This window comes from Hymenobacter miniatus, assembly GCF_016427455.1.
In the GTDB taxonomy this organism is placed as follows: domain Bacteria; phylum Bacteroidota; class Bacteroidia; order Cytophagales; family Hymenobacteraceae; genus Hymenobacter; species Hymenobacter armeniacus.
In genome coordinates this window covers 1-102,878 of sequence record NZ_JAELXR010000018.1, presented here as the reverse complement: position 1 = coordinate 102,878, position 102,878 = coordinate 1, and the positions used below count along the sequence as shown (strand labels likewise).

Here is a 102,878-nt window from a genome sequence, read left to right as displayed (position 1 = left end):
GTTCATCCTGAGCCAAGATCAAACTCTCCATTGTAAAAATTTCTACACTCACCCGAAGATGAGCTGATGTCGAGTGCTGACCTTGCTCACATTTTGACATTATGGTCAAATTCGTTTCGCTTGGTTCGTTGCACAGTTCTTCCTCCTAAGGGAGAAGCAACAAGTGCAACACTTACTATTTGTTTGTTTCCGTCATTCAAAGAACGTGTGATGCTTCCATTTGAAGCGTCAGTGCGGGTTATTAATTAACCCCAAACTTTTTCCTTATGAACCTTAATCCGTTTTGGGAGTGCAAAGGTAAATCTTTTTGGCGACTTTCCAATCTTTCGACGAAAATTTTTTAATTTTTTGTCGTTTCGATTTTCAAAATCTCCCTGCTTCCGAATGAAGCGGGCTGCAAAGGTAAGGTAGTTTTTTTTGCTGATGCAAGCTATTTAAGAAATAAATCTCAGAGCTTGCGGCTGACTGCGGTGGGTAGGACAAACCTCTTTCCGTGGGCGTTCCCTGCCTTTCAATTTGTTGCTGGAGCAGATGCGCTGGCTGTTCCGTTGGTCCGTTTGACGTTTCGGGACTGCAAAGGTAGGGCGACTTTCCGGAGTGGCAAGGACACTTAAACGAAATAGTTGGCTTAGGGTTGTAAGTAATTGATTGATGCGACGAAAAAATGATTTGCTGATAAACTGATGGGCCAGAATGAGGGCTTCAAACAGATTCTGAACTTCTAATTGAATGCGGAATGTGGCGTCTTGAGTGCTTTTCAAGGCGGAGCCAGAACAGTTATTAGAACTCACTCTTAGAGACGGGAGCGCCGGTGAATGAAAGTGACTTTGCTCCTACCCTACTGCTTGTGCCTTGTGATTTCGAGGTGGAAATGTGGTTATGGGCATCCGATTGAACTGTTTCAATGCATAAAAAAGCCCCGCCTCCATCGCCAAGTTTAGGCTGGCAAGGGATGCGGGGCTAAAGGAACACGAAAGAATAGTCGACTTGCTGTAGTTATTCGAGCGGCGACGACGTTTGGGCATTACCCAGCAGTGCTGCCTTTTCTTGTGCTTGGCCTGACGTTCTTACTATGTGGAATAGGCGTCCGTTGATTAGCGATGTAGGGTGCTAATGCGGTCGGGGCCCACACTGACGATGCTGATGGGGACCTGGAGCTCCCGCTCAAGGAATTCTAAGTATGCGGTGAGGTTGGCAGGGAGTTGGGTGGCGTCGGTGATTTGGGTGAGGTTGGTGTTCCAGCCGGGGAGGGTTTGGTACTCGGGGGTGATGGTGGTAAGCTCGCCGGGGTCGGGTAGCTGGGGGGTGCTTTCGCCGGTGGCGGTACGGTAGTGGGTGCAAGCCTGAATTTCGGCGAAGGCATCGAGGACGTCGGCTTTCATGAGATGAAGTTCGGTGACGCCGTTGAGCATGATGGCGTAGCGGAGGGCGGGCAGGTCTATCCAGCCGGTGCGGCGGGGGCGCCCGGTGGTGGAGCCGAATTCACGGCCGGCCTGGCGGATTTGCTCGCCTACTTCGTCGTGGAGTTCGGTGGGGAATGGCCCGCTGCCGACGCGGGTGCAATAGGCTTTGGTGATGCCGTACACCTTGTCGATATGACGCGGGGCGATGCCGAGGCCGGTGCAGGCGCCGGCGGCAATGGTACTGGAAGAGGTGACGTAAGGATAAGAACCGAAGTCGATATCCAATAAGGAGCCTTGCGCACCTTCGGCGAGGATGCGTTTACCTTGGGTGAGGAGGTCGTTGAGCAGGTATTCGGTGTCGGTGAGTTGGAGGGTGCGCAGGAATTCGACGGCGGAGAAGAAGTCGGCTTCGAGGGCTTCGATTTCAAGTTCTTTACTGTGATGAGCGGCAATGGCGGCGTGCTGGGCTACGGCCTCTTTGTAACGCCGCTCGAAATCGGGCAGCAGAATGTGGCTGACGCGTAGCCCCACGCGGCCAATTTTATCGGAGTAGGTGGGGCCGATGCCTTTGAGGGTGCTGCCGATTTTGGTGTTGCCGCGGGCTTCTTCACTGATGCGGTCGAGGGCGCGGTGCGAGGGGAGGATGAGTTGGGCCTTTTTGGAGATGTAAAGGTTTTTAGACCATTCGATGCCGCGGTCGGTGAGCTTTTGAAGCTCCTGGCGGAAGACGACCGGGTCGAGCACGACGCCGTTGCCGACGACGTTGATGATGTGCGGATGGAAAATGCCGCTGGGCACTTGGTGCAGGACGTGCTTGACGCCGTCGAAATACAAGGTGTGACCGGCGTTGGGGCCGCCTTGAAAGCGTGCAACGGCGTCGTAGGTGGGCGCGAGTACGTCTACGATTTTGCCTTTGCCCTCATCGCCCCACTGGAGGCCTACTAATACGTCTACTGGCATGTGTTCTGGGTTTCGACTTCCGGCGGGCGCCTCCCCTCCAAGCCACTTCGCCTTGGGACAGGGAAAGCCAGATGGATTGACGACGCTTTGGGAAGCCTATTATTAAAAGGGGGTTATTGGAGTTGGTTTACGGCAAACTGCTCAGCTGTCGGAAAGTCTCGCGGCATTTAGGATACCATTTCCGGACTGATTAAGCAAAAAAAATGGCCGCCTAATTGGCGGCCGGGGTTAGGAGTTGGCGGGCGGTGGCTTCGTCGGGCGAAACGGTGAAGATGTTGTTCAGCTTCGTGATGGCCAGCATTTTCTTGGGGTGGTCGGCGGGATTGATGAGGACCATTTCGCCGCCGCGGCTGCGGAACTTGGTGAGGAGCGAAACGAGGACGCCGATGCCCGTACTATTGATGTAGCGGATTTCGGAAAGGTCGACGGCGCATTGGTTGAGCTCTTCGCCGAGGTGGGTGTTGACGGACTGCAGGAGTTGGTCGGTATCGGGGCTGCCAATAAGGTCGCCGGTGAGGCGAACGAACAGGATGCCGTTTTGAACGGAGCTGGTGGTGGTCATGCGGATGGAGCGGATGCGGAAGAACGGGCGGCGGCCTGGGCGCGACAGTCGCCGCAGATGCCGTAAAGATTTAAAGAATGGTGCAAGATATGGAAGTTCAGAAGCTCGCCGACCATCGTCTGGATGCCGTGAATGCGCGGGTCGCAGAATTCCACCACTTTATGGCATTCGGTGCAGATGACGTGGTCGTGCTGGCGGTAGCCATAGCTCTTCTCATACTGGGCCAGGTTGCGACCGAACTGGTGCTTGCTGACAAGGCCTTGCTCGACGAGCAAATCTAAGGTATTGTAAACGGTGGCACGGCTCACTTGCAGGCCGCGCTCCTTCATGCCGGCGTAGAGCTCATCAACGTCGAAGTGGCCGGAACGGGCATAAATTTCTTCGAGAATGGCGTAGCGTTCACCGGTTTTACGGAGGCCTTTGTTTTCGAGGTGGGCCGTGAAGAGCTTGCGGACTTCGTCGAGCTTGTCGGTGTTGAGCGTGGCTTCGGAGGCGGCGCTGGGCGTGTGTTTGGCGGCGTAGCCGGTTTCGGAAGAGCCGCCGGGCCCCTGCCCTTCGGCGGCCCGAGTTTCGGGTGCGTGAGGAAGGGGCGAAACTGTTTCGGGAGTGCGCACTATATAAGGAGTGTAGTTGACGGGCAGAAAAACCTACGCTTGTTAAGCGCCAAGGAGGGTTTTAGGTTCTACCGGCTCAAAATAAAGCGGGTAATGTCGGGCGCAACCGGGATTAAAGGCGGCTTGGCAGTGCGGGCAGCGGTTGCCACAGCTTAGGTAACGCTCGATGCTGAGGGTGTTTTTGCAGTTGCCGCAGTAGATGGCCTTGGCTTGAAACTCAGCAGCGGGCCACACCTCGGGGGCATGGCCCGCAGTTTCGCGGTGGCAGTCGAGGCAGGCGTAGAATTCATCGCAGCACTTGAACTTGATGGCAATGATGTCGCGCTCTGAATGCCAATGAGCACATTGGGTGCGCTCGTTGACGTCGGTGCCGTGGCAGACGATGGGTGCGGCCGAACTCATGCGTGCTGCGAATCGAACCGCTCGACTTGCAGCACGCCGTTCACCTTACGCAGGCGCTGAATAAGCTTGTTCAGGTGGTCGGTGTCGTTGACGAACACCATAATCTGACCATCGAAAATGCCGTCGTCGGCGTTGATGGTGATGGAGCGCATGTTGACCTTGAGACTGGTGCTAATAATGCGCGTCACGTCGTTGACGAGGCCCACGCGGTCGGAACCCTTGAGGCGGATACCGGCCAGGAAGGCCAGTTCCAATTGGTCGGTCCACTTGGCGCGCACGATGCGGTTGCCGTAGTTCGACATCAAATCGACGGCGCGCGGGCAGCTGGTGCGGTGAATGATGAGGCCCTGGTCGGTTTCGAAGCCGAACACGTCGTCGCCGGGAATGGGATTGCAGCAGCGCGCAATGCTGTAGTTGAACTTGTCAGTGTGCTCGCCTACCACCAGCATGTCGGGCCGCACGCCGCGGATTTTCTGCACCTCGTTGTCGAAGGTTTTGGGTTCGAGTACGGAAGGCACGGGCTTATCTGAATTAAACAGAGACTCCCGAATGGTGCGGCCGTCGACCTGGCCAATGGCGAGGCGGTAGTAAAACTCCTGCGCCGTGGCCACGTTGAAATAGGCCAGCAAACGGTTGAAATTTTCCTGCGTGAAGGGCACGCCGATGTTTTCCATCCGTTTTTCGAGCAGGAAACGGCCATCTTCGGCTTTGGCGCGTTTGTCGTCGCGCAGAAAATCTTTGATTTTGGAGCGGGCCTTGGTCGTGATGACGTAGTTGAGCCATTCCGGCGTGGGCCGCTGCTTGTGCGAAGTCAAGATTTCGACTTGGTCGCCGTTGTGCAGCTGGTAGCTCAACGGCTCCAGCTTCTGGTTTACCTTAGCGCCGAGGCAATGCAGGCCGATTTGGGAGTGGATGTCGAAGGCGAAATCCAGCGCCGTGGCCTTATCTGGCAGAATCACCAGCTTGCCCTTGGGCGTGAAGGCATACACTTCCTTCACGAACAGGTTCTGCCGGAACTCATCCATGAATTCTAGCGCGCTCGAGTTATTCGATTCCAACATCTCGCGCACTTTGTTCACCCAGCCTTCCAGCGAGCTTTCGGGCTGAATGCTGCCCGTGTCCTTGTACTTCCAGTGCGCGGCGTAGCCCTTTTCGGCAATGTCGTCCATGCGGCGCGAGCGGATTTGCACCTCCACCCATTGGCCCGCGCGCGACATGACGGTGGTGTGCAGGCTCTCGTAGCCGTTGGCTTTCGGCGTCGAAACCCAATCGCGCAGGCGGTCGGGATTCGGCTGGTAGAAATCCGTCACAATAGAATATACCTGCCAACAAGCCGCTTTTTCCTGCTCCGGCGGCACGTCCAGAATCACCCGAATGGCAAACAGGTCATACACCTCATCGAAGGTGATGTTCTGCTTCTTCATCTTTTTCAGGATAGAATAAATGCTTTTCGGGCGCCCTTTGATTTCATACTCAAAGCCCTGCGCCTTCAGTTCATCATCAATAGGCTGCACAAACTCCTTAATGAAGCGGTTGCGCGCCGCCTGGCTCTGCCGCACCTTCGACTTGATGTCGTTGTACGTTTCGGTATCCGTGAATTTGAGGTACAAATCCTCCAGCTCACTCTTTATAGTATAGAGGCCCAGCCGGTGCGCCAGCGGCGCATACAGGTACAGGGTTTCGGAAGCAATTTTCAGCTGCTTGTGGCGCGGCATCGAGTCCAGCGTCCGCATGTTGTGCAGGCGGTCGGCTATTTTGATGAGAATTACGCGCACGTCCTCGCTCAGCGTGAGCAGCATTTTGCGGAAGTTCTCCGCCTGCTCGCTCGTGCCGTACTCAAACACGCCCGAAATCTTCGTGAGCCCGTCAATAATGCGGGCCACCTTCGTCCCAAACTCGCGCTCGATGTCGGAAATTTCCGTTGGCGTGTCCTCCACCACGTCGTGCAGCAACGCCGCCACAATGCTCGTTGTGCCCAGCCCAATTTCTTCCACCGCAATCTGCGCCACCGCCAGCGGGTGCAGAATATAGGGCTCGCCCGACTTCCGGCGCATCTCTTTATGCGCCTCAAGGCTCTGATTAAACGCCTTTTTAATCAGCTTTGGGTCGCCATCCTTAAGGTAGGGCTTGGCCGTGCGCAGCAGGCGGCGGTAATGGCGCAGGATTTCCTGGCGCTCAGCTTCGGGAGAGATAACGGGAGGCATAATGGGTAAAGTAACAACGCACGCGCAGAAAAGGTGGCTTCGCAAGGCACCGCTGCCTACTTATACCCACGCTTTGCGCGCAAGGATTTTCCCGAGTACCTTTGCGGGCCCGTAGCAATCGGCGTGCGGCCCCATATGCGGATATGGCGAAATTGGTAGACGTGCCAGACTTAGGATCTGGTGCCGCAAGGCGTGTGGGTTCGAGTCCCTCTATCCGCACTTTTTTCTGATACGGCCTTCAGTCGCATAGGCTGGAGGCTTTTTTTTCAACCACTCAACCCGCCAGCAGAAGCCGGCTCCCCTGTTTTGAACATCACCCTCGACAAGAACGACGAGCAGCTGACCGGGCTGCTGACCGTGCACCTGACCGAAGCCGACTACGCCCCCACCGTCGACAAGCAAATCAAAGAGTACACCAAGCGCGCCCAGGTGAAGGGCTTCCGCCCCGGCATGGTGCCCGTGGGCATGGTGCGCAAAATGTACGGCAAAGGCATTCTGGCCGAGGAAATCAACAAAATGCTCGGCAAGGCCGTGGACTCCTATATTAAGGAGAACAACATCAAACTGCTGGGCGAGCCCCTGCCCGTGGCCAGCAACGTGGATTTCGACACCGACAAAGACTTCGATTTCCAGTTTGAGCTGGGCCTGCTGCCCGACTTCACCCTGCCCGAAAGCCTGACCGCCGAGCTGCACAAGGTGACCATCGACGACGACACGCTGGCCCAGACCAACGAGCAGATTGCCCGTCAGTACGGCGAAACCACCAACCCCGAGGCTTCGGAAGCCGGCGACTACCTCTTCGGCAAGCTGAGGAAGGCCGACGAGGAAGGCGACGGCCGCACCGTGCTGCTGCCCATCAACAAAGTGGCGGCTGACCAGCAGGAGCAATTCATTGGTAAGAAAAGCGGCGACGTGATTACGTTCGACTTGCAGAAGGCCTTCAACAACGATGCGGCTTCGATTTCGAACTTCTCGGGTTTGAGCAAGGCCGAGGCCACGGACGCCACCGGCGACTACGTGTTCAACGTGGAGAAGGTGAACCGCACTTCGGCGCCCGAGTTCAATCAGGAGTTGTTCGACAAAGTATTTGGCCCCGAAGCTGTTTCGAGCCAGGAAGAGTTCGACGCCAAAGTGCGCGAAACCATTCAGTCGAACTACGACCGTGAGGCCGAAGGTGCCCTGAACAACAGCATCGTGGAGCAGTTGGTGAACACCGTGGACATCAAAATCCCCACGGAGTTCTTCAAGAAGTGGCTGGTGCGCGCCAACGAGGGCAAACTGACGCCCGAGCTGGTGGAGCAGCACTACACCGACTACGAGAAGGAATTGAAGTGGAGCATGATTCGCAACAAGGTGGTGGAAGAAGCCGGCCTGAAAGTGAGCAACGACGAAATCGTGAACCGCACCCTCGACAAAATCATGGGCCAGTTCAACATGCCGAACATGCCCGACGAGATGCGCGAGTCGATGCGCAGCTACGCCGACCAGTACCTCAAGCAGGAGAACGGCAAGAACTTCGTGAACGAGTACGAGGCCATTCTGGCAGAGAAAGTGCTCGAAAACCTGCGCGGCAAAGTTGTTGTTACGGACAAGCCCGTAACGGCCGAAGAATTCCGGACCCTGCACAGCTAAGCACTGCGCAGTCCGATTTTGGAAAAGCCCTTACGGTGACGTAGGGGCTTTTTTGTTGGCAGTTTTGGTTGAACGAGGTAGAGACGCAACATTTTGCGTCTCGTCGTTGAACGACCGGAACCGCACCGTTCACGCGCAATCGTGCAACGACGAGACGCAAAATGTTGCGTCTCTACAACATTCGGCGTTGTTTCGCGTCTTACAACCATCACCCTGCCAGCCTCGGCCGGCGCCTCATTTCCTTCAAATGCTGAATAAACAAGAGTTTCGCAAGTTTGCCGTTAAGCACCAGGGCCTCAGCGGGCTGGGTGTAGACCAGTACATCCAACACGTGGAAGGCCAGACGCGCGGCGGCCTGATTCTGCCCACGGGCATGACCCGCTCGGTGATTGAGGAGCGCCCCACGCGCTTCGCCGAAATCGACGTGTTTTCGCGCCTCATCATGGACCGGATTGTGTTCCTGGGCACGGCCGTGGACGACTACATCGCCAACATCCTGACGGCCCAAATGCTGTTCCTGGAGTCGGCCGATGCCAAAAAAGACATTCTGCTCTACATCAACTCGCCCGGTGGCTCGGTGTACGCCGGCTTGGGCATCTACGACACCATGCAGTACGTGAACCCCGACGTGGCCACGATTTGCACGGGTCTGGCGGCCTCGATGGGTGCCGTGCTGCTGGCGGGCGGTGCGGCCAACAAACGCTCGGCCCTCCCCCACGCCCGCGTGATGATTCACCAGCCCTCGGGTGGCGCGCAAGGCCAGTCGTCGGACATCGAAATTACGGCCCGTGAAATCCTGAAGCTGAAGAAAGAACTGTATGACATTCTGGCGCAGCACACCGGCAAAACCTACCAGGAAATCCACGACAACTCGGACCGCGACTACTGGATGCGCGCCGACGAGGCCAAAGAATACGGCCTGATTGACGAGGTACTCGAGAAGAAGAAAGCGTAAGCTTCGCGCTAACGTCCGATTGAAACAAAAAGCCTCTGCTGATATAGCAGAGGCTTTTTTGTATTGATTTGAGCAGTCGGGACGGCCTCAAGGCGCGTAAAGCACGAAGGAAAAACGCTCCTCGGGAACAACGGGGCTGCCGGAATTGGCATTGCTGATATCCACGGCGAAGGCCCCGCGATTATTATTAATGGACGTGCCATTGCGGGTTTTAATAACCGAGCGCACCCCGGAAAACGCACTGTTCAAACTGACAAGGAACACGGCGGCATCCATGTCCAGGTTAACCAAGTTGGCAGACGTCAAGGTGACGAGGTAGACACCCGTATTGGCGGTGTGTGCAACTGTGAAATTGCCAGAGCCGGAGAGAATGGTGCCATTGTCATCCACTTTGCCGTAGGCCACGGGAAGCATATTGGCCGAGCCCGTGGAGGCAGAATTGACGACGGAACCCCGGACGTTGAGGGCCGGCCCCGTGCCCGATTGGTTGATTTCGACGGCCGCGGCCGTGTTGCTGGCGTTGCTTTGGTTGAAATAGGCCGTCCGGCCCAGGCTGCTGTTTTGTACTTCCAGGGCGTTGGCGGTGCCGGTGGAGCTGGTCTGGTTGAAGTAGCCGGCCCGGCCGGTGCCGCTGGCTTGGCCGATGACGCCCGCGGCCCCGCCCGTGGCCGAACCCAGCACCCCAATGCCGTTGGTGGACGAGGCCACGCCCGTCACCCCGTAGCCACTGGTGCCCGTGGCCTCGCCCCGCACGCCGTAACCGCTAACCGTGGTGCCCAGCACGCCCACACCCGAACTGTTGGTGCTCGTGCCTTCCACCCCGGCCACGCCGCCCACGTTGCCGGCCGCCGTTTGGCCGAATACCCCGGAACTGCTGGTGCTGCTGCCCTGCGCGCCGTAGCCACTGGCGCTGCTGCCGTATACCCCCGCGCCGCTGGTGCTGATGCCATTCACGCCGTAGACGTTGGTGGCCACGCCCTGCACCCCGATGCCACCGCTCGTGACGACCCCGCGCACGCCGTAGCCGCTGGCGGAATTGCCCAATACCCCAACGCCATCGGCACCAAAGCCACCGGAACCCACCACGCCCGCCACGCCCCTGGAATTGGCCTGGCTGCTACCGAATACACCGGCCCCGTTGGTGCTGCTGCCCAACACGCCGTAGCCATCGGTGGCCACGCCGCGCACGCCAAACCCGCCCACCGTGAGGCCCAGCACCCCACTGCCCGCGGTGCCGCCGCTTTGGTCCAAGCCGCGCACGCCGGCGGCGTCGCCGGTGGCGCCGGTGGTGATGACGCCCTCCACGCCGCTGCCGTCGGCAGCGGCCGCCTGCTTCACGCCGCGGATGGCGGCCTGGCCCGAAGTGGCCGTGTTCACGGCGCGCAGGGCCGGCCGGTCGCCAACCGTACTGATGTAGGCGGCCGTGGAGTCGTTGGCGGCATTGGCGTTGGTAAGGGCCGCCAACCGGCCCGTTTGGCTGCTCGATTTATTGGCAGCCAACGCAGTACCCGTGCCGGAGCTAGCCAACACGCCTGTGCCTGAAGTAGAAGCCCCGGCCACGCCGGCGCCGGAACTGGCCGTGCCGCTCACCGCCGTGCTAAGGGTGGAAGAAGCCACGATGCCCGCGCCAATGCCGGTGTTGGTTATCCCAAACGCATTGCCGATGCCCGAGTAGGAACCCGAGTAGGGCAGCGTCAGGCCGCCGCTGGCCGCGGCGTCGAGGTAGACCCAGCCGCCGGTGCCGGCGTAGTACCAAAAGCCGGTTTGGGCGCCGCCCGCGGCCGTGCCGTCGGTCTGGTACACCATCAGGCCCTGCGGCGGGCTCGTGATGCCCGTGCGCTGGGCCGCCGTCAGGCGCGGAATCAGCAGGCCCTTGTCCGTGGCCCGGATGTCGAGCGCCGACTTGGCGTCCGGCGTGGCCGTGCCCACGCCCACTTGGGCCGAGGCCGCCAGCGGACATAAGGCCCCCAACGCAACGGCAATAGTGAAAATGTGCTTCATGATGAAGATAGGAAAGCCAAGCGTTGCTGGTAGCAGCCGGCGCAACTAGTTGGTAAAATCGACCGAGCTCTGCGACGTTCGGGGGCGGCTCAGAACTTAGCCGCGACTCCGACTTTGAGGTAGGTTTGGTCGTAGCCTAGTTCGGCAAAAGCCCCAATGCTGGGCGTAAAGAAGTAGCGGCCGCCCACGAACAAACCTGCCGCGACTTCATTGGCACTCGCCGAACCCAATGAGCCGTAAATGCTGCTGCCTTCGAAAGACGCGCTGGCGTGCCGCAAGCCCAGGTTCACGCCGCCGTACGCGTCGAACTGTTCGGCCACGGGGTAGTGAAAGGTGCCGCGCAGGGTCACGATGATGTCGGTGAACTTCCACCGGTCGCTGCCGCCGAAGTCGTAGGTAGCGCCTTGGTAGCCCACAAAGCCGCCCACGCCCACCACGCCCGGCCCCAATGCCAAGATGCCTCGCTCGTATGAGACGCTTAGGGCCGGCGTCACCGACGAGCTGCCGCCGAAGTAGCCCGTGCCGTAGTTGTAGCGGTTGCCCAAGCCGATTCCGACGTTCACCATGTTGGTGCCCACTTGGAACGGGCCTATTGCTTCCGGTGTGGAGGCCGTAGAAGACGCCGCTGGGGCAACCGGCGCGGGAGCAGGAGCCGGCGCGGCGGCCCGAGCGGGAGTGGTCGGTGCTGGGGCTGGTTTCGCAGCGGGCTTCGCAGCGGGTTTGGTGGCGGGCTTTGCGGCGGGTTTAGCGACGGGCTTGGCCACAGGCTTGCGGGTTTGGGCCTGCGCATTGGGGGCCAATGCGGTGGCGAGTACGGCCAGTGGCAAGATGCGGAAAAGTGTTTTCATGGTATGACAGAAAAAAAGGGATGGATGCATAGGAAACCGGGAGCTACTGCTCTACCTGAAGGCGGAGGGTGCCGCTGGTGCCGGCCGGCGCCTCGTACCGCAACCAGTACACGCCGGTGGCCAGCCCGGCCACTGGCAGCGGCGCCGTGGCTTGGGGCTTGTCCCAGGCAGTGGCCCACACCAGGCGCCCGTCGGCGCTGTAGAGGCGTAGCTGCAGGCCGGGGGGCACGGGGCCACTCGCCTCAATGGTGGCCATGGCGTGCGCCGGGTTGGGATACACGCTGAGGCTGAAGGGCGTGCCGGCGGGCAGGCCCGCAATGCTGCGCACCCCGGAGTAGGTGGCCGCGCCGTCTTGGTCGATTTGCTTGAGCCGATAGTAGCTCAGCCCTTGAAAGTCGTTGGGGTCGGTGAAGGCGTACTCGTGCGGCGTGGTGGCCGTGCCCTGCCCCGACACAAACCCCACGCGGCGGAAAGTGGTCTGGCCTTCGTCCTGCCGTTGCACTTCAAAGCCCAGGTTATTCTTCTCCGACGCAGTGGCCCAGGTTAGCTCGGCGCGCGGCTGGCCCGTCGGGCGGCGGGCCTCAAAGCGAGTCAACTCGACGGGCAGCGGCGACTGCTGGTCGCCCACAATGTAGGGGCCGGCCAGGGTGAGCCCCGCCACGGTGCGGCTGTACGGGCTGGGGCCGGAGGCATTGCTGTAGGGCTCCGAAACCAGGTAGGCACTGCCGTTCCAGCGGCCCAGTGCCGACTGGGAGCGCTGAAAGCCGGCGAGTTCGTCGGCGGCCAGCCACTCCACGCGCATCGTGAAGGGCACGGCGTCGGGCGGGGCTACGTTCCAGCGCAGAGCCACCACATCGGTGGTAAGGGGCGCCCCGCTGTTGCCGGCGCTGAGCGCCCCTGCTCCCACCCTGGCCGCGTAGTTGCCCGTGCCGCTGCTACGCGTGAGCGCCACCGGCCGATAGCTCCCCCCGGCCGGGCCCACCGGAAACTGCACGGCCGTGGTGCCCACCGGGCGGCGCAGCTGGCCCGCGCCGTTGGTAACGACGAAGCGAGTACCCGCAGCATTGGTGATGGCGCCCGCCACCGCAAAGTCGAAGCCCGTCAACTGCAGCGGGCCCCCGCTCAGGTTGAGGGCGCCCGCGCTCAGGGCCGTGCCCAGCGTGGCCCCGGCGGCGTTGGCCACTTCCAGCGTGCCCAGCGTGCCGGTGCCCGACGACGATAGGGTTTGCAGCGCGGTGCCGTTGAGCTGCCACAGGCCGGTGCCCGGGCCAATGGCGCCGGCGTTGCCCAGGTCGCCGGTGAGGCGCACGGTGCCTTGGTTGTCGAGGGTGCCGGCGGCAGAGATGCCCACGTTGCCGGTCACGGTGAGTTCGGTGGAGGGGCTCACCGTGAGGGTGCCGCCGGCCACGGTGAGTTGGGCACGGGCCGGGGCCGCGAGGCCGACCAGCAGCAAGAAAGCGGCTGCGTTTAGGCGTAATTTCTTTTTCATGGCCGATGGTTGGGATTGAGGTGAAAAGGTGTGCTGGCTGCTGGCCAGAACTTCTGGTGCAGGCCGGGGGCCGTCGTGGCCACTGTCGCGCGGCGGCGGCTAGGGCATGAGGACGAGGCGTAATTGATAGCCGATTTCGTCATGTCCAGGCTAGCAGTGCGCCCGCCCAGTGCACCGTTGAGGGCGAAGGGGCCGAGACTTCTCAAGCTCAGTTAAGGGCGATATATCACGAAGGAGAAGCTGTAGTCGGTATAGAAATAACCGCCCGAACTTCCTCCGACGAACAGGTTGACACGAGCGGTAGAAACCTCAACCAGGCCCCCGGAATAGCCCCTGGCCTGCACGATGACGGGGTTGGAACTATTGCCATAGTTGCCGGTACCCTGGCAAATGGCATTGTCGAGGTTGAGGTTGGCCGGCGTTGTTATTTCAATGAGGTATTGCCCGCTGCCAGCGGTGCGCGGGGCAATCGTGAAATTGCCCGACCCATTGAGGATGGTGCCATCGGACGCAATGACTCCGTAGGCCAACGGTAGCAGGTTGGCGCTACCCGTGGCCGGCGCGTTCACTTCGGCGGTGCGAATGGCGCCGCCGGTCACGCTCAGGGCCGGGCCACTGCCGGACTGCGCAATTTCGACGACAGGCGCTGTGCTGGCCGCATTGGTTTGGGCGAAGTACCCGGCCCGGCCGGTGGTGCCGCTGGCTTCGCCGCGCACGCCGTAGCCGCTGGTGGTGGTGCCCAGCACGCCGGTGCCGGTGGTGCTGGTGCTGCGCCCCAGTACCCCCGCCACGCTCGCGGAGCTGGCGGCGTCCGTCTGCCCGTACACCCCGCTCCCGGTGTTGGAGAGGCCGCGCACGCCGTAGCCAGCCGTGCCCATGCCTTCCACGCCGTAGCCGTTGCTGCCCGAGGCCACGCCGCGCACGCCCCAGCCGTTTTGGGTCAGGCCCAGCACGCCCACGGCAGCGTTGCCGGCGTTGGTGTTGGTGCCCACCACGGCCCCGTTGTTGCTGGCGTTGTTGCTGGCCGAGCCGTACACGGCCGCCGTGCTGCCCGAGGTGGCCTTCACCCCATAGCCGCTGTTACTGAACGCCTCGACCCCGCTCCCGCTGCTGCTGGTGCCGCTGACGCCGATGCCGGCGCCAGTGGCCCGGCCCGACACCCCGGCCACGCCAGTAGCACTGCCATCGGTGGTGCCGGCCACGCCTATATTCTGGAAGCTGTAGGCGTACACGCCGTAGTCGGCCTCGCTCAGGCCCACCACGCCGGCGTCGTCCACGTTGGGCACGGTCGTGCCCTTCACGCCCACCACGCCTTGGCCGGGGCCCGTGCCGTTGACGCGGCCCACCACGCCCTGCCCGCTGGCCGAGGCCCCGCGCACGCCAATGCCGCCGCCGGAGTTGGTGATTTGAAACGCGCTGCCCGAGGTACTGGCCGTGCCGGAGTAGGGCAGCGTGAGGGTGCCGGAAGCGGCGTCGAGGTAGACCCAGCCGCCGGTGCCGGCGTAGTACCAAAAGCCGGTTTGGGCGCCTCCGCCGGCCGTGCCGTCGGTTTGGTACACCATCAGGCCCTGCGGCGGGCTCGTGATGCCCGTGCGCTGGGCCGCCGTCAGGCGCGGAATCAGCAGGCCCTTGTCCGTGGCCCGGATGTCGAGCGCCGACTTGGCGTCCGGCGTGGCCGTGCCCACGCCCACTTGGGCGCGCGCCGAGGCAGCCCCAAGTAGTAAAGGAAGCAACAGAATGAATTGAGAAAGGTGTTTCATGAGAAGTTGGGCTGGAAGTCATTGGAGCCCTGACAAGCGCCGGGCACTACTGCTTATCTACCGGAACCTATTGATGCTGAAGCTGCCGAGGCAGCCTTCGGTGGCACATGGCACCTCAGCGGCTTGCTTGCGCAGCCGGGACGGGCGCGGCGAACCGAGCCGCTTGCTCCAAGGCGGCAAGGCGCGCGCCTAGCGCGGTCTGGCCCGATTGGAGCGCCTGCAGTTGCTGGCGGAGTTGGGCGTTTTCGGCCTTGAGGGAATCGTTTTGCTTGGCCAATTCTTGCACGCCCACCAGGGCCACGCCGGCGGGGTCGATGGAACTGATGCTGGTGTCGTTGACGCCGAGGTGGAACAGGCGGTAGAAATCCTGGGCCATGGGGCCGAGGTGGGTTTCGCCGTTGGTGTGCTTGTACTGCCAGCGCGTGATGGGCAGCTGGCGCAGCAAGCCCAGCACCTGGGCCCCGTCGGTGGGCTCGATGTGGTCTTTGAGGTTCACGTCGGAGGCGTTGGTCCAGGCGCCGCCGGTGCTCAGGTAAGCGCCGTTGCCGGCCGAGGGCAGGGTCCCGCCGGTGCCCACCACGAGCACGCCGGGGCCGGGCGTTTGACGGCCGAACATCCAGTGCTCCACGTCGTCGTTGCCGAAAACCATGACGTTGTTGTAGGACGACTGCGCCCCGTAGCCAAGAAAGGTGCAGTTGGTGAGTCCCGGCTGGCCGGCCGATGTGCCCGCGCCGCTGCCGATGGCCGTGATGCGGCTGCCGGTGAAGTTGCTGCCCCCGCTGCCAGAGCCCACGAAGGTGTTGTCGGTGCCGCTGGTGGTGGTGCCGCCGGCGTCGTAGCCCACGAAGGTGTTGTTGGCCCCGCTGTTTATCTGGCCCGCCTGGTAGCCCAACGCGGTCAGGCCGTTGGCCGAGTTGCGCTGGCCGGCCTGGTAGCCCACCAGCACCACGCTGCTGGCCGCCGTGCTGCCGGCGTTGCCGTTCGACTGCGAGCCCGAGCCCGCGTCGAAACCAAGCACGGCGTTGAACTGGCCCGACGCGCCGCGCCCGGCTTGCGAACCCACGTACACGTTGGCCGTGCCCGTTACGTTGTCCAGCCCGGCGGTGCTGCCCACGAAGGTGTTGTCGTTGGCCGTGGTGGAATAGCCCGCGTTGTTGCCCACCATCGTGTTGTCCTCGGCGGTGGTGCCGTTGCGGCCGGCGGTGCTGCCCACGTGCACGTTGCGCCCGCCGGTGGTGTTGAACAGCCCGGCGCCGGAGCCGATAAAGGTATTGGCCCCGCCGGTGGTGTTTTTCCAGCCCGCTTTCGTGCCTAGAAAGGCGTTGTAGCCGCCGGTGTTGGTCACCACGCCGGCCTCGCTGCCCACAAAGGTGTTGCTGAAGGCAAAATCGAGGGCCCGGCCGGCGCGGTAGCCCACGGCGGTGTTGTCCTGCGAGTTGCCACCGGCTCCGCCGCCCTGGCCGCTGCCGCTGCCCACGAACGTGTTGCGCACGCCCACCGGGGTGCTGCGGCCGGCTTGGTAGCCTAGGTAAGTGTTGTCGGAGCTGGATTCAGAATCCAGGCCCGATTCGTAGCCCAGAAAGGTGTTGGCGTTGCCGGTCACGTTGTCGTGCCCCGCGAAAAAGCCCATGAACACGTTGCCCGAGCCCGTGGTGTTGTCGACGCCGGCGTTGGCGCCCACGAAGGTGTTGTTGCTGGAAGTGGTGTTTTCGCCGGCGAAATAGCCCAGAAAGGTGTTGTCGGAGCCCGTGACCGTGTAAGTGCCGGCCTGCTGACCGATGAACACGTTGGCGTCGCCGGTGGTAAGGCTGCGGCCCGCGGCGCGGCCCACGCCCACGTTGCCCGACGCCGAAGTGGCATTCAGGCCCGATTCGAAGCCGACGAGGACGTTGGAGTCGTCGGTGAGCTTGTTGCCGGCCGAGTCGCCCACCACCACGTTGGCGTAGGCGTCGATGCTGCCCGCGAAGGCCCCGTGCCCGATGGCCACGTTGCTTTCGCCGGTGGTGTTGCGGCGGCCGGCGTTGGCGCCCAGGAAAATGTTGCCCCGGCCGGTGGTGTTGGCGTAGCCCGCCCGGAAGCCCACCATCAGGTTGCGGTAGCCGGTGGTGGTGCTGCGCCCGGCGTTGTAGCCGCTGAAGTGATTTTCGTCGCCGGTGGTGTTGGCCTGGCCGGCCCGGTAGCCCTCAAAGTGGTTGCCCGACGCCGTGGTGTTGGCCAAGCCCGCCTGAAAGCCGGCGAAATGGTTCTGGCTGCCGGTGGTGTTGGCCGTGCCCGCCGAGCGGCCCTCGAAGAAATTCTGCTGGCCCGTGGTGTTGGCAAAGCCGGCGCGCATGCCGCTGAAGTAGTTTTCGGCCCCGGTGGTGGTGTTGTAACCCGCCTGAAAACCGGTGAACTGGTTGTAGATGCCCGTGGCCTTCAGCCCCGCCTGGTAGCCCACGTACTGGTTGTTGTAAGCGCCGGCCGGCAGGGTTTTGCCGGCCTGGTAGCCGAGAAGCAGGTTGTTGTCGGGGAAAGCCGGCGAACCGACGGGCGCCCCGCCCAGCCAGAAAGCGCCGTTCACGTGCAGGCGGGCCTGCTCCTGGCCGTTGACGCCGAAGCGAACGGGCTTCACGTCGGTGGTGCCGACGTAGTTGCGGCTGGAGTCGGTGGCGGCGTTGCCGGTCAGGTTCCAGCCGCTGGTGGCCGGGGCGGCGCCGGTGTTGAGTTTGGTCCAGGCGGGCGCGGCGGCGGTGCCAGCGTTGTAGTAAAAGCCGGTGCCGTCGGCCAGGGCGCCGTTGGTATTGAACACCAGCAGGGCCGCGACGGGGTTCGGAATGGTGGTGGCGTCGGTCAGGCCGGTCAGGCTCACCTGCGGAAACAGCACCCCTTTATTAGTGGCCCGCACTTCCAGCGCGGCCGACGCCGGCGGCGTGACGGTGCCCGCGCCAATGCCCACGCTTTGGGCGTGGCCCAGAACCGGCAGCAAGGCTACCACGCAGGCCAACATCAAGCGCAGCAAGGTTCCGCGGCTGCGAGTCAGAGAGTATACATTCTTCATAGTGCTGAGAAAGAGGGGGAGATGTCAATGAAAATCAGAGGTTGGGGTAGACGGTGGGCGGACGCAGCAAGCCCCAATTGCTCAGGGGGCCGTCGGGGCCGTCGCCCACGGGGCAGTGCCCGGCCAGCGTAAAGCCCATGCCTTGGTAAAATGCCAGCTGCGCCGGCACTTGGGTGCTGAAATAGCACGGCAGCGGCGTTTGCCGCAGCGCCAGCGTGGACGCCAGCAGCCGGCGCCCTTCGCCCCGGCCCTGCGCCTCGGGCAGCACGGCCACGCCCAGCAGCAAGTGGTGCGGCCCGGCCACGCCGTGGCGGCGCAGCCACGTCATGGTGCTCAGTAAGCGGCCCAGACGCCGGTGCCCGGCCCAGCCCAAATGCCACAGCGTGGCCGGCAGCAACCGCAGCCGCGTGGTGCGCGCAGCGGCGGCCTGCGCGGGGCCCAGCCACAAAGCCAGGGCCGTGCCCGGCGCGTTGGTATATGCCGCGCCGTGGCGCAGCACCAGCAGCAACAACTGCTTCAGCAGCCAGTATTGGCCCGCCGCCGACGGGCCACCGCACACGTAGCGCAGCGCCGGGTGCGCGGCGGTGGCGCGCAGCAGCAGCGCCGTGGCCCAGGCCACGTCAGCGGCTTCGAGGCGCCGGGGCAGGGCCGACGCGGCAGAGTGTGAACGAACGAAAAGGGGATGATGCATAAGCGCCAGCGCGGCCTCGGATGGGGCGACGCTGCTGCCAGCAAAGGAAGATTTCGGGACAGCCCAGCGGTTTCCGCGGGTGTTTCAAATGCGTGCGAAGACGTGACGCGGCTTTGGATTCGGTTGCGACTACGTTGGTTTTTGCGCGCGCCCTCTTTTTTCCTGTCTTTTTTCCACACTTTTTTGGACGCAGCGTTTGTCAGCGTCGCGCCCACGCCGACTCACCACGGCCCAGAATGCGGCCTCTATCAGTTCCTTGTTTTTTCGCCTATTCCTTCCCGACCGTGCTGGGTGCGAAGCCAAAATGCCGCGAGAAGGCTGTGCTAAAATGGGCGGGGCTGCCATAGCCCACTTGGTACGCCACCTCGGCCACCGTGCCCGCGCGCGCCTGTAGCAACGCCAGCGCCCGTAGCAGGCGCGTGTTGCGCAGGTATTCGCCGGGCGCCTGGCCGGTCAGGGCCTTCAGCTTGCGGTGCAGTTGGGTGCGGCTCAGGCCAAGCTCCTGCCCCAACTGGTCTACCCCGTATGATTCATCGCCGAGGTGAGCCAGCACAGCGGCGTCGAACTTTGCCAAAAAGGCCTGGTCGAGTGAGGGCAGGCCCGCCACGGCCGCAGCGTGCACCGCCAGTTGGTTGGGCAGCGGAGCTTCGAGCACGCCGAGCGCTTCGGCGGGCGGGCTCGCCGCGGGAATGCCCGCCGCCAATTCGGCAAAGCGGGCGCGGTTTTGCTGGCTGAGTTGCAGCAGGCTGCGCACCTGGGCGCGCAACTCGCGCGGGCGGAACGGCTTTGGCAAGTAGGCATTGGCCCCGGTTTCGAGCCCAAGCAGCCGGTCGTCGGCCGAAGAGCGGGCGGTGAGCAGGACGACGGGGATGTGGCTGGTGGCCGGGTCGGCCTTGAGGGCGGCGCAGAGTTCGTGCCCACTTAGGCCGGGCATCATCACGTCGCTCACCACCACGTCGGGCACTTCGGCGCGGGCCCGGTCCAGACCGGAGGTGCCGTCGGCGGCCAGCAGCAGGCGGTAGCCGTCCGCCGCCAGCGCCTCGGCGATGAAGGCCCGCACCTCTGCGCTGTCCTCCACCACCAGCACCACCTCCCCTTCCGGCGCCGGGTCATCCAGGGCGAATAGCGCGGCCGCGGTTGCGGGCGCCGGTTCGGCGAGAACAGCCGGTGAACGGGTTGTTGCTGCGCCGTTAGCCGGCCCCGTGGGCTCGGCCGTGAGCACGCCCTTGGGCAGGCGCACCACAAAGCAAGCGCCCTGCCCGGGCTCGCTGCTCACCTCCACCGTGCCGCCGTGCAGGGCCACCAGCTCGCGCACCAGCGCCAAGCCAATGCCCGTGCCCTGCCGCGGCGAGCCCGTTTCGCCTTGGGCCCGGCCATTGGGGCTGGCTTGGTAGAAACGGTCGAACAGATGCGGCAGGTGCTCAGGGCCAATACCGGGGCCGGTATCGGCCACGGCCAGCTCTACCGTTCCGGCGGGGGCGGCCACGGTGGGCACGCTCTGGCTCAGGCGCAGCGCCACGGTGCCCCCCGCGGGTGTGAAGCGCAGGGCATTGGCCAGCAAGTTGGTCAACACTTCGTCGAGCTTTTCGGCGTCGAACACCAGCGGCACCGGGCCGGCCGGCGCTTCAAGCCGCAACACCACGCCCTGGCGGGCCGCCAGGTCTTCGAAACCGGCCAGCGTGTGCCGGACCAATTGCCCCACGTCGCCGCTGGTGGGGTGCAAGTGCAATGCCCCCGAATCAAGCTTGCTCAAATCCAGCAGTTGGTTGATGAGCGACAGCAGCTTGCGGGACTGGTTCAGCACCAGCCCGCCACGCTGCCGGCTCACGGCGTCGGGCGCTTCGTCGGCCAGCAGTTCGGCCGGGCCCAGAATGAGGGTCAGCGGCGTGCGCAGCTCGTGGCTGACATTGGTAAAGAAATCGGTTTTCACCCGGTCCATTTCCTGCAAGTGGCTCAAGGCCTGGCGCTCCAGACGGCGCTCGGCCCGCTCGCGCTCCTGGAGCCGGGTGCGCCGCCGCACCGCGTACAGCGCCAGCACCAACGCACCGGCGTAGAGGCCCCACGCCCACCAGCGGCGCCACCACGGCGCCTCAATGGTGAAAGCAAACGCCGCCGGCTGGCTCCAGCCCCCCTCGCCGTTGGTGGCCCGCACCTCAAAGGTGTAGGGGCCGGGCGGCAGGTTGGCAAACGTGGCCGAGGTGCCCGGTCCCGGCCCGGCCCACGCCTCGCCCAGTCCGCGCAGGCGGTATTGGTAGCGCACGCTGCCCGGCCGCGCCAAGCTCACGCCCCGGAAATCAAAGCTTAGCCCGTTTAGCTGATAAGGCAGGGTGAGGCCGGCCTGCAGAGCGGTGTCGCGTAGGTTCACCCGCAGGTTGGTGAGGCGCGGGCGGGGCGGCATTCCGGGCCGGGGCACGTGGCGGGGGTCGTAGAGCATAAGGCCGCCCACGGTGCCCATCCACACCTGCCCGCTGCCGGTGAGGAGGACGGCGTTTTCGTCGGTTTCGCCGCCCAGAAAGCCATCGGCCGGCGCGTAAGAGCGCACGGTGTTGAGGGCGGGGTCAAACACATCGATGCCCAAGTGGGTGCCTATCCACACGCGGCCGGCGCTGTCGCACTGCACAAAATACGGATTGATGGACTGCAGGCCCAGGTGCAGGCCGTAGGTGTGCAGGCGGCCGGTGGCGGGCTCGTAGCGCAACAGCGGCGCGCCCACCGGGCCCAGCCACAGGTGGCCGCGCCGGTCTTCGCTAATGGAGCCGATGGTGAGGCGCCCGGCCTGCCCATCCACCCGCCGAAACGTGTCGTGGTCGGTGTCGACGCTGACGAGGCCGGCGTCGTCGGAAGCCAGCCAGAGCCGGCCGGCCCGGTCGCGGTATACCTGCCAGAAATTGTTGCTCATCAGCCCCCGCTGCCCGCTGCGGAAGGTGCGGAAGGAATGGTTGGCGGGGTCGTACACCGTCACGCCGCGGCGGTGCGTCACCAGCCACACGCGGCCGCGGCGGTCTTCGGCCATGCTGGCCACGTACTGGCCCGCTAGGCCTTCCACGTTGTGGTTATAGGTTTCCCAACGGCCCGTTTGCAGGTCGTAGCGGCGGGCGCCTTCGCCCAGCGTGCCCACCCACATGCCACCGCGGCTATCGGGCAGCAGGCTGAGCACGTAGTGGCCGCGGCCGGTGCGGGCGGGCACCACCAGCGGGCGGGCTGGCGGCTGGGGCCCGGAGGCCGCAAGAGTGAGCCGGCCAATGTCGCGCTGGGTGCCCACCCACAGTTCTCCGCTTCGGGCCTGCGCCAAGGCGGTTACGGGGTTGGCAGGCAGGCCGTCAATGGTGGTGAATTGGGCAAACCGCTCGTCGGTCAAATACTGGTTGACGCCGGCGTCGGTGGCGGCCCACAGGCTGCCTTCGCGGTCCACCAGCACGTCGCAGGCGCGGTCGTCATCGAAGGTAGCCCGCGCCAGAATTAGCTGAAATCGAAGGGTATTCCCTTGAAAAACGCCCCGGTAAAGCCCGGCCACGGTATTCACCCACAAACGGCCGGCGGGGTCTTGCACCACGCGCAGCACCGGGCCCGCAGCCAACCCCGATTCCGGACCGTAGCGGCGCAGCTGCCACCCCCCAGCCGGCCTGGCGCCCACCCGCAATAATCCACGTGCCGAACCCACCCAGGCCACCGAGTCGCTCACGCGGTGGCAGCCGTAGGCGTGCTCGCGCAGGGCGGCGGGCAGGGCCGCCTGCTCGGCGGGCAGCGGCTGGCCCGTGCGGCGGTCGAACACCACCACGCCCTGGGGCGTGGTGGCCCACTGCCGCCCACGCAGGCCCGGGCCCAGCCATTCTACGGTGTCGGTGGGCAGGCCGCGGCCGGCGCTCCAATGCTGCACCACGGTGTCGGCGCGGCTTGGGGAAAAGCTCAGCCGCCACACGCCCTGCGCGTTAGACCCCAGCCATACGTCGGTTTGGCTGGCCCAAAGCGCCGCAATGCGGCCGGGCACGTGCAAGCCCGGCAGCGGCACCGGCCGGATGCGGCCGGTGGACCCCAAGGCCGCCAGGCCGGCGTATTTCTGGCCCAGCCACACGGTGCGGCCGTCGGGGGCCACGGCCACGGCTTGCACGTGCGAGTCGGGCAACCCCTCACGCCCGCCGTAGTTGCGGAATTCCTTGCCGTCGAAGACGCACACGCCGCCCTGGGTACCTATCCAGAGGCGGCCTTCCGGGTCTTGGCCCAGGCAATACACGCTGGACTGTACCAACCCATTAGCGGTGGTGTAGGAACGCACCGCCAAGGTTTGGGACGCTGCCGGAGCCGCCACAAACGCGAGAAGGCTAACCAGCCCGCACCACCGGGGCATTCGACGTGCAGCGGGTAGCAATGGCAACATGGAAGGACATAGGCCCGCTCCCGGCGGGTAGTTGGCCGGAAAACCGAGCAGTGGAATCAAATAAATATCCGGCGGTTACCGGTTGAGGCAGCGCGCCGGCGTGACATACTTTGCCACAAAACAGGCCGACCCGCCTGTAATATACAACTTGCAAAATATACTACAACCGAGCTGGTAAGGCGCTCTGTTGCTATGGAGGCACCTAGTTGGCAATGAGCTAGTGGCCCGGGGCACCAAGTAGCAACTGCTTGTTAAGCCGCAATGACGGCCAGCCGCATGCGGGCGGGGATGACGTTGGCGGCCGCAGGGTGCGGTTGTGGGGCAGTGGTGGCGGTGAAGGCCCAGCCGCTCGACCAAGCCGAGGTGACGGTTGACGACAAGAAAACCAGCTGCAGGTGAGGGATTTGAGGTTCCATAGGTATGTACACAAAATGTCCTGGGAAAGAGGCCAACGGCCGGGCTCCTAGTGGGCGCGCCGGCCGCCTTACCGGTTGGGCTCAGGCGTGGCCTTCGCGCACCAAGCCCCAATTGATGGGGGCGTCGGGGGTCTGGCCGGTGGCGCACTCCCCCATCAACCGAAACCCGAGCCGTTGAAAAAAGCCCAACAGCGTGGGCTGCTGCGTGTCGAGGTAGCAGGGCCTGTGGGCAGCCTGCATGGCAGCCAGCGTCACGCGCAGCAGGCGCTGGCCCAGGCCCCGGCCCCGGTCGGCGGGGCGCACGGCCAAGGCCAACAGGTAGTGTTGCTGGTGAGCCGTGAAACTGTGGCGCCGCAGCCACGTGGTGGCCACCAAAAAATGCCGCAGCCGCTGAAATCCGGCCCATTCCAAGCGCCAGAGCGCAGCCGGCAGCAGGGCGGTGCGCAGGAAGCGCCGCAGCGTGGCCGCCGGATGCTCGGGCCCAATCCAAACGGCCAGGGCATTGCCCTCGGGGTTGATGTACACGCGGCCGTAGCGTAGGCCGAAGCGCAGCACCTGTTCCAGCAGCCAGAGGCGCTGCCCATTGGCATCCGGGCCGGTGCAGCAGTAGTTCAGTACGGGATGCTCGGAACAGGCCGACTCCAGAAAGGCCGTGGCCCAGCTCAAATCGGCGGGCTCCAAGCGGCGCGCGGGCAAGGTCGTATCCATACTGCAAAAGCGTTGGAGGTGAAGCAAACGAAGGCGGCAGACGGGACAGAACCTACTTGTGCATTGCTCCGCCCTGGGTAGAGTTCGGACGCAGGCTGAGACGGGTAGAATTATTTGAAGCAGCGGCGCGGGGTATCGGCGTGAGCGCACCTTGCTGCCAAAACAACCCTTTTCCGTCTCAATTGCGGCACGGCGGCGTTGCCAATGCTTTGGCGCTTGTTGCAGGGCTTTCGCACGCGTTGCAAATGCATTGGCGTTTGTGGCATCTACTTGCCGCGGCTGCCCTGTCTTGCCCAAAAACCGGCATTTGGCCCGTCCTGTCGGGCGCCCGTGGTTTGCACTTTGTCCGGCCACGGACAGGTTCAGGCTTCGCTGCGGCCGGCTTTGTGGTGGCGCACCGTGGCGCTGGGCGGGTAGCCGAACTGCCGCGAAAACGCCGTGGAAAACGCCGCCGGACTTCCGAATCCAACCTGGTACGCCACTTCGGCCACCGTGCCCACCTGGGCCTGTAGCAGGGCCAGCGCCCGGTAGAGGCGCGCGCTCCGAATGCACTCGCCCGGCGACTGCCCGGTGAGGGCCTTCAGCTTGCGGTGCACTTGGGTGCGGCTCATGCCGATGTCGGCCCCGAGCTCATCAACGCCAAAGGTTTCGTCGCTTAGGTGCGCGAGCACCGACTCGTTGACGCGCCGGAGGAATTCCTGGTCGAGAGAAGGCAGGCCGGCCACGGCTTCGGCGTGGGCCGCCAGGCGGCTGGCCGGCTCGTCATCGGCCAGGGCCGGCGGGGCATGCTCGGCTCCAAAGCGGGCGCGCACGCGCTGGCCCAGCACCAGCAGGTTGCGCACCTGCGCCCGTAGCTCGCGCGGGTTGAAGGGCTTGGCCAGAAAGCTGTCGGCCCCGGTTTCGAGGCCTTCGAGCTTGTCGGCGGGGCCCGACTTGGCGGTGAGCAGCACCACCGGAATGTGGCTGGTGGCGGGGTCGGTTTTGAGAGCAGCGCACACCTGGTAGCCGTCCAGGCCGGGCATCATCACGTCGCTCACCACCACGTCGGGCACTTCGGCGCGGGCCCGGTCCAGACCAGAGGTGCCGTCGGCGGCCAGCAGCAGGCGGTAGCCCTCCGGGGCCAGCGCGTCGTGCACAAAGCGGCGTACTTCCTCGTTGTCTTCGATGACGAGCACCAGCGGCGCATGGGGCAGCGCCAATTCGGCCGGGCTTGCGGCATCCTCGGCCCCAGCCTCCGGCATCTTGGGCACGGGGGCGGCAGATGGCGGCAGTGTTTCGGCAACCGAGCGCAGCCCGCGCGGCAGCTCCACCGTGAACGTAGAGCCCGCCCCCGGTTCGCTGGCCACGGCCACGGTGCCGCCGTGCAGCACCGTGAGCTCGCGCACCAGCGCCAGCCCGATGCCCGTGCCGGTGCGCGGTTTGCCGGGCACGCTGTGGGCCTGGTAGTACCGGTCGAATAGAAACGGCAGGTCGGCGGCGGCAATGCCGGGGCCGGTGTCGCGCACGGCAATCGTGACACGGCCCGCCGGCGCGGCGGCCGTGGCCGGCAGCTCGGCCACGCTGACGGTGACGGTGCCGCCCGCGGGTGTGAACCGCAGTGCATTGGCCAGCAGGTTGGTCACTATTTCTTCCAGCTTGGCGGCGTCGAACACCAGCGGTACGGCCGTGGCCGGGGCCTCGCAATGCAGGGCAATGCGGCGGCTTTCGGCCAGCGAGGCAAACGAGGCCACCAGGTGCCGCACGGCAGCAGCGGCATCGCCAGGCGTAGGCTGCAGGCGGAGGGCCCCGGCTTCGAGCTTGCTCAAATCCAGCACCTGGTTGATGAGGGTCAGCAGCTTGCGGGCGTTGCGCAACACGAGGCTACCCATGTGGCGAGTGGTAAGGTCGGGGGCGTCGGCGGCCAGGGTTTCGGCGGGCCCCAGAATGAGGGTGAGCGGCGTGCGGAATTCGTGGCTGATGTCGGTAAAGAAATCGTTTTTCACCCGGTCCATCTCCAGCAAATGCTCCAAGGCCTGGCGCTCGAGTTGGCGGTCGGCCCGCTCCCGCTCGCGGCTGCGCGTGTAGGCCCGCACCCAATAGATGGTCAGGCCAAAGCCCAGGGCATACAGTGCATAGGCCCACCACGTGCGCCACCACGGCGGCCGGATGCTGAACGAATACGCGGCCGCCACGGGGCTCCACACGCCGGCCTCGTTGGCGGCGCGCAGTTCGAAGCGGTAGTCGCCGGGGGGCAGGTTGGTGTAGGCGGCCGAGCGCGCGGCCAAGGGCCGGGTCCAGTCGTCGTCAAATCCCCGCAGGCGGTACTGGTAGCGCACGCGGCCGGGGTTGGTGAGGCTGTTGGCGCTGTAGTCGAAGGTGAGGTGATTGAGGAAATGGGGCAGGCTGGCGCCGGGCCGCAGGGCCGTGTCGCGCCGGAACAGGCGCAGCCCCGTGAGGCGCGGATAGGGCGCCACGCGGTTGGGGCGGGCGCCGGCGGGCGTGTAGCGCATCAGGCCCGCCACGGTGCCGGCCCAGAGCGTCCCGTTGGGCTCGGCCAGTACGGCGTTGATGCCGGTTTCCTGCCCCATAAATCCCTCTTCGCGGCCAAAAAAAGTTTGGCGGCCGGGGCCGGGCTCGTAGCGCAGCAGGCCGCGGGTGGTGCCCAGCCACACGTCGCCGCGGGCGTCGCATTGCACAAAATATGGGTTGTCGAGGTGGGCGCCGGGCTCTTCGCGCAGGGGCACTTGGCGCAAGCCGCGGGCCGCGTGGGCGGGGTCGTGGGTGAAGATGCCTTCGCCGAAGCTGCTCATCCACAACGCCCCCCGCAAGTCTTCGGTGATGGAAAAAATGGACAGCGGCTCGGCCCCGGCCGGCCGGGGCGCCACCATCCGGAAGCGCAAGCCGGGCGCGCCGCTGGGCCGCGTCGTTTCTTCGGCCTGCAGCAGGCCCGCGTTTTCGGTGCCCAGCCACATGGTGCCGGCGCGGCTGCGCAGCACTTTCATCACGCGGCGGGCCCCGGCCAGCGCCGGGCCCACGTATTGCTCAACGCGGCCCGTGGCAGGGTCGTAGATGACAAGGCCGTTGGTTTCGGTGGCCAGCCAAATGCGGCCGTGGGCGTCCTCCACCATGCTGGCCACCGTGGTTTCGGCCAGGGCCGGAATCTCCGGACTGAGCAAGCGCCAACGGCGGTTGCCGGCCTCCCACACCGCCGAGCCTCCCTGAATGGTGCCCACCCACACGTCGCCGTTGGCGCGGGGCAGCACCGCCCGCACAATGTTGTGCAGGTCGGGCTCGCGGCGGGGCAGCACCTGGCAGCGCGTGCCGCCCGCGGCCCCCGGGCTGAATAGCGCCAGGCCGTCGTTGGTGCCCACCCAGTAGCTGCCGGGTGCGCCCTGGGCCGGCGCCAGGGCATAGACTTTGGTGCCCGGCAGGCCGTCGGCCGTGTCAAACAACGCAAACCGCGCGTCGGGCAAGTACTGGGTCAGGCCGTTGGCCGACGTGGACCACAAGTTGCCTTCGCGGTCGAGCAGCAGGTCGCCGCGGCGGTAGCTGTGCGAAATAAGGCCGGTGCCGGGCAGGCAGCGGGCCGCCGAGGCAGTGGGCGTGGGCAGGTAGCACAGGCCGTTGCCGGTGAGGGCCCACACGCGGCCCGCGCGGCCGGGCTCGGCCACCACGCGCAGCACGCGGTCGGAGCACAGGCCCTGGGCGGCAGTGTAGCGCCGCACCCGCCCGCCCGCCGCGGGCGGGTCGAGCACAAACAGGCCCGCCGTGGGCGTACTGCACCACAGGCGGCCATCAGGGGCGGCGCTCAGGCCCACCACGGCCCCGGTGCGGAGCTCAGCGGGCAGCGCCGCCGGGAGCGGGCGGGGCCGGCCGGTGGTGGCGTCGAGCAGGCGCAGGCCTTCGTCGGAGCCCACCCACAGGCCGCCGGCCGGCGCCGGCAGGAGGGCGCTCACGGCCTTGGGCTTGTCGTCGGAGCCGGCGCGGGCCTGCACCTGCTGGGCAATGGGCATGGCCAGGCTGTCGCCGGGCATGGGCGCATCGGGCCAGCGCAGGCAGTAGAGCGCCCCTCCGGCCGTGCCCACCCACAGGCGGCGGCGGGTGCCGGTGCCCTGGGGCAGCAGGGTGAGCACCTGGGCAAAACGGCCCTGCGTGCGGCGCGGCGTGATGCGTCGGGCCCGGCCCGTGGCCGCGTTGTAGTAGCAAATGGAGCCGTCGCGCATGCCCAGCCACATGTTGGCACCGGGGCCGGGGTCGGCAGCCAGGGTGGTGACGCGGGTGTTGGGCAGGCCCGAGCGGGTGGTGAGGGAATGAAACTCGTGGCCGTCGTACCAGGCGGCGCCCACTTCCGACACCAGCCAGAGCCGGCCCTGGCCGTCCTGGGCCAGGTCGCTCACGCTGGTTTCGGGCAGGCCTTCGCTCAGGCCGAAGCGACGCGAGGGCAGCGTCTGGGCCTGGGCGGCCGGCGGGCCCGCGAGCAGGCAGGCGCCCAGCAGCCCTAAGCCCAACCGTAGCACGGCCAGCAGGCCGTGCCACCTTTGGCGAAAAAAAGGCGTCCTTAATCGTCTGCTCATCATAGCGAACCAGGGCTCAACTACCTGATAATTGCCTGCAACGCAACCTGCTTGCGCTGATGCCTCAGGCTTTAAAACTACGAAATATCTACAGAGCGCACTATCTTAGTCTTTGCGCAAGGGCACCATTTTTCTCGTCGAAGGCGTTGGGCATGTCGTACCTTTGAGCCCGCTTGTCCAAAATCCTGCCCCTCACTCGTCTCTATTCCTCTTTCCGTGGCCGAAATATCCTGTTCCTTTTGCAATAAGAGCAAGCGCGAAGTCGCCGTCATGATTTCGGGCATCAACGCCCACATCTGCGAGAAATGCGTGGGCCAGGCCCAGCACATCCTCGACGAGGAGGCCAAGGCGCAGGACGCCAGCAAGCAGCCCAAGTTCAACCTCATCAAGCCCAAGGCCATCAAGGAGCACTTGGACCAGTACGTGGTGGGCCAGGACGAAGCCAAGCGCGTGATGAGCGTAGCGGTGTACAACCACTACAAGCGCCTGATGCAGAAGCCTTCCGAAGACGAAGTGCAGATTGAGAAGTCCAACATCATCATGGTGGGCGAAACCGGCACCGGCAAGACCTTCCTGGCCCGCATGCTGGCCAAAATCCTGCAAGTGCCCTTCTGCATCGCCGACGCCACCGTGCTGACGGAGGCCGGCTACGTGGGCGAAGACGTGGAAAGCATCCTCACCCGCCTGCTGCAAGCCGCTGATTACAACCTCGAAGCCGCCGAGCGCGGCATTGTGTACATCGACGAAATCGACAAGATTGCCCGCAAGAGCGACAACCCCAGCATCACGCGCGACGTGAGCGGCGAAGGCGTGCAGCAGGCGTTGCTGAAGCTCCTGGAGGGCACCAACATCAACGTGCCGCCCCAGGGCGGGCGCAAGCACCCCGAGCAAAAGATGATTTCGGTGAACACCGAGAACATCCTCTTCATCTGCGGCGGCGCCTTCTCGGGCCTCGACCGCATCATCAAGAGCCGCCTGAACACCAAGCCGCTGGGCTTTGCCAAGACTAACCTAGAAGAGCAGGTCGACACCGAGAATTTCCTGCGCTACGTGTCGGCCCAGGACATCAAGAGCTTCGGCCTCATCCCCGAGCTCATCGGCCGCCTGCCCGTGCTCACCCACCTCAACCCCCTGGACCGCACCACGCTGCGCATGATTCTAACCGAGCCTAAAAACTCGCTCGTGCGCCAGTACAAGCGCCTGTTCGGCATGGAAAACATCGAGCTCGACTTCACCGAAGACGCGCTGGAGTACATCGTGGAAAAGGCCGACGAGTACCGCCTTGGCGCGCGCGGCCTGCGCTCCATCTGCGAGAGCATCATGACCGACGCCATGTTCGAGATGCCCTCCGAAGAAGGCGCCGACAAGCTGCAAATCAACCTGAGCTACTGCCGCAGCAAGTTCGAGAAGTCGACGCTGCGCCACATGCGCGCGGCGTAGTTGAACTAACAATCAAGAATTAAAAATGCCCGCCTGAATCGTCAAGCGGGCATTTTTAATTCTTGATTGTTAGTTCTTAATTGACATTACTCCACCACCACGCGCTGCACGCTGGGCGCGCGGCCTTCCGTGTGCACGGTGAGCAGGTAGGTGCCGGCGGCCAGGCCGGCCGTCGACAGCTCGGCGGTGCTGCCGCTGAAGGTGCGGGTGCTCACGAGTTGGCCCAGCACGTTGCGCAGCGTGAGGCTGGCCGACTTGGCGGGCAAGGCCAGCGTGAGGTGCAAGGTGCCTTTGGCCGCAATGGGGTTGGGCCACACGCTAAACTCGCTTTTGCTGGCATTGGCCGTGGCCGAAATGGCCGTTACGGTGAAGGGGCTGCCGTTGCTGGCGCCGTTGGGCGTGGCCACAAATACGTCGCCGGTGGTGGCGCCGGTGGGCACCGTGGCCGTAATCTGGGTGGCCGAATTCACCGTGTAAGTGGCCCGCAGGCCGTTGAAACGCACCGCCGTGGCACCCGTGAAATCGGTGCCGGTGATGGTAACGGTGGTGCCCACCGGGCCGCTATTAGGCGAGAGCTGCGCGATGGTGGGCGCCGGCGCAGAGCAGGTGGCACGCAGCACAAACGTGCCTTCTTCGCCGTTGAAGCCGGTCACGAAAATGCGGTACGTGGTGCCCGCCGCCGCCATAAAGGTGAGCTCCGACGATACGCCCCCGTTGAGGTTGCAGGACGGGCCGTCGTCGTTGCCGGCCACGCACACGTAAGCGCCGCAAGCCCCTTCGTACACAAACAGCTTGGTATCGAAGTCGGTACCGGCGTTGCAGGTCGAGACGGTGATGTTGGTGCCCGTGCCCACAATGGTGTAGAACACGCCGCCCGCGTCAATGTCTTCCACGCAGGTGCCGGTGGGGTCGCCCACGTCACTCGCGTTCACGGTGGTGCCCGTCACGGTCTGGCCGCAGGTAATGGCAATGGCGCTGGCGCAGGCGTCGTTGACGGGCTGCACGTTGAAGTTGAACGACGACGTGCCCGTGCCGCCGGTGGCCGTGATGGCCACGGGGCCGGTGGTGGCACCGGTGGGCACCGTCACCGTAATCTGGGTGGCCGAATTCACGGTGAACACCGGCGCCACGGTGCCGTTGAACGTGACCTGCGTGGCACCCGTGAAGCCGGTGCCCGTGACCACCACCACCGTGCCCGGCTGTCCCGCCGACGGCGAGAACGAGGTGATAGTGGGCGGCAGAATGACCGTGAACGGGCTGGTCGAAACGGCCGTGTTCACCGGCGTAGTCACGGCGAGGGGGCCCGTGGTGGCGCCCGTCGGCACCGTGGCCGTAATCTGCGTGGCCGAGTTCACGGTGAACGCCACGGCCGCTACGTTGTTGAAACGCACCTCCGTGGCGCCCGTGAAGTTGGTGCCCGTGATGACCACCGGCGTGCCAACGGTGCCGCTGGTGGGCGTGAAGCTGGTGATGGCGGGCGGCGCACCCACCACAAACGGCGTTGCCGAGGTGCCCGTGCCAGTGGGCGCCGTCACGGCGAGGGGGCCCGTGGTGGTGCCCGCCGCCACCGTGGCCGTGAGTTGCGTAGCCGATACCACCGTGAAGCTAGCCGCCGGCGTCCCGTTGAAGGCCACGACCGTGGCGCCCGTGAAATTGGAGCCCAGCACCGTAACCACCGTGCCGGCCAGGCCGCCCGTGGGCGTGAAGCTGGTGATGGTGGGCCCCACTGCGGGCGGCGAAATGGTAAAGTTGGCATCCGAGATGTCGAAGAAGTAGTTATCGGCGGCTTCCACCATGAGGCGGGCCTGCGCCTGCGTCGTGGTGGGGCTGGGCGCCACCACCACGGCCGAGCCGTTGTTGGGCACGTTTTGGGCCAGCACCGTGGGGTAGGTCAGGCCGCCGTCGAGGCTGAGGCGGACGTTGACCACGGCGCAGCTCACCGGGGCCGCGTTGGTGCCGGCCACGTCCCAGGTCACGGTTTGGGCGGCGCCACCGGTCCAGGTCACGGCCGCGTTGGGATACTGCACCACGAAGGGGCCGGCCGCGGCGCTGCTGCTCAGGCTGACGGTGCTGCTATAGTTCACGCCGCCAATGACGCCCACCGGGCCGCTGTGCTGGTCGCGCACGGTTACCCGGAAGTTGAGGGGGCGCGTCACGGTGGGCAGGCGCTCGCCTATCACCGTGGTGTTGTTCAGCAGGCTGGGCAGGCGCGGGAAATAGCGCGTGGGGTCGGCGCTGGGCACGAAGGAGCGAAACAGCGGAATGGTCTGGCCGGGCACCTGGGTGGCGTTGGGCGAGCCCGAAGGACCCAGGTCCAGCTCTTCCCACATGTAGGTCAGGGCGTCGTTTTCGGCGTCGGTGGCACTGGCCGTGAGCTTGAAGGGCGTGCCGATGGGCAGCACTTTACCGCTGGCGGGCACGGCCGTCACCACGGGGGCGGTGTTGCCAGTGGCCGAATTCACGCTGCAGGTGGTACCGTCGATGAAGGCACGCATTTCCTGATAGTTGGCCGTATGAAAAATGGCGTCTGAGTTCGGCTGCAGGTTATTCGAGGGGCCGCAAATGCCCGCGTAGGCCATGATGGTGGAACCCGAGCCCGGCTCGTAGGCCGTGCTGGCGTTGCGGTTGCCGTCGCAACTGCCGTTGCTGTCGTTGTTGAAGGTGTGGTTGCCGCCAAACTGGTGGCCCATCTCATGGGCCACGTAGTCGATGTCGAAAGCATCGCCCACGGGGCTCGGCGAGCCCGTCACGCCGCGCGCCTTATCGGCGTTGTCGCACACCACGCCCAAGTAGGCCACGCCGCCGCCGCCGGTGCTCACCACGTGGCCGATGTCGTAGTTGTTCACCCCGATGATGGTGTTGATGTTGGTCTTGTTCTGGTCCAGCATCAGGTCGCCGTTGTTGTTGGTGTAGGGCACGGGCGGTGCCGTCCCGCCGTTCAGAAAAATCAGCTGGTTATTATTGGGGATGAGCACCATGCGCACGGCCAGCTCTTTTTCATACACGCCCACCACGCGGTTTACGGTGGTGACTTCGCCGGCCATAACGCCGGCCACGGTGTTGCCTTTGGTCGCGGCATACTCCGGGGTGCAGGCCAGGGCCAGGCGGTAGGTGCGCAGCTGCGGGCCGCTCGAGAGCACACTGGCCGTGCGCTGGGCAATGGTGGCCACCGAGCGGGCCGCTTTGGCCTTGGCTCCGTCCTTTTTGGGGTCGAAGGCGCACACCAGAGCCGAACCGGCCGCGGCGCGGTTCATGTCTTTCTTGTAAAAGCCGAGGTAATGCCGCGCATCGGTGCGGCTCACGGGGTCGATGTAGAAGCTGTTGCCGTTGCCGGTGAGCACCTGGGCATGGAAGCCGGCGGGCGTCAGGTCGAGGCGCACGGTGGCGGCTGGGTCGTCGAGGCCCACGCCCGCATAAGTGGTGATATCGGGGAAGTGCGCGGCTAGGTCGGGCGCCATCACGGGCGCGTTGCGCACGGCAAAGCGGCCCAGGCGGCCGTTGGGCAGCGGCAGCGCCAGCACCAGTGGGGCGGCACCGGCCTGGGTTTCGGAGGGCGCGGTGGCCAGGGCGGTGCGCAGGCCGGCCACGTCCAGCGTCAGCGGCTGGGCATGAAACAAAGCCGCCGACAGCGGCGAAGCGGCCGCGGCCGCCTTGGCCTCGGCATCAGCCCGGAAAAACGGCGAATCGAGTTGCTGGGCCTGAGCGGCCGCCGAGAGGCCCAACAGCGCGAGCAGCAGCAGGCCCACGCGCGCCGCCCCCTTGCGGGCCGACGAACAAGCGGGTGACTGTGGGGTGGCCGGCCGGGGCTGGTACGGTTGCTTCATTCTAAATCAACGGATTGGGGTGGAAGTAGCAAATATAACCCGTGCCCGTGCTTGGGCAGTGCCCAATCGACCAATGAGCAATTCGAATCGGCTGCCTCTCCGGGCGCTCCCGCCGCCCACAAAAACGCCGCGCCCCGAAGCAAGCTCCGAGGCGCGGCGTTGGATAAGCCCGCTCACACGGCGGCCCCGACGGGCCGCGGCGCTAAGCGGTTTTGAGGTATTTCACCATCAGCTCGGCCGTTTTGCGGGCGGCCTGCTGCTGGCCCAGCTTCTCCCGGATGTCGGCGTAGCCAGCCTTGATGCGGGCCTGGTAATCGGCATCGGTGAGCATCGTGCGCAGCTCGTCGAGCAGGTTGCGGGCGTTGAAGTTACCCTGAATCAACTCCTTCACCACTTCGCGCCCGGCAATGAGGTTGACCAGCGAAATGTATGGCACCTTAATCACCATCTTGCCAATGGTATAGCTCAGCAGGCTGGTGCGGTAGCACACAATCTGGGGCACGCCAAACAGGGCGGTTTCCAGCGTGGCCGTGCCGCTCGTGACCAGTGCCGCCGTGGCGTGGGCCAGCAGGTCGAAGGTCTGGTCGAACACGAAACGAATGCCGTTGCGGTGGAAGTGCTTGTAGTAGTTAGGGTCGAGGTTGGTGACGCCGGCCACCACAAACTGGTACTCCTGAAAGCCGGGCAAGATGGCAATCATCTCGTGCAGCATCTCCTCGATTTCCTGCTTGCGCGAGCCCGGCAGCACCGCAATGATGGGCCGCTCCGGGTCGAGGCGGTTGCGCTCGTAGAAGTCGGTGGTGGGCTGAAACTCGGCCACGGCGTCGGCGGTGGGGTTGCCGGTGTAGTCGATTTCGTAGCCAAACTTGGCGTAGAACTCCCGCTCAAACGGCAGGATGGCAAACATCTTGTCGACGTAGGCCTTCACCTTCTCGACGCGGCCCTGGTTCCAGGCCCAGATTTTGGGCGAGATGTAGTAGAACACCTTGATGCCGTGCTCTTTGGCAAAGCGAGCCATGCGCAGGTTAAAGCCGGCGTAGTCCACCAGAATCAACACGTCGGGCTTGAAGGCGAGGATGTCCTGCTGGCACTGCTTGAGGTAGCCGCGAAACTTGAGGACGCTGGTGGCTGCTTCCACAAAGCCCATGATGGCCAGCTCTTTGTAATGGCGCACCAGCTCGCCGCCCTCGGCCTCCATCATGTCGCCGCCCCAGAAGCGGAACTGCGCTTCTGCGTCCTGCAGGCGCAGCTCGCGCATGAGGTGAGCGGCGTGAAAATCGCCCGACCGTTCGCCGGCTATCAAGTAGTATTTCATTAAAACAGTTATCAGTTAGTAGGTATCAGTGAGCAGTTTGCCGTTATCGTTTCCGTTGCACTTATCCGAAGCGAAGCGGCTCCGGACAACTGCTAACTGTCAACTGATAACTGTTCGCTGATGGCTAGCCGCCGTAATATTCCACGAAGTTGCGCGGCGTTTCGTAGAGTTTAACGCAGTGCAGGCGGGCTTGGGTGATGGCGGGCAGCTCGCGCTCGATGATTTGCCAGAAGGCAATGGCCAGGTTCTCGGTGCTGGCCATCTGGCCGGCCATGAAAGGCACGTCGAGGTTGAGGTTTTTGTGGTCGACCTGGTCGGTGATGTGCGTGCGCAGCAGGTCGGAAAGGGCCTTCAAATCGACCACGAAGCCGGTTTCGGGGTCGGGGTCGCCCTTCACCGTCACGATGAGGTCGTAGTTGTGGCCGTGCCAGTTGGTGTTGGCGCAGGGGCCGAACACCTCGCGGTTGCGCTCCTCGCTCCACTTGGGGTTGTAGAGCTTGTGGGCGGCGTTGAAATGTTCCTGGCGGCTGATGTATATCATTCTAGTTGTCAGTTGCTAGTTGCCCGTTGTTAGTCTTAATAGGAGGCAATACGCTCCTAACAACTGACAACTAACAACTGACAACTACGTGGTTTTCCGCAGCAAATATACGAAGAAGGGTACCCCGAACAGGGCCGTGACGAGGCCCACGGGCAGCCCGGCCGGCGGGTAGAGCAGCCGCGCCAGCAGGTCGCAGGCCAGCAGAAAGCCGCCGCCCAGCACCGCACAAAACAGCAGATTGTAGCGCCCCGTGGCGCCCAGCAGGCCCCGCGTGAGGTGCGGCACCAGCAGGCCCACGAAGCCCACCGGCCCGCACAGCGCCACCACGCCCCCCGTGAGGCCGGCCGCCAGCCCCACCAGCAGCCAGCGCCGCCGCGCCACCGGCAGGCCCAGGGCGGCCGCCCGCTCCTCGCCCAGCAGCAGCAGGTTCAGGTCTTTTTGCAGAAAAGCCAGCGCAAACAGGCTGAGGCCCAGCGCCGCCGCCGGATAGGGCAACACGCTCCACCCGGCCCGCTCGAAGCTGCCAAACGCCCAGAACACCACGCTGCGCAGGCTGCCCTCGGGCGAGGCCATGAACGTGAGCAGGCTGCCCAGCGCCGTCGCCAGCGCCCCCACCGCCACGCCTGCCAGCAGCAGCGGCGCCGGCAAAATGCGTCCCCGCCGCGTGCCCAGCGCCACCACCAGCAGCGTGGCCCCCAAGGCCCCCACCAATGCGGCCACCGGCGGCAGGTACACGCCCGCCAGCGTGAGCGACGGCACCAGCACGTAGCTGGCAATGGCCCCCAGCGAAGCCCCCGACGCCGTGCCCAGCAGGTAGGGGTCGGCCAAGGGGTTGGTGACCAGGGTTTGGAGCAGGTAGCCGCTCACGGCCAGGCTGGCGCCGGCCAGCAGGGCCAGCAGCAGGCGCGGCAGCCGCAGCTGCACCAGCACGAGCTGGGCAGGGTCGACGGGGTCGTAGTGCTGGAAGGTATTCAGGATGAAGCCGTAGGACGTGGCGTAGCTGCCCACGCGCAGGCCCAGCACCACCAGCGCCAGCACGAGGAGCAGGCCGATTATCAGCCACAAAAGCGGATGGCGGGCAGGCATCAGCGGGGGCCTTTGATGGCGGAAAGGGCCGGCGGAATTCTCATCAGCGTTTGCAGCTCCCGCACCGACTCTACTACGCGCGGCCCCGGGCGTTCCAGCAAGTTGCCGGTGATGGGGAACACGCGGTGGGTGCGATAGGCCTCCATGCGGCGCAGCTCCGGGTAGCGCCCAAAAAAGGTGCTATCCAGCTGCCAGAAGCGCCCGCCCAGCAGCACGTCGGGGTTGAGTTTGAGGATGTACTCGCGCGTCAGGGCCGGGTAGGGCTGCGGGAACGTTTCGGTAACGGCGTTTTGGCCTCCGGCCAGACGGATTTCGTCGGTGAAGAGCGTATTCTGACCGTAGCAATAAATGGGGTCTTGCCAGGTGATGGCCAGCACGCGGGGCGGGGTGCGGGACCGGGAGGGGTCAGGCGCGGCAATGAGCGTCTTCAGCTCCCGCCGCAGCGAGTCGGCCACGCGGTGGCCCTGGGCCGGGCGGCCCAGCAGGCGGCCCAGCTCCTCCAGGCCCGTAAATACGTCCTCCACCTTGCGGAAACGCATGTAATAGACCGGAATGCCCAGCTCCTGCAACCGCTTGGCGTCGTCGACGGACGTGATGCCTTCGACGGTGAACACCACTTCCGGCTTCAGCGTGACGAGGCGCTCCAGGTCGAGCGGGTAGTTGTTGACGACGGGCTTTTGGAGCACGGCGGTGGGATAATTATCCTGCGGGCAGCGGGCCACGACGGTGGCCGTGTCGGCCACGGCGTAGAGCATTTCGGTCATGCTGGGGGCCAGGGCCAGCACGCGCCGCGGGTGTGCGGGCAGGCTGAGGGCGCGGCCCAGGCCGTCGCGTACGGCCACGGGACCGGCCGGCCGGGAATCGGATTGGCAACTCGCCAGCCAGGCCAGCGGTAAAAGCAGGAGCAGGAAACGCATGCGGCAAAGGTAGCGGCGCTACCCGGCGCGTCGGTTTACCTTTGCCCCGTCCTCAAGCCCGAACCTTATGATAGTAGTCACCGGCGCGGCCGGCTTTATTGCCAGCTGCCTAGTCGCCCGCCTCAACGCCGCCAATTTCAACGACGTGGTGGCGGTGGATAATTTCTCGGTTGAAAAAAAGCTGCCCAACATCCAGGGCAAAAAGCTGCGCGAGTACGTGGACCGCGAAACCTTCTTCGAATGGCTCGACGCCAACCACGAGCAGGTGGAGTTCATCTTCCACCTCGGCGCCCGCACCGATACCACCGAGATGGACCCGGCCGTGTTCGACGTGCTGAACCTGAACTATTCCAAGCAGATGTGGCAGGCCTGCGTGCGATACAACCTGCCGCTGGTGTACGCCTCCTCGGCCGCCACCTACGGCGACGGCACCTTGGGCTACTCCGACACCGACGAGGCCCTGTTTCCGCTTTACCGCCCACTCAATCCTTACGGCGACTCCAAGAACGACTTCGACAACTGGGCCCTGGCCCAACCCGAAAAGCCCTATTTCTGGGCCGGCCTCAAGTTTTTCAACGTGTACGGGCCCAACGAATTCCACAAGGGCCGTATGGCCTCGGTGATATTCCACGCCTTCCACCAGATTCAGCAAACGGGCTCGATGATGCTGTTCAAGTCGCACCACCCCGACTACACCGACGGCGGGCAGATGCGCGACTTTGTGTACGTGAAGGACGTGGTGGAAGTGTGCTATTTCCTGCTGCACCACCGCACGCACTCCGGCATCTACAACCTCGGCAGCGGCCAGGCCCGCACCTTCCTTGACCTCGCCCTCAACACCTTCCAGGCGCTGGGCCGCACGGCCGATATCCAGTTCAAAGACACGCCCGAGGACATTCGCGACAAATACCAGTACTTCACCGAAGCCGACATGAGCAAGCTCAAAAGCATCGGCTACGACCAGCCGTTTACCCGCCTGGAAGACGGCATTCAAGACTACGTGCAGAACTACCTGGTGCCGGGGCGGTATATGTAGAAACCTTTTAAGCCCGTCATGCTGAGTGCAGTCGAAGCATCTCGCGTGCTGGAGTAATCAATTACTCACGCAGTAGAGATGCTTCGACTGCGCTCAGCATGACGTTCTTTGGTTATTGCTTTGTCCCTTACACTCCCCACCCGCCCGTGCCCCACTCCTCCCGTCCCGTCATTACCATCGTGGGCGGCGGCTTTGCGGGCACGACGCTGGCGCTGCAACTGCGGCAGCAGCCCGGCTTGCAGCAGGCCGAAATCCACCTCATTGAACCCCGGGAAATCCCGGGCCCGGGTCTTGCCTACAGCGCCCGCCGGCCCGAGTATCTGCTGAATGTGCGCCCCGGCGCGCTGAGCCTTTACCCCGAGGCTCCCACTCATTTCGCCGACTGGCTGAGCACCCAGCCCGAAAGCGCCGCCGGCGTGCCCGACTTTGCGCCCCGCGCCGCCTACGGCCGCTACCTGCACCAGGAGCTGAGCGCGGCTCTGGCGCCCACGGCCGCCGCGCCGCGCGTGCTGTGGCACAACTCCCGGGCCGTGACGGCGCGGCAGCTGGGCCCGAACCGCCGCAAGGTGCTGCTGGCCAACGGCACCGAAATCATCAGCGACTACGTGGTGCTGGCTTTGGGCAACTTCCCGCCCCCGCCGCCCGCCGGGCCCGACCACCGCTACCTCCACCACCCCGGCTACCACACCGACCCCTGGGCCGTGGGCAACCTGCGCCGCATCGACCCCGACGACGACGTGCTGCTCATCGGCTCGGGGCTGACGGCCGTGGACGTGCTGCTGGCCCTGCACCAGGACGGGCACCGCGCGCCCGTGACCGTGGTGGCCCGGCACGGCCGCTGGCCCAGCGCCCACGGCCCCGTGGCGCACCCATATCCCAGCTTTTACGCCGAGCTGGCTTCGGAAAACACGGTCACGGGCGTGCTGGCCGTGTTCAAGCGGCACCTGCGGATGGCGGCAGCGCAGGGCATTGGCTGGCAGCCGGTCCTCGATTCGCTGCGGCCTGATTTGGGCCGCATCTGGGGCGCGTGGCCGCTGGTGGAGCAGCGCCGCTTTCTGCGCCACCTGGCGGGGCTGTGGGCCGTGACGCGGCACCGCAGCCCGCCCCAAAACGCCCAGGCGCTGGCCCGCCTCACCGCCGCCGGCCTGGTGCGCCTGCAAGTGGGCACGGTGCGCGAAATCCGGCCCGCCGGCGACCACCTCGACGTGCGCGTGCGGCCCCACGGCGCGGCCGGCTCCTGGCTCACGGCCCGGCACGTGGTGTGCTGCGCCGGGCCCCTGCTCGACTACGGCCGCATCTCCGACCCGCTGGTGATGAGCCTGCGCGACGCCGGCCAGCTCGCCGCCGACCCGCTGGGCCTGGGCATGCTCACCGACGCCCACGGCGCCCTGCGCGGCCCCGACGGCGTGGTGTCCACCACCCTTTTCACCTTGGGCCCCAGCCGCCGTCCGGCCTATTTTGAGTCGACGGCCGTGCCCGAAATCCGGCAGCAGGCTGCCGATTTAGCGGCCGACCTGGCCCGACGCGTGGCCCAGGGACGCAACGAGCAATCCTAAAAAAAGCCGCTTTCTGACGAAAGCGGCTTTTTGGTGCAATCTTAAATCCGACCTAAGCGGCCAGCGCCGGGTACATGGGCAGCACCGGGGCCTCGGTGGCCGGGAAGGCCGGCCGAATGTCGGCCAGGCGGGCGGGCGCCGCAGTGGGCTGGGCATCGTCGTGATGGCGCAGGGCGCGCATCAGCAGGTAGCGGTATTTTTCGGCGTCGGCCAGGGCTTGCTCAATGGCTTGCACGGCGTCGGCGTGCGCCACCACGGGCTGCAGCTCGCGGCGCGGGCGACGGGCTTCAAACACATGACCTTTGAGGTATTCGGCGGCAGATTTCATACGTGGAAACGGGCTGGTTTTTAGCGGAATATCAGCGTAATAGGTTAACCCCAAAAACGCCGTTTTCATTCCCGTAAAGGCCGATTTTCGCCGCTAATTACAAGGCTTTCCAAACGTCCTGCCGGGTGCCTGTTCACCCCATCTGTAACACGATTTTGCCGAACTGGGCGCCGGCATCCATGCGGCGCAACGCCGCCTCGCCCTCGGCCAGCGGGAACACCTCGTCTACCACCGGCACGAGTTGCTTTTCGGTCACCAGCGCCAGCATATCGTCAAAATCTTGCGGCGAGCCCATGGTGGAGCCCAGCACGCTGAGCTGCTTCCAAAATATTTTGGCCGGCGGCAGGTCCGGAATGGCGCCCAGTGTGCCGCCGTAGAACACGATGCGCCCGCCCGGCGCGGCGGCGTCGAGCAGGGCATTGAACGCGGGCCCGGCGGCGCTGTCGATGATGACATCGAACGGGCCACCGGCCTGCTGCACCAGCGTTTTCACCCAATTGTCGTCGGTGTACTTAATGCCGCCTTTCACGCCCAGGACTTGCGCGCGGGCCAGCTTGTCGTCGGAGCTGGACGTGACCCAGACTTCGGCCCCGCGAGCGGCGCAAAACTGCGCGGCCAGCAGCGCCACGCCACCGCCCACGCCCGTCACCAGCACCCGCTCGCCGGCCTGCACCTGGGCGCGGCTGAAGGCGGCCCGATAGGCCGTGAGGCCGCCGAGCGGCAGCGCCGCGCCCTGCTCGTAGCTGAGGTGGCCCGGCAGCGGCCGGATGTATTCGGCGGGCAGGGCGATGTAGTCGGCAAAGGTGCCGGGGTCGGGCATGCCGAGCACCACGAAGTCTTTGGCCTGCGCTTTCGGATTATGGCCCCAGCGCAGGCCGGGGTAGATGAGGACGCGGGCGCCAAGGGCGGGGGCATCGGCGGGCACACTGGGGCCGTGGGCCGCTACTTCGCCGGCGCCGTCGGCGCCCAGGGTGCAGGGCAACTTGATGCCGCCGTACTGGCCTTTCTGAATCCAGACGTCGCGGTGGTTGAGGGCGGCGGCGTGGAGCCGGACCAGGATTTCGCCGGGGCCCGGCGTGGGCGTGGGCACGTCGCGGACGGCCGCGGGCTGGTGGATGGCGTCGAGCTGAAGGGCTTGCATGAAAGAGCTGTGGGGAATAGAAAGAAGTGGCAACACAAAAGTCAACGCCCGCAAAAGGTTTGGCTGCGGGCGGTGCAGGGGTGCTCCCGGGCCGCGAACCTTCCGGGCAGGGCCTCGTTGAAAGAAGCCGCTCTCGGCAGAGAGTTGGCCCTTCATTGAACAAAAGACCCACCGCAATGCCCGAAACTCATTCGCTCGAAGACGTGCTGAATACGCCCCAAAAGAAACTCGCGTTTTTTCAGAACCTGGTGCTGGTGGCCGCCGCCGATGGCCAGCTGAGCACCGAAGAAGGCGACTTCCTGCTGCAAATTGGCAACAAGCTTGGCCTGAAGCCCGAGGAAGTGATGCCCATTGCCGACAACCTGGGGGTGCTCAGCTTCATTGTGCCGGCCGAGGGCCTGCAGCGCACCCTGGAGCTGCAAACCCTGGTGCAGATGATGCTGCAGGATGGGCAGCTCGACGCGCGCGAGTACGGCCTGTGCCAGGAATACGCCATGCGCATCGGCTACAGCAAATCCATTCTCGACGACATGGTGAGCCAACTGGCCGGCGGCGAACCCAACCCCTACCCGAACCCGCCCACGGTGAGCTAGTGTAGAGACGGTTGCACGCTTAATTGAGCTTTTTCAACCCCACCAGTGCCAGCGGGCCGGCCACCAGCAGCCCCGTGGCCAGCCCGCCCACATGCGCGGCGTTGTCGATGTTGCCGGTGATGCCCGAAATCAAGTTGCTGAGCACGAGGTAGAGCACCAGGCCCAGCATGGCGCGGCGGTCGGACTTGTCGAGCACCAGCTTTTTGCCAACCAGCAGCACCAGCAGCAAGCCGTAGAGCCCGAAGATGGCCCCGCTGGCCCCTACCGAATTGATGCCGCCGGTGTGCCACCACAGGCTGGCCAGCCCGCCGCCCACGCCGCTGGCCAGGTACACCAGCAGCAGGCGCCAAGGGCCCACCCGGTCTTCTACCAGCAGCCCCAGCAGCCAGAGCGAAAACATATTGAGCAGCAGGTGCGAGAGGCCGGCGTGCACAAACTGGTAGGTGAGCAGGCGCCACGGCTGCCCGTGCAGCGTGAGCCCCGACACGTTGGAGCCCCACACCACCAGCTGGTGGGCCGTGGGCGCCGAGGCCGACACGCCGCTGAGCACCATCAGCCCAAACATGAGCAGCGTGGCGTCGAGCAGCAGCGGCGTGGCCAGGAAGCGCCGCGACGGAATGAGCAGGCCCCGCAGCAACTGGCCCAGCAGCTGGCCCCAGGTTTCGGGTTCCTCGGCCGGGGGCGGCGGAACGGGGGCAGCGGCTTCGGGCAGCAGGCCTCGACGCTTGAGCTCGGCCACGGCGGCGGCGCCCACGGCCGGCGGGTAGCGGGCGGCGTTTTGGGCCAGGTACAGCAGCTCGGCTTCGGGCTTTTGGGCGAAGAGTTGGGCGGCGAGGGCAGCGGTGGAGCCGGGTTCGGGCTCGGGGGCGGGTGCTTCCATGTGAGGCCAGACGCGGCAAGGAGCGCGCCACCTTGGCAAACCGGCCACTTTGCCAGTTGGTTGGGAGCCATCGCGGCGCAGCGGCGTCATTCAACCCGCCAAAACCCGTTTTGCTTAGAATTTCGCCGTCAGCACGGTGGCCTTGTAGGGCTTGCCGGTGACGGGCGAGGTGGGCAGCACGTCTTTCAGCCAGTCTTGCACGTCGGCTTCGCGGGCCACTAGCTCCCGGTCTTTGAGGAAGCGCTTGTTGGGCAGCAGGTCGGGGAACTGCTCCAGAATGTGCTGCTGGCTGCTGGCGGCCTCGCGCATGCGGTCCATCTGGTTGGCCATCACGGGGCCGAACTTGAAGTGATACACGGCGGCGCGGTTCCACTCGTGCCAGCTTTGGCGGGCCACCAGGGTTTGTTCGGCAAACATGGGCCCGGCTTTGCCCGCGTGGGCTTGGCCGGTGAGGTATTCGGTTTGCGTCTCGGCCGCCCAAAAGCGCTTGCACAGCTCCCGGAACTGGCGCAGGTGCTCTTCGTTGGTTTTTTCGCGGGCCGGCACCGTGGCCAGCTGCCGGCGCACCACGCCGGCCACGTCGTAGGTCGGAATGGCCGAGGTGGGCACCTCCGTGAGCCGGGGCACCGGCTTGGGTTTGGCCGAGGCCGCTACGGCCTGCACGCCCCCGCCGCGCTGCTGCCGGGCGTAATAATAATAGCCCAGGCCCAGCACCAGCGCGGCCAGGGCCAGGTTGAGAAAATTGACGCCGCGGCCGGCGCGGGCCACACTGGCGGGCGCCTCCAGATTTTGTGGTTCCAGAGCGGGCATTTGCACCTGCAGCAGGCCCCGCCGGCGCAATTCGCGCCGGGCCGACTCAATCAAATCGGGCTGGTAATATTCGGGGTGCTCGATGAGAAACCGCAATTCGGCTTCGGTTTTTTGGTGGTAGAAATCGGTAGCGGCGTCGGACACGGCGGCAGGCTCGGGGCTGAAAGTGAATGGGAACTGCTAAGATGGTGAACGCCGCGCAAACCGCCGCGCCCAACCGTGGGCGCCCCCCGCCGTAAACCCAACCGTGGCGCCTGCGGGCCGCCGCGCATTCTTTCATCCTCCTTCTTCTTTCTCATGCCCGACCCCACGCAGAACCCCACCGACCCCCGGCCCGACTTCGCCCCCAGCTCCGCCACGCCCGACCAGGAATCGGAGCAGGAGGCCACCGTCAACAGCACCCCCGACGCGGCACCTGACTCCACCGGCTCCCCCGCATCGGGCCAGCCCGGCGCCACGCCCAGCAGCACCCAGCAGAACATGGGCGACGGCGCCGGCATCCGCGGCGACTACGGCGACGCCAGCCAGACCAACGGCCTGGAAGGCGGCCCCGACACCCCCGACAACCCCGAGACCGATACCGAGCTGACGGGCTCTTGAGGCAACCTGATATTCTAAAATACCCTGCGGCGCGGCCGGCGTAACCTCACCCCCAGCCCCTCTCCCCAGGAGAGGGGAGCCTGACGATTCCTCAAAGAGAGGAGCCGGTGCCCCCTCTCTTTGGGAGAGAGGGTCAGGGGGGTGAGGTTCCGTCGGCCACGCCATAAAGCGTAATTTGCGGCCTGTTTCCGTGTTGCTGAATTTCTGTTGATGCTTCGTTTTCTCGCCGCTGGCCGTTTCCTTTTCCTGCTGTCATTGCTAATTGGGGCTGCCCCCAGGGCCGGGGCCCATCCCGCGGCCGACACCATTCCGCCGCCCAAGCGTGAGCTGCGCGGCATGTGGGTGGCCACCGTCGAGAACATCGACTGGCCCAACCAGCGGGGCGAGTCGCCGGAGCAGTACCGCCGCGAGTACCGCCGCCTGCTCGACGCCGGCCAGCGCGCCGGCATCAACGCCGTGTTTGTGCAAATCCGGCCCGCCTCGGATGCCTTCTACCAATCCAACCTGGAGCCCTGGAGCAAGTGGCTGACCGGCACGCAGGGCAAAGCCCCGGCCGACGGCCAGGACCCCCTGCCCTTTCTCATCGTGGAAGCGCACCGGCGCGGCATGGAGTTCCACGCCTGGTTCAACCCCTACCGCGCCACCATGGACTCGGTGACGCGCCGCCTGGCCCCCAGCCATCCCTACCGGCAGCACCCGGACTGGTTTCTGCGCTACGGCGGGCAGCTGCTGTATAATCCCGGCCTGCCGGCGGTGCGGGCCCACATCACCCGCGTGATTCTGGACGTGGTGCGGCGCTACGACATCGACGCCGTGCACTTCGACGACTACTTCTACCCCTACCCCGACCCGGGCAAGGTGTTTCACGACGAAGCCGCCTTCCGCGACTTCAACCCCACCGGCCTAGCCACGCTGGGCGACTGGCGCCGCGAAAACGTGAACATCCTCATCCGGGACCTGCACGACAGCATTCAGGTGGCGAAGCGCTGGGTGAAGTTCGGCATCTCGCCCTTCGGCGTGTGGATGAACAAGTCGAAGGACTTTCCGCAGGGCTCCGACACGCGGGCCGGCCAGCCATCCTACTCCAACCTCTACGCCGACACGCGCCTGTGGCTGCAAAAGGGCTGGATTGACTACATCGTGCCGCAGCTGTACTGGAGCTCCAACTTCCGCCTCTGCCCCTACCCCGTGCTGGTGAACTGGTGGGCCGAAAACCACTTCGACCGCCACCTCTACATCGGCCACGGCACCTACCGCATGCTGGAAAGCACCCGCTCCGACACCACCTGGCGCAACCCGCGCGAGCTGCCCCGCCAGATTCGACTCAACCGCGCCACCGAAGGCGAAGCCGTGGGCAGCGTGTTTTTCTCGGCCAAATCGGTGCTGCGCAACCCGCTGCACACCACCGACTCGCTCACCCAGGACCTGTTCCGCTACCCCGCCCTGGTGCCTTCCATGCCCTGGAAAGACGACCTGCCACCCCTTCCCGTGGCCAACCTCACCCTGCGCCGCCTGGGGCCCCAAGTAACACTGAGCTGGCAGAGCGGCCCGCCCGCCGCCGACGGCGACGCGGCCACCTACTACGTGCTCTACCGCTTCGGGGCCAACGAGCCCAGCACGCCCCACGACCCCAGCCGCATCCTGGCATTGCCGCGGCCCGCGCCCGGCTACCCCGCCACCTACGTGGACACCACCGCCGTGCCCGGCCAGGCCTACGCCTATTACGTGACGGCCGTGGACCGCCTGCACAACGAAGGCCGGCCCATGCGCGTGGTGAGCACCGGCCAGAACGGGCCCGAGCTGGCCGTGGGCCAGGCGCCCGGCGGAGCACCCCGCCCGGGTGCGCCCACGTCGCCGCCTGTGGCCTCGCGCCCGGCCCAGCCCACCATCACCCTGCCCACCGCCGAGAGCCCGGAGAAAGCGGCGCCGTTCACCAAGGTCAAAATCAAGGAGAAGCCGGCTAAGAAGGGCTTTTTCGGGCGGCTGTTCGGGGGGAAGGATTGATGGTGAGGTAGAAAGCAGTACCGCCACCAGTGCCGGTGCCCGTGGGCACACCGGGTGGGGGCATCGCCGCACGCGGCGGGCCATGTGGGCACACCGGGTAAGCCCATTGCCACACGCGGCAGGCCAGGCAAGCACAGTGCCCACCCGGCCCGCCGCATGCGGTAGGCCAGGTGGGCACTGTGGGAATACCCATCGCCGCACGCGGCGATGACAGGAAGGAGCCGCTTACAGCGACCGGTACTCGAACCGGACCCGGGCGGCGGCCCCGGCCGAGCCGGGCTTCACGCTCAGAATGCGTAGGAGCATCACCTCGGCGCCGCGCACGCGCACGGCAAACACGTCGTTGGCCGCCACGGTGCCCACGTCGGCCACGGTGGTGTTCTGGTAGAGGGCCGTGGCCACGGTGTTCACGGTGGGCGTGGTGTAGAAGCCGGCCGCTACCTGGGCCGGCGTGGCCCGATAGAAGCGCGTGTTGTTGGCGGCGGAGATGGTAACGTTGCTGCCCGTGCCGCTCAGGAACAGGTCTTTGGCCGTCACGGGGTTGGCGGCCGGCTCGATGGTGCCGGTGCGCAGGTTGAAGGCCAGCGAATCGAGGGTGACGCTGGGGCCGCCCGCAATGCGGCCGGTGCGCAGCGTAGCCAGCGGCGTGGGGGCCGTCACGTTGATGGCGGGCGCCGTGATGGTGAGCGTTTGCACGGCGGCGTAGGCTTCAAAAATGAAGGTCACGGGCTGGCCGTTGCTGTTGCGGGGCACGGTGGCGTCCACGGTGCGGGTGTTGGCCGCGCCGGTGGTGGGGTTGCGCACCACGCCGGCCCGCACCCGCGGCTGCGAGCCGATGCGGTAGAAGGTGGTCAGGCTGTCGACGGCTTTGGCGAGCGGGCTGGTGGTGGTGGCGCCCTTGTTGAGGATGAGGGAATAGCCGATGATGTCGCCCTCGCTCTGGGCCGTGCCCGTGAGGCCGTTGCGGTAGGTGGGCACCGGCGGCACGGTGGCAAATTCCAGCGTGGCCGGGGCCGCCACCGTGTAGGTGAAGCGGCGCAGGCGCTTGGCGCCGTTCTGGAAGTTGAGCGTCACGTCGACGCGGACCAGTGTGCCGTTGGGGGCGGTGGCGGGCACGGTGTAGGGCACGGGCATCACCTGCAGGCCGCCGGTGGTGTTATAGGTGCCGTTGGCCGGGAAGGTGCCGGTGGTGGTCGAGTCGATTTTGCCTACCACCTGGTACACGGTCACGTCGCGCAGCTTGTCGGCTTCGGCATACGACACGTAGAGCGGCACGGCTTCGGTGGGGGCGTAGCGAGCGGCCAGGGCCACGCGGGGCAGGCCCAGGCCGGCAAAGCCCGGCTCAGAATCCATGGTGTAATAGTCGTCGAGTTCGGCCTTTTTGCAGCCGCCGAGCAGCAGGCCCAGCAGCGGCAGCACCAGCAGCAGGGTGCGGTATGAGTAATGCTTCATATAACGAGGAGTTAAAATCTGGGGGATGAGGAGAGTACCGCTCTTGTCATCCTGAACGGAGCGAAGGACCTTCTCACGCTAGGCGCAGTGATTACTGCAAATCGTTCTTCGGTGACAAGGTCCTTCGCTCCGCTCAGGATGACAGACCCGGCGCAACGAAGCAATTGGTGGCCTTAGGGGCGGTCAAACCACAGGGGCTTGGTCACGTACTCGTTGTCGTTGCCGAGGGCCGTGCCCGACTCGGCGTAGAGGCCGGCCACGGCGTTCGGATTAACGGTCACCTCGGTGGCGCCGGGCAGCAGGCGGCGGGGGTATTTGCCCTGCAGCGGGCCCGTGCCACCGTTGCTGTAGAAAGGATAGAGGAAGTTGACGTAGAGGGTACGGTCAAAATCCAGGCGGCGCAGGTCCGACCACGAGTCCGGGTTCAGGAACATGGCGATGTATTTCTGCTCCATGATGGATTTCAGCGTCACGTCGGCCGGGGTTTGGGGCACGGCGGCGCTGGCCAGGTAGGCGTTAATCTGCGCGTCGGAAATGAGCGGGAACGTGACCGTGGGGGGCGTGAACGTGCCGCCCGTGCTCACCTTCTTCATGTGCGCCCGAATGCCTTCGCGCAGCGCGGCCAGAGCCCGGGGCAGGTTGTTAGCACGGAAAGCCGCTTCGGCCTCAATGAACTTCACCTCGTGGTAGGTAATGGCCTCGAAGTAGCCCAGGTCGCGGGCGTACCAGCCGCCGTAGAAGTCGGTGAGCGTGGAGCCGGGCGTGAGGTTGGCAGTGGCGCCGCTGGCCCGGCCGGGGTCGATGCCGGTGCTGGTGGTGGGCACCAGCACGCCAAAGCGCGGGTCGACCACGCCCGGAAACGTGGTACCGTTGAGGTACTTCACGATGTTAGACGAGAACGTGGCAGTGCCAAAGTTGCCGCGCGTCACCCCAAAAATGTTGGTGGTGTTCGAGAGGGGCGCCACGGCCACTTGGAAGTTGATTTGCGCGTCGTCGGCCGACGACGTGAACGCCTTGTCGCACAGGGCCAGCACGGCCGTGGGGCTATAGGTACTCTTTTTGGTGAGATGCTGGGCCTGACGGGCCTTCAGGGCATAGGCCAGACGCACCCATTTGGCGGGGTCGCCCTTATACAGAATGTCGCCGCTTTCGCTGGGCGAAGAGGTGTAGAGCGGGCGGAAGTTGGCGCTGGCAGGCTTGGACATTTCCACCGCGCCCTCGTCGCAGAGCTGGTTCACCACACCGTAAATGGACTCCTGCGAGTCGTACTTGGGCGTGAAGTTGGCGCCGCCCTGGTAAGCTTCGGAGTACGGAATGTCGCCAAGCATGTCGGTGGCGTGGGCCAGAATCATGGCCTGCATGATTTTGCCGGCGCCCACGTAGTACACCGAGCCTTCGTCCTGGGCGGCCTTCTGCATCACCGGAATGTTGCCGCCGGCTTGGAAATAGGAGTAGTTGAAGGTGTTGGTGCTGTTGGCGTTGGTGAAAAAGTATTGGTCGTTGGCACCGCTGCTACCGCCGCGGATTACCGCATACTGCGTGATGTAGGGCGTGCGCAGGGCCGAGAACATCTGCACCTGGATGCCGTTCGAGATGATGCCCGGCAGCAGGAAGTTCGGCGTCGAGACGACGGGGTTGTTCGGGTTATTGTTCACGTCGAGAAACTTCTCGCACGCGGTGAGCGCACTGCCGCTGAGCAGCAGCCCGAGGCCCATTATATAGCGGTTCAGGTTCATATCAGAAAGCGGGAAAGACAGCCCAAGCCGTCGTTTAGAAGTTAACGCGCAACGCCATATCCACGCCGCGAGTGCCCGGCACGTTGCCGTAGTCGAAGCCATTGGAGCCGCCGCCGCGCACGCCCGCACCAGCGGCCGAGGTTTCGGGGTCGGCGCCGGTGTATTTGGTGAACAGCACCAGGTTGCGACCCGTCACGCTCAGCTCGGCGCCTTTGATGAATCCGGTGCGCGAGAGCAGCGTGGTGGGCAGAGCGTAGCTCAGCGTCACGTAGCGCAGGCGGGCCCACGAGCCGTCTTCCACGAAAGCCGTGCCCGCCGCGCCCAGAATGCTGGTGTAGTAGGTCTGGGTGAGCTCTACGGGGCGGGTGTTTTTCTCGTAGGTGCCGTCGGCTTTGCGAATCACGCCGTCGAACACCACCTGCTTGTACCGGTCTTCGGTGCGCTTCGAAGTGCCCACGCGGGTTTGGTACCAGTCGTTGCCGTTAATCACCACGCCGCCCACGCGGAAGTCCATCAGCGAGGTCAGCGACAGGCCCTTGTAGGTGAAGGTGTTGGTGAACTGGGTGGTGAAGCGCGGGGCGCGGTTGCCGGCGTATTGCAGCAGCGGGTTCACCGACGGGTAGCCGGTGGTCGAGTTGATAATCATCTGGCCGTAGAACTCGCTGCTGGGGTCGGTCACGCGGTTGAAGTCGGTGGCGCCGAGGCCCGAAATGGGGCGGCCGGGGAAGGCGCCGCCCTCGTGCACGTCCGTGATGAAGGCATCGGACTGGAACACCACCGTGAGCGGGAAGGGCAGTTCCTCCACGCGGTTGGTGTTGTGGTAGAAGTTGGCAATGATGTCCCAGCTGAAGTCCTTGGCCTTGATGGGCGTGCCGGTCAGCGAGATTTCCTGGCCTTCGTTGGTCACGATGCCGCCGTTGATGTACTGCAGGATGAAGCCAGCGGCCTGGCTCACGCGGGGCGCAATAATCTGGTCCTTGGTGCGCGAGTAGTAGTAGTTGAAATCCAGGCCCAGGCGGTTCTTGAAGAACTGCAGGTTGATGCCGGCCTCGTAGGTGCGGGTGCGCTCGGGGCGCAGGTTGGGGTTCGAGCCGAAGAAGTCGTTGCGGAAGCCGCCGCCGATGTAGGTGTTCTGCGTGAGCGCCGACAGGATGCGGTAGGGCTGGGTGTCTTTGCCCACTTCGGCCACCGAGCCGCGGATTTTGCCGTAGTTCAGGATGTTGCTCTGGTCCAGGCCCAGGGCCTTGGTGAACTCGTAGCCCAGGCCGGCCGAGCCATAGAGGAAGCCCTTGCCGTAAATCTTGTTCTCATCGGGCCGCGGCAGCGTCGACGACTGGTCGTAGCGGCCCTGGAATTCGAGGAACAGCTGGTTGAACAGCGTCAGGTTCAGGCGGGCGAAGTTGCCGATGAGGTGACGCTTGCTGTCGCGCTGCAAGGCGTTGCGGTTCACCGTGTTGTTGAGGCCCACGAAGTTGGGGTTCTGGAAAATCAGGCCGATGTAGTCCACGGCCTGGTCCAGGTTCTCCTCCAGCGTGTTGCCCAGCACCAGCGTGGTGCCCACGTTCTGGCCAAAGTCGTGGTTGAAGGTGGCCAGGGTGGTGGCCGTGGTCAGGCGGAACTGGTCCACGGTTTCGGCGATGCCGCCGTTCTGGTTGCCCACCTGCGAGGTGCCCACGGCGCGCACCGAGGTCACGCGCGAAGTGTACAAGTCGGTGCCGATGTTGTGGCTCAGCGTGAGCCAAGGCGCCACCTTGTAGCTCAGCTGCACGTTGCCGATGAAGCGGTTGGTGCGGTCGGTCTGGGGGTTGTTGTTCACCGTCCAGTAGGGGTTGTCGGCGTCGGCGTCGGTGCCGTTGCCGGGGGCCAGCAGGCGGCGGCGGGTGCCGTCGGGGTTCAGGTAGTTGCGGGCATCGTCGTCGCGCGGCCAGTTCAGCAGGCTCAGCAGGAAGCCGCCCGTCGAGCCAAACAAGCCCGGCCCCTGGATGGGCCGCTCGCCGCCCGAGGTCAGGTACTGGGCCGAGCCGCTCACCTTCAGCCGCTCCGTGATGGCGGCCGTGCCCGAGAGGCGCACGGTGCTTTTGTCGTACTTGCTGCTCGGCGTCACGCCCTGCTGCTGCAGGTTCGAGGCCGACACGAAGAAGCTGGCTTTCTCGGAGCCGCCCGACAGGTTCAGGAAGTTCTGGAAGGTGTTGCCTTTGCGGAAGAAGTTGCCCACGTTGTCGTACACTTCCTCGCCGGGCGCAAAGCGCGGGCCGAACGAAATGCGGGTGGTGGGGTCGGCCAGGCCGCTGCTGCCGCGCTTATACAGGCTCTGCATTTGGGGCAGGCGGCTCACCTCGTCCACCGAGTACTGCGTGCGGTAGTTGAGCGTGGTGGTGCCGGCCTTGCCTTTTTTGGTGGTGATGACCACGGCGCCTCCCGCCGCGCGCAGGCCGTAGAGGGCCGCCGCGGCCGGGCCTTTCAGCACCGTAATGCTCTCAATGTCTTCGGGGTTGAGGTCGCCGGCACGGTTCGAGGAGCCCACCGAGCGGCCCAGCAGGCCGTTGAAGGCCGACCCGCCGCCCGGCGCCGTGCTCTCCTGGAAAGAGCCGTTGTCCATAATCATCCCGTCGATGACGAACAGCGGCTGGTTGTCGCCGTCGAGCGAGGTGCCGCCCCGGATGATGATGCTGGCGCCCTCGCCGGGCGCGCCGCCCGAGGAAGTGATGTTGACGCCGGCCACCTTGCCCTGCAGGGCGTTCACCACGTTGGTCTGGCGCGAGTCGATGATGTCTTTGCTTTTCACTTCCTGCACGGCCGTCACCAGCTCGCGCTTGGCCTGCGGAATGCCGTAGGAGGTCACCACCACCTCGTCGAGGCCGGTGGTGCTTTCCTTCAGGCCCACGTCCACGGCGCCATCGGCGGGCACGGCGCGCTCTTGCGAGGCGTAGCCGATGAAGCTGAACACGAGGGTGGCGCCCGGCGCGGCCTGCACCGAGTAGCGGCCGTCGGAGCCGGTGGTGCTGCCCGTGGTGGTGCCTTTCACGAGGACGGTGACGCCCGGCAGCGGGGTTTGGTCGGTGCTGGACGTGACGATGCCCGACACGGTGCGGGTGGCCGTCTGGGCCCAGCTAGGCGGCGCCAGCAGCACGCCCAGCAATAGCAGGAATAGCCAGTATTTTTTTTTCATGAGGAAAAATGAATTGGTGGGAAAAGGGAATCAATAAAAAAGCCGGAACCCGGGCACGGCGCGCCGTTAGGTTCCGGCCCGAAGGTCGGCAAAAATGCTATACACTTACAACACAGGGCCTTGTAGTTCATACAGGCAGGCAGAGTCGTTCAACATGGAAAGGAAAGGGTCAAATGTGCGAAACAATTGGGCAATTTTCCCGCAATCGTTCCCAACAAAATGCGAACCGCGAAGCCTCGTCCGTCTCGATATTTTTATCTTGTTTATTAGAAATTATCTATTTACTATTTGTGAAGTTTTGATTCGTGCCGGGCATTCGCCAACTTACCGGCCCCTCCCACCCCAGCCCTTCAGCGCATGGCTTCTCCCCTCGCAGCATTGCCGGCCACGGCCGGCGCCCGCCTCCCCGTCAGCCTCTACGCCGATTCGGAGCAAGCCTCCGCCGCCGTAGCGGGGCAAATTGCCGACCTCATCCGCCAGCGCGCCGCCGACGGCCGGCCCTGCGTGCTGGGCCTGGCCACCGGCTCGTCGCCCACGCGGGTGTACGAAGAGCTGGTGCGTTTGCACCGCGAAGACGGCCTGAGCTTCCAGAACGTCATCAGTTTCAACCTCGACGAGTACTACCCCATGGCGCCGGGCTCGCTGCAGAGCTACGTGCGCTTCATGCGCGAGTATTTGTTTGACCACGTCGACATCCGGCCCGAAAACGTGCACATCCCCGACGGCACCGTGCCGCCCGAGCAGGTGCCGGCCTTCTGCCAGCGCTACGAGGAGCAGATTCGTGAGGCCGGCGGCATCGATTTGCAGCTGCTGGGCATCGGGCGCACCGGCCACATCGGGTTCAACGAGCCGGGCTCGGGCCCGGCCTCGCGCACCCGCCTCATCACCCTCGACCACGTGACTCGCACCGACGCGGCGTCGGACTTCTACGGCGAGGAAAACGTGCCACGCCGGGCCCTCACCATGGGCGTGGGCACCATTCTCGAAGCCCGCCACATCGTGCTGCTGGCCTGGGGCGAGGGCAAAGCCGCCGTGGTGAAGCGCATGGTGGAAGGCGACGTGACCGACACCGTGCCGGCCACCTACCTGCAGCGCCACCCGGCCGTGCAGGTGGTGCTGGACGAGGCCGCCGGCGCCGAGCTCACGCCCCGCAAAACGCCCTGGCTGCTGGGCTTGCCCTGCGACTGGCACGACGCGGCCCTGGTGCGCAAAGCCGTGACCTGGCTGGCCCGCAGCGTGAGCAAGCCCATTCTGAAGCTGACCGAGGAAGACTACAACGAAAATGGCCTCTCGGAGTTGCTGGCGCAGTCGGGCCCGGCCTACGACATCAACATTCGCGTTTTCAACGAGTTGCAGCACACCATCACCGGCTGGCCCGGCGGCAAGCCCGACGCCGACGACACCCACCGCCCCGAGCGCGCCGCGCCGTTTCCCAAGCGCGTGCTCATTTTCTCGCCGCACCCCGACGACGACGTAATTTCGATGGGCGGCACGCTGCTGCGGCTGGTGGACCAGGGCCACGAGGTGCACGTGGCTTACCAGACCTCGGGCAACATTGCCGTGTTCGATGATGAGGCCATTCGCTTCGCCGAGTTCGTGGCCGATTACGACCACGCCTTCCGCCTGCCCGGCGACGAGCCGGCCGACAACCTCTACCACCGCGTGGCGGAGTTTCTCAAAAACAAACAGCCCGGCCAAGTCGACAGCGAGGAAGTGCAGCAGATAAAGGGCCTCATCCGGCGCGGCGAAGCCAAGAGTGCCTGCCGCCTGGCCGGCATCCCCGACGCCAACGCGCACTTCCTCGACCTGCCCTTCTACGAAACCGGCCGCGTGCGCAAAAAACCGCTCGGCGACGAGGACATCCGCCTCACCATGGAGTTGCTGAACCGCATCCAGCCCCACCAGATTTACGCCGCCGGCGACCTGAGCGACCCGCACGGCACGCACCGCGTGTGCCTGGCCGCCATTTTCGAGTCGATTTACCGATTGAAGGAGTCGGGCACGCCGTGGCTCGACGACTGCTGGGTGTGGCTCTACCGCGGCGCCTGGCAGGAATGGGACATCGACCAGATTGAGATGGCCGTGCCCCTCTCCCCTTCTGAGCTCACGCGCAAGCGCCGCGCCATCTTCAAACACCAAAGCCAGAAGGACCGGCCGCTGTTTCCCGGCGCCGACCAGCGCGAGTTCTGGCAGCGCAGCGAGGCCCGCAACCGCACCACGGCCAAGATTTACGACGAACTGGGCTTGCCCGAATACGAAGGCATTGAGGCCTTTGTGCGCTGGGCGTTTTAAGGGTTCGCCTCCCCCCCGGCCCCCTCTTCTCAGGGAGAGGGGGCCGGGGGGGGAGGCGCGCCTTCACAAACGCCAACCCATTCATAGCAGAAGTTGAATATTAAGCGAATTATTTCTATACCTTGACGTAAAGAACCTTGCTTTCTCACCTTTTTCCCACCAAACTCTTCTGCTTATGTACCATGTATATCGAGACAAGCTGGCCCGGCATCTGGGCGGGCTATTGCTGTGCCTGCTGCTGGCTGCGCCGGTGCTGGCCCAAACCGCAAGCCAGCGCTACACCCTGCGCGGCCGCGTGACCGACGCCGCCGGGCTGGGCCTGCCCGGCGCCACGGTGCTGCTGAACGGCACCACCTTCGGGGCCTCGTCCGACGCCGACGGGGCCTACGCCGTGAGCGCCACCGTGCCGCCCGGCAGCTATACGCTCACCATTTCGCTGATTGGCTACAAGTCGGAATCGCGCCCGCTGCGGCTGGGCACCGACGAAACCGTGACCACCGACGTGGCCCTGAGCGAAGCCCAGCAAAAGCTGGACGAAGTGGTGGTGGTGGGCTCGACGGTGACCGTGAACCGGCGCGAGCTGGGCAACGCCATCAGCACCATTAAGGGCTCAGAACTGACGCAGAGCGGCTCCGGCGCGGTGCTGAACTCGCTGCAGGGCAAGGTGCCCGGCGCCCAGATTACGCAGAATTCCGGCGACCCGGCGGGGTCTATGTCGGTGCGCCTGCGGGGCATTCACACGCTGGCGGGGTCGTCGGACCCGCTGTACGTGATTGACGGCGTGATTATCAGCAATGCCAGCACCAACGTGTCGCAGCTGGCGCTGGCCAACGACATCGGGGTGGCCAACGCCGGGCAGAACCGCCTGGCCGACCTCAACCCCAACGACATTGCCAGCATCAACGTGGTGAACGGCTCGGCGGCGGCGGCCATATACGGCTCGCGGGCCGCCAACGGCGTGGTGCTCATCACCACCAAGCGCGGGGCGGCCGGCGGGGTGAAGGTGTCGGCCTTCACCAGCTTCACCGTCAACGAGCTGCGCAAGTCGGTGCCGGTGAACACCTACGGCAAGCAGTTCGGTGCGGATACTTACCAGAGCCGGAACGCCAATGGAACTATCGCAACCAACGTTTTCCGGTTGTATACCATTGGTTCGGCGGCCCCTCTCAGCTCCAACAACATCCCCGTTCCGGGCCTGACCACCACTACCATCACGCGGGCCAACGTGCCTACGCCGCTGGCCAGCAACCTGGTGGACGTGACGCGCTACAACTACTTCGACCAGATTTTCCGGACCGGCTACGGCACCGACGACGGCGTGTCGTTATCGGGCGGCTCGGAGCGCACGCAGTACTACGTGTCGCTGAACTACCTGAAGAACCAGGGCATCATCAAGGGCACCGATTTCACGCGCTACAACCTGCGGGCGCGGGTGGAGCAGCGCCTCACGGGCTGGGCCAAGCTGTCGGCCGGGCTGAGCTACATCAACAGCTTCTCGAACGAGAAGGCCAACGGCAACGTGTTCTACAGCCCGATTAACTCGGTCAACATCACCAACAACATCTACGACATCACGCAGCGCGACGCCAACGGCAACCTGCTGGCCGTGGAGCCCACCCGCGTAAACCCGCTCTCGACCATCGAGGACATGAAATTCACGCAGGGCGTGAACCGCACCATCAGCGACGTGCAGGTGAACTTGACGCCGTTCAAAGGCTTTTCGCTCGATTACGTGTTTGGCGTGGATGCCTTTTCGCAGGCGGGCCAGGGCTACATCCGGCCCTACCCCTACCAGGCCACGGCCGGCCTGCCCGCCGCCCGCTACCCCTTCGGCTACGCCTCCAACGCCAACAACGTGGCCGTGCAGCTGAACTCCGACATCAACGCGGGCTACGAGTACGATTTCAGCGAAACGCTGAAACTGAGCCTGCGCGCCGGCTACAACTACCAGTTCAGCCAGCAGGACCTGACGGCCACGCAGGGCCAGAACCTGGCGCCGTTCATCACGACGGTGAGCGGGGCCTCGAACACCACCGTCACCTCGCAGTACAACCTCGACCGGTACTCGCTGAGTGGCTATTACGGGCAGGCCACGCTGGGCTACCGCAACCTGGCCTTCATTACGGCAGCCGTGCGCAGCGACCGGGCCAGCAAGTTTTCGCCCTCGCAAACCAACCAGATATACCCGAAAATCAGTGGCTCGCTGGTGGTGTCGGACATGAGCTTCTGGCAGAATTCCACCTACGGCCAGGCGTTCAACACCCTGAAGCTGCGGGCCAGCTACGGCGAGTCGGGCAACCTGGTCATTCTGCCTACTTACGGCCGCTTCTACGCCTTCAACCCGGTGGGCTTTTTGGGCCGCAACACGCTCACACCCAGCACGCAGCTGGCTAACCCCGATGTGAAGCCCGAGCGTAACTCCGAAACCGAAGTGGGTGCCGACCTGGGCTTTCTGAAGGACCGCATCAGCCTGGGCGCCACGTACTACTACCAGAAAATCACTGACCTGCTGCTCTCGCGCAACCTGGCGCCGTCGTCGGGCGGGGCCACCATCTTCAACAACGTGGGCAGCATGGAAAACCGCGGCCTGGAACTGCAGCTGACGGTGGTGCCCGTGAAAACCGAAAACTTCACCTGGGACGTGACGGCGCTCTACAACCGCAACCGCAACAAGGTGCTGGACCTGCCCGGCTCGAACGGCAACACCCAGGCCATTTCCATCGACAACGCGGCCGGCGCGCCGGTGTACCTGCTGGCCGGGCAACCGGCGGGCGTGTTCTACGGCTCGGGCTACGCCCGCGACGCCAACGGCAACCTGCTGCTCACGCCGCAGGGCTTCCCGCAGGACGAGCGCACCACCGGGCAGGCCGTGGGCGCGGTGGGCTTCACGCCCTCGCGCACGGCCGACGGCCAGCCCAGCTACGCTGCCGGCACGGCCATTGCCAACGTCATCATCGGCGACCCCAACCCGAAATGGACGGGCTCGCTGAGCTCCAACCTGACCTACAAGAAGCTCTCGCTGCACCTGCTGCTCGACGCCGTGCAGGGCAACAGCGTGTTCAACGCCGACAAGCGCACCCGCCAGGGCGTGGGCCTCGGCGACCTGGCCGAGAAGGAGCTGCGCGGCGAGCTGCCGCGGGGCTACATCTTCGCCATCTACAACACCCAGGAATTTCGGGTGGACGACGGCTCCTTCGTGAAGCTGCGCGAGGCGGCGCTGAGCTACGGGCTGCCCACGTTCACGAAGCTCATCAGCTCGCTCAACCTTTCGCTGATTGGCCGCAACCTGATTTCGTGGGACAACTACAACGGCTTCGACCCCGAAACCAGCGCCGGCGGCTCCAACGACCTGCTCCGCGCCATCGACTTCGGCAACGTGCCCATCCCGCGCACTTACCAGATTAAGCTTTCGGCCACGTTCTAGCCTTCGCCATCGCCATGAAAAAGTACACCATCCTCGCGGCCCTGCTGGCCTTGTCGCTCGGCAGCTGCAACAAAGAATACCTGAACCCCAGCGCGGCCAGCGAGCAGCAGGTCGTGACTTCGTCCGACGGGCTCATCACGCTCTGCAACGGCCTGCAGGCCCGCTACACCACCGGCGGCGCGCTCAGCGTGCTCTACAATTCGGTGGCCGCCGGCGGCCTCAGCACCAAGGAGCTCACCATCCTGAACGTGGGCAACATCGAGGAATACAACGTGAGCCTGGGCGCCGGCAACGTCACGAACAGCAACGGCGTGGTGCGCAACCTCTGGACGCAGGCCAACCTGGTGAAAGCCAACGCCGACCTGGTGCTGGCCAACGCCGGCAACGCCACCGAAGCAGGCACCCGCAGCGGCATTGTGGCCTACGCCAGCATTTTCCGGGCGCTGGCGCTGGGCACGTTGGCGCAGTTTTTTGAGAGCGCGCCCCTCACGGTGCAGGAGAATGCGGCCTTCGTGCCCCGCGTGCAGCTGCTGCAAAACGCCGTGGCCCAGCTCGAAACGGCCGCCACGCAGCTGGCCGCGGCGCCGGTGTCGGCCGACTTCAACGCCAAGATTGTGCCCGGCATCGACCTGCCCAACACCATTCAGGCCCTGATTGCGCGCTACAGCCTGCAGGCCGGCGACTACGACAAAGCCCTGGCGGCTGCCGGCCGCGTGGACCTCACCAAACGGTCGGTGTTCAACTTCGACGACAACACCCGGAACCCGCTGTTTGAAGTGGCTTTTGGCAACCGCAACGTGTTTGAGCCCTTCAATACCAGCCTGGGCCTGACCGGCGCGCTGGCCCCCGAGTCGGGCGACCGGCGCCTGCCCGCGCTGCTGCGCATCAGCCCGGCCCCGCTGCCCACCCAGAACCTGGGCACCGGCTTCTTCACCGCCAACAGCGCGCCCATCCCGGTGTACCTGCCCAACGAAATGATTCTGATTCGGGCGGAGGCCTACGCCCGTAAGAGCGATGTACCCAACGCCATCAGCGAGCTAAACCGGGTGCGCACCAGCACGGCGGCGGCCGCCACTACCAGCACGGGCTTGCTGCTCACGCTGCCGGGCGCGGGCCTCCCGGCGTATTCCGGCCCCGCCACCCAGGCCGACGTGCTGACGGACATTCTGCGCAACCGCAGCATCGAGCTGGCCTTCCAGGGCTTCCGGCTCGATGACAACCGGCGGTTTGGCCGCCCCGGCCCGGGCGCGGCCGGCGCCGAGCGCAACCGCAACTTCTACCCCTACCCCCGGGTGGAGCGCGAGAACAACTCGCAAACGCCCACCGACCCGCTGATTTAGGGGCGGCGGAGGGGCGTCTGCTAGAACGTCATGCAGAGCGCAGCGAAGCATCTCGCGTGTGGAGGTAAACCAATCGTCAGGATTACTTCAGCACGCGAGATGCTTCGCTGTGCTCAGCATGACGTTCTTTTGCTTTTCCTACCTTCTGCAGCGCCTCGCGCTTTCTCGAGAAAATGAACTCCCACCTCGCCCGCCTGTGCCACCTCGCTACGCAGCCCAGCCGCCGCATCATCGGGCTGATGTCGGGCACCTCGCTCGATGGGCTGGACGTGGCGTTGTGCCGCCTCACCGGCCACGGCCCCGGCACGCAGCTGGAGCTAGAGCACTTCCGGACGGTGCCGTATGCCGAAGACACCAAAGCCCGCATTCGCGAAGTATTTGCCCGCGAGCAAGTAAGCCTGGAGTTTCTCACGCTGCTCAACCCCTGGCTGGGCCAGCTGCACGCCGCCGCCATCCTGGACTGCCTGCGCGACTGGCACATTGCGCCCGCCGAAATCGACCTGGTGGCCAGCCACGGCCAGACCATCTACCACGCCCCGCGCCACCAGCACCAGCGCTCTGAGTTCGACCTGAACGCGACCCTGCAGCTCGGCGACGGCGACCACGTGGCCGTAGGCACCGGCATCATCACCCTCAGCGACTTCCGGCAGAAGCACGTGGCGGCCGGCGGCGAAGGTGCCCCGCTGGCGGCTTATGGCGACTTTCTGCTCCTCAGCAGTGCCGACGAGGAGCGGCTGCTGCTCAACCTCGGCGGCATTGCCAATTTCACCTACCTGCCCCGTGCCGGCGGCGACGCCACCACCGCTTTCAGCACCGACACCGGCCCCGGCAACACCCTGCTCGACGCCACCGTGCGCGCCCACCGCCCCGGCTTGGCCTACGACGAAGACGGCCGCCTAGCCCTGGCCGGCCGCGTGCACCAGGGCCTGCTCACCACTTTGCTCGACCACCCGTTTTTCAGCGCCCCGCTGCCCAAAACCACCGGCCCCGAACTATTCAGCCCCACGTACCTGGCCCAGGCCCAGCAGCGTAGCGCCACCGAAAACCTAAGCGTGGAAGACATCCTCGCCACCTTGGCCGAGCTGAGCGCCGTGGGCGTGGCGCGGGCCGTGCAAGCCGCCTTTGCCGAGCGGCCGGCCCCCACTGCGGTGTACGCCAGCGGCGGCGGCGCCCACAATCCGGCCCTCATGGCGGCCCTGCAGCGGCATTTGCCCACCGCCCGCTTCGCCAGTACTGATGCGCTGGGCGTGTCGGGCGACGCCAAGGAAGCCATTCTCTTTGCAGTGCTGGCCAACGAGGCCGTGGCCGGCCAGCCGGTGGCCATTGGCGCGGGGCGGCAGCGGGTGCCCGCCGTGGGCATGGGCAAAATTTCTTTTCCAGGCTGAACTGCAGAACGTCATGCCTAGAGCCGCGAAGCATCTTTACCGCAGACGTAATTCAATCGCCAGGCGCCCCCCTCTCCCTGTGGAGAGGGGGCCGGGGGTGAGGTGCCCATTCGCGCAGCCACGAAACCATAAAGATGTTGCGTTCCACCTGACGTTCTTTCGAACCCCAAACCCCACTTCGCCATGAACTCCATCACCCAAGCCGCCCTTGCAACCACCGGCGCGCAGCCGCTGGCCGAAGCCTCGCAGCCGGGCCGCCTCATCAGCCTCGACGTCTTCCGCGGCCTCACCGTGATGGCCATGATACTGGTGAACAACCCCGGCGACTGGGGCCACATTTACCCGCCGCTGGAGCACGCCGAATGGAACGGCTGCACCCCCACCGACCTCATCTTCCCTTTTTTCCTGTTCATCGTGGGCGTGAGTTTGGTCTATGCTCTCGATGGGGTGAAGCGCCAGGGCGGACCGCAGGGACCGGTGCTGTGGCGGGTGCTGCGCCGGGCGGCGGTGCTGTTTGGCCTGGGCCTGCTGCTGTCGCTGTATCCCAAATTCAACTTCCCGGTGGTGCGCATCATGGGCGTGCTGCAACGCATTGCGCTGGTGTTTCTGGGATGCAGCTTCATCTTCTTGAAAACCAGCTGGCGTACGCAGGTGTGGCTCGTGGTCGGGTTTCTGGTGGGCTACGCGGTGCTGATGCAGCTGGTGCCCGTGCCCGGCTTCGGCCCGGCCAACCTGGAGCCCAGCACCAACCTCGGCGCCTGGCTCGACCGCTTGGTGTTCACGGAGCCTCACCTCTGGAAACAAAGCAAAACCTGGGACCCCGAGGGCCTGCTGGGCACGCTACCCGCGTTGGGCACCGGCCTGCTGGGCGTGCTCACGGCCCAGTGGCTGCGGCGCAAAGACCAGGAGCCGGCCGCCAAAGTGGCGTGGCTATTCGTGGCCGGCGGCGCCATTATCCTGGCCGGCCTGGTGTGGGCGCCGTGGTTCCCCATCAACAAAGCTCTGTGGAGCAGCTCCTACGTGCTCTACACCGGCGGCCTGGCCATGGTCAGCCTCGCGGCCCTCTACTGGATTTGCGACGTGCAGGGCCACCGCGCCTGGACGCGCCCGGCCGTGGTGTACGGCGTCAACGCCATTCTGGTATTCTGCCTGTCGGCGCTGCTTTCGCGCACGTTCGGGCTGTTCACGCTGCCGCTGCCAAACGGCAAAACCGGCGGCGTAAAAGAGTGGCTTTACGAGTGGGGCATTGCTCCGCACTTCGCCGACCCGCGCATGGCTTCGGCCGCCGGGGCCCTTACGCTGATTATCATTTGGTATTTCATCCTGAGCTGGATGTACAAGAAGGGCGTGGTGCTGAAAGTGTGAGTTCGGTCGGGATGAAGCAGAACGCCATGCAGAGCACAGCGAAGCATCTCGCCTGTTTGAGTAAATAATGGCTACCCCGAGCGAGATGCTTCGCTGCGCTCTGCATGACGTTCTTGTGGTGGTCTATCAATCCATCTCATGAAAATCCTCATCATTGGCGGCGGCAACATGGGCCTGACGTACGCCCGCAGCTTCGTGCGCGCCCACGTCACCTCGCGGCTCGATTTGCGGCTGCTGGCCCGCTCGCCCGAGCGCGTGGCGGCCCTGGCGGCCCACGAAATCGGCACGGTCTGGGGCTCGCCCGAAGAATGCGTGCCCGGCGCCGACCTCCTCATTCTGGCCGTGAAGCCGCAGGACTCGCCGGCCCTGTTTGAGGTGCTGCGCGGGCTGGTGCAGCCGCAGCAGGTGGTGCTCAGCATCATGGCGGGCGTGCGCATTGCCACCCTGCGCGCGGCCCTGGGCACGCCCAAAATCATTCGGGCCATGCCCAACCTGCCGGCCCAAATCGGCATGGGCATGACGGCCTTCACCAGCACCGACGAAGTGACCCGCGCCGAATTGGTGCAAGTGCAGAACCTGCTCAGCACCACCGGCAAGACGGTGTACGTGGAAACCGAGGCCGCCATCGACGCCAGCACGGCCATCTCGGGCAGCGGCCCGGCCTACGTGTACTACTGCATGAGCGCCCTCATGGACGCGGCCGCCCAGATGGGCTTCGCCCCCGCCGAAGCCGAGCTACTCGTGAGCCAGACCTTCCGCGGCGCGGTGGAGCTGTACTCGCAATCGGGCCTGAGCTGCGAGGACTGGATTGCCAAAGTGGCCTCCAAGGGCGGCACCACGGAAGCCGCGCTGAAAGCCTTTGGCGCCGGCGCGGTACGCGAGGGGCTGGTGGCCGGTGCCCAAGCGGCACGGGACCGGGCCGAGGAGCTGGGGAAGTAGCTACGCCACCGAATACCCCGCAAAATCCTTGCGCAGCTGCGTCTTGAGGATTTTGCCGGTGGCGGTGTGTGGCAGCTGGTCGACAAACTCCACGGCGTCGGGCTCGCAGAACCTGGCCACTTTGCCTTTAAAAAAATCAAGCAGTTCCTGCGCTGAAACATCCATGCCGGGCCGGCGAACTACTACCAGCAGCGGACGCTCGCTCCACTTGGCACTGGGCACGCCGATGACGGCCGCTTCGGCCACGGCGGGGTGGGCCACGGCCAGATTTTCGAGGTCGATGCTGGAAATCCACTCGCCGCCCGACTTGATGACGTCCTTCGAGCGGTCGGTGATGTGCATGAAGCCCTCGGGGTCGATGGTGGCCACGTCGCCGGTGCGGAACCAGCCGTCGGCGGTGAGCTCGCCGGGCGTAAGGCTGCGGAAGTAGTCGCGCACCACCCAGGGCCCGCGCACCAGCAAGTCGCCGAAAGCCACGCCGTCGTGCGGCAGCGCGTGGCCGTCGTCGCCCACAATTTTAATGTCGACGCCGAACACGGCCCGGCCCTGGGTGGCCAGCACGGCGGCTTTTTCCTCGGAGCTCAGCTCCAGCTGCGGGGCTTTGAGGCGGCTGGCGGTGCCTAGCGGGCTGGTTTCGGTCATGCCCCAGGCGTGGGTGATGGTGACGTGCAGCTCGTTTTCAAACGCTTTCATCAGGGCCGGCGGGCAGGAAGAACCACCCACCACCGTGCGCCGCAGGGTGCTGAACTTTCGGTGCCCTTCGCGCATAAACTGCAAGAGCGCCAGCCAGATGGTGGGCACCCCGGCCGAGAACGTGACGCCTTCGTTTTCCATGAGCTCAAACAAGCTGGCGCTGTCCATGCCGGCGCCGGGCAGTACCAGCTTGGCCCCGTTGAGCGGAGCCGCGTAGGGCAAGCCCCAGGCGTTGACGTGGAACATGGGCACCACGGGCATGATGACGTCCAGGGCCGAGCAGCCCAGCGCATCGGGCAGCGAGATGCCCAGCGCGTGCAGCAGCGTGGAGCGGTGCGAGTAGAGCACGCCCTTGGGCTGGTCGGTGGTACCGGACGTGTAGCAGAGCGAGCAGGCCGTGTTTTCGTCGAAGCTCGGCCACTCGTAGTGCGGGGCTTCGGCGGCCAGCAGGTCTTCGTAGCTGCACAGGCCCGGCAGCTCGGAACGAGTGGGCAGGTGCTCGGGTCCGGTCATGAGCACCCATTTTTCTACGGTGGGGCACACGGGCGCCAGCCGCTCCACCAGCGGCAGGAAGGTGAGGTCGAAAAACAGCATTCGGTCCTCGGCGTGGTTGATGATGTAAACGAGCTGCTCCGGAAACAGCCGCGGGTTGATGGTGTGGCACACCGCGCCAATGCCCGCCACGCCGTAATACAGCTCAAAATGCCGGTGCGTGTTCCAGGCCAGGGTGCCCACCCGGTCGCCGTTTTCAATGCCCAGCTTCAGCAAGGCGTTGGCCAGCTGCTTGCTGCGGGCGTTGGCCGCGGCGTAGGTGTAGCGGTGGATGCCGCCCTCGGGCCGGCGCGACACAATTTCGGTATCGGCGTGCCACTTGGCGGCGTGCTCGATAATTGTGGCCACGCGCAGCGGCTCGGCCATCATCAGTCCTAGCATGGTGGGAATTGTTGGAGAGTGAAGGCGGAAGATACACCGCCCGTTCTGCAACCCGGCAGGCCCCAACTGGTTTTGCTACGGCAGCCGGTACCACAGCGTGCCCCCTTCCAGAAAGGCCACCACGCCCACGCCTTTGGCGTAGTAGAGCCGCCGGATGGGCTTGGTGCGCGGCGGCAAATTCGCGGCCATAACAGCGCTGTTCGACAATTGAATGACCGGCCCGTAGGTGATGCCGCCCACCCGCAACGACGGCAACACGTGGGCGGCGGTATCGGGAAGTACTTGGTTGGCCACTACTTGCTGAATGGGCAAGTAATTATAGAATCCAAAGTCCCAGCTGATTTCGGATTGCACCACAACCGGGCCGTTGCCGTAGTTGTCACCGGCACTCATGTCCAGCAAAGTGACGACGCCGGTAATGGCCACTGAATCGGGCTTACCCGGCGTGCTGCCCGCAGTGCGAACGTAGCGCACAGTATCGGTGCGTTGAACGTCTACCCGAATTTGCTGCAGCCTCGACGGCGTGGGACCTGCCAACACCGGAATGCCTCCGCAGTTACAGTCCTCCACCAGGCGGTCGTCTACCTCCGTAATAGTGAACGTACGCACCTTGCTGCTGCGTGCTTGCCCGAACCGGAGCACGTCGCCTACACGGTACGGCTGCCACGCCAACTGCTCAGGGGTCAGCCGATACTCTTGGACTTCCTTTTTACAGCCCGCAACGGCAAATAGGAGTAGGCAGCCGACGGCGGCAGTGCGAACGGAAAGCATAGGCAAAGGACTGAGAAAGGCTCCTGCAAGATACCGCTTGAGCACCGACTCCCGTTTCCCGTTTCGCAATGCCCCGCGCCTACTTCCGCACCGCCTCGATGGCCAGCTGCAGCAACGACGAACGCACGCTCAGCTCGGTCAGCTTATTATTTCGCCGGGTGGGGTGCACGCGGTTGGTGAGCAAAATCACCACCAAATCCTTTTCCGGCTCGACCCAGAAGTAGGTGCCCGTGAAGCCCGTGTGCCCGTAGCTGCTTTGCGAAGCGCTTTTGGCCGAGTTCACCGTGGGGTTGGCCGCCGGGCGGTCGAAGGCCAGGGCGCGGCGGTTGTCGGGGCAAAACTGGCAGCGCGTCCACTCGGCCATGATGTCTTTGCCGAACACCTGCTGGCCACCGTAGCGCCCGCCCCAGGCGTAGGTCTGGGCGAGCTTGGCCACGTCGTTGGCATCGCCGAAGAGGCCCGCGTGGCCCGAGAGGCCGCCCAGCAGGGCCGCGCCTTCGTCGTGCACCGTACCATGCAGCAGCTGCCGCCGGAAGGCCGAATCCACTTCCGTGGGCACGATGCGGGCCAGCGGAAAACGATTAGTAGGCCGGAAACCCAGCGTGGTGGCGCCCAGCGGCCGGTACACTTCTTTCTGCAAAAACGCATCGAACGTCTGCCCCGTGCGCGCCTTCACCAGTTCCGGATACAGAATAAAGGAAAGGTCCGAATACACGTAGCCCGGCTTCTCGTTCAGCGGCGACTCCCCTATCTCCTTATAGATGCGGGCCGGCAAATCCTTGCGCGCCCACAGACCAGCTGCGGCCGGCAATGGAAACCGCGCCGACGAATCGGCCCGGAAATAGCGGCGGCGCATCTCCCCGTTTTTCTTGCGCAGCTCCTGCCAAAACGGAATCCACGCCTTGAGGCGGGCCTGGTGGGCCAGCACGTCGCGCATCTTCAGGTCGGCCTTGTTGGTGCCGCGCAGGAAGCCGAAATAGTTGCCTAGGGCGCTGTCAGGGCTGAATTTGCCCTGGCCCTGCAGCTTCATCAGGGCCGGCGTGGCGGCCATCAGCTTGGTCATGGACGCTAGGTCGTAGAGGTCGTCGTTGCGCACGGGGCGCGGCACGCTCACGGGCTGAACGTTACCAACTACACGTGGATTTTTCTTCTTGGGGTCAACCACTACGTCGCCGAAGCCGGCATACGTCTGGTTGCCATAGCTTTTGCGGAGCACCACCGTGCCACGCCGCGCAATGAGCACTTGGGCGCCCGGAAACGCCTGGGCGGCCAACGCCCGGCCCACCAGGCTGTCGACGCGGGCTTCGAGGCGGCCGTCCAGGCCCACGTCTTCGGGGTTGGCGTAGCGCAGCCGGAAACTGCCAGCCGTGCGCAGCCCGAAGCCGCGCGGGTATCGGTCGCTCACCGTCACGGGCAGCTTGCCGGTGGCCCCGATGCCACCAAAAATGGCCTGGGCGGCCAGGCTCTGGGCGTTTTCGCTTTCCTGATACGCCATGATGACGGCCGCAGCGCGGTCAAGGTCGCGCACCTTGGCCACCGCATAGGCCGAGCCAAACACGCTGAGCACCAACGTTTGCTTTTGGTCGACTAGCTCGCGGAGCAGCAGGTTGGTTTCCGGCGTGATGCCAAAGCTGGTGGCGGGCAGGCGGCCCAGGCTTTGCAGGCCCACCAGCACCACGTTGTAGGGCTTGAGTGCGGCGCGCAGCTTCATCAGCTCATCGAGCGTGGGCGTGGCCGAGGCGTGAAAGTGCGCGGCGGGCGCGTAGTCGGCCACGGCTTTCTGGAAGTCGGTGGTGTCGCGCGGGGAGCCGCCCAGCACCAGCGTGGCGATGCGCAGGGTGTCGAGGCGCTGCAGAGGCAGCAGGTTCTTTTGGTTGCGCAGCAGCGTGATGCTCAGCTCGGTGAGGCGGTGGCTAAGGAACTGGGCGTGGGGTGCGTTGAGGTCCTGGTAGAGGTTGCGGGTATCGATGGGCCGATAGTGGTTCAGGCCGGCCCACTGCTTGAGGGCCAGCACCCGGCGGCAGTGCACGTCGATTTCCTGCTGGGTGAGGCGGCCGCTGTCCACGGCGGCGCGCACCATGCGCAGGGCCAGCGGAATGTTCTTGCTGAACTCCAGAATGTCGTTGCCCGCAATCAGGGCGCGCACGTCGGCCTCGCCCGGCTCAAACATGCTGATGACGCCGCGCATGTTCATGGCGTCGGTAAACACCAAGCCCTTGAAACCCATCTCCGTGCGCAGCAAATCGGTGATGATGGGCCGCGACAACGTGCTGGGGCCCAGCACCGTGTCCAGGGCCGGCACGTTGAGGTGGGCCACCATCACGCCGCCTAGCCCGCCGGCCATCAGGCTGCGAAACGGCGGCAGTTCCAGCGAATCGAGCCGACGACGGTCGACGCGCACGGTGGGCAGGGCCAGGTGCGAGTCGGCATCCACGTCGCCGTGGCCGGGGAAGTGCTTGGCCACGGCCAGAATGCCGGCGTCCTGCATGCCGCGCATGTACTGGCGGCCGTCGCGGGCCACGGCAGCGGGGTTTTCGCCCCAGCTCCGGAAGCCAATGACGGGGTTGGCGGGGTTGTTGTTCACGTCGACCACCGGCGCGAAGTTGACGTGCATGCCCAGGCGCTTGAACTGCCGGGCCACCTCGCGGCCCATGTCATACAGCAGCGTGGTGTCGGTTTCGCCGCCCAGGCTCATTTGGTAAGGAAATTTCACCACGCTGTCGAGGCGCATGCCCACGCCCCATTCGCCGTCCATGGCCACGAGCAGGGGCACGCGGCTCTGACTCTGGTAGCGGTTGAGCAGGCGCGCCTGCCGGGCCGGGCCGCCCTGGAAGAAAATCAACCCGCCGATGCCGTACTGCTTGATGAGGGCCGAAATGGAGTCTTCATCAACGCGCTTGCGGTTGGAGTAGGCCGCCACCATGAACAGCTGCGCGGCGCGCTGGTCGGGCGTAAGGGCCCGCATCAGGCTGTCGACCCACGGCGAATGCAGGTAGCGCGTGAAGGCCGGCGCTTTGGCACCGGGTTGGGAGGCGGCTAGCTTGTTTTTAGAGCTTTTCGCTTGGCTAGCCTTGGCCTTAGCGTTCTTGGGCAGCGGTTTAGCAACGGGCCTCGCTGCGTTTGCTGGCCGGCCGGCTTGGGCGGGTTTGGGACGCACTTGGGCACGGCCAAGCAGCGGGCATGCCAACAACAGAATCAGAAATAGGGCCGGAAAACGCAATGGGAAAGCAGGAAGAAGCGAGTGAAACAGAATAACGAAAGTACTTCCTGGTCCCGTGCCGAAGGCGCATGCGCCAAAACGCGGGCGTATCGCCCCTGCTCAGCAGCAAGCCTGGGGCCCCAGCCAATGGCCGGCAGCGAGGCCAAAACTCAAGCCCCTTGCCACAAGCTCGACGTTGAATAAGTACAAAAAACGCCAAAACCGCTTGACGGCATTGATTCCGAAATTTATTATCCGCTGTCCAACTTATTATCACTGGTTACATCTCAATATTTAGAAAATACAGATTCCATAATATGCCTCTGAGCCCCACGCAAGCCATTTCGGGCCGTCGGCTACGGAATTTTATACTAAAAGATTCAAAAGTGCTAAGTTTTGTAACTACCTTGCCGGGGCAAAATGCTGTACAAAGGGATTAAAACCCTATTTTTCCTATTTATGACAAACTTTACTTTCACCTTTTTGGAGGCTTCTGCAACTAAGAGCCGAGGGGCCGTTTTGAGCAAAACACTGCTCTTATTTGCGGCGTTGCTTTTGTGGTCACTTGGGGCTACCGCTCAAACTACCTATTACTGGATTGGCGCTACCTCGGGCAACACTCGCGACCGATGGAACGAGCCTACTAACTGGAATACCCAAACCAATGGTGCTGGCTCTGCCCGCACTACCCCTTCTACCAGCGATATCCTGGTATTCGATGGTAGAATCGGCGCTACTTTTCCAAACCCCCTTATTGTAAACTACGGCAACGGCGGCTCAGCAGCCTTTTCCGAAACGATTGGTCGTTTGCGCGTTGTCGGAGGCGCCGATGTTAGCCTCGCTGGCCCAACGAACGGTAACGACGGCAGCATCATTAACATTGCGGGTGGCCAAGCATCTCCCCAGTCCGACGACCTGTATGTTGAACCAGGCTCCAATATCAGCATAGTTTCCTCGGGGCAAACAGCCAACCGCTTCCTCCAAATTAAGCTGGGGTCGGGCCGTAAAGGACTGATTGCTGGCAACATTACAATTAGCTCTGCTAACCAAACGCGAATTTTGGCTACGGACGCTAATTCTTTGGTGTTTGCAAGCAGCAACAACTTCACTGTATACAACGTGGTTGGCAGCCCCCTCGGCACGACCGGCGCTAACACCGTCGTGTCTTCCAACAACACGCCGCTTGCTGGTTTCTCCGACGTAGTACCTGCGAATGCCGCCATTTTCAACAGCTCGGCGCGGTACAACCATTTCAGTGGCACTTCCCCCTTTGGCACCGGCAGCACCCCCGTGGCGTCTTTCCTGCCCGGCTCCAAATACGTTTTCTACGGCGGCACATTCTCCAACGTGGGCCAGACTTATGGCTACCTGGAATTTGCCGGTAACGTAACCACCACCGTAGCGGGCAGCCAACCGCTCATCATTGCCAACGACCTCACCGTCTCGCAGGGCACGGCCAACCTCAACGTGACGGGCACCGGTGCCACGGGAGGTATCAACATTGGAGGCAGCATCCAAGCCGTGGCGGGTACGCTGAACTTTGTGCCCGCCTCGGCCAGTGAGTTGTATGTAGACGGTATCACGTTGGTGACCAGCGCCCTCAACTATACGCCAACCGTTTCGGGCAGTGTAACCCTCAACGGCAGCGTGGTGGTGACGAGTTCGGGCACCCTCACCTTTAACGGGGCCACAAGTAATGTGAAACTGATGGGCTCTAGTGTGAGCAACGACGGGGTACTCAACTTTGCGCAGGGCGCTAGCAGCACCGTAACTTTCGCTGGACTTACGGCACAAACCATCGGCGGGACATCAGCCATGGCCCTCGGTACCAACACGTTGCTGGAAATCAACACTCCGGCTAGTGTGACTGTGGGCCGCGCCTTCACGGTGCGCCGTGGCCTTGTACTGACCAACGGCTTATTGTACACCGACCGCGCTTCGGGCACGTTGCTCACGCTGACTTCGAACGCCAGCGTCACCGGAGGCAGCAATGCGAGCCACGTAAGCGGCTACATGGCTCGCCAAACGCCAGCATCTGTGGTAGCCGGTGCCCCTCTAAGCATTCTTTTCCCCGTGGGTAAAAACGGCGTGTATCGGCCGTTCACGCTTAACATTTCGACGCAAACCAGCGCGAGCGCCATCAATTACATAGGCGAAATCCAAGATACCCCGCCCACCCAATCGGTGGTGGCCCCTTTGGTGCACGTATCGTATCGTCGCTACTTGCAATTGGCTCCGGACGTGGCTCCTTCGGGCTTCTCGGGTACCGTCATGATGACCTTTGCGGCCGATGATTACGTGAATACTCCTCAAGCCTCCTCCTTCGTCATGGCCAAGAATAACGTGGCCAATGGCACGTGGAGCAGCATCGGCAATGGCGGGGCTGTTGGTACCGCCAACAACGGTTTGCCCGTGAGCGGCTCCCTCACGTCGGCGCCCTTCACCACGTTCAGCACGGGCAGCAATTTCTCGCTGGCCAGCACCGTGGCCTCGGTGGGCTTCCCTGGCACCAATCCGCTGCCTGTGCAGCTGACACGCTTTGCGGCCAGCACCAAAGGCAACGGCATTGCCCTGGACTGGGCCACGGCCATGGAGAAGAACAGCGCCTACTTTGAAGTGCAGCGCAGCGCCGACAGCGAAACCTTCCGCACCATTGAAAAAGTGCAGGCCCAGGGCAGCAGCACCACCACGCACACCTACGCCACGCTGGACCGCGCCCCCCTGGCCGGCCTCAATTACTACCGCCTGCGTCAGGTAGATGCCGACGGCAAGGAGTCGTACTCGTCCGTGGTGTCGGCCCGCTGGAGCGCCGTTACGGCCGTGGAACTGTACCCCAACCCCAGCAGCGACAAGGTGTACCTGAATGGCCTGGACGGCACGGTGCGTTTCCGCGTGCTGAACGAGATGGGCAAAACGCTGATGAGCGGTGAAACCACCGGCGCCGCAGGCGTGAGCGTGCAGGCCCTTCCGGCCGGCATGTACCTGCTGGAGCTCGTGACCGAAACCGGCCGCACGGTGCAGCGCTTCGCTCGCCAGTAATTCTTCCCGAAATGGCTATCGAAATCCCCCGTGCCCTGAGGCGCGGGGGATTTTTGCGTAATGGCGTAGAGGCCCGGGAAAGCAATGTATTGCCCTTTTCTACCCGCTGCCGTAGTAGAGGGCCGGGTGGCAGCTGATTTTCCTGCTCCTGCTTTCATGCCAATGACCGTTTTCCTTTCCGGGCTACGCACGGCCGGGCAGCTAGCCCTGGTAGCCGGGGCGCTGTGCCTCGGCGCCTGCAGCGGCGGCGCGCCCCTCGAACAATCCAGCGGCGGGTCGGGCCGCTCCACGGCGGTGCAACTCGACACCACGGCCACGCTGCCCACGGAGGCCTGCGGCTTGCTCACGGCGCGGGAGGTGACCGAGCTCACGGGCCAGGCCGTGCAACAACAGGCCCAGGGCGAGGCCTGCCGCTTCGTGGATGCGGCCCGCCCCAGCGGCCCCGACGCGGTGGTGCTGGTGTCGTTGCGGCCCGCCACGGCCTTTGCCATTGCGCAGGCCGGCAACAAGTTCAGTCGCCGCAGCATGGTGCGGATGACGGGCCTGGGGCGCGAGGCCTACTACGACGACTACCGCGGCGACCTCTACGTGCAGCTGCCGGAGCGCACGCTCGTCATCGGCATGCCGCGCCGCCTGGAAGACCGCCGGCGTGACCGCCTGGCCACCGAGCTGGCACGGCTGGTACTGGCGCGGTTGGCGGTTCGCACGCCGGGTTTGGCGGCGCCGTAGCTGAGGGCGTGCGGGGAATGACCGGGCTTCGTAGCTTGCGACAACTTTTTCCTGCATTCATGAAAAAAATTGCCCTCGCCGGCCTCGTGGCCGCCGCGCTCGCCTCGGCCTGCAACCAAACCAAAACCACCGAGACCGCCAGCAGCGGCACGGAAAACGCCGGCTCGGCGGCCGACTCGACCACGGGCCTGAACGGCCTGTTCAACGCCTACTGGGAGCAGCAGTCGCGCCTCGACCCGCTCTCGGCCACGGCCTACGGCGACAACCGCTACAACGACCAGCTGCCCAACAACCAGACCCGCGCCTACCGCGACACGCTGCGCGCCTTTTACCAGGGCTACCTGACCAAGCTGCAACAATTTGACCGCGACAAGCTGAGCGACAACGACAAAATCAGCTACGACATCTTTGCCTACGAGATGAACCACGGGCTGGCCAGCCTGAAGCTGAACGCGTGGATGCTGCCGGCCAACCAGTTTTACGGCCTGCCCATCACGCTGGGGCAGTTTGGCTCGGGGCAGGGCATTCAGCCGTTCAAAACGGTGAAGGACTACGACAACTGGCTGGGCCGCGTGCACGGCTTCACGGCCTGGACCGATTCGGCCATTGCCAACTTCCGGGTGGGCATGCGCACGGGCGTGGTGCTGCCCAAGGTGCTGGTGCAGCGCATGATACCGCAGCTGCAGGCGCCCGACATTGTGGTAACGGACCCGACCAAAAGCCTGTACTACGGCCCCGTCACGCGCTTTCCCAAAGACTTTTCGGACGCCGACAAAACCCGTCTGGCCGAGGCCTACAAAAAGGCCATCCTCACGGAGCTGGTGCCAGCCTACCAAAAGCTGGGCGCTTTCCTCCAGACGGAGTACCTGCCCAAGGCCCGCGCCACCAGCGGCATCGATGCGGTACCCGGCGGCAAGGAAATCTACGCCTACGACGTGAAGTACGAGACGACGACCGACAAGACGCCGGCCGAAATCTACCAGACCGGCCTGCGCGAAGTGGCCCGCATCCGCCAGCAGATGGAGGCCATCAAAACCGAAGTGGGCTTCAAGGGCGACCTGCAGGCGTTTTTCAAGTACCTGAACGAGGACCCCAAGTTCCGGCCCTTCAAGAAGCCGGAGGAGGTGCTGGCGGCGTTTGAGAACATTCACCAGCGCATGCTGCCCAACCTGCAGAAGATGTTCGGGCGCACGCCCAAAACGCCGTTTGAAATCCGCGAAACCGAGAAGTTCCGCGAAGCTTCGGCGTCGGCCGAGTACAACCAGGGCTCGCCGGACGGCTCGCGGCCGGGCATCTTCTACGTGCCCATTCCCGACGCCACCAAGTTTGCCACCACCTCGGGCATGGAGTCGCTGTTTTTGCACGAGGCCATTCCGGGCCACCACTACCAGATTTCGCTGCAGCAGGAAAACACCGCCCTGCCCAAGTTTCGCCGCTTCGGCGGCCAGAATGCCTACGTGGAAGGCTGGGCGCTGTACTGCGAGAGCCTGGGGCCGGAACTGGGCTTGTTCAAAGACCCTTACCAGCGCATGGGCGCCCTCGGCGACGAGATGCTGCGCGCCGTGCGCCTGGTGGTGGACACCGGCCTGCACTCCCGCCAAATGACGCGCGAGCAGGCCATTGAGTACCTGCTGGCCAACCTGAGCACTACCCGCGACGAGGCCACCTCCGCCATTGAGCGTTACATGGCCATCCCCGGCCAGGCCCTGGGCTACAAAATTGGCCAATTGAAAATCCGGGAGCTGCGCGCCAAGTACGAAAAGCAACTGGGCAGCAAGTTCAGCCTCAGCGCTTTCCACGACGAACTGCTGAAAGACGGCTCGATGCCGCTGGCCGTGCTCGAAACCAAGATGGATGCGTGGGCCGCGCGGATGAAGTAACTTTAACGGCAGAGTGGGCACGTCTGTCTTTAGACCCTCCTTGTTGTGCCTGCTCCGCTTTTTTCGTTCATGATTCACTGTGATAGGGGAAGCGGCGCAGGGCCGCGGAGCCGACATTGGCTTCGGTTGGCCCTGCGCCGCTCCCGGACGCGTTAAAAAATTCTACTCCTTTTATGCTCTTTCCTCTACTTACCAACATTGTAGTTCCGGCCAAAAACCGCAGGTTGCGGGCGCGCCACCTGGCTGTGTTGGCCGCAATGCTGACGTGGGCGCCCGGCGTAGGGGCTCAAAGCTATAACCCCAACATGGGCATCAACTCCGCCGGCGGCATTGTGAGTCCGGCGGCGGGCGTGCTGACCCCGGCCACGTCGACGGTGACAATGGGCGGCCAGCCGGCCAACCTCAGGCTGACCGGCTACCAAGGCTCGGTGGTGAAGTACCAAGTCGACACCGGCAGCGGCTTTCAAGACATGAGCGTGGGCTTCGACCAGTACGAAATAAAAGGCACGACGCAGTTCCGTGCCGTGGTACTGACACTCAATGGCTTGCTGCTGTACTCCACCATTGCCACGGTGTATGTGAAGGCGGCGGAAGAACAACCCAAAGCCGTGTTCGAAAACCGGCAGGACACCTTTGCCCCGGCGCTGGCCCTCAAAATTTCGCCTCTGGCCGTGCTCGACCCCATTGCCAGCACCCTGCTCTACAGCGCCGAGTACCGCTTCTCGGCACGCTTGGGCTTGGAAGCCAGCTACGGCCAACAGTTCACCGCGCTGCGCCCCACCACGCTCGGGCTCATCGACGGCCGCAACGACTACACCTATAGCAAGTACAAGCTGGAGTTGCGCCGCTACTTGGAGCCGCGCACCCGCAACCCCAACCAGGAAACCTACGTGGGTTTCCAATCCTTTTTCATCCCGCAGCGCTACACCCGCTACGGCCAAAACTTTTACCAAGACGGCCGGTACGTAACCTACGACCGGGCCTTTGTGCAGAAAGACGTGCTGGGCTTTGGCGTGAAAGTGGGCTCGCAGTGGCACGTGCGCACGCACTGGCTCGTGGACGTGGCCCTCGGCCTGGGCGGGCGCTACGTGGAAACCCGCTACGACATGCTGAACCAGCGCAAGGCAAACGAGGTTGGCAAGTCGCAGGCCAACATTTTCAATCAGATTGAGACCCCAGGCAGCCGCGGGGCTATCGACTTCGAGTTGGGCTTTAAAGTCGGCTACGTTTTGTCGTTTCTCCACGGCGCCCGCTAGCTCCTTAAACTACTTCAAAAATCCCGTTTGCCTGATGGCAGACGGGATTTTTTGTTAGTGCTCTGTCTCAGCCAATCTATAGCCAAAAAGAGGCTTGCCCGCGGGGAAAAACCGCGCTCCAATGGCATTCTGACGCAATAGGGCGTACATTGCCAGCTTATTCGCGCGGTAATGGGCAAGTTGGTTTTTGTATTGCTGGGGGCCTGGCTGCTGTGGGCGCGCCCCGCGGCGGCCCAGACGCCTGCGCCCGCCCGCGGCGCCAACCCCGCCGGGGTGCTGCTGGCCAACCTCTTCAATGCCTACTGGGAAGACCGCGCCCGGCTGTTTCCGCTGCTGGCCATGGCCCAGGGCGACAACCGCTACAACGACCGCCTGCCCAACGACCAGACCCAGGCCTTCCGGCAGCAGCAGCAGCGGCTGTACCGCCGCTACCTCAACGACCTGCTCAACATCGACCGGGCCCGCCTCTCGGCCGAAGACAAGCTCAGCTACGACATCTTTCAGTACGAAATGCGCACCCGCCTCGAAGGCCTGCGCCTGAACCTGTGGATGCTGCCGTTTGCCCAGTTCAACAGCGTGCCCAGCCTGCTGGGGCAGCTGGGCGGCGGCACCGGGGCCCAGCCCTTCCGCACGGTGCGCGACTACGACAACTGGCTGGCGCGGGTGAGCCGGTTTCCGGCCTGGGCCGACTCGGCCATCGTCAACTTCCGGCTGGGCATGAAGGCGGCCGTGGTGCTGCCCCACATGCTGGTGCTGCGCACGGTGCCCCAGCTGCAGGCCTACGTGACAACGGACGCCACCAAAAGCGTGTTTTACGGCCCGGTGACGCGGTTTCCGGCCGACTTTTCGGCCGCCGATAAGGCGCGGCTAACGGCGGCCTACCGCGAGGCCATTCAGGCAGAGTTGGTGCCCACCTACCGCAAGCTGGCCGAGTTCTTGCAAACCGAGTACCTGCCCCAGTCCCGTAGCAGCGCCGGCCTGAGCGACGTGCCCGGCGGGGCTGAAATGTACCGCTACGAGGTGCGCCTGATGACCACCACCGACCGCTCCCCCGACGCTATTTACCAAACCGGGCTGGCCGAAGTGAAGCGCATCCGCGCCGAGATGGAGCTGCTGAAGCGGCGCGTGGGCTTTCGGGGTTCGTTGCCGGCGTTTTTCACCTATCTCAACACCAACCCCCGGTTCAGCCCCTACCAAACCCCCGACGAGGTGCTGAATGCCTTCCGCGGTATTCAGGCGCGCCTCTCGCCCAATTTGGCCCGGGCCTTTGGGCGGGCGCCGAAGTCGCCGTTCGAGATTCGGCAGACCGAGGCGTTTCGGGCGGCCACGGCCTCGGCCGAATACAACCGGGGCACGCCGGACGGCTCGCGGCCGGGCATTTTTTACGTGCCCATTCTCGACGCCACGCAGTTCAACGTGACCTCGGGCATGGAGTCGTTGTTTCTGCACGAGGCCATTCCCGGGCACCACTACCAGCTGTCGCTGCAGCAGGAAAACACCGCTCTGCCCAAGTTCCGGCGCTTCGCCACGTACCCGGCCTTCAGCGAGGGCTGGGCGCTGTACTGCGAGAGCCTGGGGCCGGAGCTGGGCTTGTTCAAAGACCCCTACCAGCGCATCGGGGCGCTGGGCGACGAGATGCACCGCGCCCTGCGGCTGGTGGTCGACGTGGGACTGCACGCCAAAGGCATGAGCCCGGAGCAGGCCGTGGACTACCTGATGGCCAACGAGCCCATTTCGGAGCAGGAGGCTACGGTCGAGGTGGAGCGCTACCTGGCCCTGCCCGGCCAGGCCCTCACCTACAAAATTGGCGCCCTGAAGCTGCAGGAGCTGCGCGCCCGCTACCAGAAGCAGCTCGGCGAGCGGTTTGACGAGCGCGCGTTCCACGACGAGATTCTGGGCGGCGGCAGCATGCCCCTCTCGGTGCTGGAGCGCCGCATGGACGCCTGGGCCGTGCGCCAGCGCTAGGCCGGAGGCTGCACCGGCGGCAAATGCCCCGGCGTGTTCAATCTTTGGGGTTATTTCGGTTTCGTGTCCTGTCACTTTCCCTGCTGATGAGAAAACGCCTGCTGCCTCTACTGGCCACCAGCGCACTGCTGGCTATTGCTGCCCCCGCGCGAGCCCAACAAGGCACTTCCGCCGCCAAACCTGCCGCTACGACGCCGGCCGCTTCGGCGCCGCTGGCGGCGTTGTTTGCGGCTTATTGGGAAGACCAGGCCCGGCTGTACCCGCTCGGGGCCACTTCGCAGGGCGACTACCGCTACAACAACCAGTTGCCCAACGACCAGACGCAGGCTTTCCGGCAGCAGCAGCGACAGTTCTACCAGCAGTACCTGGCCTCGCTGCAGAAGTTGGACCGGACGAAATTGTCGGTGGAAGACCAAGCCAACTACGACATCTTTGAGTATGAAATGAAAACCCGGCTCGACGGGCTGAAGCTCAATACCTGGATGATGCCCTTCGCCCAGTTTTACTCCCTGCCCAACTCGCTGGTGCAATTGGGCGCAGGCACCGGCTCACAGCCCTTCAAAATCACCAAGGACTACGACGACTGGCTGGCGCGCGTGGGCCAGTTTCCGGTGTGGGCCGACTCGGCCATTGGCAACTTCCGGCGCGGCATGAAGGCTGGTGTGGTACTGCCCAAGGCGCTGGTGCTGAAAATGGTGCCCCAGCTGCAGGCCCAGGCACTAGCCGACCCCACCAAGAGCTTATTCTACGGCCCCATTACGCGGCTACCAGCTACTTTTTTGGAGGCTGACAAAACGCGCTTGATGGCGGCCTACCAGCAGGCCATCACGACCCAGCTCATGCCGACCTACCGCAAGCTGGCCGACTTCCTGCAAACTGAATACCTGCCCGCGGCCCGCAGCAGCTCTGGCATCGGGGCCGTGCCCGGCGGCGAGGCCATGTACCGTTTTGCAGTGCACCAGATGACCACCACCGACCGCACGCCCGAGGCCATTTACCAAACCGGGTTGGCCGAGGTGAAGCGCATTCGGGCCGAGATGGAGGCCGTGAAAAAGCAGGTGGGCTACTCGGGCGACCTGCCGGCCTTCTTCAACTACCTGAACTCGGACCCCAAATTCACGCCCTACAAAACGCCGGAAGACGTGCTAAACGCCTTCCGCGCCATTCAGGCCCGCATCACGCCCAACCTGCCCAAGCTGTTTGGGCGGACGCCGAAGTCGCCGTTCGAGATTCGGCAGACCGAGGCGTTTCGGGCGGCCACGGCCTCGGCCGAGTACAACCGGGGCACGCCCGATGGCTCGCGGCCGGGCATTTTTTACGTGCCCATTCTCGACGCCACGCAGTTCAATGTCACCTCGGGGATGGAGTCGCTGTTTTTGCACGAGGCCATTCCCGGGCACCACTACCAACTGTCGCTGCAGCAGGAGAACACCACGCAGCCAAAGTTTAGGCGGTTTGCCGGCTATTCGGCTTTCAGCGAGGGCTGGGCGTTGTATTGCGAGAGCCTGGGGCCGGAGCTGGGCCTGTACACCGACCCCTACCAGAAACTCGGGGCGCTGGGCGACGACATGCACCGCGCCATCCGGCTGGTGGTCGACGTGGGCCTGCACGCCAAGAGCCTGACCCGCGAGGAAGCCATTAAGTACATGATGGACAACGAGCCCATCAGCGAGCAGGGCGCCACGGCCGAAATCGAGCGGTACATGTCGTGGCCCGGCCAGGCGCTGAGCTACAAAACCGGCGGCCTGAAACTGCGCGAGCTGCGCGCCCGCTACCAGAAGCAGCTGGGGCCGGGGTTCGACCTGCGCGCTTTCCACGACGAGATTCTGGCCGGCGGCTCAATGCCCCTGGCCGTGCTGGAGCGCCGCCTGGACGCCTGGGCTGCCCGCCAGCGCTAGGCCCGCCAAACGGCCCTACCTTTCGGGTCCCGAATTATTCCAAATTCCCGCTTTTTGCCCCATTCTATGCACAAGTTTGTCCCGGCCCTGGTTGCGGCCGCGTTTTTTACCTCGGCCGCTTCGGCCCAGCAGCGGCCGGTGCTCACGGCCGAGGACTACGCCCGCGCCGAGCGCGCCATGAGCTACAACACCCAGGCCCTCATCGACCACAGCGCCGGCCAGCCCAACTGGCTGCCGAACGACCGGTTCTGGTACCGCGTGATGACGGCCCGGGGCAGCGAGTTCATCCTCGTGGACCCGGGCCGCAAAACCCGCACCGCCGCCTTCGACCAGGGCAAGCTGGCGGCGGCGCTGTCGGCGGCCAGCGGCAACAGCTACGAGGGCGGCCGCCTGCCCTTCCGCAGCATCAGCTTCTCGCCCGACGCCAAAGCCATTTCCTTCGCCGCCGCCGGCAAAAGCTGGAAGTACGACGTGGTGAGCGGCAAAATCAATCCCGAAACGCCCCCGGCTACCGCCCCGGCCGCCGCCCCCGGCTCGGCCACCGAAGAGGTGTCGCCCGATGGCAAGCTGGCCGCCTTCATCAAGGACTACAACCTGTGGGTGCGCAACACGGACACCAACCAGACCACCCAGCTCACGACGGACGGGGCCAAGGACTACGGCTATGCCACCGACAACGCCGGCTGGACGCACAGCGACAAGCCCGTGCTGCGCTGGTCGCCCGACTCGCGCAAAATCGCCACCTTCCGGCAGGACCAGCGCAACGTGGGCGACATGTACCTCGTGACCACCAACGTGGGGCACCCGAAGCTCGACGCCTGGAAATACCCCCTGCCCGGCGACAAGGACATTCCGATGATAGAGCGGGTGGTGGTGGAAGTGGCGTCGCCGAAAGTGGTGCGCTTCCAGATGGCCCCCGACCCGCACCGGGGCTCCCTCTCCGACGACATTTCCAGCAGCGGCACCTTCGACGACGTGGACTGGAGCCCCGACGGCCGCGAGCTGGCGTTCGTGTCGACCTCGCGCGACCACAAGCAGGCCAAGCTGCGGGTGGCCGACGCCACCACCGGCGCCGTGCGCGACGTGTTTGAGGAGAACGTGGCCACGCAGTACGAGTCGGGCCAGGGCGCCATCAACTGGCGCTACCTGCCCAACACCAAGGAAGTAATCTGGTATTCGGAGCGCGACAACTGGGGCCACCTCTACCTCTACAACGCGGCCACCGGCAAGGTGAAGAACCAGATTACCAAGGGCAACTTTGTGGTGACGCAGCTCCTGAAGGTGGACGAGAAGAAGCGCCAGCTGTACTTCCTGGCCGATGGCCGCGAGGCCGGCAACCCCTACTTCACGCACCTCTACCGCATCGGGCTGGATGGCAAGAACCTCACGCTGCTCACGCCCGAAGCCGGCAACCACCAGGTCACGATGTCGCCCTCGGGCCGCTACTTCATCGACACCTACTCGCAGCCCGACAAACCGGGCGTGACGGTGCTGCGCGCCACCGACGGCAAGCTGCTCTCGACGCTGGAGAAGACCGACATTTCGCGCCTCACCGCCACCGGCTGGAAGGCGCCCACGCCCATCACGGTGAAAGCCGCCGACGGGCAGACCGACCTGTACGGCCTGATGTTCACGCCCACTAACCTCGACCCGAGCAAGAAGTACCCGATTGTCAACTACATCTACCCCGGGCCGCAGGGCGGGGGCGTGGGCAGCTGGTCGTTCGTGTCGGCCCGCAACGACAACCAGGCCCTGGCCGAGCTGGGCTTTGTGGTGGTCGTGATTGAGGGCAGCTGCAACCCCTTGCGCTCCAAGAGCTACCACGACGCCTGCTACGGCAACATGGCCGAAAACACGCTCTCGGACCAGGTGGGCGGCATGAAGCAGCTGGCCCGGCAGTACGCCTACATCGACCTGGACCGCGCCGGCATCTGGGGCCACTCAGGGGGCGGCTACGCCACGGCGGCGGCCATGTTCCGCTACCCGGATTTCTTCAAAGTGGGCATTTCGGAATCGGGCAACCACGAAAACCGCAACTACGAGGACGACTGGGCCGAACGCTACGTGGGCCTACTCAAAACCAACCCCGACGGCACCACCAACTACGACAACCAGGCCAACACCACCTTCGCCAAAAACCTGCAAGGCAAGCTCCTGCTGGCCCACGGCCTGATGGACGACAACGTGCCGCCCTCCAACACCCTGCTGCTGATTGAAGCCCTCACCAAAGCCAACAAGAGCTACGACCTGGTGGTATTTCCGAACGCGCGGCACGGCTACGGGGCCTACTCGCCCTACATGACGCGCCGCCGCTGGGACTACTTCGTGCAGCACCTGGCCGGCGCCCAGCCCCCGCACGACTACGAAATGAAGCCCAAGCCCGACCCCCGCAACGCGGTGATGTAGGCGAAGGGCTGCGTAAGAACGTCATGCCGAGCGGAGCCGAGGCATCTCGCTTGTGGTAGTAAATCAACCAATTGGGTTTACCATTGCACGCGAGATGCCTCGGCTCCGTTCGGCATGACGTTCTTGTTTTCTGCTACTTCATCATGACGCCTTCCGCAGCTGCCGCTACGCAAATTTCTGCTGACGCTCCGGCCGCAGTGGCCCGCTTCCCTCGCGCCCTGCCGTTCATCATCGGCAGCGAGGTGGCCGAGCGGTTCAGCTACTACGGCATGCTCACCATCCTGCCCACGTTTCTGGTGGCGCAGTTTTTCAACCCCACGCAACAGGCCGCGCTCACGCCCGGGGCCGAGGCGCAGGCCAACGCCCTGGTGCACTCCTTTGCGGCGCTGGGCTACGCCCTGCCGGTGGTGGGCGCCCTGCTGGCCGACTGGGTGCTGGGCAAGTACCGCGTCATCCTCTACCTCTCCCTGCTGTACTGCGGCGGGCACGCCCTGCTGGCCGCTTTTCACGACGACCTGGGCGGCTTCCGGCTGGGCCTGCTGGTGGTGGCCGTGGGCATGGGCGGCATCAAGTCGAGCGTGACGGCCAACCTCGGCGACCAGTTTACCCAGGCCAACGCCGGGCTGCTGCCCAAGGCTTTTGGCTGGTTTCAGATGTCCATCGACGTGGGCGCGGCCCTGGCCACGGTGGTCACGCCGCTGCTCTACGCCCACTATGGCCCGGCGGTGGCCTTTGGCGTGCCCGGCCTGCTGATGGCCACCGCCGCGCTCACTTTCTGGCTGGGCCGCCGGCGCTACGTGCGCGTGCCGCCCACGGGCCTGCGCGCCGGCCTGCGCCAAACGCTGGGCCCCGGCGAGGGCCGGGCGGCCCTGCGGCGCATCGGGGCCGTGTTCATTTTCGTGCCGGTGCTCTGGATGCTCAACGAGCAAAGCTCCTCGGAATGGGTGCTGCAGGCCACGCACCTCGACCGGGAGCTGTGGCCGGGCTTCCGGCCGCTGGCCGAGCAGATTCAGCTCTCGGGCATCGTGTTCGGCATTGGGCTGAACCCGCTGCTGACCTACGGCCTCTACCCGGCTCTGCAGCGGCGCGGCGTGCGCGTGACGCCGCTGCGGCGCATGGGCGCGGGCATGGTCATTGCGGCGCTGGCGGTGGGCATCGTCGGCGGGGTGCAGCTGCGCGTCGATGCCGGCGGCCACCCCTCGGCGTGGTGGCAGATACTGGCCTACTGCGTGCTGGTGGGTGGCGTCATCATGGTGGCCATCACGGGCCTGGAGTACGCCTACACCCACGCGCCCAAGGCCTTCAAAAGCCTCACCACGGCCTTGTGGGTGCTCACCATTGCGGCCGCCAACTTTGGCCTGAGCCTGCTCAACGGCAGCATTGCGCGGGGCGGGTGGCTGGCCGGGCTGCACGGCGCCAACTTCTACTGGTTTTCGGTGGGGCTGATGGCCGTGAACGTGACGCTGTTTGCGCTGGTGGCGGCGCGGCTGCCCCAAAAGACGTACGTGGCCCCCGCCGCCGAGCCGCAGTTGGCGAGCTGAGTTGTTACTTCCGGTCATGAAATGTCGGTTGCGGAATTACTGGTGGCTCTTGGGCCTGTTGTGGTGGGGCGCGGGCGTATCGGCGGCCCTTGCCCAACGCCCTTTTGCCTTGGCCGACATCGGCCGGCTGGTGAACGTGGGCGACCCGCAGCTTTCGCCCGACGGCCGGCAGATTCTCATCGTCGTGTCGCGCCCCAACCTCGCCACCAATCGCAACGAGGCCGACGTGGTGCTGGTAGACGTGGCCACCGGCCGGCAGCGCGTGCTGGTGGCCGGCCGCCCCACCGTGAAGCAGCCGCGCTGGGCCCCCGCCGGCGACCGGGTAACCTTTCTGGCTCGCACCGGCACGGGCAAAGACGCGCACACGCAGCTATTTATTCAACCCCTTGCCTCCGGCGAAGCCCGCCAGCTGACCAACGCGGTTGAAAACGTGCAACTCTACAGCTGGAGCCCGGACGGCCAGGCCCTCGCCTACTCGGCCGCCGATGCGCCAGCCAACGCGGCCGAAGCCGCCCGCGGCAACGACAGCTTTGAAGTGGGCAACGGCAGCGCGACGCTCACGGCCCCGCCCGCGCCCGACCACCTGTGGCTGGTGCCGGCCAGCGGCGGCCCCGCCCGGCGCCTCACCGCCGGCCCGCTGAGCCTGCCCGACGACTCCTCGGCCCCGTTTGCCTGGGCGCCCGACGGCCGCACGCTGGTGTGCGTGCTGCGCCCCAGTGCCCAAACCGGCGACCAGGAAACCCGGGTGTACACGCTGGACGTGGGCACGGGCGCGGCGCGCGAGCTGCCCGGCTCCCCGCACCGCGTCGACCTGCCGGCCTACTCGCCCGACGGGCGTTGGATTAGCTACCAGACGCCGCGCGAGGCGCCGTATTATGAGTCGTTGGAATTTGACGTGGTGCCCGCCGCGGGAGGTGCCCCGCGGCATGTATGCCGCGGCCTCGACCGCAACCTGCAGCGCGCCCTGTGGAGCCCCGACAGCAAAAGCCTGTTTGTGGGCGGCAACGACGCGGCCACCGTGGCCATCTGGCAGCTGGGGCTGGACGGCAAAAGCCGACGGCTGCCCCTGGGCGCGGTGTCGCCCAACGGCAGCTACTGGGTGGAGATGGCCGTGGGCCGCCGCAACGCCCTGGCCCTGACGGCCAACGAGCCCGGCCGCCCAGCCGAGCTGTACTACCTGGCGTCGCCCACGGCCAGCCCGCGCCGCCTCACCGATTTCAACCACGAAACCGCCGCCCTGGCCCTAGGCCGCATGGAAGCCGTGGAGTGGACATCCGATAATCTGCGCCCCGACGGCATCCTGACCTACCCGCCTGATTTTGACCCCGCCCGCAAATACCCGCTGGTGCTGATGATGCACGGCGGGCCGTCCAACGCCTCGCGGCTGGCGTTTTATGGGCTGGGGCAGGCGGTGGCGGCGCGCGGCTACGTGGTGTTTCAGCCCAATTACCGGGGCAGCGACAACCTGGGCTACGCCTTTCAGCGGGCCATCAGGGAAGATGCCGGCGCCGGGCCGGGGCGCGACGTGCTGGCCGGCATTGCCGCGCTCGAAAAGCGTGGCTGGGTCGACACCAGCCGCATTGCCCTGTGTGGGGCGTCCTACGGTGGCTTTATGACGGCTTGGCTCATGGGTGAGTCGCGTCGCTGGCGTTGCGCGGTGGCGGCCTCGGCCGTGGTCGACCTGCTGGACAGCTACAACCTGAGCGACAACAACGTGGCCAATGCCGGGCACTACGGTCCGTCGCCCTGGCTCAGCGCGGAGAATATGGAGCGCTACCGGGCGCAGTCGCCGCTGTCGCGGGCCGGCCGCTGGCACACACCCACGCTCATTTTGCACAACGTGCACGACTTTCGGGTGCCCATTGCCAATGCCTACAAGTTTTACCACGCCCTGCGCGACAACGGCGTGCCGGTGCGCTTCGTGGCCTTCCCCATTGCCGCCCACGTGCCCGCCGACCCCGTGCGCAGCGCCGAATGGAACCGGCTGTGGGTAGAATGGCTCGACCTGTACTTGGCGTCTGGAACTGCTTCCGATGCCATTCCGAGCAAGTAAACCCCTTTTCCATTTGAAACATCTTCCATTGCTTTCTCTTTAGCCCACATGAATTCAATTGTCCGAACCACTACGGGCTGGCTGTTGGCCGGAATGTTGGCGGCCGCGCCCTTTGCCGCATCCGCCCAGAAAAAGCCAACCGCAAAACCCGCCGCCAAGCCTGCCAACGCCGAGAGCGCCATCCGCGAAGCCGACATCAAGCGCGACTTGTACGCGCTGGCCGGCGACCACTACCGGGGCCGGGAGGGCGGCACGCTCGATGAGCTGAAGGCCTCCGTGTGGCTGGCCGACCAGATTCGGGCCATTGGCCTGCAGCCGGCAGGCGACGACGGCACGTATTTTCAGTGGTTTCATCTGCAGCGCACGCGCCTCACCAAAGCCAGCAAGCTCAGCATCGGCACGCACCAGCTGAAGCCGAACGCGGACGCCCTCGTGTTTGCCCCCACCAACTATGCCGTGACGGCGCCGCTGGTGTACGTGGGCACCGGCACGGCCGCCGAGCTGGCCAAAGTCGACATCAAGGGCAAGGCCGTGGCGGTGCTGTTTTCGGGCACGGTGCCGGCCGATTTGAGCTTCCGGCGCTTCCTGACGCTGACCATGAACACGAAATCGACGGAGCTGCTGAAGGCGGGCGCCGCGGCCGTGGTGTTTGTGGCCGATGCTCGCGCCCAGGCCATTTACGAGCACTGGGGCCACATTTACGAGCGGGGCCGCTACGGCCTGCCCGGCGACCCCAACACCAAAGTGGTGGACACCCCGCCCCTGCTCCTGCTGCCCGAAAGCGCCAAAGACTGGGTGCAGCAAGCCGGCCAGCAGCTGGTGGTGGATTTGAAAGTGGAGAGCTTTCTGTACCCCTCGGTGAACATCGTGGCCACCGTGCCCGGCACCGATGCCCAATTGCGGAAGGAAAACGTGCTGTTCAGCACCCACCAGGACCACGACGGCGTGCGCGCCCCGGTGGCCGGCGACTCCATCTACAACGGCGCCGACGACAACGCCACCGGCTGCGCGGCCCTGCTGGCCATCATGCGGGCCTTCAAAAAGCAGCCGGCGCGGCGCACGGCCCTGTTCGTGTTTCACGGCGCCGAGGAGCGGGGCCTGCTGGGCTCGCGCTACTATTCGGCCAAGCCCACGGTGCCGCCGTCGTCCATTGTGGCGGTGCTGAACGCGGAGATGATGGGCCGCAACGCCCCCGACAGCGCCGCCCTGCTGGGCTCCATTGCGCCCCACCTCAACTCGTCGGACCTGGTAAAAACGGCCCTGGCGGCCAACCAGGCGGGCCCCAAATTCAAGCTCGACACCGAGTGGGACAAGGCCACCCACCCCGAGGGTTGGTATTTCCGCTCCGACCACCTGCCCTACGCCCGCCTGGGCATTCCGGCGGTGATGTACACCTCGGTGCTGCACGTAGACTACCACACCCCGCGCGACGAGCCCAGCCGCATCGACTACCCCAAGCTGACCCGCATGACGCAGTGGATGTACCTCACCGGCTGGGCCGTGGCCAACCGCACGGCCCCGCCCGCACGGGAACCGGGCTTCAAGTTGGAACGGTAAAGAGCAGCGGCACAGCACCATGACAAAACCTAGATTTGACCGCCACCTGCTGGCCGTGCTGGCCTTCTGGCTGCTGGCCCTGACGCTGCACGCGCAATCGAACACCAAAGAGGGCTACGTCGCGGTGCCGGGCGGCAAGGTGTGGTACCAGGTGTTGGGCGCCGACAAGCCGGGCGTGCCGCTGCTGGTGCTGCACGGCGGGCCGGGCTCGGGCAGCGGCGCCTTCGGCAATTTCACGGCCCTGGCCGATGAGCGGCCAGTGATACTCTACGACCAGCTGGGCTGCGGCAAATCGGACCGGCCCGACAACCCCAGCCTGTGGACGCTGGGCCGCTACGTGGAGGAGGTAGACGCCGTGGTGTGCGCCCTGGGCTACCCCAGGCTGCACCTGCTGGGCCACTCCTGGGGCACCACGCTGGCCACGGAATACGTGCTTACCAAGAAGCCGCCGCAAGTCGTCAGCCTCATCGAGTCGAGCCCGTGGCTGGACACCAAGCGCTGGATTTCGGACGCCCAGCGCTACGTGGCCGAGCTGCCCCCGGCCCAGCGCGAGGCCTTCAAACTGGAAAACGCTACCGACTCGGCCAGCCGGCGCAAGTACCAGCAGGCGGTGGATTACTACTACAGCCTGCACGTGTACCGCAACAAGCCGAAGGTGCTCACCTGGCAAAAAGGCGGCGGCAAGCAGGCCTACGAAACCATGTGGGGCAAGAACGAAACCACCTCCACCGGCAACATGAAGAACTATTCGCGGGCATCGTCGCTCAACAACCTCACCCTGCCGGTGCTCTACCTCTGCGGGCGCTACGACGAAGCCACGCCCGCCTCCACGGCTTATTTCCAACGGCGCACGCCGCACTCGCGGCTGGTGGTGCTGGAAAACGCCTCGCACACGGCCTACCGCGAAGTGCCCGACGCGTATTTCCGGGCGGTGCGGGATTTTTTGCACCAGCAATAAGCCGGCGCCCGGTCAATTTCGTTATGCTATTCGGCTGTCATTTCCCCCTTGCCGCTTATGAACCTGACCAACGCTGAACTGGCCTTCGTGCTGGGCCGCCTGCTGATGGGCGTGGCCTTTCTGACGCATTTTTTGGTGCGGCTGCCCAAGCTGGCCGCGTTTCAGACGGGCATGGTGAAGCAGTTTGCCAATTCGCTGCTGCCCGAACTGCTGGTGCGGCCCTTCGCGGCCGTGCTGCCGTTTGTGGAGGGAGCCATCGGCCTGCTTTTGATTATTGGGTTGTTTACCCGGCCGGCGCTGGCGGCGGCCATGTTGCTGATGACGGCCCTGGTATTCGGCAGCAGCCTGCTGGAACAGTGGGCCACCGTGGGCACGCAGCTGGTGTACGGCCTGTTCCTGTTTGCGCTGATTTTGCACAGCCAGTACAACCGCCTGTGCCTCGACCGCACGACGGGCCCGGCAGTACATTGAAAACGGGCTGAACAATTAGGGGAATAAGCTGGTCATTGCCTCGCTGTGCCATTACCCAGCTTCACGCCCCTCCCATGCGCCACCTCACCGCCGCCGACATCCAGGCTTTCGACAAGATTTACCGCCTCAACCTCGTCAACGGCCTGCCCGGCTTCAAACCCGCCAACCTGGTGGGCACGGCCGCGCCCGACGGCGCCACCAACCTGGCCGTGTTCAGCTCGGCCCTGCACCTGGGCTCCGACCCCGCCCTGCTCGGCATCGTGACGCGCCCCACCACCGTGCCCCGCCACACCTACGCCAACCTCAAAGCCACCGGCTGCTTTACCCTCAACCACGTGCCGGTGGCCCTGGCCGCGCCCGCGCACTACACCTCCGCCAATTTTCCCGACACGGTTTCGGAGTTCGATGAGTGCGGCTTTACGGCCGCTTTTCGGGACGACTTCCCGGCGCCCTACGTGGCCGAAAGCCCGCTGAGCATCGGCCTGCGGCTGCTCGAAGAGCACGCCATCAGCAACGGCACCGTGCTGCTGGTGGGTGCCGTGGAACACGTCTACCTGCAGGACGAAGGCCTGCGCGACGACGGCACGCTGGACCTAGTGGCGCTGGCCGCGGCTTGCATCTCCGGCCTCGATGGCTACCACGCCGTGCAGCCGCCCGTGCGCTTTGGCTACGCCCGCCCAGGCCAGTTCCCAAAGCCTGAGTAGCCTCAGGCCCGATGGCATTGCTATCAGGCTAGAAATCAGCGAAAAGCATAAGGCCTGTTTCCTCGTTGGAAACAGGCCTTTTTTGCCAGCAGCATTGGCTACGGATACTGCGTTTCGATTTTTCGGGCCCAGGAGTCGGTGTAGCGCTGGTCGCTGCGGTGCGCGGGCGCTGTCTCGTTGGTCAGGTGGCTTTGCACATTCGAGCCACCGTGCCCGGGCTCCGCAAATTCGGCCGGGTGGTCGCGGTACCAGGCCCGGTACGAGCCATCGGCGGTGCGCTGCATGGTCTTGCTGGGCGAATCCGATTTCTTCGCGCGGCCGTCCTTGCCTTTTTTGCGCTTCTTGTTGCCATTGCCGGCCGTGGCCAGGGCCACCCCGCCAATGGCAAGTCCTGCCACGGCCAGGATTTTCAGCCAGGGCTGCACCAGGGGCGGCGGCACCGAGGTCACGCCGCTGCCATCGGCGCGGGCGGGCACTTTGGCGTAGCGGCCCACTTTGGGGCGGGCCAGCGCGTCGAACTGCGGCACGAAATCAGCCAATTGGCGGCGCAGCTCCTCGCCGTGCATGGGAATGCCGTGGCCGGTGGCGGCCACTTCGGGCTCCATGCGCGCCAGCAGCGCCATCGAGTCGCGAGCGGCGTCCCAGTCGGGCGTGAAGTAGGCCGGCGGGCCGTGCACTTCCTGCTTTTGGGTGAAGGTGCTGGTGCCCGACTCGGCAAATACCGTGGTGAAGGCATCGCCGGCCACCAGCACCTTGTCGTGCTCGCGGAAGAACGACACGTGCCCAAACGTGTGCCCCGGCGTGTGCACCCAGCGCCAGCCCGGCAGGCCGGGCACGCGGCCATCGGCGGGCAGGGCCTGCACGCGCGAGCCGAAATCGTAGGCGTGCTTGGGGTAGGCAAACGACAGGTAGGCCATCATGCCGCGGCCCACGGTGGGGTCGGGCGGCGGAAAGCTCGACTTGCCGGTGAGGTAGGGCAGCTCCAGCGGGTGCGCGTACACGGGCACGTCGGGCCAGGCGGCCAGCAGGCCGTCGAGGGCTCCCACGTGGTCGAAATGCCCGTGGGTGAGCAGGATGGCGGCGGGCGGCGTGTCGGGCCCGAACAGCGCTTCGGCCTGTTTGCGAATCTTGTCGGCCGAGCCCGGCAGGCCGGCGTCAATCAGCACCCAGGGGCCCTGCGGCTGGTCTTGCGGGAAAGCGTAGTACAGGTTCACAAACACGTCGCGCAGCACGCTCAGGCCGGGCACTACGGCGGTGAAAGCGGGCGTGTTGGCCCGGGTGGCATCGTTGGAAAGCATAGGCGGTGTGGAAAGGTGAAGCAGGAATAATGAGCAGCCCACGGCGAGCGGCTCCGGGCTCCTTGCTACTACGGCCGCCACCAACGAGCGGGTTGGCTTTTTTTCGGGGCACTGCCGGGCTGGCAGTGCTTACCGTCGTGCTTGCACCAAACGCAAAAAGCCCGCCACCCAATGGGTAGCGGGCTCTCAAAGCCGAGCTAAAAAAATTACTTGGGCTGCTGCTGGTCGTTGGTGTTGCCGTTGCCGTTCGTCGACTTGTCGGGCGTGGCCATGGTGCCGCTGGCCGACTGCGGCGAGGCGGCGCTCTTGCCGGCCGGGGCCGAGTTGAGCTGGTCCTGCACGGTGCCGTTGGCAATGGCGGCGGCCGAGCCCACGCCCCCAGCGGCCGGAGCCTCCTGCTTGTAGTTGATGCTGTCGCGGTTCACGTCCCAATTGTGCCAGCCGGGAGCCTTGGTGAAACCGTGTTTGAATTGCGGGTTTTCGCCGGGGCTCCAGCGGTAGTCGCAGGACGAAAGCGTGGCGGCCAAAGCGGTGCCCAGCAGCAAGGCCAGGGCAGGACGAGAAGAAAGCTTCATGAAGTAGGTCTTGGGATTGGACACACAAAGTACGGGGATTTCGGGCGGAAGGCCAACCCAAAGCCGCCGCGGGCGTTACTTTCGGGCACGGCGCGTGCCGCCTCTTGTCCTGCTTTTCCATCATGGCCGCTTCCGATGCCAACCAGCCTTCCCGCTTCCGCCGGGCCCTTGGGGCGGTGGGGCGCGCCGCCCTGCTGCCCGTGCAAGGCGCTGGCTACCTCATTCGCTCGGGCCGGGCGCACCAGCATTTTTTCCTCCCGGTGCTCAACGGCGCGCTCGGCGACCAGCTGGCGGCCCGCTTCGACCGCCGCGCCATCCAAATGAGCTTTCGGCGGGGCGGCGAGGACGTGCCCGTGGCCGACCTGCGCCTCACCGAGCCCCAGCAGAAAACCGTGGTGTTTGTGCACGGCCTGATGGGCGACGAACTCATCTGGCAAACCGGCTTTCAGGACGTGCCCGGCAGCCGGCGCTTCGGCCCGCGCCTGGCCGAGGAGACGCACTGCCGCTCCCTCTACGTGCGCTTCAACTCGGGCCTGCACCTCTCCGAAAACGGCCGCGAGCTCAGCCGCCTGCTCACCGAGCTGGTGACCACCTACCCCGACGCCGTGGGCGAGCTGGTGCTGGTGGGCCACAGCATGGGCGGGCTCATCATTCGCTCGGCGGGGCACTACGGCAGCGGCGTGGGCCGCCTGAAAGGCTTTAGCGAAGCGCTACACGCCGGCATGAATACCGGCAGCATCGCCGACCATCCCATTCTGGAGCCGGAGCCCTGGCTGGCGCATTTGCGGTCGGTTTTCCTCCTTGGCACGCCCAACGACGGCTCCTGGCTGGAACAGAATTCGCACCTCACCGCGCGGCTGCTAGAGCGCATCAACCTGTTTCCCACGCGCTTCCTGAGCAAGGCCCTCAACCAGCGCAGCAACGGCATCAAGGACCTGCGCTACTCCATTCTGGTAGACGAGGACTGGCAGGATGCCCACGCCAACGACCTGACGCCGCCGCGCACGCCCGTGCCGCCGCTGCCCGGCGTGCGCTACCACATTCTCATCGGGGCGTGGCTGCGCTCCACACGGCCCTCGGCGCTGCGCGAGTACTTCGGCGACGGGCTGGTGGGCCAGAACAGCGCCCGGGGCCACGCCACGTTCGGCAACGAGGCGGCCCTGCCCGAGGGTGCCAGCGTGCGCACGGCCGTGTTCAGCCAGCAGCACCACGGCGGCCTGCTCACGCACCCGGAGGTGTTTCAGTACCTCAAGCAATGGGCCTGAGCCGCTCGGCAACAAAAAAGCCGCACTCGGCGAAGAATGCGGCTTTTTTGTTGATAACCGTTTCGTTATCAGGTAGTGGTGCCAGACGTGGTGGTACCAGACGTGGTAGTGCCCGATGTGGTGCCGCTGGTGGTGCCCGACGTGCTGCTGCCCGGGTTGGCAGTGCCCGTGGTCGAACCCGTGGTGCTACCCGAAGTGGAGCCGTAGGTGGTGGTGCCCGTGGTGCTACCCGACGTAGTACCGTCGGTGGTGCCCGAAGAGGCATTCTCGGAAGTAGAGCAGGCGCTGAAAAGTGTGAGCGACGAGCACAGAATTGCGCCGGTCATCACCGAAAGCCATTTGCGTTTCATAAAACAAAAGAAATGTGGAAAGAAAGGAAAGGTGCCGGTTGGCCTTTAGCTATACGAGCATTAGCAGCGCGATTTACCCGTAATCTGGCGTGATAAATACGTATTTCTTAGTTGCGAAGCCTTACCGGAGCGGCCGGCTGGTTTGGCAACTCACAGTCGCACAGCACTTCCCGCACGGGTTTGGCCACTCTATAGTTGGGCAAAGACACCTCTTTCATGTACACCACCGATAGATGGCGCAATGGCGGATGGGCCGGGTTTTCGTGCCAAATGCGCAGCAGGTAGTTGCAGTAATAAGGCCGCATCCAACCATTATTGACAAAGAGGTAATTCTCCGAATACTTGCGCCATCGGTCGTTTTTAAAAAGCGACACCACGGCGGCCGGCTTGGCGTAGTTCACCGGGGCGCCGGCGCGGTTGAGGTCCAGCACGCTGCCGCGGGCGGTGGTGCCTTCGAAGATGTACCAGCCATCGTCTTTGAAGACGGTGGGCGCAAACATGCCCCAGTGCTGGTCGATGCGAAACAGGTAGCCGAACCAGCGCAACTGGTCCGAAAAAATGCCGCCCGCGGGCCGCAGCACGGCCACGTCGTCGAGGTTCCAGAGGCAAACGTAGGTGAGCACCAGGGCCACCACAATATCGCGGGCGCTGCGGGCTAGGTACAGGCCGCCCTCCGTGGGCGGCGCGGCGCGCTCGAGGCGCAGGCGCCAGGGAGCTTGCCAAGCGGGTAGCCAGTAGCGCCAGCGCTGCACGCGCGGCACCAAGCGGCCCAGCACCGGCCCCAGGCGCCGCTCCAGCCAATCGAGCGCCACCGGCGGCAGCAGGCCCAGAATGGAAGCCCAGTTTATCAGAAAGAACAGGCCCACAAACAGCGTGACGCTGATGGTGAGGTGAAAGAAAAACAGCCCTCCCACCACCAGCAGCCGCCACCAGCGCACCCCCACCGGAATGAACAGGGCAAACGGCAGCAATAGCTCGGTGAAATAGGCCCCGAACGTGAGGACGCGCAGCAACCCGGGGTATGGGTAGAGCAACCGGCCGCCGGGCAGCAGCAGCTGGTCGAGGCTGAAAGCGTAGTAGAGCGCGGTGCCGTCGCGGGTCCACTCGGCGCCGTTTTTGAGCAAGGCCGTGCACCAATACAGCAGGGCCAGCTGCACCACGTAGGCCACGGTGGCGGCGCTGAAATACGAGAGGCGCTCGGGCGCAGGCTGGTGGCGGGCGTCGCGGGACCACACGCGGCCCCACGGCAGAAAAATGCCCCAGAACAGCAGCATGCGCAGCAGGTCGTCGCCGCCCTGGCCAATGAGGGTGTTGCGGTTTTGCAGCGACACCAGCAGCACCCACGAAGCCACCGTGGCCAGCCGCGTGTGGTAGCCCAGCAGCAAGGCGCCGGCCACCACGGCCGCCACGAGAAACAGCATGGCCTCCAACTGCCACAGGCCCGTGGCGGCGTGTAGCGAGAATTGGTAGGGCGTCCAGGCGCGCTCCATGAGCGCGGACACGGGCAACACGCCCAGGTTGGCGTAGTGGGCTTCGAGGTCGGTGCTGCGGATGGCCAGGTCGACCAATATCACGGCGGCCGTGGCCATGCGCAACAGCGCCAACGCCCGCAAATCGAGCACGAACGGGCGCCGGAGCACGCCCCAAAAGCCAGCGGGGGCTTCATCCATAGAGTAGGCCGGCGGGCGCCGGGAAGAAAATCAACAAGGCGAAAAGGCAGTCATACGGAATGACGCACCCTTTCGCCTTGCGGAAAAAGAAAGAAATGCCGGAAAGTGCCCTAGCGCGTGGTAGCCCCGCTGGTGCTGCCCGACGTGCTACCGCTCGTTGTGGTGCCGCTGGTGGTGCCGCTACGACGGCCCGACGTGGACGAACCCGACGTGGACGAACCCGACCGACCGCCGCTCATGCGGCCGGAAGTGGTGCTGCCCGACCGCCGCGAACCAGAAATGGTGCCGCTGGTGCTGCCCGACGTCGTGCCGCTGGTAGACCCCATCGTCCCCGGCGTGCTGCCACTGGTTGAGCCCATGCTGCCTGAGGTACTGCCGCTGGTAGAGCCCATGGAGCCCGACGTGCTCATGCCTCCCGACCCGCTGGTGGTACCCATGCTGCCGGATGTACTCATGTTGCCCGCCCCCGTGGTGCTGCCCGAAGTGCTCATGCTCCGCGAACCGCTGGTGCTGCCCGAAGTAGACATGGACCCCGACGTAGTGCGTGTGCCCGACGTGGTGCGCGCGCCCGACGTGCTGCCGCTGGTAGCCCCCGAGCCGGTGGTAGAGCCGCTGGTGGTGCCTTGGTAGTCCAGCGCCGCCAACGACGACTGAACGGAAGTGGCTGGCGACTGGCTGTGCGCCGTCAGGCCCAGGTCGAGAACCAGGACCGATACTCCCAAGGCAACGGCCCAGGCTGGCCAAGAAAGGTGCTTTTTCATTACTGTTGCACTATATGTGGAAAGGAAGGATATGAAACAGCCCACGCGCTTGGGCGCGTGGGCTTTACGTCCGTTTTAGTGGCTGCCGGTGGTGCCGCCCGTCGAGCCCGCGCCGCTGGTTGAGCCGCCTGCCGTGGTGCCCGCCGTAGTGCCGCTGGTTGAGCCCGAGGTGCTCATGCCGCCTGTGCCCCCCGTGCTGCCGCTCGTGGTACCGGCCGTAGACGCGCCACTGGTCGAACCCGAAGTACTCATGCTGCCCGACGTGCCGCCGTCCGTGCTGCCCATGCTGCCCGAGCCGCTGGTGCTGCTGGTGCTGCCGGAGGTGCTCATGCTGCCGTCGGAGCCGGAACCCGAACCGCTCATGTTCCCCTCCGAACCCGTGCCCGAGCCGCTCATGCTACCCGAGCCGCCACCGGCCGAGTCGCTGCTCATGGTGCTGGTGTCGGAGCTGGTGGTTGTGGTCGAGGTTTCCTCGGTGGTCTTGGATTGGCAGGCGCCGAGCAGGGCAGTGCTCAGGGCCAGCGTGGCGAAGGGGAAACGGATTTTTTTGGTGAACATGATGGTAAGGGTTTGGTTTGATTAGCTATACGACCAAGCCCCGCGCCGTAACCGACGAATAAATCCGTATTTTTTGTCAGAACAAATACGGAGCCCCGCCCCGGCCGCCGGCTGCTGTCGCCAACCTCCCACCCGCCGCCCCGTTAGTACACGCGCCCCTCTCCTGCCCGCCCATGCCCGCCCCCGTGGCCCCCGACACCATTTTCTTCGACGGCGTGTGCAACCTGTGCCACGGCTTCGTGCAGTTCATCATTCGCCACGACCCGGCCGGCCGCTACCGCTTCGCCGCCCTGCAAAGCGACGCAGGCCGGGCACTGCTGGCGTCTCATGCCATAGAAGCCAGCGCGTCCATCGACCCCGAATCGGTGCTCCTGCTCAGCCAGGGGCGCTTGTATTCCCACTCCGATGCCGTGCTGCGCATTGCGCGCGGCCTGGGCGGCGTCTGGCGCCTGGCCGCCGTGGGCCAGCTGCTTCCCCGCGCCTTCCGCGACGCCCTCTACCGCTTCGTGGCGTGCAACCGCTACCGCTGGTTTGGCCGGCAGGAAAGCTGCATGCTGCCCACGCCGGAGCTGCAAGCCCGGTTTTTGTAGAGGCGCGAAATGCCACTCTACCGCTTTCGGCGCAGTTCGGCCTCGTATACGCGCCGGCCCAGGTCCCTCAGGAAGGGAAAACCCACGGCATCGTACTCGTACTTGTCGTCGTTCAGCACACCATCGGCGTTCACGTAGAGCACCGCGCTGAGCAGGAATTCCACCCCGTGCGCGGGGTCTTCGACGTAGGCGTTGTCGATGAGAAAGCCGTAGGCCTGCCCGATTTTGTTGTAGACGCGCACGCCCGGCGGCAGCGGCACGGTGCCGCCCCCGCCCAGCAAAAACTTGGCGTAGGTGTCGGGGAAATGCACGGCGTCGTAGCGCGGGGAGAGGCTTTCGCGGGGCAGCTGCGAGAGGGCCTGGCGCAGCAGGGCGTAGTCGGCGGGCGCGAGGCGCAGGCGCTGGGCGGCCGGCACGCTTTCCGGAAACAACACGAGTTGCAGCAGGCGCTGCAGGTCGGGCAGCGAAAAGGCATTTTTCTGGCTGAAATCCAGAGGCCCCGGCACCACCTGCGTGCCCTGCACGTGGCCCCGCCCAATGCTTTCGCCTCGCAGGTGCAGCCGCGGCCACCGGCCCTCAAAAAAGCCCGCCGGCTGCCGATAGAGCAGCTGCGTGGCGGCCGTATCGGCGTAGAACGCCACGGGGTTGGTGTGGCGGCTGCCGGGCTCCTGGTCGCCCACCGAGAGGCGGTGCAGCAGGCGGCTGTGGCGCAGCCCCAGGCGGGCCAGCCCGGCGTTGAGCTCGGCCGGGCCCACCAACTCATACAGCCGATTGAAGGCATCGTTGTCGCTCACCAGCAAGGCCTTGCGCACGTAATTGGCCAGCGTGGGGCGGCCGCTGGCGCTGCTACTGTCGCGCCGCACCCGCGTTTGCCCGGCAAAGGCCGAGTCCGTCAGCATGACGGATTCCGGGCCGAGGCCGGGGTAGTGGGTTGCCAGCTGCCGCAGCTTCTCCAGTGCCAGGGCGGCCGCGGCCAGCTTCACGGTGCTGGCGGGGTAGAAATACTGGCGGGGCCGCACGCGGTAGCCGTAGCGGCGGAAGTGTGGCGTCCCATCGGGGGCGCGCCGGATGCGGGTGTAGAGGATTTGCAGCCGGTACGTGCCGGGGCGGGCCAGCACGCGGCCCAGCCCCGCGGTGTCGTGGCGCAGCACCTGCCGCAGCGGGTTGGGCCGAAGCTGCGCGGCCGCCGGCCCTGCGCTTGCCAGCAAGCTTCCGCCCAGCCACAGCCCCCGCACAAGATTCTGCCAAATCGCCATGGCGTGAAGATAGACGTGCCGCGGCAGGCAGTAGACGCCCGGCGCTTAAATCAACAAGAAAACATATTTTACTATATTAGCTACGCGAGACGCCTGTCGGCAACCTGTCCGCGCTGCGCTGCCGCTGGTCCCCTGTTCACTTCCTTTCCCTACTATCACGATGAAAACGTTACTTCTCGCCCTACGCGCCGGGCTGGCCGGCATTGGGCTGGCCCTGGCCACCCCCGCCACGGCCCAGACCGTTCCCAACGGCAACTTCAGCACCTGGGCCACGCGCAACGGGGTAGAAACGCCCACCGGCTGGCTGACGACCGACGACCTGCTGGGCGGCTTCTTCAGCACGGGGGCCGTGGCCAAGACCACCACGGCCAACAGCGCGCCCTACGCCGCCCAGCTCCAAACCGTGAGCCTGCCGGGCGGGGCGTCTTTCCCGGGCCTGCTGATTTTGGGCAGCACCCTGCGCACGAGCGCCGGCCTGCCGGGCGGCGTGCCGTTTACGGCGCGGCCGCGCAACCTGCAGTTTTACTACCAGCTGCAGGGCAGCCAGGCCCTGTCCGACTCGGCCGCCATGGTGGTGCTGCTCACCCGCCGCCTAAACGGCACCACGACGGTGGTGGCGGGCGGCGCCTACGACTTTAGGGCGCTGGCCAGCAGCTACACCCTGGCCACGGTGCCCCTGCAGTACTCCTCGGGCCTGGCCCCCGACTCCGTGTTCATGGTGTTTTACTCCGGCCAGGCGCGCACCGTGACGGCGGGCTCGGTGCTGCGCATCGACGACATCTCCTTCAGCGGCACGGCCACCGCCACGCGCGACGCCGCCCTGGCCGCCCCACTCAGCATTGCGCCCAACCCCAGCCCCGACGGCCGCTACCGACTCAGCAGCCCCGACGCGGCCGTGCTCACGGCGCCGCTCAGCGTGTTCGACGCCACGGGCCGCCTCGTGCGCCGCGAAGCGCCCGCGCCCCGGCCCGGCGCCCCCGAGCGCGCGCTCGACCTGAGCGAGCTGCCGGCGGGCATCTACTCCGTGCGGCTCGATACCCCCTACGGGCTGCTCACGCGCAAGCTGGTGCGCTGACGGCCGCGCCTCAGAAATGGACTTGTTCGGCCCGGCGCAGCCACGCCTCGGCAATGGTGGCGCCCAGGCCGGGGCCGGTGGGCATGTCGATGCGCCCGCCCGGGCCGTAGCGGAAACCGCCTTCCACGGGGTCGTCGGTGAACATGAGCGGGGTGTCGAAATCGCAGTGCTGAATGGCGGGGTTGCTCAGGGCCAGGTGGGCGGCGGCCGTCATGCCCAGGCGCGATTCCAGAAAGCCGCCCACCTGCAGGGTGAGGCCGGCGGCTTCGCCCAATTGCGCAATCTTCCGGGCCCGGTGGAAGCCCGACGACTTGCCCAGCTTGATGTTCAGCAGCTGGCAGGCTTGCAGCTGGATGAGCCGGGCGGCGTCGTGCTCGTCGCCGCAGCTTTCGTCGGCCATGATGGGGATGGGCGAAGCGGCCGACACCCGGCTCAGCTCCATGAAATGCTGGCGCAGAATGGGTTCTTCGCAGTGCTCGATGTTGAACTCGCCCAAGGCCTGCAGCACGGCAATGGCGTTGTCGGCCGTTTGCCAGCCCTGATTAGCGTCGATGCGCAGCGGGTGCGTGGGCCCAATGCCCGACCGAATGGCCCGGATGCGGGCCACGTCTTCATGCAAAGGCCCGCCCAGCTTCACCTTGATGGCCGGGAAGCCTTCCTGCTGAAAGCGCACGGCGTCGGCTTGCATCTTCTCGGGCGGGCCCAGGCTCACAGTCATGTCGGTGTGCAGCGCCTTGTGGCGGTGGCCGCCCAGAAAGGCGTAGAGCGGCAGGCCGGCGTGCCGGGCCGCAATGTCGTGCAGGGCAATGTCAAAGGCACTTTTGATGCTGCTGTTGCCGTAGATGATGCGGTCCAGCTCGGCCAGGCAGCCGGCCAGGTCGAGGGCGTCGCGGCCTTTGAGGGCGGGGGCAAAATACTGGCCCACCACAAAGCAGGTGTCGACGCTCTCGCCGTTGATGGTGAGGAAGGGGCTGCACTCGCCGTAGCCCACGAGGCCATCGGCGGTGCGCATGACCACCACCACGTTCTGCACCGCCAGCAGCGGGCCAAGGGAGATGACAAACGGCTCCTTGAGCGGCACGAGCAGCTTGTAGAGGCTGATGGACTGGATGGTGGTGCCGGGCATGATGCGATGCAGGAGGAGTTGCAAAAGACGGCGCCGGGCCGGGATTACGCAACGACAGCCCGCCGCCGGCGGGGCCATTCCGCCGCCCATGGTCCACTCACGTCGGCTGATTTTGGGCACGTACGCTTTTTTTAGCGGCGTCGAGGTGCGTTTGCCCGCCTCAAAATGCAGGCCTGCAGCTGAACCGTAGCCACCCTAAGCTTCTTAGCAGATGCTCCTGTGTGCGCTTCCGACCGACCATAGCGGGCTTTGTTAGTGAAGACAATAGCTGCCATACAGACCAGCTGGCGCGCCGGGAAGGCGTACCTTGCCCTTGGTGCCGCTGCCCGCGCCCTTCATTCGTGTTCCGCCATGTCGCCTTCCCTTGAGAACCCTCTTTCCCTCGAACAGCAGCTTGAGGCCCTGCGGGAGGAAAACCGGTGCCTACGGGCGGGCCAGGCGGTGGCCCGGGCACACCAGGCCGAGTCGGCTAGCGAAGAGCGGCACAACGCCCGGTTCCGCACGGTGTTCGACAATTCGCCGTTCGGGCAGAAAATCATTACCCCCGACCTGGTGATTCGGCAGGCCAACCGGGCGGTGGTAAACATGCTGGGCTTCGCCGACGAGAGCAGCCTGGTGGGGCACCGCATCCAGGAGTTTGCCCACCCCGACCACCGCGCCGACTGGGCCTTCCTGCAGGAACGGCTGTGGAGCCACAAGCTGCCGCACTTCACCCTCGAAACCTGCCTGGTGCGCACCGACGGCTCCTCGTTTTGGTGCCAGGTCACCTCCATCCGGTTTCCCGACGGTGCCGAGGAGCTGGGCTATACGCAACTCGAAGACATCGGCGACCGCAAGGCCCTGGAGCTGTCGCTCAAGCGCCTCTACGACGCGCAGGAAACGATTCTGCACCTCGTCACGCACGACCTAAAAACGCCCATTGCCCACATCCAGCTGCTCACCGACCTGCTGCAGCGCCAGTCGGACGCGCCTTCCGCGACGGCCGCGGCCCAGGAAACGGCGCATTACCTGGCCCTCATCCGCCGGTCGTGCACCGAGGCCGACAAGCTGCTGAAGGACATCCTCTTCCTGGGCTCGCTGGAGGCCAACCTGCTGAAAAAGCAGCCCACCGACCTCATCGCGTTTTTGGAAGAGCGACTGCCGGCCCACCGGCTGGCGGCCCAGCACAAAGGCCTGCACTTGGCCCTGGAACTGCCCGCCCAGGCCGTGCAAGCCAACCTGAACGCCGACGTCTTCGGGCGGGTGGTCGACAACCTGGTGAGCAATGCCCTGAAGTTTACCCCCGCCGGCGGCCGGGTCACGGTGGGGCTGCAGGAGCAGCAGGGCCGGGTGCTGCTGCGCGTGTGCGACACCGGCATCGGCATTCCGGAAGCGCTGCAGGAGGAGCTGTTTGAGAAATTCAGCACCTCGGCCCGCCCCGGCGTGGGCGGCGAAGCCAGCACCGGGCTGGGGCTGTTCATCACCAAGCAGATAGTGCAGCTGCACCGCGGCAAGGTGTGGGTGGAGAGCGAGGAAGGCGCCGGCGCCTGCTTCTTCGTGGAGCTGCGCTGAGCGGCACTGCACGCGTGCCAGTGGGCGCTAGAAAGCCTTTACGGAAGTGTGATTCTTTCGCATGTTTCGCATTCAGCTCTATCATCGTTTCGTGCCTTCCCGCCCCGCGCCCGGCCCGTTTCCAAGGGCACTGAGGCACCTGGTGCCGCCAAAGAAACGCGTCACTGGCATTTATTCGCTGGCTGGTTTTACAATTATGTCTCCGCTACCAAGACACAATATCAACCACTCCAAGTGGTGAGGCAGAATGAAAATGCTGGAATCAGAAGTGTAGGCTTCTTCAGTGCGCTGCTTGAGCAAAGTATTCAATTCTGCTCCTTCAATATCATAAGCTCGATTTAAAAAGGAATGGACCGGATGTTCATATCCCAAATAGTAAGCTGACTCTGTCAGTTGCTCAAAAAGTGTGGCGTCTGCTTTAAATAGTGTTTCTGTCTCAGTGCCTACATCTATCATGTGCCGAAACTGTTCGAAAATCTTGTGTTGGTCTTCCGCAGCCAAACGATTACCCGGCAAATAATTTTTGGACAGGTCTACTTCTTGAATCTGTGCGATTAATTGGTCTTTAAAGCGGTTCTTATTCTGCAAATCGGTGGTGATGCGAATGGAATTGTTTGCCGACTTAACTATGTATGCGCCCAGGTTCTCAGTGATGCTTTCGATTTGCTCAAGCTGAATGTGCTTTTTGCGAAAGCCATATTGAACAAGCTCCGTATCAGAGAGCACCAACTTGTGTCGCGTAGCATATACCAATCCTGCGACGCACGCGATGAACAAAGGAATTGTTATCAAACACAGATGCCCAAAGTCTTTTGTGCGCAAAGAATCAGTCGCATCCCAAACTGCCAAAAGCCCGAACCCAACAGCGGCACTATAAATAAGGACCTTCGTTCCTAGAAGGTGTTATGCACCTGGGAGCAAGTTAAGGCCAGCGGCTTTGGCGAGCATGAGCCCGGCAAAGGCGAGG

General features: G+C 64.9%; 70 protein-coding genes and 1 tRNA gene. 33 read left to right on the top strand and 38 right to left on the bottom strand.

The window, feature by feature from the left end; translation table 11 throughout:
* Window positions 1–1,094 precede the first annotated feature (1,094 nt).
* The 5 genes from JAO73_RS20960 to JAO73_RS20940 all read right to left on the bottom strand — a co-directional run bounded on the left by JAO73_RS20960 (window position 1,095) and on the right by JAO73_RS20940 (window position 6,145).
* Complete coding sequence (locus tag JAO73_RS20960; protein WP_198979215.1) at window positions 1,095–2,363, bottom strand: adenylosuccinate synthase; 1,269 nt, start codon at window positions 2,361–2,363, stop codon at window positions 1,095–1,097.
* 211 nt (window positions 2,364–2,574) lie between these two features.
* On the bottom strand, window positions 2,575–2,925 hold the full coding sequence (locus JAO73_RS20955) for an STAS domain-containing protein (RefSeq protein WP_190927193.1): 351 nt from the start codon (window positions 2,923–2,925) through the stop codon (window positions 2,575–2,577).
* Entirely contained in the window at window positions 2,922–3,539 is a 618-nt protein-coding gene (locus tag JAO73_RS20950) for a Fur family transcriptional regulator (protein WP_190927195.1), read from the bottom strand. The genes JAO73_RS20955 and JAO73_RS20950 overlap by 4 nt, the downstream gene beginning before the upstream one ends.
* Window positions 3,540–3,581: 42 nt before the next feature.
* Window positions 3,582–3,941 (bottom strand): CHY zinc finger protein, encoded by a 360-nt coding sequence (locus tag JAO73_RS20945; RefSeq protein ID WP_198979214.1) that lies wholly within the window; start codon window positions 3,939–3,941, stop codon window positions 3,582–3,584.
* Entirely contained in the window at window positions 3,938–6,145 is a 2,208-nt protein-coding gene (locus JAO73_RS20940) for a RelA/SpoT family protein (protein ID WP_198979213.1), read from the bottom strand. Before JAO73_RS20940 ends, JAO73_RS20945 begins: the two co-directional genes overlap by 4 nt.
* Window positions 6,146–6,282: 137 nt before the next feature.
* Here JAO73_RS20940 and JAO73_RS20935 point away from each other — a divergent pair.
* The 3 genes from JAO73_RS20935 to JAO73_RS20925 all read left to right on the top strand — a co-directional run bounded on the left by JAO73_RS20935 (window position 6,283) and on the right by JAO73_RS20925 (window position 8,732).
* A tRNA-Leu gene (locus tag JAO73_RS20935) sits at window positions 6,283–6,364 on the top strand.
* Between the two features lie 87 nt (window positions 6,365–6,451).
* Window positions 6,452–7,777, top strand: a complete 1,326-nt coding sequence (tig, locus tag JAO73_RS20930) for a trigger factor (RefSeq protein WP_198979212.1) — start codon at window positions 6,452–6,454, stop codon at window positions 7,775–7,777.
* A 247-nt stretch (window positions 7,778–8,024) separates the two neighbouring features.
* Entirely contained in the window at window positions 8,025–8,732 is a 708-nt protein-coding gene (locus JAO73_RS20925; protein WP_190927204.1) for a ClpP family protease, read from the top strand.
* Between the two features lie 87 nt (window positions 8,733–8,819).
* On the opposite strand, the gene JAO73_RS20920 is transcribed toward JAO73_RS20925, so the two are convergent.
* The 10 genes from JAO73_RS20920 to JAO73_RS20875 form a co-directional block, all read right to left on the bottom strand.
* Window positions 8,820–10,733 carry a beta strand repeat-containing protein gene (locus tag JAO73_RS20920; RefSeq protein ID WP_198979211.1) on the bottom strand — a complete coding sequence of 638 codons (1,914 nt, stop codon included), beginning with the start codon at window positions 10,731–10,733 and terminating at the stop codon, window positions 8,820–8,822.
* A gap of 89 nt (window positions 10,734–10,822) precedes the next feature.
* Window positions 10,823–11,581 carry a hypothetical protein gene (locus tag JAO73_RS20915; protein WP_198979210.1) on the bottom strand — a complete coding sequence of 253 codons (759 nt, stop codon included), beginning with the start codon at window positions 11,579–11,581 and terminating at the stop codon, window positions 10,823–10,825.
* A 43-nt stretch (window positions 11,582–11,624) separates the two neighbouring features.
* Window positions 11,625–13,070, bottom strand: coding sequence for a T9SS type A sorting domain-containing protein (locus JAO73_RS20910; protein ID WP_198979209.1), 1,446 nt, complete (start codon window positions 13,068–13,070; stop codon window positions 11,625–11,627).
* Between the two features lie 212 nt (window positions 13,071–13,282).
* Window positions 13,283–14,830 (bottom strand): phage tail-like protein, encoded by a 1,548-nt coding sequence (locus tag JAO73_RS20905; protein WP_198979208.1) that lies wholly within the window; start codon window positions 14,828–14,830, stop codon window positions 13,283–13,285.
* A gap of 115 nt (window positions 14,831–14,945) precedes the next feature.
* On the bottom strand, window positions 14,946–17,867 hold the full coding sequence (locus JAO73_RS20900) for a tail fiber domain-containing protein (protein WP_198979207.1): 2,922 nt from the start codon (window positions 17,865–17,867) through the stop codon (window positions 14,946–14,948).
* Window positions 17,868–17,901: 34 nt separating this feature from the next.
* Window positions 17,902–18,558 carry a GNAT family N-acetyltransferase gene (locus JAO73_RS20895; RefSeq protein WP_198979206.1) on the bottom strand — a complete coding sequence of 219 codons (657 nt, stop codon included), beginning with the start codon at window positions 18,556–18,558 and terminating at the stop codon, window positions 17,902–17,904.
* A gap of 268 nt (window positions 18,559–18,826) precedes the next feature.
* Window positions 18,827–22,864 carry a two-component regulator propeller domain-containing protein gene (locus JAO73_RS20890; RefSeq protein ID WP_198979205.1) on the bottom strand — a complete coding sequence of 1,346 codons (4,038 nt, stop codon included), beginning with the start codon at window positions 22,862–22,864 and terminating at the stop codon, window positions 18,827–18,829.
* Between the two features lie 320 nt (window positions 22,865–23,184).
* On the bottom strand, window positions 23,185–23,349 hold the full coding sequence (locus tag JAO73_RS20885; RefSeq protein ID WP_198979204.1) for a hypothetical protein: 165 nt from the start codon (window positions 23,347–23,349) through the stop codon (window positions 23,185–23,187).
* A gap of 81 nt (window positions 23,350–23,430) precedes the next feature.
* A complete protein-coding gene (locus JAO73_RS20880; RefSeq protein WP_198979203.1) occupies window positions 23,431–24,057 on the bottom strand; it encodes a GNAT family N-acetyltransferase in 627 nt (208 codons plus the stop codon).
* A gap of 362 nt (window positions 24,058–24,419) precedes the next feature.
* Window positions 24,420–28,553, bottom strand: a complete 4,134-nt coding sequence (locus JAO73_RS20875) for an ATP-binding protein (RefSeq protein ID WP_198979202.1) — start codon at window positions 28,551–28,553, stop codon at window positions 24,420–24,422.
* 273 nt (window positions 28,554–28,826) lie between these two features.
* Between JAO73_RS20875 and clpX the strand changes: the two genes are divergently transcribed.
* Complete coding sequence (gene clpX, locus JAO73_RS20870; protein ID WP_198979201.1) at window positions 28,827–30,050, top strand: ATP-dependent Clp protease ATP-binding subunit ClpX; 1,224 nt, start codon at window positions 28,827–28,829, stop codon at window positions 30,048–30,050.
* Between the two features lie 86 nt (window positions 30,051–30,136).
* On the opposite strand, the gene JAO73_RS20865 is transcribed toward clpX, so the two are convergent.
* The 5 genes from JAO73_RS20865 to JAO73_RS20845 all read right to left on the bottom strand — a co-directional run bounded on the left by JAO73_RS20865 (window position 30,137) and on the right by JAO73_RS20845 (window position 37,733).
* Window positions 30,137–33,874: a choice-of-anchor Z repeating domain-containing protein gene (locus JAO73_RS20865; RefSeq protein ID WP_198979200.1), complete on the bottom strand. Its 3,738-nt coding sequence runs from the start codon at window positions 33,872–33,874 to the stop codon at window positions 30,137–30,139.
* A 202-nt stretch (window positions 33,875–34,076) separates the two neighbouring features.
* Window positions 34,077–35,189, bottom strand: coding sequence for a lipid-A-disaccharide synthase (lpxB, locus tag JAO73_RS20860; protein WP_198979199.1), 1,113 nt, complete (start codon window positions 35,187–35,189; stop codon window positions 34,077–34,079).
* A gap of 124 nt (window positions 35,190–35,313) precedes the next feature.
* A complete protein-coding gene (locus tag JAO73_RS20855; protein ID WP_198979198.1) occupies window positions 35,314–35,730 on the bottom strand; it encodes a 6-pyruvoyl trahydropterin synthase family protein in 417 nt (138 codons plus the stop codon).
* 84 nt (window positions 35,731–35,814) lie between these two features.
* On the bottom strand, window positions 35,815–36,816 hold the full coding sequence (locus tag JAO73_RS20850) for a FecCD family ABC transporter permease (protein ID WP_198979197.1): 1,002 nt from the start codon (window positions 36,814–36,816) through the stop codon (window positions 35,815–35,817).
* Window positions 36,816–37,733 (bottom strand): ABC transporter substrate-binding protein, encoded by a 918-nt coding sequence (locus tag JAO73_RS20845; RefSeq protein WP_198979196.1) that lies wholly within the window; start codon window positions 37,731–37,733, stop codon window positions 36,816–36,818. Before JAO73_RS20845 ends, JAO73_RS20850 begins: the two co-directional genes overlap by 1 nt.
* Window positions 37,734–37,800: 67 nt before the next feature.
* Between JAO73_RS20845 and rfaD the strand changes: the two genes are divergently transcribed.
* Window positions 37,801–38,769: an ADP-glyceromanno-heptose 6-epimerase gene (rfaD, locus tag JAO73_RS20840; protein WP_198979195.1), complete on the top strand. Its 969-nt coding sequence runs from the start codon at window positions 37,801–37,803 to the stop codon at window positions 38,767–38,769.
* Between the two features lie 146 nt (window positions 38,770–38,915).
* The gene (locus tag JAO73_RS20835; RefSeq protein ID WP_198979194.1) at window positions 38,916–40,325 is read left to right on the top strand and encodes an FAD/NAD(P)-binding protein; all 1,410 of its coding nucleotides are present in this window, start codon (window positions 38,916–38,918) and stop codon (window positions 40,323–40,325) included.
* Window positions 40,326–40,377: 52 nt separating this feature from the next.
* Here JAO73_RS20835 and JAO73_RS20830 read toward each other — a convergent pair whose 3' ends face one another.
* Together JAO73_RS20830 and JAO73_RS20825 are read right to left on the bottom strand one after the other, a co-directional pair.
* Complete coding sequence (locus JAO73_RS20830; protein ID WP_190927228.1) at window positions 40,378–40,653, bottom strand: hypothetical protein; 276 nt, start codon at window positions 40,651–40,653, stop codon at window positions 40,378–40,380.
* 133 nt (window positions 40,654–40,786) lie between these two features.
* Window positions 40,787–41,794 carry a zinc-binding dehydrogenase gene (locus JAO73_RS20825; protein WP_198979193.1) on the bottom strand — a complete coding sequence of 336 codons (1,008 nt, stop codon included), beginning with the start codon at window positions 41,792–41,794 and terminating at the stop codon, window positions 40,787–40,789.
* A gap of 176 nt (window positions 41,795–41,970) precedes the next feature.
* Between JAO73_RS20825 and JAO73_RS20820 the strand changes: the two genes are divergently transcribed.
* On the top strand, window positions 41,971–42,387 hold the full coding sequence (locus tag JAO73_RS20820; protein ID WP_198979192.1) for a TerB family tellurite resistance protein: 417 nt from the start codon (window positions 41,971–41,973) through the stop codon (window positions 42,385–42,387).
* Window positions 42,388–42,406: 19 nt separating this feature from the next.
* On the opposite strand, the gene JAO73_RS20815 is transcribed toward JAO73_RS20820, so the two are convergent.
* Window positions 42,407–43,267: a rhomboid family intramembrane serine protease gene (locus JAO73_RS20815; RefSeq protein WP_198979191.1), complete on the bottom strand. Its 861-nt coding sequence runs from the start codon at window positions 43,265–43,267 to the stop codon at window positions 42,407–42,409.
* 114 nt (window positions 43,268–43,381) lie between these two features.
* Complete coding sequence (locus tag JAO73_RS20810; RefSeq protein ID WP_198979190.1) at window positions 43,382–44,221, bottom strand: hypothetical protein; 840 nt, start codon at window positions 44,219–44,221, stop codon at window positions 43,382–43,384.
* Between the two features lie 153 nt (window positions 44,222–44,374).
* On the opposite strand from JAO73_RS20810, the gene JAO73_RS20805 reads away from it, so the two are divergent.
* Together JAO73_RS20805 and JAO73_RS23285 are read left to right on the top strand one after the other, a co-directional pair.
* Window positions 44,375–44,677 carry a hypothetical protein gene (locus tag JAO73_RS20805; protein ID WP_190927239.1) on the top strand — a complete coding sequence of 101 codons (303 nt, stop codon included), beginning with the start codon at window positions 44,375–44,377 and terminating at the stop codon, window positions 44,675–44,677.
* A 210-nt stretch (window positions 44,678–44,887) separates the two neighbouring features.
* Window positions 44,888–46,681 carry a glycoside hydrolase family 10-like protein gene (locus JAO73_RS23285; protein ID WP_198979189.1) on the top strand — a complete coding sequence of 598 codons (1,794 nt, stop codon included), beginning with the start codon at window positions 44,888–44,890 and terminating at the stop codon, window positions 46,679–46,681.
* Window positions 46,682–46,906: 225 nt separating this feature from the next.
* On the opposite strand, the gene JAO73_RS20795 is transcribed toward JAO73_RS23285, so the two are convergent.
* The 3 genes from JAO73_RS20795 to JAO73_RS20785 all read right to left on the bottom strand — a co-directional run bounded on the left by JAO73_RS20795 (window position 46,907) and on the right by JAO73_RS20785 (window position 53,038).
* Window positions 46,907–48,133: a hypothetical protein gene (locus tag JAO73_RS20795; protein ID WP_198979188.1), complete on the bottom strand. Its 1,227-nt coding sequence runs from the start codon at window positions 48,131–48,133 to the stop codon at window positions 46,907–46,909.
* Window positions 48,134–48,306: 173 nt separating this feature from the next.
* Window positions 48,307–49,869, bottom strand: a complete 1,563-nt coding sequence (locus JAO73_RS20790) for a SusD/RagB family nutrient-binding outer membrane lipoprotein (RefSeq protein WP_198979187.1) — start codon at window positions 49,867–49,869, stop codon at window positions 48,307–48,309.
* A 34-nt stretch (window positions 49,870–49,903) separates the two neighbouring features.
* On the bottom strand, window positions 49,904–53,038 hold the full coding sequence (locus JAO73_RS20785) for a SusC/RagA family TonB-linked outer membrane protein (protein WP_198979186.1): 3,135 nt from the start codon (window positions 53,036–53,038) through the stop codon (window positions 49,904–49,906).
* 357 nt (window positions 53,039–53,395) lie between these two features.
* On the opposite strand from JAO73_RS20785, the gene nagB reads away from it, so the two are divergent.
* The 6 genes from nagB to proC all read left to right on the top strand — a co-directional run bounded on the left by nagB (window position 53,396) and on the right by proC (window position 63,783).
* The gene (gene nagB / locus JAO73_RS20780; RefSeq protein WP_198979185.1) at window positions 53,396–55,330 is read left to right on the top strand and encodes a glucosamine-6-phosphate deaminase; all 1,935 of its coding nucleotides are present in this window, start codon (window positions 53,396–53,398) and stop codon (window positions 55,328–55,330) included.
* 175 nt (window positions 55,331–55,505) lie between these two features.
* Window positions 55,506–58,754, top strand: a complete 3,249-nt coding sequence (locus JAO73_RS20775) for a SusC/RagA family TonB-linked outer membrane protein (RefSeq protein ID WP_198979184.1) — start codon at window positions 55,506–55,508, stop codon at window positions 58,752–58,754.
* 14 nt (window positions 58,755–58,768) lie between these two features.
* Window positions 58,769–60,094: a RagB/SusD family nutrient uptake outer membrane protein gene (locus JAO73_RS20770; RefSeq protein WP_198979183.1), complete on the top strand. Its 1,326-nt coding sequence runs from the start codon at window positions 58,769–58,771 to the stop codon at window positions 60,092–60,094.
* Between the two features lie 173 nt (window positions 60,095–60,267).
* A complete protein-coding gene (locus tag JAO73_RS20765; RefSeq protein ID WP_198979182.1) occupies window positions 60,268–61,479 on the top strand; it encodes an anhydro-N-acetylmuramic acid kinase in 1,212 nt (403 codons plus the stop codon).
* Between the two features lie 183 nt (window positions 61,480–61,662).
* Complete coding sequence (locus JAO73_RS20760) at window positions 61,663–62,844, top strand: acyltransferase family protein (RefSeq protein WP_198979181.1); 1,182 nt, start codon at window positions 61,663–61,665, stop codon at window positions 62,842–62,844.
* A gap of 138 nt (window positions 62,845–62,982) precedes the next feature.
* Window positions 62,983–63,783 carry a pyrroline-5-carboxylate reductase gene (gene proC, locus JAO73_RS20755; protein ID WP_198979180.1) on the top strand — a complete coding sequence of 267 codons (801 nt, stop codon included), beginning with the start codon at window positions 62,983–62,985 and terminating at the stop codon, window positions 63,781–63,783.
* Here proC and JAO73_RS20750 read toward each other — a convergent pair whose 3' ends face one another.
* The 3 genes from JAO73_RS20750 to JAO73_RS20740 form a co-directional block, all read right to left on the bottom strand.
* A complete protein-coding gene (locus JAO73_RS20750; RefSeq protein ID WP_198979179.1) occupies window positions 63,784–65,409 on the bottom strand; it encodes a 3-(methylthio)propionyl-CoA ligase in 1,626 nt (541 codons plus the stop codon).
* A 75-nt stretch (window positions 65,410–65,484) separates the two neighbouring features.
* Complete coding sequence (locus tag JAO73_RS20745; RefSeq protein ID WP_198979178.1) at window positions 65,485–66,018, bottom strand: hypothetical protein; 534 nt, start codon at window positions 66,016–66,018, stop codon at window positions 65,485–65,487.
* Window positions 66,019–66,259: 241 nt separating this feature from the next.
* Complete coding sequence (locus JAO73_RS20740) at window positions 66,260–69,145, bottom strand: serine hydrolase domain-containing protein (RefSeq protein ID WP_233169327.1); 2,886 nt, start codon at window positions 69,143–69,145, stop codon at window positions 66,260–66,262.
* A gap of 1,317 nt (window positions 69,146–70,462) precedes the next feature.
* On the opposite strand from JAO73_RS20740, the gene JAO73_RS20735 reads away from it, so the two are divergent.
* The 13 genes from JAO73_RS20735 to JAO73_RS20675 all read left to right on the top strand — a co-directional run bounded on the left by JAO73_RS20735 (window position 70,463) and on the right by JAO73_RS20675 (window position 89,836).
* A complete protein-coding gene (locus tag JAO73_RS20735; protein WP_317191264.1) occupies window positions 70,463–72,418 on the top strand; it encodes a T9SS type A sorting domain-containing protein in 1,956 nt (651 codons plus the stop codon).
* Window positions 72,419–72,580: 162 nt separating this feature from the next.
* Entirely contained in the window at window positions 72,581–73,147 is a 567-nt protein-coding gene (locus JAO73_RS20730) for a hypothetical protein (protein ID WP_198979175.1), read from the top strand.
* Between the two features lie 59 nt (window positions 73,148–73,206).
* A complete protein-coding gene (locus JAO73_RS20725; protein ID WP_198979174.1) occupies window positions 73,207–75,027 on the top strand; it encodes a DUF885 domain-containing protein in 1,821 nt (606 codons plus the stop codon).
* Window positions 75,028–75,200: 173 nt separating this feature from the next.
* A complete protein-coding gene (locus JAO73_RS20720) occupies window positions 75,201–76,283 on the top strand; it encodes a DUF3575 domain-containing protein (protein ID WP_198979173.1) in 1,083 nt (360 codons plus the stop codon).
* Window positions 76,284–76,454: 171 nt separating this feature from the next.
* A complete protein-coding gene (locus JAO73_RS20715; protein WP_198979172.1) occupies window positions 76,455–78,248 on the top strand; it encodes a DUF885 domain-containing protein in 1,794 nt (597 codons plus the stop codon).
* A gap of 86 nt (window positions 78,249–78,334) precedes the next feature.
* A complete protein-coding gene (locus tag JAO73_RS20710) occupies window positions 78,335–80,146 on the top strand; it encodes a DUF885 domain-containing protein (RefSeq protein WP_198979171.1) in 1,812 nt (603 codons plus the stop codon).
* A gap of 66 nt (window positions 80,147–80,212) precedes the next feature.
* Complete coding sequence (locus JAO73_RS20705; protein WP_198979170.1) at window positions 80,213–82,552, top strand: S9 family peptidase; 2,340 nt, start codon at window positions 80,213–80,215, stop codon at window positions 82,550–82,552.
* 143 nt (window positions 82,553–82,695) lie between these two features.
* Entirely contained in the window at window positions 82,696–84,093 is a 1,398-nt protein-coding gene (locus JAO73_RS20700) for a POT-type proton-dependent oligopeptide transporter (protein ID WP_198979169.1), read from the top strand.
* 16 nt (window positions 84,094–84,109) lie between these two features.
* Entirely contained in the window at window positions 84,110–86,146 is a 2,037-nt protein-coding gene (locus JAO73_RS20695) for a S9 family peptidase (RefSeq protein ID WP_198979168.1), read from the top strand.
* Window positions 86,147–86,239: 93 nt separating this feature from the next.
* Window positions 86,240–87,703, top strand: a complete 1,464-nt coding sequence (locus JAO73_RS20690) for a M28 family peptidase (protein WP_410505004.1) — start codon at window positions 86,240–86,242, stop codon at window positions 87,701–87,703.
* Window positions 87,704–87,722: 19 nt separating this feature from the next.
* A complete protein-coding gene (locus JAO73_RS20685; protein WP_198979166.1) occupies window positions 87,723–88,661 on the top strand; it encodes a proline iminopeptidase-family hydrolase in 939 nt (312 codons plus the stop codon).
* A gap of 57 nt (window positions 88,662–88,718) precedes the next feature.
* A complete protein-coding gene (locus JAO73_RS20680) occupies window positions 88,719–89,132 on the top strand; it encodes a MauE/DoxX family redox-associated membrane protein (protein WP_198979165.1) in 414 nt (137 codons plus the stop codon).
* A gap of 74 nt (window positions 89,133–89,206) precedes the next feature.
* Window positions 89,207–89,836 carry a flavin reductase family protein gene (locus tag JAO73_RS20675; RefSeq protein WP_190927290.1) on the top strand — a complete coding sequence of 210 codons (630 nt, stop codon included), beginning with the start codon at window positions 89,207–89,209 and terminating at the stop codon, window positions 89,834–89,836.
* 98 nt (window positions 89,837–89,934) lie between these two features.
* Here JAO73_RS20675 and JAO73_RS20670 read toward each other — a convergent pair whose 3' ends face one another.
* Together JAO73_RS20670 and JAO73_RS20665 are read right to left on the bottom strand one after the other, a co-directional pair.
* Window positions 89,935–91,134, bottom strand: coding sequence for an MBL fold metallo-hydrolase (locus JAO73_RS20670; protein ID WP_233169326.1), 1,200 nt, complete (start codon window positions 91,132–91,134; stop codon window positions 89,935–89,937).
* Between the two features lie 206 nt (window positions 91,135–91,340).
* Window positions 91,341–91,733 (bottom strand): hypothetical protein, encoded by a 393-nt coding sequence (locus JAO73_RS20665; RefSeq protein WP_198979164.1) that lies wholly within the window; start codon window positions 91,731–91,733, stop codon window positions 91,341–91,343.
* 98 nt (window positions 91,734–91,831) lie between these two features.
* Here JAO73_RS20665 and JAO73_RS20660 point away from each other — a divergent pair, with 98 nt between their 5' ends.
* Window positions 91,832–92,974, top strand: a complete 1,143-nt coding sequence (locus JAO73_RS20660) for an esterase/lipase family protein (protein WP_198979163.1) — start codon at window positions 91,832–91,834, stop codon at window positions 92,972–92,974.
* Window positions 92,975–93,042: 68 nt separating this feature from the next.
* Here the strand turns inward: JAO73_RS20660 and JAO73_RS20655 are convergent, their stop codons facing one another.
* Both JAO73_RS20655 and JAO73_RS20650 read right to left on the bottom strand, forming a co-directional pair.
* A complete protein-coding gene (locus tag JAO73_RS20655; RefSeq protein ID WP_198979162.1) occupies window positions 93,043–93,324 on the bottom strand; it encodes a hypothetical protein in 282 nt (93 codons plus the stop codon).
* A 107-nt stretch (window positions 93,325–93,431) separates the two neighbouring features.
* On the bottom strand, window positions 93,432–94,994 hold the full coding sequence (locus JAO73_RS20650; protein ID WP_198979161.1) for an HTTM domain-containing protein: 1,563 nt from the start codon (window positions 94,992–94,994) through the stop codon (window positions 93,432–93,434).
* Between the two features lie 117 nt (window positions 94,995–95,111).
* Between JAO73_RS20650 and JAO73_RS20645 the strand changes: the two genes are divergently transcribed.
* Window positions 95,112–95,624: a hypothetical protein gene (locus tag JAO73_RS20645; protein WP_198979160.1), complete on the top strand. Its 513-nt coding sequence runs from the start codon at window positions 95,112–95,114 to the stop codon at window positions 95,622–95,624.
* A gap of 206 nt (window positions 95,625–95,830) precedes the next feature.
* On the opposite strand, the gene JAO73_RS20640 is transcribed toward JAO73_RS20645, so the two are convergent.
* Window positions 95,831–96,313: a hypothetical protein gene (locus JAO73_RS20640; protein ID WP_198979159.1), complete on the bottom strand. Its 483-nt coding sequence runs from the start codon at window positions 96,311–96,313 to the stop codon at window positions 95,831–95,833.
* 173 nt (window positions 96,314–96,486) lie between these two features.
* On the opposite strand from JAO73_RS20640, the gene JAO73_RS20635 reads away from it, so the two are divergent.
* On the top strand, window positions 96,487–96,903 hold the full coding sequence (locus JAO73_RS20635; protein ID WP_198979158.1) for a thiol-disulfide oxidoreductase DCC family protein: 417 nt from the start codon (window positions 96,487–96,489) through the stop codon (window positions 96,901–96,903).
* Window positions 96,904–96,920: 17 nt separating this feature from the next.
* Here JAO73_RS20635 and JAO73_RS20630 read toward each other — a convergent pair whose 3' ends face one another.
* Entirely contained in the window at window positions 96,921–98,159 is a 1,239-nt protein-coding gene (locus JAO73_RS20630) for a serine hydrolase (RefSeq protein ID WP_198979157.1), read from the bottom strand.
* Window positions 98,160–98,319: 160 nt separating this feature from the next.
* Between JAO73_RS20630 and JAO73_RS20625 the strand changes: the two genes are divergently transcribed.
* The gene (locus JAO73_RS20625; RefSeq protein WP_198979156.1) at window positions 98,320–99,234 is read left to right on the top strand and encodes a T9SS type A sorting domain-containing protein; all 915 of its coding nucleotides are present in this window, start codon (window positions 98,320–98,322) and stop codon (window positions 99,232–99,234) included.
* A 10-nt stretch (window positions 99,235–99,244) separates the two neighbouring features.
* On the opposite strand, the gene JAO73_RS20620 is transcribed toward JAO73_RS20625, so the two are convergent.
* Complete coding sequence (locus tag JAO73_RS20620; RefSeq protein WP_198979155.1) at window positions 99,245–100,360, bottom strand: mandelate racemase/muconate lactonizing enzyme family protein; 1,116 nt, start codon at window positions 100,358–100,360, stop codon at window positions 99,245–99,247.
* Between the two features lie 351 nt (window positions 100,361–100,711).
* Here JAO73_RS20620 and JAO73_RS20615 point away from each other — a divergent pair, with 351 nt between their 5' ends.
* The gene (locus JAO73_RS20615) at window positions 100,712–101,911 is read left to right on the top strand and encodes a PAS domain-containing sensor histidine kinase (protein WP_198979154.1); all 1,200 of its coding nucleotides are present in this window, start codon (window positions 100,712–100,714) and stop codon (window positions 101,909–101,911) included.
* Window positions 101,912–102,082: 171 nt separating this feature from the next.
* On the opposite strand, the gene JAO73_RS20610 is transcribed toward JAO73_RS20615, so the two are convergent.
* Window positions 102,083–102,703: a hypothetical protein gene (locus JAO73_RS20610; RefSeq protein ID WP_198979153.1), complete on the bottom strand. Its 621-nt coding sequence runs from the start codon at window positions 102,701–102,703 to the stop codon at window positions 102,083–102,085.
* Window positions 102,704–102,878 lie beyond the last annotated feature (175 nt).

Bases quoted from the DNA above. Each gene is read 5' to 3' on its own strand.
- JAO73_RS20960 (WP_198979215.1), bottom strand. From the start codon at position 2,363: ATGCCAGTAGACGTATTAGTAGGCCTCCAGTGGGGCGATGAGGGCAAA.
- JAO73_RS20955 (WP_190927193.1), bottom strand. From the start codon at position 2,925: ATGACCACCACCAGCTCCGTTCAAAACGGCATCCTGTTCGTTCGCCTC.
- JAO73_RS20945 (WP_198979214.1), bottom strand. From the start codon at position 3,941: ATGAGTTCGGCCGCACCCATCGTCTGCCACGGCACCGACGTCAACGAG.
- JAO73_RS20940 (WP_198979213.1), bottom strand. From the start codon at position 6,145: ATGCCTCCCGTTATCTCTCCCGAAGCTGAGCGCCAGGAAATCCTGCGC.
- JAO73_RS20925 (WP_190927204.1), top strand. From the start codon at position 8,025: ATGCTGAATAAACAAGAGTTTCGCAAGTTTGCCGTTAAGCACCAGGGC.
- JAO73_RS20920 (WP_198979211.1), bottom strand. From the start codon at position 10,733: ATGAAGCACATTTTCACTATTGCCGTTGCGTTGGGGGCCTTATGTCCG.
- JAO73_RS20915 (WP_198979210.1), bottom strand. From the start codon at position 11,581: ATGAAAACACTTTTCCGCATCTTGCCACTGGCCGTACTCGCCACCGCA.
- JAO73_RS20910 (WP_198979209.1), bottom strand. From the start codon at position 13,070: ATGAAAAAGAAATTACGCCTAAACGCAGCCGCTTTCTTGCTGCTGGTC.
- JAO73_RS20905 (WP_198979208.1), bottom strand. From the start codon at position 14,830: ATGAAACACCTTTCTCAATTCATTCTGTTGCTTCCTTTACTACTTGGG.
- JAO73_RS20900 (WP_198979207.1), bottom strand. From the start codon at position 17,867: ATGAAGAATGTATACTCTCTGACTCGCAGCCGCGGAACCTTGCTGCGC.
- JAO73_RS20895 (WP_198979206.1), bottom strand. From the start codon at position 18,558: ATGCATCATCCCCTTTTCGTTCGTTCACACTCTGCCGCGTCGGCCCTG.
- JAO73_RS20885 (WP_198979204.1), bottom strand. From the start codon at position 23,349: ATGGAACCTCAAATCCCTCACCTGCAGCTGGTTTTCTTGTCGTCAACC.
- JAO73_RS20880 (WP_198979203.1), bottom strand. From the start codon at position 24,057: ATGGATACGACCTTGCCCGCGCGCCGCTTGGAGCCCGCCGATTTGAGC.
- JAO73_RS20865 (WP_198979200.1), bottom strand. From the start codon at position 33,874: ATGAAGCAACCGTACCAGCCCCGGCCGGCCACCCCACAGTCACCCGCT.
- lpxB (WP_198979199.1), bottom strand. From the start codon at position 35,189: ATGAAATACTACTTGATAGCCGGCGAACGGTCGGGCGATTTTCACGCC.
- JAO73_RS20855 (WP_198979198.1), bottom strand. From the start codon at position 35,730: ATGATATACATCAGCCGCCAGGAACATTTCAACGCCGCCCACAAGCTC.
- JAO73_RS20850 (WP_198979197.1), bottom strand. From the start codon at position 36,816: ATGCCTGCCCGCCATCCGCTTTTGTGGCTGATAATCGGCCTGCTCCTC.
- JAO73_RS20845 (WP_198979196.1), bottom strand. From the start codon at position 37,733: ATGCGTTTCCTGCTCCTGCTTTTACCGCTGGCCTGGCTGGCGAGTTGC.
- rfaD (WP_198979195.1), top strand. From the start codon at position 37,801: ATGATAGTAGTCACCGGCGCGGCCGGCTTTATTGCCAGCTGCCTAGTC.
- JAO73_RS20830 (WP_190927228.1), bottom strand. From the start codon at position 40,653: ATGAAATCTGCCGCCGAATACCTCAAAGGTCATGTGTTTGAAGCCCGT.
- JAO73_RS20825 (WP_198979193.1), bottom strand. From the start codon at position 41,794: ATGCAAGCCCTTCAGCTCGACGCCATCCACCAGCCCGCGGCCGTCCGC.
- JAO73_RS20820 (WP_198979192.1), top strand. From the start codon at position 41,971: ATGCCCGAAACTCATTCGCTCGAAGACGTGCTGAATACGCCCCAAAAG.
- JAO73_RS20815 (WP_198979191.1), bottom strand. From the start codon at position 43,267: ATGGAAGCACCCGCCCCCGAGCCCGAACCCGGCTCCACCGCTGCCCTC.
- JAO73_RS20805 (WP_190927239.1), top strand. From the start codon at position 44,375: ATGCCCGACCCCACGCAGAACCCCACCGACCCCCGGCCCGACTTCGCC.
- JAO73_RS23285 (WP_198979189.1), top strand. From the start codon at position 44,888: ATGCTTCGTTTTCTCGCCGCTGGCCGTTTCCTTTTCCTGCTGTCATTG.
- JAO73_RS20795 (WP_198979188.1), bottom strand. From the start codon at position 48,133: ATGAAGCATTACTCATACCGCACCCTGCTGCTGGTGCTGCCGCTGCTG.
- JAO73_RS20790 (WP_198979187.1), bottom strand. From the start codon at position 49,869: ATGAACCTGAACCGCTATATAATGGGCCTCGGGCTGCTGCTCAGCGGC.
- JAO73_RS20785 (WP_198979186.1), bottom strand. From the start codon at position 53,038: ATGAAAAAAAAATACTGGCTATTCCTGCTATTGCTGGGCGTGCTGCTG.
- nagB (WP_198979185.1), top strand. From the start codon at position 53,396: ATGGCTTCTCCCCTCGCAGCATTGCCGGCCACGGCCGGCGCCCGCCTC.
- JAO73_RS20775 (WP_198979184.1), top strand. From the start codon at position 55,506: ATGTACCATGTATATCGAGACAAGCTGGCCCGGCATCTGGGCGGGCTA.
- JAO73_RS20770 (WP_198979183.1), top strand. From the start codon at position 58,769: ATGAAAAAGTACACCATCCTCGCGGCCCTGCTGGCCTTGTCGCTCGGC.
- JAO73_RS20765 (WP_198979182.1), top strand. From the start codon at position 60,268: ATGAACTCCCACCTCGCCCGCCTGTGCCACCTCGCTACGCAGCCCAGC.
- JAO73_RS20760 (WP_198979181.1), top strand. From the start codon at position 61,663: ATGAACTCCATCACCCAAGCCGCCCTTGCAACCACCGGCGCGCAGCCG.
- proC (WP_198979180.1), top strand. From the start codon at position 62,983: ATGAAAATCCTCATCATTGGCGGCGGCAACATGGGCCTGACGTACGCC.
- JAO73_RS20750 (WP_198979179.1), bottom strand. From the start codon at position 65,409: ATGCTAGGACTGATGATGGCCGAGCCGCTGCGCGTGGCCACAATTATC.
- JAO73_RS20740 (WP_233169327.1), bottom strand. From the start codon at position 69,145: ATGCGGGCCCTTACGCCCGACCAGCGCGCCGCGCAGCTGTTCATGGTG.
- JAO73_RS20730 (WP_198979175.1), top strand. From the start codon at position 72,581: ATGACCGTTTTCCTTTCCGGGCTACGCACGGCCGGGCAGCTAGCCCTG.
- JAO73_RS20725 (WP_198979174.1), top strand. From the start codon at position 73,207: ATGAAAAAAATTGCCCTCGCCGGCCTCGTGGCCGCCGCGCTCGCCTCG.
- JAO73_RS20720 (WP_198979173.1), top strand. From the start codon at position 75,201: ATGCTCTTTCCTCTACTTACCAACATTGTAGTTCCGGCCAAAAACCGC.
- JAO73_RS20715 (WP_198979172.1), top strand. From the start codon at position 76,455: ATGGGCAAGTTGGTTTTTGTATTGCTGGGGGCCTGGCTGCTGTGGGCG.
- JAO73_RS20710 (WP_198979171.1), top strand. From the start codon at position 78,335: ATGAGAAAACGCCTGCTGCCTCTACTGGCCACCAGCGCACTGCTGGCT.
- JAO73_RS20705 (WP_198979170.1), top strand. From the start codon at position 80,213: ATGCACAAGTTTGTCCCGGCCCTGGTTGCGGCCGCGTTTTTTACCTCG.
- JAO73_RS20700 (WP_198979169.1), top strand. From the start codon at position 82,696: ATGACGCCTTCCGCAGCTGCCGCTACGCAAATTTCTGCTGACGCTCCG.
- JAO73_RS20695 (WP_198979168.1), top strand. From the start codon at position 84,110: ATGAAATGTCGGTTGCGGAATTACTGGTGGCTCTTGGGCCTGTTGTGG.
- JAO73_RS20690 (WP_410505004.1), top strand. From the start codon at position 86,240: ATGTTGGCGGCCGCGCCCTTTGCCGCATCCGCCCAGAAAAAGCCAACC.
- JAO73_RS20685 (WP_198979166.1), top strand. From the start codon at position 87,723: ATGACAAAACCTAGATTTGACCGCCACCTGCTGGCCGTGCTGGCCTTC.
- JAO73_RS20680 (WP_198979165.1), top strand. From the start codon at position 88,719: ATGAACCTGACCAACGCTGAACTGGCCTTCGTGCTGGGCCGCCTGCTG.
- JAO73_RS20675 (WP_190927290.1), top strand. From the start codon at position 89,207: ATGCGCCACCTCACCGCCGCCGACATCCAGGCTTTCGACAAGATTTAC.
- JAO73_RS20670 (WP_233169326.1), bottom strand. From the start codon at position 91,134: ATGCTTTCCAACGATGCCACCCGGGCCAACACGCCCGCTTTCACCGCC.
- JAO73_RS20660 (WP_198979163.1), top strand. From the start codon at position 91,832: ATGGCCGCTTCCGATGCCAACCAGCCTTCCCGCTTCCGCCGGGCCCTT.
- JAO73_RS20655 (WP_198979162.1), bottom strand. From the start codon at position 93,324: ATGAAACGCAAATGGCTTTCGGTGATGACCGGCGCAATTCTGTGCTCG.
- JAO73_RS20650 (WP_198979161.1), bottom strand. From the start codon at position 94,994: ATGGATGAAGCCCCCGCTGGCTTTTGGGGCGTGCTCCGGCGCCCGTTC.
- JAO73_RS20640 (WP_198979159.1), bottom strand. From the start codon at position 96,313: ATGTTCACCAAAAAAATCCGTTTCCCCTTCGCCACGCTGGCCCTGAGC.
- JAO73_RS20635 (WP_198979158.1), top strand. From the start codon at position 96,487: ATGCCCGCCCCCGTGGCCCCCGACACCATTTTCTTCGACGGCGTGTGC.
- JAO73_RS20630 (WP_198979157.1), bottom strand. From the start codon at position 98,159: ATGGCGATTTGGCAGAATCTTGTGCGGGGGCTGTGGCTGGGCGGAAGC.
- JAO73_RS20625 (WP_198979156.1), top strand. From the start codon at position 98,320: ATGAAAACGTTACTTCTCGCCCTACGCGCCGGGCTGGCCGGCATTGGG.
- JAO73_RS20620 (WP_198979155.1), bottom strand. From the start codon at position 100,360: ATGCCCGGCACCACCATCCAGTCCATCAGCCTCTACAAGCTGCTCGTG.
- JAO73_RS20615 (WP_198979154.1), top strand. From the start codon at position 100,712: ATGTCGCCTTCCCTTGAGAACCCTCTTTCCCTCGAACAGCAGCTTGAG.